This is a genomic window from Kocuria sp. LUK, from assembly GCF_021012935.1.
GTDB classification, from domain to species: domain Bacteria; phylum Actinomycetota; class Actinomycetes; order Actinomycetales; family Micrococcaceae; genus Kocuria; species Kocuria flava.
Genome location: NZ_JAJMZI010000006.1, coordinates 115116 through 226259, shown reverse-complemented (window position 1 = coordinate 226259; position 111144 = coordinate 115116). Strand labels below are relative to the sequence as shown.

106 protein-coding genes and 1 tRNA gene (2 of these 107 running past the window's edge) are annotated in these 111144 nt (G+C 76.3%); 54 read left to right on the top strand and 53 right to left on the bottom strand.

Going from position 1 to position 111144, the window contains the following annotated elements:
• A protein-coding gene (locus LQU92_RS12565; protein WP_058857992.1) for a Dps family protein crosses the window boundary here: on the top strand, positions 1-403 show its 3' portion. 158 nt of this gene lie to the left of the window's left edge; only the last 403 of its 561 coding nucleotides appear in the window; its start codon lies off the left edge, out of view; it ends in the stop codon at positions 401-403.
• Between the two features lie 80 nt (positions 404-483).
• On the top strand, positions 484-1299 hold the full coding sequence (locus LQU92_RS12560) for an endonuclease/exonuclease/phosphatase family protein (RefSeq protein WP_230781090.1): 816 nt from the start codon (positions 484-486) through the stop codon (positions 1297-1299).
• A 13-nt stretch (positions 1300-1312) separates the two neighbouring features.
• On the opposite strand, the gene LQU92_RS12555 is transcribed toward LQU92_RS12560, so the two are convergent.
• Genes LQU92_RS12555 through LQU92_RS12530 form a run of 6 tightly spaced genes read right to left on the bottom strand, consistent with a single transcriptional unit; the run spans position 1313 to position 8558 of the window.
• A complete protein-coding gene (locus LQU92_RS12555; RefSeq protein WP_230781089.1) occupies positions 1313-2980 on the bottom strand; it encodes a DASS family sodium-coupled anion symporter in 1668 nt (555 codons plus the stop codon).
• A 47-nt stretch (positions 2981-3027) separates the two neighbouring features.
• Entirely contained in the window at positions 3028-4056 is a 1029-nt protein-coding gene (locus LQU92_RS12550; protein WP_230781088.1) for an ABC transporter ATP-binding protein, read from the bottom strand.
• Positions 4053-5117, bottom strand: coding sequence for an ABC transporter ATP-binding protein (locus tag LQU92_RS12545; RefSeq protein WP_230781087.1), 1065 nt, complete (start codon positions 5115-5117; stop codon positions 4053-4055). Before LQU92_RS12545 ends, LQU92_RS12550 begins: the two co-directional genes overlap by 4 nt.
• Positions 5117-6070 carry an ABC transporter permease gene (locus tag LQU92_RS12540; protein ID WP_230781086.1) on the bottom strand — a complete coding sequence of 318 codons (954 nt, stop codon included), beginning with the start codon at positions 6068-6070 and terminating at the stop codon, positions 5117-5119. The genes LQU92_RS12545 and LQU92_RS12540 overlap by 1 nt, the downstream gene beginning before the upstream one ends.
• Complete coding sequence (locus LQU92_RS12535; RefSeq protein ID WP_101850854.1) at positions 6067-7023, bottom strand: ABC transporter permease; 957 nt, start codon at positions 7021-7023, stop codon at positions 6067-6069. Before LQU92_RS12535 ends, LQU92_RS12540 begins: the two co-directional genes overlap by 4 nt.
• On the bottom strand, positions 7020-8558 hold the full coding sequence (locus tag LQU92_RS12530) for an ABC transporter substrate-binding protein (protein WP_230781084.1): 1539 nt from the start codon (positions 8556-8558) through the stop codon (positions 7020-7022). Before LQU92_RS12530 ends, LQU92_RS12535 begins: the two co-directional genes overlap by 4 nt.
• Positions 8559-8774: 216 nt before the next feature.
• On the opposite strand from LQU92_RS12530, the gene LQU92_RS12525 reads away from it, so the two are divergent.
• Together LQU92_RS12525 and LQU92_RS12520 are read left to right on the top strand one after the other, a co-directional pair.
• Positions 8775-9500: a DUF1028 domain-containing protein gene (locus LQU92_RS12525; protein WP_230781082.1), complete on the top strand. Its 726-nt coding sequence runs from the start codon at positions 8775-8777 to the stop codon at positions 9498-9500.
• Positions 9501-9534: 34 nt separating this feature from the next.
• Positions 9535-10737 carry a CapA family protein gene (locus tag LQU92_RS12520; protein ID WP_230781080.1) on the top strand — a complete coding sequence of 401 codons (1203 nt, stop codon included), beginning with the start codon at positions 9535-9537 and terminating at the stop codon, positions 10735-10737.
• A 58-nt stretch (positions 10738-10795) separates the two neighbouring features.
• On the opposite strand, the gene LQU92_RS12515 is transcribed toward LQU92_RS12520, so the two are convergent.
• From LQU92_RS12515 to serA, 3 genes are read right to left on the bottom strand one after another with little or no spacing between them, the layout of a single operon-like run.
• Positions 10796-11875: an endonuclease/exonuclease/phosphatase family protein gene (locus LQU92_RS12515; protein WP_305067884.1), complete on the bottom strand. Its 1080-nt coding sequence runs from the start codon at positions 11873-11875 to the stop codon at positions 10796-10798.
• Entirely contained in the window at positions 11868-14816 is a 2949-nt protein-coding gene (locus tag LQU92_RS12510) for a glycosyl hydrolase family 65 protein (RefSeq protein WP_230781078.1), read from the bottom strand. The genes LQU92_RS12515 and LQU92_RS12510 overlap by 8 nt, the downstream gene beginning before the upstream one ends.
• A gap of 43 nt (positions 14817-14859) precedes the next feature.
• Entirely contained in the window at positions 14860-16056 is a 1197-nt protein-coding gene (gene serA / locus LQU92_RS12505; RefSeq protein ID WP_101850849.1) for a phosphoglycerate dehydrogenase, read from the bottom strand.
• Between the two features lie 227 nt (positions 16057-16283).
• On the opposite strand from serA, the gene LQU92_RS12500 reads away from it, so the two are divergent.
• Entirely contained in the window at positions 16284-16622 is a 339-nt protein-coding gene (locus LQU92_RS12500) for a hypothetical protein (protein WP_230781076.1), read from the top strand.
• On the opposite strand, the gene LQU92_RS12495 is transcribed toward LQU92_RS12500, so the two are convergent.
• The gene (locus LQU92_RS12495) at positions 16583-17512 is read right to left on the bottom strand and encodes a ribonuclease Z (RefSeq protein ID WP_230781075.1); all 930 of its coding nucleotides are present in this window, start codon (positions 17510-17512) and stop codon (positions 16583-16585) included. The genes LQU92_RS12500 and LQU92_RS12495 overlap by 40 nt on opposite strands.
• Positions 17513-17600: 88 nt before the next feature.
• Positions 17601-17684 (bottom strand) — tRNA-Leu (locus LQU92_RS12490).
• Between the two features lie 156 nt (positions 17685-17840).
• Here LQU92_RS12490 and LQU92_RS12485 point away from each other — a divergent pair.
• Positions 17841-18728 carry a formate/nitrite transporter family protein gene (locus LQU92_RS12485; protein WP_230781074.1) on the top strand — a complete coding sequence of 296 codons (888 nt, stop codon included), beginning with the start codon at positions 17841-17843 and terminating at the stop codon, positions 18726-18728.
• Here LQU92_RS12485 and LQU92_RS12480 read toward each other — a convergent pair.
• Together LQU92_RS12480 and LQU92_RS12475 are read right to left on the bottom strand one after the other, a co-directional pair.
• On the bottom strand, positions 18715-19497 hold the full coding sequence (locus LQU92_RS12480; RefSeq protein ID WP_230781073.1) for a metal-dependent hydrolase: 783 nt from the start codon (positions 19495-19497) through the stop codon (positions 18715-18717). The genes LQU92_RS12485 and LQU92_RS12480 overlap by 14 nt on opposite strands.
• Before the next feature lie 128 nt (positions 19498-19625).
• A complete protein-coding gene (locus tag LQU92_RS12475; RefSeq protein ID WP_058858005.1) occupies positions 19626-19913 on the bottom strand; it encodes a hypothetical protein in 288 nt (95 codons plus the stop codon).
• A gap of 46 nt (positions 19914-19959) precedes the next feature.
• Between LQU92_RS12475 and LQU92_RS12470 the strand changes: the two genes are divergently transcribed.
• Positions 19960-20205 (top strand): hypothetical protein, encoded by a 246-nt coding sequence (locus LQU92_RS12470; protein WP_112254813.1) that lies wholly within the window; start codon positions 19960-19962, stop codon positions 20203-20205.
• 23 nt (positions 20206-20228) lie between these two features.
• On the opposite strand, the gene LQU92_RS12465 is transcribed toward LQU92_RS12470, so the two are convergent.
• Entirely contained in the window at positions 20229-21470 is a 1242-nt protein-coding gene (locus LQU92_RS12465; protein ID WP_230781072.1) for an acyltransferase, read from the bottom strand.
• 173 nt (positions 21471-21643) lie between these two features.
• On the opposite strand from LQU92_RS12465, the gene LQU92_RS12460 reads away from it, so the two are divergent.
• Positions 21644-22117 (top strand): thioesterase family protein, encoded by a 474-nt coding sequence (locus LQU92_RS12460; protein WP_230781071.1) that lies wholly within the window; start codon positions 21644-21646, stop codon positions 22115-22117.
• A gap of 16 nt (positions 22118-22133) precedes the next feature.
• Here LQU92_RS12460 and LQU92_RS12455 read toward each other — a convergent pair whose 3' ends face one another.
• The 8 genes from LQU92_RS12455 to LQU92_RS12420 form a co-directional block, all read right to left on the bottom strand.
• Entirely contained in the window at positions 22134-23726 is a 1593-nt protein-coding gene (locus LQU92_RS12455; protein WP_230781070.1) for a polyamine aminopropyltransferase, read from the bottom strand.
• Positions 23727-23729: 3 nt separating this feature from the next.
• Positions 23730-24152, bottom strand: a complete 423-nt coding sequence (locus LQU92_RS12450) for a DUF350 domain-containing protein (protein WP_230781069.1) — start codon at positions 24150-24152, stop codon at positions 23730-23732.
• A gap of 52 nt (positions 24153-24204) precedes the next feature.
• Entirely contained in the window at positions 24205-24549 is a 345-nt protein-coding gene (locus LQU92_RS12445) for a hypothetical protein (RefSeq protein WP_101850841.1), read from the bottom strand.
• Positions 24546-25106: a DUF2617 family protein gene (locus LQU92_RS12440; RefSeq protein WP_230781067.1), complete on the bottom strand. Its 561-nt coding sequence runs from the start codon at positions 25104-25106 to the stop codon at positions 24546-24548. The genes LQU92_RS12445 and LQU92_RS12440 overlap by 4 nt, the downstream gene beginning before the upstream one ends.
• Entirely contained in the window at positions 25103-25594 is a 492-nt protein-coding gene (locus LQU92_RS12435) for a DUF4178 domain-containing protein (protein WP_101850839.1), read from the bottom strand. The genes LQU92_RS12440 and LQU92_RS12435 overlap by 4 nt, the downstream gene beginning before the upstream one ends.
• A 104-nt stretch (positions 25595-25698) precedes the next feature.
• Entirely contained in the window at positions 25699-26655 is a 957-nt protein-coding gene (locus LQU92_RS12430; RefSeq protein ID WP_230781066.1) for an aldo/keto reductase family oxidoreductase, read from the bottom strand.
• Positions 26652-27398: a tetratricopeptide repeat protein gene (locus LQU92_RS12425; protein ID WP_230781064.1), complete on the bottom strand. Its 747-nt coding sequence runs from the start codon at positions 27396-27398 to the stop codon at positions 26652-26654. The genes LQU92_RS12430 and LQU92_RS12425 overlap by 4 nt, the downstream gene beginning before the upstream one ends.
• A gap of 51 nt (positions 27399-27449) precedes the next feature.
• Complete coding sequence (locus tag LQU92_RS12420) at positions 27450-27698, bottom strand: PLDc N-terminal domain-containing protein (RefSeq protein ID WP_101850836.1); 249 nt, start codon at positions 27696-27698, stop codon at positions 27450-27452.
• 144 nt (positions 27699-27842) lie between these two features.
• On the opposite strand from LQU92_RS12420, the gene LQU92_RS12415 reads away from it, so the two are divergent.
• Together LQU92_RS12415 and LQU92_RS12410 are read left to right on the top strand one after the other, a co-directional pair.
• A complete protein-coding gene (locus LQU92_RS12415) occupies positions 27843-28895 on the top strand; it encodes a YsnF/AvaK domain-containing protein (RefSeq protein ID WP_230781062.1) in 1053 nt (350 codons plus the stop codon).
• 241 nt (positions 28896-29136) lie between these two features.
• The gene (locus tag LQU92_RS12410) at positions 29137-31383 is read left to right on the top strand and encodes a catalase (RefSeq protein WP_230781060.1); all 2247 of its coding nucleotides are present in this window, start codon (positions 29137-29139) and stop codon (positions 31381-31383) included.
• Between the two features lie 97 nt (positions 31384-31480).
• On the opposite strand, the gene LQU92_RS12405 is transcribed toward LQU92_RS12410, so the two are convergent.
• Positions 31481-32860, bottom strand: coding sequence for a TIGR01777 family oxidoreductase (locus tag LQU92_RS12405; RefSeq protein WP_230781138.1), 1380 nt, complete (start codon positions 32858-32860; stop codon positions 31481-31483).
• 156 nt (positions 32861-33016) lie between these two features.
• Between LQU92_RS12405 and LQU92_RS12400 the strand changes: the two genes are divergently transcribed.
• The 5 genes from LQU92_RS12400 (at position 33017) to LQU92_RS12380 (ending at position 40713) form a co-directional block, all read left to right on the top strand.
• On the top strand, positions 33017-33295 hold the full coding sequence (locus tag LQU92_RS12400; RefSeq protein ID WP_230781058.1) for a hypothetical protein: 279 nt from the start codon (positions 33017-33019) through the stop codon (positions 33293-33295).
• A gap of 50 nt (positions 33296-33345) precedes the next feature.
• Entirely contained in the window at positions 33346-33567 is a 222-nt protein-coding gene (locus LQU92_RS12395; protein ID WP_230781056.1) for a hypothetical protein, read from the top strand.
• A 90-nt stretch (positions 33568-33657) separates the two neighbouring features.
• Entirely contained in the window at positions 33658-34245 is a 588-nt protein-coding gene (locus LQU92_RS12390) for a histidine phosphatase family protein (protein ID WP_230781054.1), read from the top strand.
• 161 nt (positions 34246-34406) lie between these two features.
• Positions 34407-39275: an NAD-glutamate dehydrogenase gene (locus tag LQU92_RS12385; protein ID WP_230781137.1), complete on the top strand. Its 4869-nt coding sequence runs from the start codon at positions 34407-34409 to the stop codon at positions 39273-39275.
• A gap of 10 nt (positions 39276-39285) precedes the next feature.
• Entirely contained in the window at positions 39286-40713 is a 1428-nt protein-coding gene (locus LQU92_RS12380) for an NAD(P)/FAD-dependent oxidoreductase (RefSeq protein WP_230781052.1), read from the top strand.
• 15 nt (positions 40714-40728) lie between these two features.
• Here LQU92_RS12380 and LQU92_RS12375 read toward each other — a convergent pair whose 3' ends face one another.
• On the bottom strand, positions 40729-43491 hold the full coding sequence (locus LQU92_RS12375) for a multicopper oxidase domain-containing protein (RefSeq protein WP_230781050.1): 2763 nt from the start codon (positions 43489-43491) through the stop codon (positions 40729-40731).
• An 84-nt stretch (positions 43492-43575) separates the two neighbouring features.
• Between LQU92_RS12375 and LQU92_RS12370 the strand changes: the two genes are divergently transcribed.
• Positions 43576-44076, top strand: a complete 501-nt coding sequence (locus LQU92_RS12370) for a DUF456 domain-containing protein (protein WP_230781048.1) — start codon at positions 43576-43578, stop codon at positions 44074-44076.
• Between the two features lie 61 nt (positions 44077-44137).
• Here the strand turns inward: LQU92_RS12370 and LQU92_RS12365 are convergent, their stop codons facing one another.
• The 6 genes from LQU92_RS12365 to LQU92_RS12340 all read right to left on the bottom strand — a co-directional run bounded on the left by LQU92_RS12365 (position 44138) and on the right by LQU92_RS12340 (position 48332).
• Complete coding sequence (locus tag LQU92_RS12365) at positions 44138-45505, bottom strand: molybdopterin molybdotransferase MoeA (protein ID WP_230781046.1); 1368 nt, start codon at positions 45503-45505, stop codon at positions 44138-44140.
• Entirely contained in the window at positions 45506-45829 is a 324-nt protein-coding gene (locus LQU92_RS12360) for a DUF6457 domain-containing protein (protein WP_230781044.1), read from the bottom strand.
• 46 nt (positions 45830-45875) lie between these two features.
• Complete coding sequence (locus tag LQU92_RS12355; protein ID WP_230781041.1) at positions 45876-46457, bottom strand: molybdenum cofactor guanylyltransferase; 582 nt, start codon at positions 46455-46457, stop codon at positions 45876-45878.
• Between the two features lie 5 nt (positions 46458-46462).
• Complete coding sequence (locus LQU92_RS12350; RefSeq protein WP_230781136.1) at positions 46463-46720, bottom strand: MoaD/ThiS family protein; 258 nt, start codon at positions 46718-46720, stop codon at positions 46463-46465.
• 75 nt (positions 46721-46795) lie between these two features.
• The gene (gene moaA, locus LQU92_RS12345; RefSeq protein WP_230781039.1) at positions 46796-47890 is read right to left on the bottom strand and encodes a GTP 3',8-cyclase MoaA; all 1095 of its coding nucleotides are present in this window, start codon (positions 47888-47890) and stop codon (positions 46796-46798) included.
• 106 nt (positions 47891-47996) lie between these two features.
• Entirely contained in the window at positions 47997-48332 is a 336-nt protein-coding gene (locus LQU92_RS12340; RefSeq protein WP_230781037.1) for a biopolymer transporter Tol, read from the bottom strand.
• 79 nt (positions 48333-48411) lie between these two features.
• On the opposite strand from LQU92_RS12340, the gene glp reads away from it, so the two are divergent.
• Together glp and LQU92_RS12330 are read left to right on the top strand one after the other, a co-directional pair.
• Entirely contained in the window at positions 48412-49656 is a 1245-nt protein-coding gene (gene glp, locus LQU92_RS12335; RefSeq protein ID WP_230781036.1) for a gephyrin-like molybdotransferase Glp, read from the top strand.
• A 69-nt stretch (positions 49657-49725) separates the two neighbouring features.
• On the top strand, positions 49726-50106 hold the full coding sequence (locus tag LQU92_RS12330) for a hypothetical protein (RefSeq protein WP_230781035.1): 381 nt from the start codon (positions 49726-49728) through the stop codon (positions 50104-50106).
• Positions 50107-50244: 138 nt separating this feature from the next.
• On the opposite strand, the gene LQU92_RS12325 is transcribed toward LQU92_RS12330, so the two are convergent.
• Complete coding sequence (locus LQU92_RS12325; RefSeq protein ID WP_230781034.1) at positions 50245-51453, bottom strand: cytochrome P450; 1209 nt, start codon at positions 51451-51453, stop codon at positions 50245-50247.
• A 179-nt stretch (positions 51454-51632) separates the two neighbouring features.
• Between LQU92_RS12325 and LQU92_RS12320 the strand changes: the two genes are divergently transcribed.
• From LQU92_RS12320 to LQU92_RS12300, 5 genes are all read left to right on the top strand, one after another.
• The gene (locus LQU92_RS12320; RefSeq protein ID WP_230781033.1) at positions 51633-55364 is read left to right on the top strand and encodes a nitrate reductase subunit alpha; all 3732 of its coding nucleotides are present in this window, start codon (positions 51633-51635) and stop codon (positions 55362-55364) included.
• Positions 55364-57031: a nitrate reductase subunit beta gene (gene narH / locus LQU92_RS12315; protein ID WP_230781032.1), complete on the top strand. Its 1668-nt coding sequence runs from the start codon at positions 55364-55366 to the stop codon at positions 57029-57031. Before LQU92_RS12320 ends, narH begins: the two co-directional genes overlap by 1 nt.
• The gene (gene narJ, locus LQU92_RS12310) at positions 57028-57723 is read left to right on the top strand and encodes a nitrate reductase molybdenum cofactor assembly chaperone (RefSeq protein ID WP_230781030.1); all 696 of its coding nucleotides are present in this window, start codon (positions 57028-57030) and stop codon (positions 57721-57723) included. The genes narH and narJ overlap by 4 nt, the downstream gene beginning before the upstream one ends.
• Entirely contained in the window at positions 57720-58559 is an 840-nt protein-coding gene (narI, locus tag LQU92_RS12305) for a respiratory nitrate reductase subunit gamma (protein WP_230781028.1), read from the top strand. The genes narJ and narI overlap by 4 nt, the downstream gene beginning before the upstream one ends.
• A gap of 68 nt (positions 58560-58627) precedes the next feature.
• Positions 58628-59863 (top strand): nitrate/nitrite transporter, encoded by a 1236-nt coding sequence (locus LQU92_RS12300; protein ID WP_101850819.1) that lies wholly within the window; start codon positions 58628-58630, stop codon positions 59861-59863.
• Between the two features lie 156 nt (positions 59864-60019).
• On the opposite strand, the gene LQU92_RS12295 is transcribed toward LQU92_RS12300, so the two are convergent.
• On the bottom strand, positions 60020-60502 hold the full coding sequence (locus tag LQU92_RS12295; protein WP_101850818.1) for a pyridoxamine 5'-phosphate oxidase family protein: 483 nt from the start codon (positions 60500-60502) through the stop codon (positions 60020-60022).
• Between the two features lie 46 nt (positions 60503-60548).
• Complete coding sequence (locus LQU92_RS12290; protein ID WP_230781026.1) at positions 60549-61751, bottom strand: globin domain-containing protein; 1203 nt, start codon at positions 61749-61751, stop codon at positions 60549-60551.
• Between the two features lie 204 nt (positions 61752-61955).
• On the opposite strand from LQU92_RS12290, the gene moaC reads away from it, so the two are divergent.
• The 9 genes from moaC (at position 61956) to LQU92_RS12245 (ending at position 69448) form a co-directional block, all read left to right on the top strand.
• Positions 61956-62456, top strand: a complete 501-nt coding sequence (gene moaC, locus LQU92_RS12285; RefSeq protein ID WP_230781024.1) for a cyclic pyranopterin monophosphate synthase MoaC — start codon at positions 61956-61958, stop codon at positions 62454-62456.
• Between the two features lie 2 nt (positions 62457-62458).
• The gene (locus LQU92_RS12280; RefSeq protein ID WP_058859755.1) at positions 62459-63001 is read left to right on the top strand and encodes a MogA/MoaB family molybdenum cofactor biosynthesis protein; all 543 of its coding nucleotides are present in this window, start codon (positions 62459-62461) and stop codon (positions 62999-63001) included.
• Positions 62998-63450, top strand: a complete 453-nt coding sequence (locus LQU92_RS12275; protein ID WP_230781022.1) for a molybdenum cofactor biosynthesis protein MoaE — start codon at positions 62998-63000, stop codon at positions 63448-63450. The genes LQU92_RS12280 and LQU92_RS12275 overlap by 4 nt, the downstream gene beginning before the upstream one ends.
• Positions 63451-63455: 5 nt before the next feature.
• Complete coding sequence (gene moeB / locus LQU92_RS12270; RefSeq protein ID WP_230781021.1) at positions 63456-64628, top strand: molybdopterin-synthase adenylyltransferase MoeB; 1173 nt, start codon at positions 63456-63458, stop codon at positions 64626-64628.
• A 73-nt stretch (positions 64629-64701) separates the two neighbouring features.
• Positions 64702-65847 (top strand): acyl-CoA dehydrogenase family protein, encoded by a 1146-nt coding sequence (locus LQU92_RS12265; RefSeq protein ID WP_230781018.1) that lies wholly within the window; start codon positions 64702-64704, stop codon positions 65845-65847.
• Positions 65844-67205, top strand: coding sequence for a PIG-L family deacetylase (locus LQU92_RS12260; protein ID WP_308071633.1), 1362 nt, complete (start codon positions 65844-65846; stop codon positions 67203-67205). Before LQU92_RS12265 ends, LQU92_RS12260 begins: the two co-directional genes overlap by 4 nt.
• Positions 67202-68164: a glycosyltransferase gene (locus LQU92_RS15340; RefSeq protein WP_230781015.1), complete on the top strand. Its 963-nt coding sequence runs from the start codon at positions 67202-67204 to the stop codon at positions 68162-68164. The genes LQU92_RS12260 and LQU92_RS15340 overlap by 4 nt, the downstream gene beginning before the upstream one ends.
• Complete coding sequence (locus LQU92_RS12250) at positions 68056-68460, top strand: polyketide cyclase (protein WP_230781135.1); 405 nt, start codon at positions 68056-68058, stop codon at positions 68458-68460. The genes LQU92_RS15340 and LQU92_RS12250 overlap by 109 nt, the downstream gene beginning before the upstream one ends.
• Positions 68461-68518: 58 nt before the next feature.
• On the top strand, positions 68519-69448 hold the full coding sequence (locus LQU92_RS12245; protein WP_101850811.1) for an NADP-dependent oxidoreductase: 930 nt from the start codon (positions 68519-68521) through the stop codon (positions 69446-69448).
• A 25-nt stretch (positions 69449-69473) separates the two neighbouring features.
• Here the strand turns inward: LQU92_RS12245 and LQU92_RS12240 are convergent, their stop codons facing one another.
• Positions 69474-70115 (bottom strand): hypothetical protein, encoded by a 642-nt coding sequence (locus LQU92_RS12240; RefSeq protein ID WP_230781142.1) that lies wholly within the window; start codon positions 70113-70115, stop codon positions 69474-69476.
• Between the two features lie 202 nt (positions 70116-70317).
• On the opposite strand from LQU92_RS12240, the gene LQU92_RS12235 reads away from it, so the two are divergent.
• On the top strand, positions 70318-71127 hold the full coding sequence (locus LQU92_RS12235) for an SDR family oxidoreductase (RefSeq protein ID WP_101850810.1): 810 nt from the start codon (positions 70318-70320) through the stop codon (positions 71125-71127).
• A 13-nt stretch (positions 71128-71140) separates the two neighbouring features.
• On the opposite strand, the gene LQU92_RS12230 is transcribed toward LQU92_RS12235, so the two are convergent.
• Positions 71141-71614, bottom strand: coding sequence for an OsmC family protein (locus LQU92_RS12230; protein WP_230781014.1), 474 nt, complete (start codon positions 71612-71614; stop codon positions 71141-71143).
• Between the two features lie 163 nt (positions 71615-71777).
• Between LQU92_RS12230 and LQU92_RS12225 the strand changes: the two genes are divergently transcribed.
• Positions 71778-73070 carry a glycosyltransferase 87 family protein gene (locus LQU92_RS12225; RefSeq protein ID WP_230781013.1) on the top strand — a complete coding sequence of 431 codons (1293 nt, stop codon included), beginning with the start codon at positions 71778-71780 and terminating at the stop codon, positions 73068-73070.
• On the top strand, positions 73063-74289 hold the full coding sequence (locus LQU92_RS12220; protein ID WP_230781012.1) for an MFS transporter: 1227 nt from the start codon (positions 73063-73065) through the stop codon (positions 74287-74289). The genes LQU92_RS12225 and LQU92_RS12220 overlap by 8 nt, the downstream gene beginning before the upstream one ends.
• A 6-nt stretch (positions 74290-74295) precedes the next feature.
• On the opposite strand, the gene LQU92_RS12215 is transcribed toward LQU92_RS12220, so the two are convergent.
• The 5 genes from LQU92_RS12215 to LQU92_RS12195 form a co-directional block, all read right to left on the bottom strand.
• Complete coding sequence (locus LQU92_RS12215) at positions 74296-75048, bottom strand: PIG-L deacetylase family protein (protein WP_101850806.1); 753 nt, start codon at positions 75046-75048, stop codon at positions 74296-74298.
• 7 nt (positions 75049-75055) lie between these two features.
• The gene (locus LQU92_RS12210; protein ID WP_169797986.1) at positions 75056-75610 is read right to left on the bottom strand and encodes a signal peptidase I; all 555 of its coding nucleotides are present in this window, start codon (positions 75608-75610) and stop codon (positions 75056-75058) included.
• Positions 75607-76608, bottom strand: coding sequence for a hypothetical protein (locus LQU92_RS12205; RefSeq protein WP_230781011.1), 1002 nt, complete (start codon positions 76606-76608; stop codon positions 75607-75609). The genes LQU92_RS12210 and LQU92_RS12205 overlap by 4 nt, the downstream gene beginning before the upstream one ends.
• Positions 76609-76626: 18 nt before the next feature.
• Positions 76627-77211 (bottom strand): hypothetical protein, encoded by a 585-nt coding sequence (locus tag LQU92_RS12200; protein WP_230781010.1) that lies wholly within the window; start codon positions 77209-77211, stop codon positions 76627-76629.
• A 97-nt stretch (positions 77212-77308) separates the two neighbouring features.
• Positions 77309-77893, bottom strand: a complete 585-nt coding sequence (locus tag LQU92_RS12195; RefSeq protein ID WP_230781009.1) for an alternate-type signal peptide domain-containing protein — start codon at positions 77891-77893, stop codon at positions 77309-77311.
• Positions 77894-78329: 436 nt separating this feature from the next.
• Here LQU92_RS12195 and fdhD point away from each other — a divergent pair, with 436 nt between their 5' ends.
• Genes fdhD through LQU92_RS12175 form a run of 4 tightly spaced genes read left to right on the top strand, consistent with a single transcriptional unit; the run spans position 78330 to position 82415 of the window.
• Entirely contained in the window at positions 78330-79172 is an 843-nt protein-coding gene (fdhD, locus tag LQU92_RS12190) for a formate dehydrogenase accessory sulfurtransferase FdhD (RefSeq protein WP_101850802.1), read from the top strand.
• Positions 79173-79216: 44 nt separating this feature from the next.
• On the top strand, positions 79217-79951 hold the full coding sequence (locus LQU92_RS12185; RefSeq protein WP_230781008.1) for a glutamine amidotransferase: 735 nt from the start codon (positions 79217-79219) through the stop codon (positions 79949-79951).
• 45 nt (positions 79952-79996) lie between these two features.
• Positions 79997-81091: a CPBP family intramembrane glutamic endopeptidase gene (locus LQU92_RS12180; protein ID WP_230781007.1), complete on the top strand. Its 1095-nt coding sequence runs from the start codon at positions 79997-79999 to the stop codon at positions 81089-81091.
• A gap of 10 nt (positions 81092-81101) precedes the next feature.
• Complete coding sequence (locus LQU92_RS12175) at positions 81102-82415, top strand: M18 family aminopeptidase (protein WP_230781005.1); 1314 nt, start codon at positions 81102-81104, stop codon at positions 82413-82415.
• A gap of 65 nt (positions 82416-82480) precedes the next feature.
• On the opposite strand, the gene LQU92_RS12170 is transcribed toward LQU92_RS12175, so the two are convergent.
• Positions 82481-83932 (bottom strand): glyceraldehyde-3-phosphate dehydrogenase, encoded by a 1452-nt coding sequence (locus LQU92_RS12170; protein ID WP_230781003.1) that lies wholly within the window; start codon positions 83930-83932, stop codon positions 82481-82483.
• A gap of 209 nt (positions 83933-84141) precedes the next feature.
• Between LQU92_RS12170 and LQU92_RS12165 the strand changes: the two genes are divergently transcribed.
• Genes LQU92_RS12165 through LQU92_RS12145 form a run of 5 tightly spaced genes read left to right on the top strand, consistent with a single transcriptional unit; the run spans position 84142 to position 88457 of the window.
• Positions 84142-85071, top strand: coding sequence for a carbohydrate kinase (locus tag LQU92_RS12165; RefSeq protein WP_230781001.1), 930 nt, complete (start codon positions 84142-84144; stop codon positions 85069-85071).
• Positions 85072-85122: 51 nt separating this feature from the next.
• Positions 85123-85641 carry a YbhB/YbcL family Raf kinase inhibitor-like protein gene (locus LQU92_RS12160; RefSeq protein ID WP_101850798.1) on the top strand — a complete coding sequence of 173 codons (519 nt, stop codon included), beginning with the start codon at positions 85123-85125 and terminating at the stop codon, positions 85639-85641.
• A 10-nt stretch (positions 85642-85651) separates the two neighbouring features.
• Complete coding sequence (locus LQU92_RS12155; protein WP_230781000.1) at positions 85652-86530, top strand: HAD family hydrolase; 879 nt, start codon at positions 85652-85654, stop codon at positions 86528-86530.
• 10 nt (positions 86531-86540) lie between these two features.
• Positions 86541-87365 (top strand): glycerophosphodiester phosphodiesterase family protein, encoded by an 825-nt coding sequence (locus LQU92_RS12150; RefSeq protein ID WP_058858057.1) that lies wholly within the window; start codon positions 86541-86543, stop codon positions 87363-87365.
• Positions 87366-87404: 39 nt separating this feature from the next.
• A complete protein-coding gene (locus LQU92_RS12145; RefSeq protein WP_230780999.1) occupies positions 87405-88457 on the top strand; it encodes an enoyl-CoA hydratase/isomerase family protein in 1053 nt (350 codons plus the stop codon).
• Between the two features lie 7 nt (positions 88458-88464).
• On the opposite strand, the gene LQU92_RS12140 is transcribed toward LQU92_RS12145, so the two are convergent.
• Positions 88465-88965, bottom strand: coding sequence for a hypothetical protein (locus LQU92_RS12140; RefSeq protein WP_101850795.1), 501 nt, complete (start codon positions 88963-88965; stop codon positions 88465-88467).
• A 175-nt stretch (positions 88966-89140) separates the two neighbouring features.
• Between LQU92_RS12140 and LQU92_RS12135 the strand changes: the two genes are divergently transcribed.
• Together LQU92_RS12135 and LQU92_RS12130 are read left to right on the top strand one after the other, a co-directional pair.
• Positions 89141-90481: a phosphoribosyltransferase gene (locus LQU92_RS12135; protein WP_230780997.1), complete on the top strand. Its 1341-nt coding sequence runs from the start codon at positions 89141-89143 to the stop codon at positions 90479-90481.
• 32 nt (positions 90482-90513) lie between these two features.
• On the top strand, positions 90514-91800 hold the full coding sequence (locus LQU92_RS12130) for an erythromycin esterase family protein (protein WP_230780994.1): 1287 nt from the start codon (positions 90514-90516) through the stop codon (positions 91798-91800).
• Between the two features lie 33 nt (positions 91801-91833).
• Here the strand turns inward: LQU92_RS12130 and LQU92_RS12125 are convergent, their stop codons facing one another.
• Entirely contained in the window at positions 91834-92358 is a 525-nt protein-coding gene (locus LQU92_RS12125; RefSeq protein WP_101850793.1) for a hypothetical protein, read from the bottom strand.
• Between the two features lie 367 nt (positions 92359-92725).
• On the opposite strand from LQU92_RS12125, the gene LQU92_RS12120 reads away from it, so the two are divergent.
• The 4 genes from LQU92_RS12120 (at position 92726) to LQU92_RS12105 (ending at position 94808) form a co-directional block, all read left to right on the top strand.
• Entirely contained in the window at positions 92726-93349 is a 624-nt protein-coding gene (locus LQU92_RS12120; protein WP_230780992.1) for an Hsp20/alpha crystallin family protein, read from the top strand.
• Positions 93346-93780 (top strand): universal stress protein, encoded by a 435-nt coding sequence (locus LQU92_RS12115; protein ID WP_112254378.1) that lies wholly within the window; start codon positions 93346-93348, stop codon positions 93778-93780. Before LQU92_RS12120 ends, LQU92_RS12115 begins: the two co-directional genes overlap by 4 nt.
• An 85-nt stretch (positions 93781-93865) precedes the next feature.
• Positions 93866-94303: a universal stress protein gene (locus LQU92_RS12110; protein ID WP_230780991.1), complete on the top strand. Its 438-nt coding sequence runs from the start codon at positions 93866-93868 to the stop codon at positions 94301-94303.
• A 79-nt stretch (positions 94304-94382) separates the two neighbouring features.
• Positions 94383-94808 carry a universal stress protein gene (locus LQU92_RS12105; protein WP_058858064.1) on the top strand — a complete coding sequence of 142 codons (426 nt, stop codon included), beginning with the start codon at positions 94383-94385 and terminating at the stop codon, positions 94806-94808.
• A gap of 65 nt (positions 94809-94873) precedes the next feature.
• On the opposite strand, the gene LQU92_RS12100 is transcribed toward LQU92_RS12105, so the two are convergent.
• The 5 genes from LQU92_RS12100 to LQU92_RS12080 all read right to left on the bottom strand — a co-directional run bounded on the left by LQU92_RS12100 (position 94874) and on the right by LQU92_RS12080 (position 101667).
• A complete protein-coding gene (locus tag LQU92_RS12100; RefSeq protein ID WP_230780989.1) occupies positions 94874-96763 on the bottom strand; it encodes a heavy metal translocating P-type ATPase in 1890 nt (629 codons plus the stop codon).
• A complete protein-coding gene (gene ppsA, locus LQU92_RS12095) occupies positions 96760-99177 on the bottom strand; it encodes a phosphoenolpyruvate synthase (RefSeq protein WP_308071632.1) in 2418 nt (805 codons plus the stop codon). Before ppsA ends, LQU92_RS12100 begins: the two co-directional genes overlap by 4 nt.
• 1 nt (position 99178) lies before the next feature.
• The gene (locus LQU92_RS12090) at positions 99179-99604 is read right to left on the bottom strand and encodes a hypothetical protein (RefSeq protein ID WP_058858066.1); all 426 of its coding nucleotides are present in this window, start codon (positions 99602-99604) and stop codon (positions 99179-99181) included.
• A gap of 36 nt (positions 99605-99640) precedes the next feature.
• A complete protein-coding gene (locus LQU92_RS12085) occupies positions 99641-100093 on the bottom strand; it encodes a hypothetical protein (RefSeq protein WP_230780986.1) in 453 nt (150 codons plus the stop codon).
• A 218-nt stretch (positions 100094-100311) separates the two neighbouring features.
• Positions 100312-101667: a uracil-xanthine permease family protein gene (locus LQU92_RS12080; RefSeq protein WP_230780984.1), complete on the bottom strand. Its 1356-nt coding sequence runs from the start codon at positions 101665-101667 to the stop codon at positions 100312-100314.
• Positions 101668-101834: 167 nt separating this feature from the next.
• On the opposite strand from LQU92_RS12080, the gene LQU92_RS12075 reads away from it, so the two are divergent.
• Complete coding sequence (locus LQU92_RS12075; RefSeq protein WP_230780982.1) at positions 101835-102896, top strand: iron-containing redox enzyme family protein; 1062 nt, start codon at positions 101835-101837, stop codon at positions 102894-102896.
• 41 nt (positions 102897-102937) lie between these two features.
• Positions 102938-103120 carry a CDGSH iron-sulfur domain-containing protein gene (locus LQU92_RS12070; RefSeq protein WP_230780981.1) on the top strand — a complete coding sequence of 61 codons (183 nt, stop codon included), beginning with the start codon at positions 102938-102940 and terminating at the stop codon, positions 103118-103120.
• A 90-nt stretch (positions 103121-103210) separates the two neighbouring features.
• Here the strand turns inward: LQU92_RS12070 and pgm are convergent, their stop codons facing one another.
• A complete protein-coding gene (gene pgm / locus LQU92_RS12065; RefSeq protein ID WP_230780980.1) occupies positions 103211-104845 on the bottom strand; it encodes a phosphoglucomutase (alpha-D-glucose-1,6-bisphosphate-dependent) in 1635 nt (544 codons plus the stop codon).
• Positions 104846-105005: 160 nt separating this feature from the next.
• On the opposite strand from pgm, the gene LQU92_RS12060 reads away from it, so the two are divergent.
• Entirely contained in the window at positions 105006-105185 is a 180-nt protein-coding gene (locus tag LQU92_RS12060; protein ID WP_230780979.1) for a hypothetical protein, read from the top strand.
• Between the two features lie 12 nt (positions 105186-105197).
• On the opposite strand, the gene LQU92_RS12055 is transcribed toward LQU92_RS12060, so the two are convergent.
• Complete coding sequence (locus tag LQU92_RS12055) at positions 105198-106733, bottom strand: amidase (protein ID WP_230780977.1); 1536 nt, start codon at positions 106731-106733, stop codon at positions 105198-105200.
• 125 nt (positions 106734-106858) lie between these two features.
• On the opposite strand from LQU92_RS12055, the gene LQU92_RS12050 reads away from it, so the two are divergent.
• A complete protein-coding gene (locus LQU92_RS12050) occupies positions 106859-107257 on the top strand; it encodes a hypothetical protein (protein ID WP_101850784.1) in 399 nt (132 codons plus the stop codon).
• Positions 107258-107297: 40 nt separating this feature from the next.
• Here LQU92_RS12050 and gabT read toward each other — a convergent pair whose 3' ends face one another.
• The 3 genes from gabT to LQU92_RS12035 all read right to left on the bottom strand — a co-directional run.
• A complete protein-coding gene (gene gabT, locus LQU92_RS12045; RefSeq protein ID WP_230780975.1) occupies positions 107298-108653 on the bottom strand; it encodes a 4-aminobutyrate--2-oxoglutarate transaminase in 1356 nt (451 codons plus the stop codon).
• Positions 108654-108727: 74 nt separating this feature from the next.
• The gene (locus tag LQU92_RS12040) at positions 108728-110257 is read right to left on the bottom strand and encodes an NAD-dependent succinate-semialdehyde dehydrogenase (protein ID WP_230780973.1); all 1530 of its coding nucleotides are present in this window, start codon (positions 110255-110257) and stop codon (positions 108728-108730) included.
• Positions 110258-110476: 219 nt separating this feature from the next.
• A protein-coding gene (locus LQU92_RS12035; RefSeq protein ID WP_230780971.1) for a PucR family transcriptional regulator crosses the window boundary here: on the bottom strand, positions 110477-111144 show its end. 940 nt of this gene lie beyond the right edge of the window; 668 of the gene's 1608 nt are visible here — the last part of the coding sequence; the start codon falls outside the window, past its right edge; its stop codon occupies positions 110477-110479.

The window sequence follows — 111144 nt, the reverse complement described above, 5'->3', positions numbered from 1 at the left end:
CTTCATCGCCGTCCACGAGATGCTCGACCCGCAGATCGAGCTGGTCCGCGGCTTCGTCGACGAGCTCGCCGAGCGCATGGCCACGATGGGCGTGGCCCCCTCGGGCCTGCCCGGGGACCTGGTCGCCGTGCGCACCTGGGACGACTACTCGGTCGGCCGGGCCACCTCGGTCGAGCACCTCGCGGCCCTCGACGTCGTCTACAACGGGGTCGTGGCGGACCACCGCGAGGCCATCGGGAAGGTCGGCGAGCTCGACCCGGTCACCGAGGACATCCTCATCGGCCAGGTCCGCGAGCTCGAGCTGTTCCAGTGGTTCATGCGCGCCCACCTCGAGAACAGCGGCGGCGCCCTGGAGCACGGCGGCGAGACCACCGAGCAGGGCGCGGCGTCGGCCGCGCGCTGACGCGCCCGTCCGTGCACGGCGCTCCCCGTCCCGGCCCCCCGGACCAGCACGGTCCGGGGGGCCGGGGCGCGTTCACGGCCATGACCTTCAACGTGCGCCGGCCGCTGCCGCGCTACCGCCGCGGCGACCCGGACGCCTGGTTCGACCGGCTCCCCGCCGTCCAGCGGGTGCTCCGGGAGCAGCGTCCCGCCGTGACGGCCCTCCAGGAGGTCCACCCCGAGCAGGTGCACCCGCTGGCCGCGGCCCTGGGCCCCGGTCACGTCCTGCTCGGCGGCGGCCGCGAGGCCGGCGGGGGCGGGGAGGGGTGCCTGCTCGCGGTGGACACCGGGCGCTTCAAGGTCCTGGACTGGCGCCAGCGCTGGCTCTCGCCGACCCCGGAGGTGCCCGGCTCCCGCTGGCCCGGCGCGCCGTACCCGCGCACCGCGGTGCGGGCGGACCTGGCCGACCGCCGCACGGGCGCCGTCTGGCGCGTCGTCGCCACCCACCTGGACCCGTGGCCCGAGCGCGCCCGCCTGCGCGCGGTGGGTGCGCTGCAGACGGAGGCCCTCGACTGGGCGGGGCCCCTGCTGCTGCTGGGCGACATGAACGCCCCCGCCGGCCGGTCCCGCACGTGGGACGCCGTGCGGGCCGGCGGGCTGCGGGACGCGCTGCCGCCGGGGGCGCCCGGGACGTTCCACCGCTACCGGGGCCCCGGTCCCCGGGTCCCTCGCCTGGACTGGATCCTGCACGGCGGTCCCGTCCGGGTCCTCGACGCCCGGGTGCTCGCCGACCGGCCGCGGGGCCGGTGGCCCTCCGACCACTTCCCGGTGCTGGCGCGGGTCGAGACCGTGCCCGGCCCGCCGCACGACGGCGGCCCCGCCCCCGGGGAGGGGGCGGGGCCGCGGCGGCCCGGGTGAGCCGGGCGCGGGCTCAGTAGACGATGCCGAACACCCACACGGCCAGGCTCATCGTCACGGCGGTGATGAGCACGATGCCGATCAGGTTCAGCCACAGCCCGCCCCGGATCATCTGCCCGATGGTCACGTAGCCCGAGCCGAAGGCGATGGCGTTGGGCGGGGTGGCCACCGGCAGCATGAACGCGCACGTGGCGGCCAGCGCGACCGGGATCGCCAGGAGCATGGGGTCCAGGCCCAGCCCCAGGGCCACGCCGCCGGCCACCGGCAGGAACGTGGCCGCGGTGGCCGTGTTGCTCGTGAGCTCGGTGAGGAAGATGATCCCGGCCGTGAAGATCACGACGACGAGCAGCACCGGCACGGTCCCCAGGGCACCGGCCTGCTCGCCGATCCAGTCGGTGAGCCCGGAGGAGGAGAACTGGGCGGACAGCGCGAGCCCGCCGCCGAAGAGCAGCAGCACCCCCCAGGGGAGCTTGACCGCCGACTCCCAGTCGAGCAGGCGCACGCCCCGCTTCGCGCCGGCCGGCAGCAGGAACAGCAGCAGCCCCACGGCCATCGCGATCCCGGCGTCGCTGATCGGCGGGGAGTCGAAGACCACGGGGACGAACACCCAGCTCAGGGCCGCGAGGGCGAAGACCGCCAGCACGAGTTTCTCGCCGGTGGACATCGGCCCGAGCCGGTGCAGCTCCTCCTCGATCAGCCGCCGGCCGCCGGGGATCTCCCCGATCTCGGGCTTGAACAGCACCTTGGTGAGCAGGAACCAGGTGATCACGAGCATCACCAGCGACAGCGGCACGCCCACCAGCATCCACTGGCCGAAGCCGATGCTGATGTCGTGGCTCTCCTGCAGGTAGCCCACGAGCAGCGTGTTCGGCGGGGTCCCGATGATGGTCGACAGCGACCCGATCGAGGCGGCGTAGGCGATGCCGAGCATCAGGGCGGTGCCGAAGTTCGACTCGATGACCGCCTCCTTGACCTCGGCGCTCTGCGGGTCGGCCGAGGCCCCGGTCCGCGCGGGTGCGCGCGGGTCCGCGGCATCCCCGGCGTCCCCGGCGTCCCCGTCCGCCGGTGCGCCCGCGCCGCCCATCAGCCCCGGCAGCAGGAGCAGCACGGACACGCCGATGGGCAGCATCATGACCGCGGTCGCGGTGTTGGAGACCCACATGCTCAGGAAGGCGGTGGCCACCATGAAGCCGGCGACCATCTGCGCCGGCCGGGTGCCCATCACCCGGACCGTGCGCAGCGCGATCCGCCGGTGCAGGTTCCACCGCTGCATGGCCAGGGCGAGCAGGAACCCGCCCATGAACAGGAAGATGATGTTGCTGCCGTAGGAGGCGCCGACGTCGTCGACGGCCACGTCCTCCCCCAGGACGGGGAAGACGATCAGCGGCAGCAGCGCGGTGGCGGGGATGGGCACGGCCTCGGTCATCCACCACACGCCCATCAGCACCGCGGTGGCGGCCGTGAGCTTCGCGGGGTGGGCGAGGTCGCCCGGCAGCAGGACGTAGACGAGCAGGGCCAGGGCCAGGCCCGCCAGCAGGCCCGCCCACTTGATGCGGTGGGCGCGCGGCTCCTCGGCCGGGGCGCGCTCGCCGGGGGACAGGGAGTCGATCTCCGCCCCGTCGTCCGGGCGGGCGTCGAGGTCGTCGACGCGCGGACGGGGCTCGGACGGTGGTCGTTCCATGGCTTCTCCTCGGTGGTGGGTGGACGGGACGGCGGTGTCCCGCGGGATCAGGGTCCTCCGCGGTCCGGCGGGTCCGCGGCGTGCACGGCCGGCAGCCGCAGGCACGCGGCGCGGTGGCCGGGGGAGTGCGCCCCCGGCGGCGGGACCGGGGGCGGGACCGTCCCGGCGCACTCCGGCGCGGCCCACGGGCAGCGGGTGCGGAAGACGCACCCGGAGGGCGGGTCGAGGGGGGAGGGCACCTCGCCCTCGAGCGGGGCGGTCCGGCGGCGGCGCTCCGCGACGGGGTCGGCCGACGGGGCGGAGGCCGTCAGCGCCCGGGTGTACGGGTGGGCGGGGGCGCCGAAGAGGTCCCGGACGTCCCCGCTCTCCATGAGCCGGCCGAGGTACATCACGAGGACGTGGTCGCTCATGTGCTCCACGACGGCGAGGTCGTGGGCGATGAACAGGTAGGTGAGCCCCAGCTCGCCCTGCAGCCGGTTGAGCAGGTTCATGATCTGCGCCTGGACGGAGACGTCCAGCGAGGCCGTCGCCTCGTCGAGGACCACGAGGTCCGGCTCGCCCGCGAGGGCCCGGGCGATGCACACGCGCTGGCGCTGCCCGCCCGAGAGCTCGTGCGGGTACCGGTCCAGGAAGCGGGCGGAGAGGCCCACGAGCTCGAACAGCTCCGCGACCCGGCGGCGGCGCCCCTGCGCGTCCCCGCCGAGCCCGTGCACCTGGAGGGGCTCCTCGACGGCCCGCCGGACGTGCTGGCGGGGGTCCAGGGAGGCGAAGGGGTCCTGGAAGACCATGGCGATCCGCCGGCGCAGGGCCTTGAGCTCCCGCCCGCGCACCCGGGTGACGTCCCGGCCGTCGAGCAGCACGGTGCCCGCGGTGGGCTCCACCAGGTGCAGCAGCGCGTTGGCCACGGTGGACTTGCCGGAGCCGGACTCGCCGACCAGGGACACCGTCTGCCCCCGGTGGATGTCGAAGTCGATCCCGGCCACCGCCCGGACCACGCCCCGGCCGCGGCCGGTGGGAACGGGGAAGCCGACCTGCAGGTCCCGCACGCTGAGCAGCGGCCGGTGCGCACCGGTCATCGGGGGCCTCCTCGCCGGTCGGAGCCGTCGGCGGGTCCGGTGCCGCCGGTGCTGCCGGTGCGGTCGCCGTAGAAGCTGCGGACCACGTGCCCGGGGCCCACCGGGGTCTGCGGCGGGCGCTCGGTCTCGCAGCGGGGGTCCCCGCGCACGGGGCAGCGGTCCCAGAAGACGCAGCCGGGGGGCAGGCGCCGGGGGTCCGGCGGGCTGCCGGGGACCACGGCCAGCTCTCCCTTGTGGCCGGCCGTCTGCGGACGGGCCGCGAGCAGGCCCCGGGTGTAGGGGTGGCGGGGATCGGTGAAGAGCTCTTCGAGGGGCGCGGACTCCACGACCTGCCCGCCGTAGAGCACGGCCACCCGGTCCGCGATGCCCGAGACCACGCCCAGGTCGTGGCTGATCCAGATCACGCTCATCCCCCGGGACTCCTGCAGCTCCTTGACCCGCTCGAGGATCTGGGCCTGCGTCGTGACGTCGAGGGCGGTCGTGGGCTCGTCCGCCACGAGCAGGTCGGGACCGCAGGCCAGGGCCACGGCGATCATCACGCGCTGCTTCATCCCGCCCGAGAGCTGGTGCGGGTAGGCGCAGAGGCGGGACGGCGGGTCGGGGATGCCGACCGCCTCGAGCAGCTCGAGCGCCCGGAGCCGGGCCTCGCGGCGGGTGAGGCCGAGGTGGAAGCGCGGGGCCTCCGTGAGCTGCTGCTCCACGGTCAGCACCGGGTTCAGGGACGTGGAGGGGTCCTGGAAGACGAAGCCGATGCGCCGGCCGTGGACGCCGCGCAGCCGGCGGGGGTCCATCCGCACGATGTCCTGCCCGTCCAGCAGGGACCGCCCGCTCACCCGGGCGGGCGGGGAGCCGATCAGACCCGTGGCCGCGAGCACCGTCATGGACTTGCCGGACCCGGACTCGCCCACGATGCCCAGGGTCCCGCCCCGGGGGACGGAGAAGGACACGCCGTTGACGATCTCCGCGGGGCCGATCCGGACGGCGAGGTCCTGGACGTCGAGCAGCACGTCCCGGTCGGCGGCTGCCGGGGCGGTGGTGCCGCGGGGCCCGTCCGTGCGCATCAGGCGCTCCTGCGGATCTCGTCGGCGGTGCGCTGGCGCGGGTCGAGGACGTCGCGCATGCCGTCGCCCACCAGGTTGAAGGCCAGCACGGTGAGGAAGATGGCCAGGCCGGGGAACACGCTCATCCACCAGGCGTCGTAGACGAAGGCCTGGGCGTCGTAGAGCATCCGCCCCCACGAGGGCTCGGGCGGCTGGACGCCCAGGCCCAGGAAGGACAGCGCGGCCTCGGAGAGGATCGCGAAGGCCAGGGACAGGGAGGTCTGGACCGTGACGGGGCCCATGATGTTGGGCAGCACGTGCCGGCGCAGGATCAGCCCGTCGGAGGCCCCGACGGCCCGGGAGGCCTTGACGTAGAGCTCCTCGCGCACGGCGAGCGTGGAGGCCCGCGTGATGCGGGCGAAGACGGGGGTGTAGACGACCCCGATCGCGATCATGGCCGTGCCCAGCCCGGGCCCCAGGACGGCCACGATCGCCATGGCCAGCAGCAGGATGGGGAACGCGAAGAGCACGTCGGCGCCGCGCATCACGACCGTGTCGAGCCAGCCGCCGTAGAAGCCGGCCACGAGCCCCAGGCCCACGCCGACCACCAGGGCGAGGCCCACGGCCACGAGCCCCACGGTCAGGGAGATCCGGGCGGAGAGCACCACGCGGGAGAACACGTCCCGGCCGAGCTCGTCGGTGCCGAACAGGTGCGCGCCCGAGGGCGGCTGCAGGGCGTTGACCACGTCGATGTCGTTGGCCCCGTAGGGGGCGATCCAGCGGCCGAGCACGGCGAGCAGGACCACGACGACGAGGACGGCCAGCCCCGCGGCCGTGACCTTGTTCGACAGGAGCATCCGCAGGGTGCCGGTGCGGGCGGTCTGCCCCGGGGTCTCCGCCGGTCCGGCGGGCCGCGGGGCGGGGCCGGCGGCGTCCGGGGCGCGGTCGGGCGGGGGCTTCGCGGGGCTGCTCATGACGCACGGATCCTCGGGTCGACGACGGCGTACAGGATGTCCACCAGCAGGTTGATCAGCAGGAAGACGAGGGCGATCAGCAGCACGGCGCCCTGGACCACCGGGTAGTCGCGGGCCGCGACGGCGTCGAAGACCAGCCGGCCCAGCCCCGGCCACGCGAAGACCACCTCGATGACGATCAGCCCGCCGAGCATCGTGGCGGCCTGGACGCCGGCCACCGTGAGGATCGGGACGAGCGCGTTGCGCAGCACGTGCCGGCCGACCACCGTGCGCCGGGGCAGTCCCTTGGACCGGGCGGTGCGCACGTAGTCGGAGCCGACGACGTCGAGCACCGCCGAGCGCACGTAGCGGGTCAGGATCGACCCGGAGACCACGCCCACGGCCAGGCCCGGCAGGACCACCCGCTGGAGCCAGCCCCAGGGGTCCTCGGTGAAGGGCACGTACCCGGACGGGGGCAGCAGCCCCAGCACCGTGGAGAAGACGATGATCAGCAGCAGCCCGAGCCAGAAGTCGGGGACCGAGACGCCGAACTGGCTCACGGCGCGGATCCCGCCGTCGGCCGCGGAGCCGCGGCGCAGGGCGGCCCAGGTGCCGAGCGGGAACGCGATGAGCAGCGCGACCGTGATGCCGGTGAGGCCGAGGGAGACGGTGGCCGGCAGCCGGTCCAGCAGGATCAGGGTGACCGGCTCGCCGCTGCGGAAGCTCACCCCGAGGTCGCCGGTCAGGGCGTTGCCGAGATAGGCGAGGAACTGCACGGGCAGCGGCCGGTCCAGCCCGGAGGCCTCCCGCAGGGCGTCGTAGGACTCCTGGGTGTAGCGGGTGCCGAGAGCCACCCGCACGGGGTCCCCGGGGACGAGCTGGAGGAGGGCGAAGACCACGACCAGCACCCCGAGGAGCACCACCGCGGTGTGCAGCAGCCGTCGGGCGAGGAACCTCAGCAGCGGGCTGCTCATCCCGTGCCCTCCTCGAGCCGGACGTCCTTGAACCGCACGGCGCGGTCCGGGCGGGGCTCGTAGCCCTCCAGCTCGGGCGCCCACGCCTGGACCACGTCGGGGTTGTAGAGGTAGACGTAGCTGGCGTCGTCCACGATCCGCTCCGCCGCCCGGTCGTAGAGCTCCTTGCGGGCCTCCGGATCGGTCTCGGTGCGCCCCGCGTCCAGGAGCCGGTCGACCTCCGGGCTGCTGTAGCCCTGGGCGTTGTTCGAGCCCTCGGAGTGGTGCTGGTTGTAGTAGTAGTCGTTGACGTCGACGTTGCCGAGCCAGCCCAGGAGCAGCATGTCGAAGTTCCCGCGGGCCTGCTCGTCGAGCCAGGTGGCGAAGTCGAGGGTGCGGATCTCCGTGGCGACCCCGATCTCGGCGAGGTTCGCGGCGACCACCTGGGCGGCCGTGACCGTCTCGGGGTACTCGTTGGTGACCATGAGACCGACGGTCCGCCCGGCCAGGCCCGAGCTCTCGGCGAGCTCGCGGGCCCGGTCGAGGTCCTGCTCGAAGGGCGCGTACTCGTGGTACCACACGGAGGTCTCGGGGACCGCGGTCTGGTTGACGGTGGCGCTGCCGTACCAGGTGACCTGGGCGAGGGCCTCCCGGTCGAGGGCCTGCGCCACGGCCCGGCGCGCGTCGCGGGAGTCGAAGGGCGGGCGGGCCTGGTTCATGGTGAGGTACCAGTAGTCGGTCGAGGGCACGGAGGCGACCTCGACGTCGGGGTTGCGCCGCAGGGACTCCACCCGCTGCGGCGGGATGGAGTCGGTCCAGTGCACCTCCCCGGCGGTGAGGTCCGCGAGCGCCGTGGTGCCCTCCGAGATGAACCGGTAGACGACCCCCGGCACGTGGGGCCCCTCGCCCCAGTAGTCCTCGTTGGCGCGCAGGGTCACGGCCGTGCTCGCGGCGTTGCCCACGACCTCGAACGGGCCCGTGCCCACCGGGTCGAGCTGCACGTCCCCGCTCTCCACATTCCCCCGCTCGACGATGGCCATGCCCTTGTACCCGCCGATCGCGGCCAGCAGCGCGGGGGTCGGCTGGGACACGTCGATGCGCACGGTGTGCTCGTCCACCGCGACGACGTCCTCGACCGCGGCGAGGCGGTAGGCGTTGGCCAGCTGCTCGTCGATGATCCGGTCGTAGGAGTAGACGACGTCCTCGGCGGTGAACGCTGAGCCGTCGTGGAAGGTCACGCCCTCGCGCAGGTGGAAGGTCCAGGACAGCTGGTCCTCGCTGACCTCCCAGGACTCGGCCAGGGCCGGCTGCATCTCGAGCTCCGCGTCCGGCTCGACGAGCGTGTCGTAGACGTTCTCGAGGATCTGGAAGGAGAAGTAGGCGCTGGTGCTGTGGGGGTCCAGCTGGTCGGGCTCCCCGGCGATGGCGACCTCGAGGTAGCCCTCGGTGTCGACCTCGCCCGCCCCGGCGAGGTCCACGCCCTCACCGGCCGAGCAGCCGGCCAGCACCAGCCCGAGGGCGGAGGCCAGGGCGGCGGTCCGTGCTCCGCGTGCCATCCGCGCCTCCCGGTGGTAGGAATGTCCCGTCGTCCCGGACGCGGCACGGGGTCCCCCGAGCGTGCGTCCCGGAACACCGGTCCCTCCCACCCTACGCACGGGCCGGTGGGCCGGGCCACACCCCGGCCCGCCCGCGCGTGCCGCGCCGACCGCGGCGCCGGACCCGGACCGCGACGTCCAAGGGGTGCCGCGACCGCGGCGCCCGGAAGGAGCCCGTTGACCTACACCGTCATCGCCCGCACCGCGGACTCCCGCCTGCTGGGGGCCGCCACCGCGAGCTGCTCGCTGGCCGTGGGCAACGCCGTGCCCGCCCTCGTGCCCACCGCCGGTGTCGTGGCCTCGCAGGCGTGGACCAACCGCCGGCTGCGCTTCGAGATGCTGCGCGGTCTGCACCGGGGGCGCACGGCGGAGGAGGCGATCGCGGGCCTGGCCGACGTCGACGCCGACCTCGCGCTGCGCCAGGTCGCGGCCCTGCCGGTGCAGGGCCCCGGCGCCCACCAGACCGGCGGGCTGTGCACGCCGTGGGCCGGGGGCACGGCCGGGCAGGACTTCGTGGTGATCGGCAACTACCTGGCCGGCCCGGAGGTCGTGGACGCCATGGGCGAGGCCGCGGCCCGGGCGCTGGCCGTCCCCGCGCTGACGAGCCTCGAGCTGGGCCGCGCGCTCGTGGCGTGCCTGCGGGCGGGCCAGGACGCCGGCGGGGACAGCCGCGGCCAGCAGAGCGCGGCCGTGGTCGTGGCCGACACCCTCGCGGGCTTCCAGTACCCGGTGCTGCTCGACGTCGACCTGCGGGCCGACGACTCGACCGCGCCCCTCGACGACCTCGACCGGATGCTCGAGCTCAAGGCGCGCGCCCACCCGGCCCCGGCCGAGGTCGTGCCCCGCACCCAGGTGCCGCCGCGGCCGGAGGACGAGCAGCTGTGGTCGACGGTGCTCTCCTGAACCGGCCGGGACGGCGGTGGCCTACCCTCGTCCCATGACCTCCCCCGCCCGCGGCCCCCGGCCCCTGCGCGTGCTCGCGCCGCTGCTCGTCCTGCTCGCCCTGCCCGGCGTGGGCGGCTGCGCCGGCGGGGACCCCGCACCGTCGTCGTCCCCGGGCACGACGACGGCGCCCGCCCCCGCCGGCGCGACCGCCGGCGAGGAGGCGGACGGGAACGCGCCCCCGGACGAGGTGGAGGTCGTCGTCACCGGGGACGTGCTCCTGCACCCCGGGCTGTGGGAGCAGGCCGGGGCGGACGGCGCCGGCGAGCTCGACTTCGGCCCGCTCGTGGAGGGGCTGCGGCCGTTCACCGAGGACGCGGACCTCGCGATCTGCGACATGGAGACCCCGCTCGCCCCGCCGGAGGGGCCGTTCACCGGCTACCCCGCCTTCGAGGTGCCCCCGCAGATCGTGCCGGCGCTCGCCGGGATCGGCTACGACGCGTGCACGACCGCGACCAACCACGCCCTCGACGCCGGCACGGCCGGGCTCGAGCGCACCCTCGCGACCCTCGAGGACGGCGGGCTCGCGGCCACGGGCACCGCCCGCTCCGCCGCCGAGGCGGCGCAGCCGCTGCTGCTCGACGCGGACGGGGTGACGGTCGGGCTCGTCACGGGCACCTACGGGCTCAACGGCAACGTCCCGGACGAGCCGTGGCGGGTGGACCTGCTGGAGGTGCCGGCGATGGTCGAGAAGGCCCGGCGGGCGCGCGAGCAGGGCGCCGAGATCGTCCTGGCCGCCGTCCACGCCGGGGAGGAGTACTCCTCCCGGCCCAGTCCTCAGCAGCTGCAGGTGAACCGGGCGCTGGCCGACAGCGGGCAGTTCGACCTCGTCTACGGCCACCACACCCACTCCGTGCTGCCCGTCGAGAAGCACGGGGACACCTGGATCGTGCACGGGCTGGGCAACAGCCTCTCCGAGCACGCGACGCGCGTGCCGGTGAACAACGAGGGCCTGACGGTCCGCGCGACCTTCGTCCGCGCGGACGGGCGGTGGACGGCCCGGCCCCCGGTGTGGGTCCCGCACGTGCTCACCGTGGACCCGATCCGGTGGTGCGCCCTGCCGGCCGAGGAGGGCTGCCGCTCGCCGGAGGAGGACGCCGCGTCCCTGGCGCGCACGGCCGCGACCGTGGACGCGATGGGCGCCGCGGAGGCCGGCGCCCGCCCGTGGCGGCCCCTGCCCGGCCCCGCGGCGCCGTAGCCGGCGCAGGCCCCGGCCGCGCCCCCGGGCGCTGCCGGGTGCCGCCGTGGCCCCGGGCTCAGGCGGGGTCCAGGCGCACCAGCGCCTGGACGGGGGCGTGGTCGCTGGGCCAGCGCCCGCCGAAGCGGGCGGGGTTGACCGCCCCCGCCAGCACCTGCACCCCCGGGCCGGCGAGCACCCAGTCGATCCGCGGGCCGTCCTCGACGGGATCGAGGTAGCCCGGGAACGTGCCCCAGGCCGGGGTGAGCCGCTGCCGGGCCGCCGCCCAGGTGTCCACGAGCAGCCCGGAGTCCACGAGCTGCGCCCACGGGCCGGAGGCGCCGGCCACGGCGTTGAAGTCCCCGGTCACGAGCACGGGGGTGCCCGGGGGGAAGCCGGTCACGAGCTCGGCCACCGCGGCGGCGGCGGCGTCCCGCGCGGGCTCCGAGTGGTGGTCGAGGTGGGTGTTGACCAGCACGAGCTCCGCGCCGGTGGCCCGGTCGAGGAAGCGGCCCCAGACCACGATGCGCGGGACGTCGTTGCCCCAGGTCGCCGAGCCGATGAGCTCCGGGGTGTCGGAGAGCCAGAACTGGTCCCACTCGGCGAGCTCGAGGCGGCGGGCGTCGTAGAGGACCGGGGAGTACTCGCCCTTGCTGCCGCCGGCGCGGCCGTAGCCGATCATGTCGTAGCCCTCCGGCAGGGCCCGGCGCAGCACGGGCAGCTGGTGGAACAGGGCCTCCTGCACCCCGAGCAGGGTCGGCTGCTCCTGCCGCAGCAGCCGCGCGAGCAGCGGGGCGCGGGCGGGCCAGTGGTCGGGGTCCCCCGGTGCGGTGGCGCGGTGGTGGAAGCGGATGTTGTAGCTCATCACGTGCAGCGCCGGTGCCGCGGCGGGCCCGAGGAGGGGGCCGGCGGTCCCCTCGGGGGCGGCGGGCGCCGGGGCGGGGGCACCCGGGGCGGGGCGGTCGAGCAGGACGGTCTCCGGCGGCATGGCGGCTCCCGGGGTCGGTCGGGCGGTCGGCTGCCCCCATGGTGGGCCCGCGGTGCCGAACACCGTCTTGCGCGGGGCGAACGGCGGGGGAGCGGCAGGTGAACTCCCGGCGCCGGGGTCGGGGTCCTCCGCGGGGACGGGCTGCGCGGCGGGGGTGCGGTGCTCAGGCATGGGGGGTCGGCTCCGGGTCGGGGGCGGTCGCGGCCGGGGCCGCGCGGGCGTCGGTCCGCGGGGTCGCGGGGGAGCGGATCGGGAACTCGTGCAGCCGGCCCGGGGCCAGCTCGTGCACGCGGTCGTCGAGGCGCAGCCGCAGGGGCCCGGCCGGACCCGGGCCGAGGTAGAGCCGCAGGGCGTCGCCGGTGAGCTCGAGCTGGACGGGCCGGCCCCGGTACAGGAGCGAGAACGAGACCTCGGGCAGCTCGGGGGGGATCACCGGGTGCAGCCACAGCATGTCCTCGCGCAGCTCCAGGCCGGTGTAGCAGCGGGTGAGGATGTCCACGGACCCCGCCATGGCCCCCAGGTGCACGCCCTCCCGGGTGGTGCCGCCCTGCACGTCCGCGAGGTCGCTGTCCAGGGCGTGGGTGAGGTAGGCCCAGGAGCTGCGGCGGTCCCGGCGGGCCTCGACCCACGAGTGGACCACGCCGGACAGTGTCGAGCCGTGGGCGGAGCGGGCGGTGTAGTGCTCGACGGTCGCCCGCACGGCCTCGGCGGGGAAGGCGTAGCCCATCCGGGCCAGCAGCTCGCGCAGCTCCTCGGCGGAGAAGAGGTAGAGCAGCATGAGGACGTCGGCCTGCTTGGTGAGGCGGTGGTCGTTGGGGGAGCGGCCCTCGGCCTCGAGGATGAGGTCGAGCCGGCCGATGTTGCCGTAGCGGGCGCGGTAGGCCTCCCAGTCGAACTCCGCCAGCTGCTCGTAGCCCTCGAACTGGGCGATCACGCCGTCGGCGAGGAAGGGCACGCGCAGACGGGTGCGGATCCGGTCCCAGCGGGCCACCTCGTCCTCGCCGAGGTCCAGCCGCTGCCACAGCGGCCCGCAGTAGTGCTCCTCGAGGCGGGCGACCATCTCCACGGCCCGGGTGAGCAGCCAGGCGGTCATCACGTTGGTGTAGGCGTTGTTGCGCAGCCCGCTGCCGGGCGCCCCGGGGCGCCCGTCGTGGTACTCGTCCGGGCCCATGACGCCGTCGATGTCCCAGCGGTCGGCCTCTGGGTCGTAGGTCGTGAGACTGGTGAAGAACCGGGCGATCTCCACCACCAGCTCGGCGCCCTGCTCGATCAGGAAGCGGGTGTCGCCGGTGGCCTGGTAGTACTGCCACACGCTGTGGGCGATCGCGAGGCCCACGTGGCGCTGCAGCCGGGAGTTGTCCGGCATCCAGTGCCCGCTGCGCGGGTTGAACAGGGCCGAGGGGGTCTCCTCCCGGCCGTCGCTGCCGCTGCGCCACGGGAACATCGCCCCCTCGTGGCCGGCGGCGCGGGCCGCCGCCCGGGCCGCCGGCAGCCGCCGGTAGCGGTAGGCCAGCAGCGCCCGCGTCCACTCGGGCCGGCGCAGGGTCAGCATGGGGTAGACGAACATCTCGTCCCAGAAGACGTGCCCCCGGTAGCCCTCCCCGTGCAGGCCGCGGGCGGGCACCCCCGCGTCGAGGTCGGGGTCGGCGGCGGCCACCGTCTGCAGGACGTGGAAGGTGTTGAGGTTGAGGGCGAGGGACTGCCGGCCGCGGGCCCCGGTGGAGACGGCGAACGCGGCCCACAGCGACTGCCAGGCGGTGCGGTGCTCGGCCAGCAGCTCGTCGACGCCGCCCGCGCGCTCCAGCTCGGCGAGCGCGGCGAGCGCCGGGGTGGAGATGGCCCGGTCGTGCGAGGTGGTCACGGCCACGACCGTCCCGACGCGCGCGGGGCGGCCCGGGGCGAGCCGCAGCCGCAACTCGTGGCCGGCCGCGCGCGGCCCGGGCCGCACGGGGTCCGGCTGCGGGTCCGCGCGAGCCGCGGGCACGGTGGTCGTGCGGGCGGCGACCGCGATGCCCACGCCGGACTGGCCGGTGCGGACCTCGGCGAGCAGCACGCCCGGGGCGGGGCGGGTGAAGTGCGGGTCCCCGAGGTGGTGGTGGGCCAGCGCGGCGTCGTCGCGGACGTTGCGGTTGGCGACCCCGGCGTCGACCAGGGTCCGCACCGTCAGGGCGCCGGACCAGTCCTCCGCCTCGAACTCGGCGTCCTGGGCGGCCACGTGCCGCCGCTCCATGGACACGAACCGCCGGGTCGTCACCCGGGTGGTGCGCCCGGCGCCGTCGCGGAAGCGCAGCCGGCGGGTCAGCACCCCGGTGCGCAGGTCCAGGTCCTGCTCCCAGGACAGGACGTTCCCCGGTGCGGGGGCGAACCAGGGGCCGTCCCCGGTCCGGTACTGCAGGCGCGTCCAGTCGGGGGCGTTGACCAGGTGCTCGTGCTCGAGGGTGCGGCCGTCCACGGTGGTGCGCAGCCGGTTGTAGACGCCCGCGAGGTAGGTCCCGGGACAGTGCGTGCCGTCGGCGGGGAACTCGCACGCCGAGCCGCGGGTGGCCAGGTAGCCGTTGCCGAGGGTGCACAGCGCCTCGCGCGTGCCCTCCCGGGCGGGGTCCAGGCCGTCGTGGCGCAGGTTCCAGGCGCTGTGCCCGCCGTGGCCCCCGCCCCACGGCGGGCCGCCGGGGGCGGACGGCAGGGGCACCTCGAGGGCGTCGAGGCGGTCGATGACCAGGTGCGCCCCGGCGGCGCGCAGCCGGCCCCCGGAGACGCCGTCGAGCCCGGCGACCAGGCCGAAGCCGCAGGCCACCGCGGCGCGCACCAGGCGGGGGCTGTCGGTGACGACCGCGATGTGCTCGGGCTCCACGCACAGCAGCCGGGCAGCGGTCAGCAGGTCGGCGCCGTCCGCGGCCCCGGCGGGCACCACGACGTCGGCGGGCCCCGGGAACCCCGTCCCCGGGCCGACCAGCCCGGTCAGCACCCCGTCGGCGCGCAGCCGGGCGAACAGGGCCGCGGCCTCGCGGGCGTGCCGCCGTGCGGAGGTCCCGCCGGGCGCGGCCGGGGCCAGCACGACCGCGCCGTAGGCGCCGGCGCCGTGGGTGGGCGGGTGCTCGGGGACGCCGCTCATGCCGTCATTGTGCCACCGGCCTCCGACGGAGGCCGGGGACCGCTCAGTCGATCGTGGACAGCCGGATCGTGGCGGGCAGGGCGAGGATCTCCTCGATGACCTCGGCGGTCACGCCGTTGGCGGCGTCGGTGACGAGGTAGCCGGTGTCCCCGCGGGTGGACAGCTGCTGGCCGTCGATGTTGATCCCGTGGTCGCCCAGGACGCTGTTGACGGTCGCGAGCACGCCCGGGACGTTGCGGTGCAGGTGCAGCAGGCGGGTGCCGCGCACGGCCGAGGCGAGCTGGACCTGCGGCATGTTCACGGACAGGGTGGTCGACCCGGCGGCCACGAACGAGGCGAGCTTGCCGGCGACGAACCGGCCGATGTCGACCTGCGCCTCCTGGGTCGAGCCGCCGATGTGCGGGGTGAGGATGACGTTGGGCAGCCCCTGCAGGACGGACTCGAAGGGGTCCCCGGCGGCCTTGGGCTCGTTGGGGAAGACGTCGACGGAGGCCCCGGCGATGTGCCCGGAGACCAGGGCGTCGCGCAGCGCGTTGTAGTCCACGACCATCCCGCGGCACAGGTTCAGGAACAGCGAGCGCGGGCGCATCCGCTCGAACTGCTCCCGCCCGAAGAGGTTGTTGTTGCTCGTGCGCCCGTCCACGTGCAGGGAGACGGTCTCGACCTTCTCGAGCAGCTCCTCGAGGGAGTCGCAGCGCTGGGCGTTGCCCAGGGGCAGGCGGTCGACGACGTCGTAGTAGTAGACGTGCATGCCCAGCTGCTCGGCGAGCACGGACAGCTGGGAGCCGATGTTGCCGTAGCCCACGATGCCGAGGGTGCGGCCGCGGACCTCGTGGGCGCCCTTGGCGGACTTGTCCCACACGCCCTCGTGCATCGCCGCGTTCTTGTCCGTGAGGTGGCGGGCCATCGAGATGATCTCGGCGATCGCCAGCTCCACCACCGAGCGGGTGTTGGAGTACGGGGCGTTGAAGCAGGTCACCGCGTGCTCCGTGGCGGCGGCGAGGTCGATCTGGTTGGTGCCGATGCAGAACGCCCCGACCGCCAGCAGCTGCGGGTGGGCGGCGAGCACCTCCCGGGTCACGTGCGTCTTCGACCGGATGCCCAGCAGCTCGACGCCCTCGAGGGCGTCGATCAGCTCCGCGGTGTCCAGTGCGCCCTTGCGGGTCTCGACCTCGATCCCCTTCTCGCGCAGGATCCGTTCGGCTTCGGGGTGGATGTTCTCCAGCAGCAGTGCTCTCACAGTCGACCAGTCTAGGACGGCCGGGGGCGCGACGACGACGGGCCGTGCCCCGGACGGCCGGCCCGCCCGCGCCCGCCCCTGGACGGTCGGGCCCCGCGAGATCGCCTACCGAGCAGTACTCCCAGGATCCACCCCGCCCCGCTGACGCGCGTTCGCGATCATGACCAGCATCACGTCCGTCGCGCGCCCCCGGCCGGCGCCCCTGTCGTCCCCCAGGAGGACCGCACGTGATCCCCGTGTACGACCCGGACGGCGCCGAGACCGGCATCAGGGGCGGGGCCGTCTCGGCGATGATGCTCGGCCTCGACCACGACGGGTTCGACCCGGAGGGCCGCTCCCACCCGGTGGTGTTCTTCGAGACCTCGGGCAGCACCGCGGAGGGCGGCCTCGGCCGGAAGGCCCGCGGCAGGAGCGTGCGGCAGAACGTGCTCGCGGTGAAGGAGCTGCTCCTGGGCCTGGCCACCGGGGAGGTCCAGCAGGAGGACCCGGAGCGCTGGGACGAGATCCCGCACGCCCCGGTCACCGGCTACCGGACCGACTGCGCCGGGGTGGTCCCGGTCGGCTGAGCCCGGGGCGCGCGCCGCCGGGGCAGGGCGAACCGGTCCAGGTCCTCGGCGGCGTGCACCGCGGCGCCCCCGGCCGCCGCCCGCGCCTGCGCGGCCAGCGGGGCGAGGTCCTCGTAGCGGGCCGAGAAGTGGGTGAGCACGAGCGTGCGGGCCCCGCCGGCGGCGGCCAGCGCTCCGGCCTGGCCCGCCGTGAGGTGACGGTGGCGCGCGGCGAGGCCGGCGTCGTCGTCGGCGTAGGTGCACTCGGCCACCAGCAGGTCCGCGTCCTCGGCGAGCTCCTCCGCACCCGCGCACGGGGCGGTGTCCATGACGAGGGCGAAGCGCCGGCCGGGCCGGGGGACGCTGACGTCGGCCAGGGCCGTGCCGCGCAGGCTCCCCTCCCGCTGCAGCCGCCCGACGTCCGGGCCCGCGATCCCCGCCGCGGCCAGCCGGTCGGGCAGCAGCGTGCGGCCGGCCGGCTCGGCCAGGCGGTAGCCGTAGGTCTCGACCCGGTGGTCCAGCGGGCGCACCTCGAGGTCCTCGGCGACCGGGCCGGGCCCGCCGTGGGGGTGCAGGCGCAGGTCGAGGCCGGGCGTGGCGACCGAGACGAGCGCGCGCACCACGTCCTCGCCGGTCGCGGGGTAGTGCAGGTGCACGGGGTGCTCGACGCCGTCGAGCACCATCCGGGAGAGCACCCCGGGCAGCCCGTAGCAGTGGTCGCCGTGCACGTGGGTGAGGCAGATGCGCTCGATCCGCGAGGCCGCGACGCCGGCGTGGACGAGCTGGCGCTGCGTGCCCTCGCCGGGGTCGAACAGCAGGCCGCGCCCGTCCCACCGCAGCAGGAGGCCGTTGTGGTTGCGGGTCCGGGTGGGGGCCTGGGACGCGGTGCCCAGCACGACGAGCTCTCGCACGGGACCAGTCTGCCACCGGCGCCCCGTCGCCGGATGCGCGGAAGGCCGGCCCCGGATTCCTCCGGGACCGGCCTTCCGTCCTTCGCGGTGCGCGAGGGGGGAGTTGAACCCCCACGCCCTCTCGGGCACACGGACCTGAACCGTGCGCGTCTGCCTATTCCGCCACTCGCGCTCGTCGTCCCCGGCGGGCTCGCCGCGGGCAACGACGACAATCCTAACCGCATCCGGCCCGGATTGGCCAATCGCCTGCCGGCGGGGGTTCCGCGCGGCGGTCAGTAGGCTTGCCGCACCCCCGCAGCGGGGGCACGCCACGAGCAGGGGAGCGGGCATGGAACCGGACCACCGGCAGACCGAGGACAAGCGCAAGGAGCTGGGCCGCTCCGACGAGCCGGTCGAGGACGAGCTCGTCGAGGAGTTCGAGAACACCGTCACGGAGGGCGCCGACCGGCTCAACCGCACGTGGCGGGCCCTGGTCATCACCGGCCTGTTCGGCGGCATCGACGTGGGGCTCGGCATCATGGCGATGCTGGCCGTCAAGGAGGCCACCGGCTCCGAGCTGCTGGCCGGGATGGCGTTCGGCATCGGCCTGTTCGCCCTGCGCCTGGCCCACTCCGAGCTGTTCACCGAGGACTTCCTCATCCCCATCAACGCCGTGGTCGCCCGCCACGGCACGTGGCTGCAGCTGGTCCGGCTGTGGGCCGTGACGCTCGTGACCAACCTCGCCGGCGGCTGGCTGTTCATGTGGGTGGTCGCCGCGGCCTTCCCCCAGTTCGAGCAGCTGCTCCTCGAGGTCTCCCTCGGCTACCTCGAGGACGGGCTGACCCTCGAGACCGCCGCGCTCGCGGTCCTGGCCGGCAGCACGATCACGCTGAGCACCCGGATGAGCCAGGGCACCGGCAACGACGTCGTGACCGCCCTGATCTCGCTGATCAGCGGCCTGCTCGTGGTGGGCCTCGGGATGCTCCACGGCGCCCTGAACTCGATCGTGGTCTTCGGCGCCATGCACCAGGGGGCGGCGATCTCCTACACGGACTGGTTCGTGTGGTTCCTGTGGGTGATCCCGCTGAACATGCTGGGCGGGCTGGTCATCATCACCCTGCCGCGGCTGGTCCGGACCCTCGAGCTGATCCGCAAGGAGCGCGCGGAGCAGGGGGAGAAGATCCGCCGGCAGGAGCAGGAGCAGGAGCGCGCGGGAGGAGCCCTCAGGCGACCGTGAAGCCGGTCGCGAGGGCGAGCGCGGCGACGAGCCCGCCGAGGGCGAACAGCGTCACCGGCGCCAGCAGCAGCAGCTCGGGCAGGGAGCCCGCGTTGCCGAGCAGGGGCACGGCCACGAACTCCCGGTTGCGGTAGAGGATCCGGGGCAGCGGCAGGGGCGCGCGCAGCGGGTAGAGCAGGTGGATCCCGCGCGTGGTCAGCAGGTCGCCGAGCAGGTGCACGACCACGCCCGTGCCCACAGCCAGCGGGAACCACCACTCGTGCGCCGGCGGCCAGAGCCCGACGGCGACGCCGAGCCCGATGCCCACCGCCCAGTTCAGCTTCGCGACCCGGTCCGGGACGAAGGCGAGGACCTTCACGGCGAACGCGATGAGCAGCACGGACATGACCGCCGCGAGCGGCCAGACCCAGCCCAGTCCCTCCACGGGGATCCCGACCTTCTGGGCCGCGGCCGCCAGGCCGGTGAACGCGGCGACGCCCAGCAGCGAGTGGGTCCCGCGCCGGTGGCCGCCGGAGATCCGGCACACGAGGCGGGCCAGGCCGGTCGTGACCGGCGGGAGGGAGCGGGACACGGTCCCGCCCGGGTGGTCGAGGTCGGGCAGCAGCGCCGCCCCGGCGGTGACCAGGGCGCCGGTGAGCACCCCGGCGTGGCCGACGTCGACGAGCCCCCAGCCGATGGGCAGCACGAGCCCGTGCAGGCCCACCTGGTAGTCGGCGGTCAGCGCCACCCACGCGGCCGCCCCGCAGGCCGCGTGGCTCGGTCCCATCATCTCGGCGCCTTCTCCTTCGCACGTCCGGGCACGGCGGGGCCCGGACGGGCGCCACCTGCGGGAACACTAGGCGGCGGCTCGGACAGCACAAGCGGCACCGGCCGCGGGGGGCCGGTGCGGGCCACCGGTCAGGGGGCGGGGACCCGGCGCCACCCGGAGGAGTCGACCTCGACGACGACGGGCGCCGCGCCGGCCATCCCGCGCCGCCGCAGCGCCGCCGCGATCTCGGCGGCGGGGGCCGCGACCACGAACGTCTCGCCGCGGAAGAGGTCGGCGCCGTCCTCGACGAGGGCGCTCACCTGCCCGGCCTCCCGGGCCGTGAAGCGCTCCGCGACGCGCAGCCGCTCCAGCCAGGGCGGGGCGGGCCCGTCGTCGTCGAGGAGGACGGCCACGGCGGGGCACTGGAGGTCGGGCACGTCCTCAGTCTTCCCGAGGGGGGTGCCGCCGGGGAAGACTGGGACCATGACCGATCCCGTGGACCCGCTGACCCAGGCCGCCGCCCGCGCCCGGCTGGCGGCGGACGCCCACCGCGGCGTGGAGCCCGAGCCGTGGATCGCCGAGCTCGCCCAGCCGCACCGGCCGCGCCGGCCCGGGGAGCCCCGGCCCTCCGCCGCCGACGTGCTCTCGGGCCGCGACGACGCCCACACCGCGCCCGCCGGGCGGGCGGCCCTCGAGTGGGCCCGCGACCTCGCCGACCGCGGGGGCTGAGCGCCCCGCGCGGGCGGGACGCCTCAGGGCGCGAGCGGCGACCAGCCCGCGGCGGCGCCCAGGGCCAGGCACGCAGCCACGGGCGCGGCGGTGAGCGCCGCGGCGACGGCCGCCGCCCGGGCGGGCCGGGTCCGCGGCGCGCGCCACCGGGTGCCGGGCAGCTCCACCCACCGGCGGGTCGCGGCGGCGAGCAGCAGCACCCCGAGCACGAGCAGCGCCCGCTCCGCGTGGCCCGGCTCACGGCCCAGCGCGTGGGGCAGGACCAGCACGAGCGGCCAGTGCCACAGGTAGACCGAGTAGGAGGCGTTGCCGATGCCCTGGACGACCCGCCGGTCGGTGAGGAGCTCGAGGCCGGTCCGGTCCGCGGCCTGCCCGCCGGCGAGGATCGCCGCGGCCGCGAGCACCGGCACGAGCGCCCCCACGCCGGGGAACTCCACCCCGCGGTAGAGCACCGCGCAGGCGGCCACGCCCGCCCAGCCCGCCGCCACGGCGGCACGGGCCGTGCGCGGCCCCCGGGGCACCCCGGCGCCCAGGGCCACGAGGGCTCCCACCCCGAACTCCCACACCCGCGTCCACGTGGCGAAGTACGCCGTCTGGCTCGAGAGCTCCGTGTGCACCACGCCCACGGCGAAGCTCACGGCGCTGACCGCGGTCACGGCCACGAGCAGGCGCCGGCGCGGGTCGCCGCGGCCGGTGCGCACCGCGCCGGCGGCCACGGCCAGCAGCAGGCCCGGCCACAGCAGGTAGAACTGCTCCTCGACCGACAGCGACCAGTAGTGCTGGAACGGGGTGGGCCCCGCCGCGGCGGCGGCCTCGGAGAGGGTGCTCAGCGCCATGAGCCAGTTCTGGACGTAGAGGGCGCTGCCCGCCCCCTCGACCGCGGTGCGCGTCCAGGCCCCCTGCGGCAGCCACAGGGCCACGAGGACCGCGGAGACGACCGTGACCAGCGCCGCCGCGGGCAGCAGGCGCAGGGCGCGGCGGGCGTAGAAGCGGCCCAGCGCGACCCGGCCCGTGCCGGTCAGCTCCCGGACGAGGTGGCCCGTGATCAGGTAGCCGGAGACGACGAAGAACAGGTCGACCCCCACGTAGCCGCCGGCCAGCAGGCCCGAGGGCCAGAAGTGGTCGACCACCACGAGCAGCACCGCGAGCGCCCGCAGGGCCTGGATGTCGCGGCGCAGCACGGGGGAGCTGCCCGGGCCCCCGGTGCGGTCCGGGAGGGCCGCGGGGGCCGTGGCGGTCGGGGTGCGCGGGGCGGTCGGTTCCACGGGCGACGAGGGTAGCAGGCGCCCCCGCAGGGCGCCGGGGGCGCCTGGCCGGCCCCGGAGCGCCCCCGCGCGCGGGAGCCAGCCCGCCCGCGGCGCGGGACGGCACTAGGCTGGGCGCGACCGGGCCGCCCGACGGGGGCGTCCCGGGTGCGGACGGGTGGGAGGAGCGTGCCATGACCAGGACCGCCGGAGCGGGCGTGCTGTGCCGGGTGCCGATGCGCTGGGGGGACATGGACCCGTACGGCCACGTCAACAACGTGGAGGTCGTGCGGCTGCTCGAGGAGGCCCGGATCGCGGCCCTCGGCGTGCCCGTGGGCACCGGCGACCAGGTCGAGCCGCCGCTGATCCCGTTCTTCTCGGAGCTTCCCGAGGGCACCCAGGCGCTGATCAGCGAGCACCGGATCAAGTACCTGCGGGCCCTGGAGTACCGCAACACCCCCGTCGAGGTGCGGGTGTGGGTCGTCGCGGCCCGCGGCGGGGCGCTCGTGCTGGGCTTCGAGATCACCGACGTCGTGACCCGCCGGGTGTGCGTGCGCGCCGAGACCTCCCTGGCGTTCTTCGTCCCCGCCACCGGCACGGTCCTGCGGATCTCCCCCGAGCAGCAGGCGGTGCTGGCCCCCTACGCCGGGGACCCGGTCTTCCGCTGAGCCGCACCCGCGCGGCTCAGTAGCTCTTCCACCCCTGCCGCTGGTAGTCCATGACCACGGGCTCCAGCAGCGTCGAGACCTCCGTGGGCCGCGGGCCGCGGTCCGGCGGGAACACCGCGGCGGCCGCGAGCACCTCGTCCGTGAGGAAGCGCAGCGGCGGGGCCTCCCCGGCCAGGCGGGGGCGGGGCGCCTGCCCGTCCGCCACGGCCAGGAAGAAGCCCCAGTCGCCGAAGCTGGGCACGTCCACGTGGTACGGCGTCGCGGCCAGGCCCGCGGCCCCGACCGTCGCCCCCACGCACCAGAAGGCGTCCGGGGCGAAGTACGGGGACCCGGCCTGGACCACGAGCCGCCCGCCCGGGGCCAGCGCCCGCTCGGCGAGCCCGTACATCTCCTGCGAGTACAGCTTCGCCGTGGCCTCCGAGTCGGGGTCGGGCAGGTCCGCGACGACGACGTCGTAGGCCCCCGCCGCCGCCCGGTCCCGCAGCCACGCGAACGCGTCGGCGTGCACGAGCTCCACCCGCGGGTCCTCCAGGGAGCCGCCGTTGAGCCGGGTCAGCCGCGGCTCCGTGCGGGCCAGCTCCGTGACGGCCGGGTCGAGGTCCACGAGGGTGACGGAGCCGACGTCGTCGTAGCGCAGGATCTCCCGCACGGCCAGCCCGTCCCCGCCGCCGAGCACGAGCACCCGCTCGCGGGGCCCGGCCATCGCCGGGTGGACGAGGGCCTCGTGGTAGCGGTGCTCGTCGGCGGAGGAGAACTGCAGGTTGCCGTCCAGGTAGAGCCGCTCGTCGTCGTAGGAGACCGCGCTGGTGAGCACGATCTCCTGGTAGTCGCTGCGCTGCTGGAGCACGATCGGCTCCGCGTAGAGCTGCTGGCGGGCCGTGACCTCGAACCGGTCCGCCAGCCAGAACGCGCCCCCGAGCACCGCGAGCAGGACGGCCAGCACCCCGGCCAGGACCGCCCGGGCCCGCCGGGGGAGCGAGGCCCGGAACAGCCACACGGTCACGGCCACGCCCACGAGGGCGTTGATGGCCCCCACCGCCACGGTCCCGCGCAGCAGCCCCAGCGTCGGCAGGAGCAGGAACGGGAACGCGAGCCCGCCCAGCAGCGCCCCGACGTAGTCCGCGGCGAACATGTCCGCGACCGCGTCCGGGGCGGCCTGGCGCCGGATCTGCTGCAGCAGGCTCATCAGCAGCGGGATCTCCGCGCCGATCAGCAGCCCGATCACGAAGGCCGTGCCGGCGCTCGCGGCGAGCCCGGCCCGCAGCCACGCGAACGCCGCGTAGAGCACCAGCACCGACAGCCCGCCCAGGAGGGACAGGGCCGCCTCGACGGCGGCGAAGGACAGCGCCGGCCACCGGTTCAGCGGCTTGGAGGCCAGCGCCCCGAGGCCCATGGCGAAGACCATCACGGAGAGCACCACCGAGGCCTGGACCACGGTGCTGCCCATGAGGTAGCTGCCCAGTGCCACGAGGGCGAGCTCGTAGACCATGCCGCACGCCGCGCACACGAACACGCCCAGGAGCACGAGGAACCGGGCCGGTCCGGGGCGCACCGGCAGGGACAGGGCCGGGCCTGCGGCCCCGGCGGTCGTGCCGAGGGGGACGGCCACCGGTCAGGAGATCGCGGCGGCGACCACGAAGCCCACCGACAGGTGCACGGCCGCGGTCACCCACACCGCCGGGTGCAGCCGCTCGTCGGTCACCAGCTCGCCCAGCCTCCCGGGGGTCAGGGCGTCGAGGACCAGGAAGGACAGCGCCATGAGCGCCAGGCCCACGAGCCCGTAGAGCCCGGTCGAGACGAGCCCCGCCGCGAGCCCGTCCTCGCTGGCCAGGATGGCCTGGCGCACCACGACCGCGACCGCGAGCACGGAGGAGGACAGCACCACCACCGACCCCCGGTTGCGGTCGGTCCAGATCAGGGAGTGCAGCCTCCCCGGCGTCAGCAGGTCCACCACCAGGTAGCCCAGCGCCATCAGGGCCAGGCCCACCAGCCCGTAGGCGGCGGCCGCGCCGACCTCGTAGATCACCGTGTCCATGCTCGTCTCCGTCGTGTGCGTCGTCGGTCGGGGGGAGGGGGAGGGGCCGCGGTCACTTGCCGGCGCCGAAGGACCCGCCGCGGTAGTCGCTGCCGCTGCTGCGGGAGCCACCGCCCAGGAAGAACCAGCCGCCCCCGGCGCCGGAGCGCCCGCACGCGGAGTCCACCTGTGCCCGGGTCGGCTCCGCGGCGTGCTTGGCGCGGTAGTCCTCCCGGTAGTCCTCGCGGCAGTCGGCGCGGCTGCCGCCGGCGCACGCGGCCAGCAGCGCGAGCACCATCACGACCCCGGCGACGGCCAGCAGGATCCGCCGGCCCCACCGCTTGCGGGGCGAGGAGCCCGGGTCGGGGACGTGGCCGTAGCCGGAGGGGTCCGGGCGGAAGCCGGGCGGGGAGCTCATGCGGGGTCCTCCGGGAGCAGGCGCAGCGCGGAGCGGGTGCGCACCACGCGCCCGCACTGCGGGTAGACGTGCCAGGTCCGCCAGCGCAGGGTCCCGCCGTCGTCGTCGGCGCACACCCCCGTGAGGGCCAGGGGGTCCCCGGCGAAGCGGACCACGAGTCCGTGGGGCGCCGCGGCGCAGTCCGCGAGCAGGTCCTCGACCGCCGCGGCGAGCCCGCCGCGGTCGTGGGCCGTGACCGTGCAGGCGGCCTCGTAGTCGCGGGCGAACGGGGCGGGGGCCGGCTCGCGGTGCCGGCCGGGCAGGTGCGGGCGGCGGCCCGGCCGGCAGGCCAGCGTCTCGATCCAGGGGGTGCCCGCGCGCTCGAGCACGAGCTGGTGGGAGGCCCCGAGCACGCGCAGCTCCAGCGCCGTGCCCGGCTGCCCCGCGGGCCGGGACCGGTGCACCGCGAGGGCGGGCAGCCGGGGCGCGTCGGTGCCGAAGACCAGGTCGTCGGGGGAGGTGTCGAGGAACGGGGCCCCGGAGAGCAGGACGGGCTCCGCGGGCGCGGCGGTGCTCACCACCGGCGCTCCCCGCGCTCGACGCGCACCTCGGAGGGGTGCAGCCGCTCGCCCGTGGAGGCCTCCCAGCCGCCGCCGGGGAACCGCTCGAAGGAGAGCAGGGCGCCGTCCGCGGCCGCGTAGTCGACGTACTCGCAGATCCCGTGCGCGGGCAGCCCGGGGATCCCGGTCGCGCGGAAGCCGGCGCTGCCCTGCTCCCGGCGGCGGTAGCGCCGCCCGCCGAGCTCGAGGTCCCGGGCGCCGGGGACGACGCCCGGCAGGTCGGCGGTTGTCCACAGGGTCAGCTCGGGCTCGGGGTCCCAGACCACGCCGAGGTAGCGCTCCGGGGTGCCGGCCAGGTGCAGCTCCTGCCACGAGTCCCCGCCCTCCCGCAGCAGGATCTCGCCCTCGTGCACGCGGGTCTCGCCGCGCACGGTCACGAGGTCGCCGGGGGCGATCGTCGCCAGGGACGGCCCGCGTCCGGGGACGGCGTGGTCGTGTCCGGGCATCGCTGGCCTCCGAGGTCCTCCGGGCGGGCCCGGGGCGGGCCGCGCGTCCGGGACCGAAGCTACGGTGCCGCCGTGCCCGGCGCAACGGACACGCCCGGGGCGGCTCAGGGCACGGGCTCCCCGCGGGCGGCGGTGAGCAGCGCGTACCACTGCTCGTGGTCCATCCGGGCCGCGAGCTCCTCCGCCGCCGCGCACGCCGCGATCCGGCCCGGGTCGGTCGTGCCGACCACGGGGCGGATCCCGCCGGGGTGGCGCATCAGCCAGGCCAGCACGACCGCCTCGCCGGAGACCCCGAGCTCCGCCGCCATCGCGTGCACCAGCTCCGCGGTGGCCGCGGCGCGGTGGTCCTCGGCCGGGACGGGCGCGCCCGTGTAGAGCCCCCGGGCCAGCGCGCCCCAAGCCTGGACCTCGATGCCGTTGCCCGTGCAGTACTCGAGGGTGCCCTCCGGGAACGGGTGCTCGGAGGCCTCGTCCTGGTTGACGAGGATCTGCTGCTCCACGAAGCCCCGGTGGCGCAGGCTCAGCTCCAGCTGCAGGGCGGTGACGGGGGTCGAGAGCAGCTGCTGGTAGAGGCAGACCTGGCGCAGCGACATGTTGGACAGGCCCACCGAGCGGATCAGCCCCTCCCGCCGCAGCTCGTCGAGGGCCGCGGCGACCTCCTGCGGGTCGGCCAGCGGGTCCGGGCGGTGCAGCACGAACCGCTCCACCGAGTCCGTGCGCAGCCGGCGCAGGGAGCCCTCGAGGCTGCGGCGGAGCGTGTCCCGGTCCAGCCGGTAGTGCACCGGCGCCCCGGGGGCCGCGGTGTTGCCCGGCAGGCGCACCCCGCACTTGGTCTGCACCACCGCCGTGCGGCGCAGCTCGGGGTCCTCCTCCAGGAGCAGGCCGAAGACCTCCTCGGACTTGCCGTGGGCGTAGATGTCGGCGTGGTCGAAGTCGGTGATCCCGGCCTCGAGGGCGGCCCGCACGGCCCGGTGGGCACGCTCGACCGTCGCGGCGTCCAGCGGGTCCGCGTCCCAGGACCCGCCGATGGTCATGCAGCCGTAGACCAGGCGCGAGCTCACGGGCGGTCCTCCCCCTCGACGAGACCTGTGCCCCGGGCGGCGTCCGCCCCGCCGGGCGGCTCCCGGTCCGCCGGGCGCTCCTCGTCCTGCGCGAGCTCCTCCGCGGGGTCCTCGTCCAGGGGCGGGCGGCCCGCCGCCCGGCGCATGCGCGCCGCGGCGGCGTAGGCGGAGCCGGACTCCAGCATCCGGCCAGCCGCCTCGTGCAGGCGGCCCAGGGCCGTGAAGCACTCGGCCTGCTCGGCGGCGGTGTCCTCGGCCTCCTGGTAGAAGTCCAGCGCGCGGTTGTACGCGGTCACCGCCTGCGAGGTCCGCGCGCCCTGCTCGTAGACGCGGCCGAGGTTGACGTGGCACTGGGCCTGGTCCACGGGCTCGTGCGGTGCGTCCAGGTACTGGCCCAGGGCGTCGAGCAGGTGCTCCTCGGCCTCGCGGTGGCGCTCCATCTCGAGCAGCAGGCTGCCGAGGATCAGGTGCGTGCGGGCCTGGTGGCGGCCGCTGCCGGAGGAGCGGCGGAACAGCTGCAGCGCCCGCTCGTAGGCGGTCACCGCGCGCCCGGGGCGGTTCATCCCCAGGTACAGGTGCCCGAGGTTGTAGTGGCAGGCCGCCTGCTCCTGCTCGGCGTCCCCCTCCTCCTCGAAGAGCACGATGGCCTGCTGGTAGGCGGTCTCCGCCTCGTCCAGCCGGCCGCGGTCCTCGGCGTCCAGGGCCCGGGTGAAGAAACCGTGCCCGTCCTGCGGGTAGCTCATGCGGGTCTCCTTGTCTCGACCGGGGCCTCCGCCGGGTGCGGCGGTGCCGTGCTAGGCGGGGCGGGGCGCGCGCCGGCCGAGCGCGAACCACAGGGCCGCGCCGACCACCGGGAACGCCAGGACGACCAGCAGCCACAGCAGGCGCAGGACCGGGTCCTGGCCCGGGGTGCGCAGCAGCGAGACGGCCGCCGCGACCATGAGCACGACGACCACGGCGCCGGCGGCGGTGACCCCGTGCTCCCACGCCTCGGCGGTGGCCCGGGCCGTGCCGGCCGCCGCGCTGATCGTCCACGTTCCCATGCATCGATACTGGCACCGCCGGTGGGGTCCGACAAGGGCGCGCGCCGGGGGCCGCGCCCGCCCGTCCCCCGGAGAGCGGCTGTCGGAGCGCTCAGCAGGCTGATAGCGTTCGCGGCACCACCGTCGACCCGAGGGGAGCCCACGATGTCCACCTCCGAGGACCGCCCGTACGACCAGGAGTCCGCCGGCCGGGAGACCGCCGGCGGGGAGCCCGCGGACCGGGCGTCCGGTCCCCGCGCCGACGCCGACGACACCGGGGTGGAGCGCCACGCGCCCAGCTCGGCCACCGAGCTGTGGGACCACAACGCCTACGGCCGCGAGGACGGCGACGTCGGCGGCGACCCCACCACCGGGGCCACCGACACCCGCGACCCCCGCGGCGGGGCCCCGGCCTACAACATCGACGCGGGCGACGACGACGCCGCCCGCCACGGCGACGCCGCCGGCGGGACCTCGGACGTCCGCGCACCGGGGGAGTCCCTCTCCGGTCCCGACGCCACGGCCGGGGACCGGCACGAGAGCGTCGGCGGGCGCGGCGACCGGGCCGTGCCGGGGCGCGGGGCCGACGAGGCCTTCGACCAGGAGGCCTTCGACCGGGAGGCCGCCGACCGGGAGACCGCCGGCGGGACCGGCCGGGACGCCGCCGTCACCGGGCACGCCCCGGCCGGGCACGAGCAGGAGGCGCGCGGGCAGGACCTGACGGGTCACGGCGCGGACGGGCAGGACGCGGGCGGGCCCGCGCCCGCGGAGCGCGGGCCCGCCGCGACGGGGGAGGACACCGCGGCCGTGGTCCGCCACGAGGAGCGCCTGGACGTGGGCACCGAGCGGGTGGAGACCGGCAGGGCCCGGCTGCGCAAGTACGTGGCCGAGGAGCCCGTGCGCGCCGAGCAGTCGCTGGCCGTGGAGGACGTCGAGGAGGTGCGCACCCCGATCACCGAGGAGGAGCGCCAGGCGTTCCTGGACGGCCAGGAGCTGCCCGTGGGCGAGGACGAGGTGATCCTCTACCGGGAGGTGCCGGTGGTCCGCACCGTGCGCGTGCCCTACGAGCGGGTCCGTCTCGTGGTGCGCAGCACCGAGCGCACCGAGGTCGTCGAGGAGACCGTGCGCAAGGAGCGGGTCGAGGTGGACGGGCCGATCGACGGCGTCGACGGCACCGAGCGCACCGGCACCGGCGCGGAGGACCCCCGCCGCGGCTGAGCGCTGCCGCGGCGACGTCCTGCACGGGCCCCGCCGGCCGCGGTCCCGCCCCGGCGGGCCGCGGCCGGCGCCGTCGTCCGCCGGTGCCGCCCTCCGGCGCTGTTCGCCGGTGGCGCAGTCCCGCGCGGCGGCTTGTGCAGGCCGTCACGCCGGTGCGGTAATGGTCAGGGTGCTGGCGTTCCCCGGCCGGACGGTCCGGGAGCCCGGCTCGCACGAGTTCCGAACGACCGGGAGGACGACCATGCGCAAGAGGATCCTGAGGAAGACCAGGGGAGCGGACCGCGGCGAGCAGGCGCCCCTGCCGCCCGGCGTGCCGGGCAGCGAACCGGCGTCCGTCGCCGAGCCGACCGACCCCCGCCCGCCGCTGCCGCCCAAGCCGGACCAGGGCACGCCCGAGCCCGTGAGCCCCACCGGCCAGGACACCGGCGCCGACCCCCTGCGCGACGCCCAGGGCGGCGAGCACCTCACCACCGCCCACGGCGCCCGGCGCTCCGACACCGACCACTCCCTCAAGGCCGGCCGGCGCGGGCCCGTGCTGCTGCAGGACCACCACTTCCGCGAGAAGGTCAGCCACTTCGACCACGAGCGCATCCCCGAGCGCGTCGTGCACGCCCGCGGCGCCGGCGCCCACGGCGTGTTCCGCGGCTACGGCACGGCCGAGCGGATCAGCGCCGCGCACGTGTTCAAGAAGGACGTGGAGACCCCGGTCTTCGTGCGCTTCTCGACCGTGCTGGGCTCGCGCGGCTCGGCGGACCTGGCCCGCGACACCCGCGGGTTCGCCACGAAGTTCTACACGGCCGAGGGCACCTGGGACCTCGTGGGCAACAACATCCCCGTGTTCTTCATCCAGGACGCCATCAAGTTCCCCGACGTCATCCACGCGGGCAAGCCCCACCCCGACCGGGAGATCCCGCAGGCCCAGTCCGCCCACGACACGTTCTGGGACTTCGTCTCCCTGCACACCGAGGCCCAGCACCACACCATCTGGAACATGTCGGACCGCGGCATCCCGCGCTCCTACCGCACGATGGAGGGCTTCGGGGTCCACACCTTCCGGCTGGTCGACGACGACGGGCGCAGCGTGCTCGTGAAGTTCCACTGGAAGCCGAAGCTCGGGGTGCACTCGGTGCTGTGGGAGGAGGCGCTGCTGGCCAACGGCGCCGACCCCGACGTGCACCGGCGCGACCTCGCCGACGCCATCGAGGCCGGGGCCTTCCCCGAGTGGGAGCTCGGGGTGCAGGTCTTCGAGGACAACGAGGAGCAGACGTTCCGGGGGATCGACCTGCTGGACCCGACCAAGATCGTCCCCGAGGAGCTCGCCCCGGTGGAGCCGATCGGGCTGATGACCCTCAACCGCAACCCGTCCAACTACTTCGCCGAGACGGAGCAGGTGGCCTTCAACCCCAACAACCTCGTCCGGGGCATCGACGTCACCAACGACCCGCTGCTGCAGGGCCGGCTGTTCTCCTACCTCGACACCCAGCTCTCCCGCCTGGGCGGGCCCAACTGGACGCAGCTGCCGATCAACCGCCCCCACGCCCCGGTCAACGACATGCTCCGGGACGGGATGCACCAGACCGCGGTGCACACCGGGGTGGCGCCGTACCACCCGAACTCCCTCGACGGGAACAATCCCTTCCCCGCGGACGAGCCGGCCCGGCCGTTCATCGACGTCCCGGCCCCGGTGGCCGAGTCGGTCAAGGAGCGCGGCGCGCCGGTCTCCTTCGAGGACCACTTCAGCCAGGCCCGGCTGTTCTGGCTGTCGATGAGCGACGTCGAGAAGGAGCACATCGCCCGCGCCTACGCCTTCGAGCTCGGCAAGTGCTGGGAGCAGGCCGTCAAGGAGCGGCAGCTGCAGGCCCTCGCCAACATCGACGAGAAGCTGTGCGCCGCCGTCGCCCAGAGCCTCGGGCTGCCCGCCCCGAAGCCGACCGTCAAGCACGGGAGGATCGCGTCCAGCCCGGCACTGTCCCAGGTCGGCGGGCAGTGGCCGCTGGACGGCCGTCTCGTGGGCATCGTGGTCGGCCCCGACCCGGACGAGCAGGACCTGCTGGCGGTGACCGGGGCGATCGACGCCGCCGGGATGGTGCCCCTCGTGGTCGCCCCCCACGGCGGTCCGGTCGGCCGCGGCGGGCTCGTGGCCCAGCGGACCTACCTCACGGCCCGCTCCGTGGAGTTCGACGCCGTGCTCGTGGCGGGGGCGGTGCCGCCGGCCCCGGACGCGCAGCCGTCCTTCGACGCGAAGGCCGGCGCCCGCTCCGGTCCCGGCATCGACCCGCGGGTGCAGCTGCTGCTCGACGAGACGTTCCGCCAGGCCAAGGCGATCGGCGCCTGGGGCCGCTCCGGGGCGCTCGCGGCCGCGGGCCTGCCCGAGGGCGCCCCGGGCGTGGTCGCGGGACGGGACGCGGCGGCGGTCGTCGAGCAGGTCGTGGACCTGATGAGGAGCCACCGGGCCTGGGAGCGCTTCCCGGTCCCCGGACGCCTCTGACCCGCGAGGTCCCACCGGCGCGCCGAGCCCCCACGCCCCACCCTGCGGTGGCGTGGGGGCTCGGCGCTGCCGTGGGGGCCTCGCGGAGGAGGGGGCGTCAGAAGCGGCCCAGCTCCTCCCGCAGCGCCGAGCCGAGGTCGGGGTGGCGGAAGCGGTAGCCGCGGTCGATCGCCCGGTCGGCGGAGACCCGCTGGTCGGCGAGCGCCATGAGCTGGGCCCCCTCCGCGCCCAGCACGAGCCGCGGCCCCAGGCCCGGGGTGGGCAGCAGCGCCGGGCGGCCCAGGACCTTGCCGAGCACCCGGGCGTACTCCCGGCCCGTCACGGGCAGGGGCGCCACCGCGTTGACCGGGCCGTGCAGCCCGGGGCTGAGCACGGCATGGGCGAGCAGCCCCACGGCGTCGTCGAGCGAGATCCAGCTCAGCCACTGCCGGCCCGAGCCGAGCCGCCCGCCCAGGCCCGCGAGGAACAGCGGCAGCTGGGCCCGCAGCGCCCCGCCGGCCGGGGTCTGCACGACCCCGGTGCGCACCAGCACCACCCGGGTGACGGGGGCGGCCTCCATCGCGGCCTGCTCCCAGGCCCGGCAGACGCGGGCCAGGAAGTCGTCGCCGGGCGGGGACTTCTCCGTGACCTCCTCCCCGTGGGTGTCGGCGCCGTAGTAGCCGATCGCCGAGCCGCTGACCAGGGCCGCGGGCGCGTCCGCGCCCAGCTGCACGAAGGCGCGGGCGAGCAGGCGGGTGCCGAGCACCCGGGAGTCGTGGATCTCCTGCTTGGCGCGCTCGCCGAGCCGGCCGGCGATGCTGCGCCCGGCCAGGTTCACGACGACGTCGACGCCGCGCAGCGACTCCGGGTCCAGCTGCCCGCCCTGCGGGTCCCAGCCGATCTCGTGCGGGCCGCGGGGCGCGCGGCGCACCAGGCGCAGCACGGTGTGCCCGCCGGTGCTCAGCAGCGCGGCCAGCTGCGTGCCGATCGTCCCGGACGCGCCCGTGAGCGCGACCGTCAGCGGCTGTCCGGGGTGGCCGGCGTGGAACTCCAGGTCGGCCAGCAGGCGCCGGGCGCGGGCCTCGAACTGCCGCTCCAGGGAGGGGCCCATCAGCCGGTCGCCGAAGCGCCGGTCCCCGGGCAGCGCCGCGTACTCCACCGTGTCCGTGACCACGGTCCCGCCCTGCCCGTCGTCGTCGAAGCGGTGCCGGTGCTCCCACGCGGCCAGCGGGCCGCGGACCATCCGGTCCCGGAACTCCCGGCCCGGCACGAGACCGTGGTGCTCGGCCGTCCACGGCACCGTGACCAGCCCGCAGCTGCCCGGCACGGCGACCCGCAGCCGCGAACGCGTGCCCTCGCCCAGGGGCGGGGAGGACTCCTCGACCACCGACCCCGCCCAGGCGGGGGTCAGCCGCGTGAGCGCCCCGGGGCGGGCGTGCCACCCGAAGACGTCCTCGACGGGATGGGGCACACGGGTGGTCCTGCTGAACTCGGTCATGGCGTTCACTCAACCCCCATCCGCCCCGCGCGTCCAGGAACCGGCCGCCCCGGGCCCGCCGTGTCCTGCCGGGCGGGACCGGACGGGAGGCCCGCAGCGGTTCCCCCGTGTGGCCCCGGTCACTAGGCTGGGGGCGTCCGACCGAAGGAGGTTCCCATGACCGCTCCGCGCCACGACGACGACCCCCGCCTCGACGACGTCCTCGAACCCGGGGACGACGCCCTGCCGCAGCCCATCGCCCAGGGCCACGCCGGGCAGCCCGAGCACCTCGACGACGACGCCCTCGCGGCCGCGACCGAGCAGGAGCGCGTGGCCGCCGGCCTGGCCGACTTCGCGCCGAGCCAGGTGCCCCCGGCCACGGACCCGCTGCCCGAGGGCTCGGCCGAGGCCGCGGACCGGGCCCAGCGCGGCCTGACCGAGGAGGACGAGGACTGAGACGCAGGCCCGCACGAGACACCCACCGCAGCACACCCGAGGAGGCCGACGTGGTCGAACGAGGCAGCACCAAGCACGGTGCCGAGCTGGACGAGCAGATGAAGCACGAGGTGCAGAGCGAGGTGGACGGCGTCCAGCCGGACCACGTCGAGGAGCACCGGCAGACGGAGGCGTGGGTCGACGAGACCGACGACCCCGAGGTCCGCGCCGCCGTCGAGGAGCGGGAGCGCGCGCCCCGTCCCGACGCGGGGCGGGCACCGGACGAGCAGTAGGCCCGGGCGAGCAGCAGGCGCCGCCGGCGCCGGGGCACTCCCGGCGCCGGCGGGCTTGCCCTCGCGCCCGGCGTCGCCCACAGTGAACGGGTGACGAACCCCGGACGCATCGTGCTCATCCGCCACGGCCAGACCGACTGGAACCTCGCCGAGAGGCTGCAGGGCGCCGTGGACGTGCCCCTCAACGACACCGGCCGGCACCAGGCCCGCGAGGCCGGCCGGCTGCTGCGCGAGCAGGCCCTCCCGTGGGACGTGCTCGTCTCCTCCCCGCTGGGCCGGGCCGTGGAGACCGCCCGGATCATCGGCGAGGCCCTCGGCCTCGAGCCGGCCGGAACCTACCCCGAGCTCACCGAGCGCGGCTTCGGCCGCCACGAGGGGACCAGCTACGCGGGCCTGGGCCCGGCCGAGCGCGAGGCGCTCATGGGCGCGGGCGAGCCAGCCGGGGCGGTGGCCCGCCGGGGGCTGGCCGCCCTGCACCGGATCCGCCGGGAGCACCCCGGGCGCCACGTGCTGGTCGTGGCCCACGGCTCCCTCATCCGCCTGACCCTCTCGCACCTGCACGGGCGGGCCCACCCGCGGATCGGCAACTGCGAGGTGGTGCCCGTGGGCGTCGAGGCCCTCGCCGCCGCCCACGAGGCCTCCGCCGACACCCCTGACACGGCGCTCCCCGTTCAATAAGCTGGGGGCACCAGGGACGGCCCCACGAGGGACCGTCCACCTCCCGAGGCGGCGACGACGGCGCACAGGACGTGCTGCTCGCGCCGCCCAGGCACCGAAGGCGTGATGCGGCTGTGGCCCCTGACCAGTACACGATCCCCGACGAGGACCGCACCGAGGCGATGCCCGTGCTCGCGCAGCCCCCGCGGTGGAGCGGCGAGCTCGAGTGGGTCAACGAGTACTACCGGCACGTGCCGCCCGGGGACCTGCTGGCGCACACCGAGGAGGAGCTGCGGCTGCGCGCCGAGCACCACCGGGAGGTCGGGCGCGTGCGGGCACCGGGGGACAGCGCCGTGGGCGTGCGCCGGGAGGACTCGGCCTCCGTGGTCCTCGTGGTCACCGAGGACGTCCCCTACCTCGTGAGCACGGTCACCGCCGAGATCGCGGCCCGGTGGGGCGGGGCGCGGCTGGTGATCCACCCGGTCCTGGTCGCCGACCGGGACCGGGAGGGCCACGAGCTGCGGGACCTGCAGCCGCTGGCCGACGTGGCCACGAGCTCCAGCGGCGACACGACCGCCCTGCCGGTCCTGCCCGGGGCGGGGGACGGGGTGCGGCGCAGCGTCGAGTCGTGGATCTCCGTGGAGCTGCTGGACCCGCTGTCCGAGGAGACGGCCGAGCAGCTCGTCGAGCGGCTCACCGGCCTGCTGGCGGACGTGCACCGGATCGGGCGCGACCAGTCGAAGCTGCGGCACCGGGTGAAGGTCCTGGCCCTGGACCTCGAGGAGCTCGAGGACCTGGAGCTGCCCGGCGGCGGGCGCCCGCCGCGGGTGCGGGAGTCGCAGGAGTTCCTGCGCTGGCTGCTCGAGGGCAACTTCATCCTCATGGGCTTCAAGGAGTACGACCTCGAGGACTCCGACGAGGGACTGTCCCTGGTCTCCCGCCCCGGCACGGGGCTGGGCCTGCTGCAGGAGCGCGACGAGCGCCCGCACCGCCAGCTGCTGACGGGCCTGGGCCGCGAGCACGCCCGCGAGGCCGGCACGCTGTTCATCACCAAGGCCAACCGCCGCTCCTCGATCCACCGCCGCGAGTACCTCGACTACATCGGCGTCGCCAAGTACGACGACGACGGGCGGATCGTCGGCGAGTACCTCGTGCTCGGGCTGTTCTCCCGGCGCGCCTACAACACCCCGGTGCGCGAGACCCCGCTGATCAAGGAGAAGATGGCCGAGGTCGCCGCGCGCTTCGGCTTCCTCGAGGACTCCCACTCCGCCCGCGACCTCATGGGCAACATCGAGGACTACCCGCGTGACGAGCTCTTCCACATGACCGCCGACGAGCTCTACGACATCATGCGCGGTGTCATGGGCCTGGACGAGCGCCGCCAGACCCGGCTGTTCCTGCGCCAGGACCACTTCGGGCGGTTCATGTCCGCGGTCGTGTTCCTGCCGCGCGACCGCTACAACACCTCCGTGCGCGGGCGGATCGAGGCGGAGCTGGCCAAGACCTTCGACGCCGAGGAGATCGACTTCGACGCGCGGCTGACCTCCTCGACCCTCGCCCGGCTGTTCTTCCGGATCCGCCTGCCCTACACCGGCGAGGTGCAGTCCTTCGACCGGGAGGCCCTCGAGGCCCGGCTGCGCGCCGCCGTGCGGTCCTGGCCCGAGGCGCTGGCGCGGACCATCCACCGCACCTTCCCCGAGGAGCTGGCCCGCCGGCACGCCCGCAACTGGGCCGGGGCGTTCCCGGAGGCCTACCGCGCCGACTACGAGATCGAGGAGGCCGTCGAGGACCTGCAGCGCTGCGAGGAGCTGTGGGGCCGCGACCCGGACCTGCCCGCGGAGGTGCGGGTCGTCGACGGGCCGGAGGGGGTGCGGCTGAACATCTACCTCACCCGCTCCCTGTCGCTGACCGAGCTGCTGCCGATGCTGCAGAACCTCGGGCTGACCGTCCTGGACCAGAAGCCCTACGAGGTCGCCCCCGCGGACGGGCGCCACTTCCAGCTCTACGACTTCGGGGTGCGCCTGCCCGAGGGCGTGGACGCGACCGGCCCGGAGGACGCCAAGACCGAGGACCTCATCGAGGACACCCTGTGCGCGGTGCTCTCCGGACGCTCGGAGTCCGACGCCCTGAACCGGCTCGTGCTCGCCGAGCGGATGACGTGGCGGCCGGTCGCGGTGCTGCGCTCCTACGTGCGCTACCTGCTGCAGCTGGGCCACCCCAACTCGTTCGAGTACATCGCCGACACCCTGCTGGCCTTCCCCGCCGTCACCCGCGGGCTCAGCGAGTTCTTCGACGCGAGCTTCAACCCCGCCCACGACGACGACGTGCGCGAGTCCCTGCGCGAGGGCGCCGACCGGCGGCTGCGGGAGGCGCTCGAGGAGGTCCCGACCCTCGACGCCGACAAGCTGCTGCGGGCCCTGGCCGAGATCATGGCCGCGACCCTGCGCACCAACGTCTACCGGCACCGCCCGACCATGGCCTTCAAGCTCAGCCCGCGCCGGATCCCCGCCGCCCCGCTGCCGCACCCGATGTTCGAGATCTGGGTGTGGTCCCCGCGGGTCGAGGGCACGCACCTGCGCTTCGGGCCCGTGGCCCGCGGCGGGCTGCGCTGGTCGGACCGCCGCGAGGACTTCCGCACCGAGGTCCTCGGGCTCGTGAAGGCCCAGATGGTCAAGAACGCGGTGATCGTCCCCAACGGCGCCAAGGGCGGGTTCTTCCCCAAGCAGCTGCCGGACCCGGCCGCGGACCGGGACGCGTGGCTGGCCGAGGGCCGGGAGGCCTACAAGCTGTTCATCTCCTCCCTGCTCGAGGTCACCGACAACCTGGTCCGGGACGAGGACGGCAACGACGTCGTCGTCCACCCCGAGAACGTGGTGCGCCGCGACGGCCAGGACTCCTACCTCGTGGTGGCCGCGGACAAGGGCACCGCGTCCTTCTCGGACACCGCCAACGCGATCGCCCTCGAGCAGGGCTTCTGGCTCGGGGACGCGTTCGCCTCCGGCGGGTCGGTCGGCTACGACCACAAGGCCATGGGCATCACCGCCCGGGGCGCGTGGGAGTCGGTCCGGCGCCACTTCTTCGAGCTCGGTGTGGACACCCAGAGCGAGGACTTCACGGTCGTGGGCGTGGGCGACATGTCCGGGGACGTGTTCGGCAACGGGATGCTGCTCTCCGAGCACATCAAGCTCGTGGCCGCGTTCGACCACCGGGACGTCTTCCTCGACCCGGACCCCGACCCGGCCGTCTCCTACGCCGAGCGCGAGCGGCTGTTCGCCATGCCCCGGTCCTCCTGGAAGGACTACGACCGGGAGAAGATCTCCGAGGGCGGCGGCGTGCACCCGCGCACGGCCAAGTCCGTGCCGGTCTCCCCGCAGGTGCGCCGGGCCCTGGACCTGCCGGAGGGCACGGAGGAGCTGACGCCGATCGAGCTGATCCAGGCGATCCTCAGGGCCCCCGCCGACCTGCTCTACAACGGCGGGATCGGCACCTACGTGAAGTCCGCCGAGGAGCCGCACACGGCCGTGGGGGACAAGGCCAACGACGCCATCCGCGTCGACGGCCGCGACCTGCGCGTGCGCGTGGTCGGTGAGGGCGGCAACCTGGGCTGCACCCAGCTGGGCCGCGTCGAGGCCGCCCTGAACGGCGTGCTCATCAACACCGACGCGATCGACAACTCCGGCGGCGTGGAGTCCTCCGACCGCGAGGTGAACATCAAGATCCTCGTGGACCGCATGGTCGAGGCCGGGGAGCTGAGCACCGAGGAGCGGGCCGGGTTCATCGAGTCGATGACCGACGAGGTCGCCGAGCTGGTGCTGGACACCAACGAGGCCCAGAACGTGCTGCTGACCACCGAGCGGGCCCGCGTCACCGACCTCAACGAGGCGTACCTGCGCTTCGTGCACTGGCTCGAGGAGCACGCCGACCTGGACCGGTCGATCGAGTTCCTGCCCACGGACGAGCAGCTGCGCGAACGGGTGCGGGCGGGCCAGGGCCTGACCTCCCCGGAGCTGTCGGTGCTCGCCGCCTACGCCAAGATCCAGCTCTCCGAGGCACTGGTGGACTCCGACCTCGCCGAGGACCCGTGGCTGGGCACGGTGCTGGAGCGCTACTTCCCCGCGCAGATCACCGAGCGCTTCGGGGAGCTCGTCGGCACCCACCCGCTGCGCAAGGAGATCATCGGCACGATGGTCGCCAACCAGATGATCAACTACGGCGGGATCCCCTACGTCTACCGTGTCGTGGAGGAGACCGGGTGCGCCCCGGTCGACGTCGCGCGCGCGTTCGTGGCCGCCGTGCAGATCTACGAGATCGACCGCTACGCCCACGCCCACCGGGAGCTGCCGGCGGACGTGCCCACCGAGCTGTGGGACCGGATGTTCCTGGACATGCGCCGGCTGCTCGACCGGGTGGTCCGCTGGCTGATCCACCGCCAGGAGATCCGGCGCCCGATCGGCGAGGTGATCGAGCGCTACAAGCCGACCGTGGACATCCGCTTCATCGAGGAGCGGCTGCTCGGGGAGGACTCCCGAGAGCGGGTGGACGCCCTGGCCGAGGCGGCCCAGCGGCAGGGGGTGCCCGCGGAGCTGGCCACGGAGTGGTCGCAGCTGCTGGACGCCTTCGCGCTGCTCGACGTCGCCCGCCTCGCCCACGCCACGGGCGAGGCCGTGGCCGAGGACGGGGCGCCGGACGAGGAGCGGATCAAGACCATCGCCAAGGTCTACTTCCGGCTCTACGACCGGTACCGGATCGAGAGCCTGCTCAACCGGATCACCGCCCTGCCGCAGGGCACCCGGTGGGAGAACCTGGCGCGGATGTCGATGCGCGAGGACGTCTACTCGACCCTCGTCCAGCTCGCCGACCAGGCGCTGCGCGCCCCCGGCGAGGACGACCGGGCGAAGGTCGAGGCGTGGGAGCGGGCCAACGAGTCCCGCCTCGTCCGGCTGCGGGAGGTGCTCGCGCAGATCGAGGAGGAGTCCACGGGCGAGCCCGCGACCGAGCTCGCGTCCCTGTCCGTGGCCCTGCGCACGATGCGCGCGGCGCTGGCGGAGTAGGCGCACGCCGGTGCGGGCCACCGCGGCGGTCGTCGGCTCCGGCCCCAACGGGCTGGGCGCCGCCGTGGTGCTCGCCCGCGCCGGGCTCGAGGTCGTCGTCCACGAGGCGGCCCCGACCCCGGGCGGGGCCGCCCGGTCGGCGCCGCTGCTGGGGCCCGGCACCGTGGTCGACCTCGGCGCCGCCGTGCACCCCTTCGGCGCCGCGAGCCCGCTGCTGCGCGCGCTGGACCTGGGCCGCCACGGCCTGCAGTGGCTGCACCCGCCGGTCGTCGCCGCGCACCCGCTCGACGACGGCCCGGCGGGGCTGCTGCACCGCTCCCTGGCGCGCACCGCGGAGGAGCTGGGCCCCGACGGCCGGGCCTGGACCGCCCTGCACCGGGGCGTGGCCGAGCGGTGGGAGGACGTGGCCGAGACCGCCCTGGGCCCGCTCCTGCGCCGGCCCCGGCACCCGGCGGCGCTGGCCTCTTTCGGGCTGCGGGCCCCGTGGCCGGCCGCGGCCACGGCCCGGGCGCTGTTCCGCACCGAGCGCGCCCGGGGCCTGTTCGCCGGCTCGGCCGCCCACGCGGTGCTGCCGCCGGGGCACGTGCTCACCTCGGCGTTCGGGACGCTCTTCGGCGCGGCCGCCCACACCACGGGCTGGCCGGTGGCCCGCGGCGGCTCGCAGGCGGTCGCCGACGCCCTCGTGGCGGAGCTCGCCGCCCACGGCGGGCGGGTGGTCACGGACTCGCCCGTGACGGACCTGCGGCAGGTGCGCCCGGCCGACGTCGTGCTCCTGGACCTGACCCCGCGGCAGGTGCTGGCCCTGAATGGGCTCGACCTGCCGCCGCGCTACCGGCGGGCGCTGGCGCGGTGGCGCCACGGGCCGGGCGCCCACAAGGTCGACCTCCTGCTCGACGGACCCGTGCCGTGGCGCGACCCGCGGGTGGGGCGGGCCGGGACGGTGCACCTGGGCGGGACCCTCGCCGAGATCGGCGCCGCCGCCGCACAGGTGCGCGCCGGTCGGCTGCCCGAGCGGCCCTTCGTCCTCGTGGCCCAGCAGGGGGCCGCCGACCCCTCCCGGGCGCCGGCGGGCCGGCACGTGCTGTGGGCCTACGCGCACGTCCCGCACGGGTGCGCGGACCCGGCGGCGGGGGAGCGGGTGCTCGGCCAGCTCGAGCGCTTCGCCCCCGGGGTGCGCGACCGGGTCCTCGCCCGGGTGGACACCCCGCCGGCGCGGCTGGAGGCGTGGAACCCGAACCTCGTGGGCGGGGACGTCGGCGGCGGGGCGCTCGACGGGCTCCAGCAGGTCTTCCGCCCGGCCGTGCAGGCCGACCCCTACGCCACGGGCGTGCCGGGGGTGTGGCTGTGCTCGTCCTCGACGCCCCCGGGCGGCGGGGTGCACGCGATGGCCGGGGCGCACGCGGCGGCGCGGGCCCTGCGGGAGCTCGCCCGCCGCTGACGGCGCCCGCCCGGCTCAGCCCTCGACGCGGATCAGGCCGCGGGCCCCGCGCTCGGCCGCCGCGAGGTCGTGGTCGAGGAACGGGTAGGTGCCCGGCTCGGCGAACGTGAGCTCGACGAACCCGCCCTGCGCCGGGGCGAGGTCCAGCGCCTGCGCCCCGCCCTGCTCGGGCCCGCCGGGGCGCAGGAGGTAGGCGCCCTCCTTGTGGACGGTGTCGAACTGCCCGCCCACCACGTGGAAGCTCAGGCCCCCGGAGGGCCCGGCCGCGAGCAGCCGGATCCGCACCCGCTCGCCCACCCGTGCGCGCAGCGGCTCGTGCAGGTACTGGGTGGCGTGGCCGTTGAAGACCGTCAGGGACGGGGTGCCGGTGCGCACCCGCTCCGGGGAGACGACCGCGGTGCCGGGCTCGTCCCCCGCGGCCAGGTAGGCCTCGCTGTGCACCAGCAGGTACTCGCGGTCGACGGGCGGCAGGCCCGGCGGGTCGACCACCACGGCGCCGAACATGCCGGCGGCCACGTGGCTGCTCATCGGGGCGGTCGCGCAGTGGTAGAGCCAGGTCCCCGACCGGACCGCCTCGAAGCGGTAGGTCAGCGACTCCCCGGGCGGTACGGTGCGCATCGGTCCGTCGGGGGCCACGACCCCGGCGTGGAAGTCCACGGAGTGGCCCGTCGTCCCGCCGTTGTGCAGCTCGACCTCGAAGACGTCGCCGACCTCCCCGTGCAGGGTCGGGCCCATGTACCGCCCGCCGTAGGTCCACGAGCGCACCCGCACGCCGGGGGCGAGCTCCTGGTCGAGCTCCTCGACCTCGAGCCGCACCCGGTGGACGCGCCGCCCGTCCTCGACGGGGCCCGTGACCGGTTCCAGCACCGGGGAGCGGGTCGTGTGCTCCGGACCCGGGGCCGCGGCCAGGTCCGCGGCGGCGGCCGGGTCCGCGGCGCCCGCGGGCCCGCCGGCGCCGGTGCCGGCCGTGCCGCCGGCCACCGGCCGCCCGTCCGCGCCGAGGGCGACGACCTCGAGGGTCATGCCCGCGGACCGGTGCCCGACGACGGAGCACCACCCCGCCAGGGATGCCCCGACCACGCCCGCCTCGACGGTCGCGGACCGTCCCGGGGCCAGGCGCCCGCTGCCGGCCCCGGAGTCCAGGACCAGGTCGTGGACGCCGGTCGGGTCCTCGTTGACCAGCTCGATCACCAGCTCGTCCCCGGCGGGGACCTCCACGACCGCGGGATCGAAGCGCATCCCCTCCCGGGCGGCCACGCGCACGACCGTGGTCTCCCCGGTGGGGGCCGTGCCGGCACCGTCCGCGGCGGGCGCGCCCAGCCCCGCCGCCGCAGGGTCCGCGGCGATCCCCGCGGCCACGGCCAGGACCACGGCGAGCACCCCCGCCAGTGCCCCGCGGGCCGGACGGTCGGGTCCGGCTGCACCCGGCGGCCCTCCCGGCGGTGCGGCCACGGCGGCGCCCGCACCACCCGCTGCCGGGCGGGCCCCTGCCGCCGCGGCGCTGGTGCCGCCCGGCCCGTCCGCCGCGGCGGCCGCGCCACCGGCCGCGGCCCGGGCCGCCCGCCGTCCGGCGACCGAGATCCGCGCCGCGGAGACCGTCAGCGGCACGGACGCGAACAGCACGGCCGCGCCGAGGACGGAGACGCTCACCCGCACCCACGAGGGCAGCGTGCCCGGGGGCAGGGCGAAGAGCAGCACGCACAGGTTGACGACGACCACGCGGAAGGCCGCCCCGCGCCCGAGGGCCCGGTGGGCGGCGCGCACGACGGCCGGGCCGCCGCCCATCGTCACGGGCAGCAGGTAGCTCATGGCCCCCAGCAGCACCTGCACGAGGAACCCGGCCACGAGCGGGACCGTCAGCCGCCCCAGCGCGGCGGCGTCGAAGCCCCCGCGCACGAGCAGCACCGCCAGGGCCACGACCGTTGCGGCCCACCAGGCGGTGCCGGCGGCCAGGCAGAGACCGGCGTGGTCGACCGGCGGCCGGGCCCGGGCCGTGCGCACCATGACGACCAGCACGGCGCCCAGGCCCAGCCCGTAGCAGGCGAGCCCGGCCAGGGCGAGGGCCTCGCTGCCCAGCAGCGCGCCGGTTCCGGTGAGCACCACCCCGCCGGCCAGCGCGCCCAGCGCGCGGGTGGCGACCCGCACGGCCTCCTGGCGCATCCGGGTGCGCAGGACCGTGGGCCACAGCGTCAGCAGCGTCCCCGCGACGGTCAGGCCCACGAAGCCCAGGACGTTGACGGCCTCGTGGGCGAGCAGCACCCGGGCGTGCACCCGGTCCGGCAGGCCCGCGGCGAGGACCGCGCCCAGCACGGCGCCGACGGGCAGCAGCAGCGCCGCGGCCGCGTAGTAGCGCACCGCCACGGCGAAGCGGGAGGGCAGGGCGGCGCGCAGCTGGGCCAGCAGCGACGCGCCGTGCCAGGCGACCGCCGCGCCCACGGCGGTCGCCCCCGCGAGGCTCGCCCACCACCACCTGGTCGGCGCACCGGCCACCAGCAGCACGATCCCGGCGTTGAGCACCCCGAGGCGGGCCAGCTGCCGCGACCGGGCGGTCCCGGGCAGCCGGTGGTGCAGCAGGGACTCCGTGAAGTGCTGGGACCACACGAGCACCGAGTTGGTGACCAGCCCGAGGGTGGTCAGGTGGACCAGCAGCCAGCGGGCCTCCGGGACCCAGCGGTGGAGCAGGACCACGGCGAGCAGGGCGGCCGTCCACACGCGCACCGGGCGGCCCGCCCGCCGGTGCCAGGAGCTGCGGCGCGCCGGCCGCTGCGGGTCGTGCACGTCGACCTCCCCGTCCCGATAATCAGCATCTCAGTCGCAAGTATACCGGTCCCGCGGTGCCGGCCCGGACCGTACGATGAGCGGATGACCGCCGAGATCACCGCGACCGTCGTCGCCGCCGTCCTGCTCTGCGTGGGCTGCCTGGGCATCATCGTGCCCGTGCTGCCCGGCTCGATCCTGGTGGTCGTGGCCCTGGCGGTGTGGGCGTTCACCGTCCAGACGGCCGTGGGGTGGGTCGTCCTGGGGGTGGGCGGGGTCCTCGCGCTCGCGGGGATGTCCGCGAGCGCCGTGCTCACCGGCACCCGCCTCAAGCGGCGGCAGATCCCCAACCGGTCGCTGCTCTACGCGGCTGTCGGCGCCGTGGTGGGGCTGTTCGTCATCCCGGTCGTGGGGCTGTTCGTGGGCTTCGTGGTGGGCCTGCTGCTGAGCGAGACGGCGCGCCGGCGGGACCTGCGCGCCGCGCTGGCCGCCAGCTGGGCCGCGCTCAAGGCCCTGGGGCTGGGGATCGTCGTGGAGTTCGGGTGCGCGCTGGGGGCCTCGACCGTCTTCGTGCTCGGGGCGGTCGTGCTGTTCGCGAGCGCCTGAGCCGGGCACCGCACGGCCGGGGCCCGGGCGCACGCCTGGGCCCCGGCCGTGCGGGCCGTCCTCAGCGCCAGGGCAGCGGCAGCACCTCGACGTCCGCCCCGGCGGCCACGCCGGCGGGCGGGACGACGGCCACGACGTCGGCGTGGGCGAGGCCGCGCAGCATCGCGGAGCCGACCTTGTCGCGCGGGTGCACGGCACCGTCGGCCAGGTGGGCGGGCACCAGGGCGGTGACCTTCTGCCCGGGCAGCTCCTCGCCGGCGGGCAGGGTGCGGGGGGCCGGTGCGGGGGTGCCGTGCAGCTTCGCGAGCAGCGGCTCCGCGATCGTGAGCATGCTCGACATCGCGGCCAGCGGGTTGCCGGGCAGGCCCACCACGAACGGCCCGCCCTCGGGCAGCCGCGCCAGGAACGTGGGGTGGCCGGGGCGCTGGGCGAGGCCGTCGATCAGGAACACCGCGCCGAGCTCCTCGAGCGCGGACCGGACGTGGTCGGCGCGGGAGTGCCCGGTCCCGCCGGTGGTGATGACGACCTCGCAGCGGGCGTCGAGCACCGAGGCCATCCCGGAGGGCGCCTCGGTGAGCGCGGCCAGCATGGCCCGGGCGGTGTCCTCGACGCGCCGGACCTGGTCGACCGACCCGCCCAGCAGCTCCACGAACGTGGGCAGCTGCGGGCCGAAGGCGTCCCGGACCTGCCCCGGCTCGGGGATCCCGTCCTCCACGACCTCGCTGCCCGTCAGCAGCACGGTCACGCGGGGCCGGCGGCGCACCGGGAGCATGTCGTGGCCGCAGACCGCGGCGAAGGCGATGTGGGCGGGGTTGAGCACGCAGGGGGCGCGCAGGATGACGTCCCCGGCGGCGACCTCCTCGCCGGTGCGGCGGATGTTCTGCCCGTAGGGGATGTCCTCCGCCGAGGGCGCGTGCGCGGCGATCCGCAGCGTCGCCCCGTCCTCGTCCGTCTCGGCGTACTCGTCGCGCAGCACCGCGCGGGTCCCCGCGGGGACGAGCCCGCCGGTGACGATGCGCGTGGCCTCGCCCGGCTCGAGGTTGAGCACCGGCCGGTAGAGCTCCCCGGGCGGGATGGTGAGCATCTTGCGGGGGTCGGTCTCGACGGGCTCCGGGTGGCGCACCGTCCACGGCGGCGGGCCGGCCACGGCGAAGCCGTCCATCGCGGAGGACGCGTAGTGCGGCACGGGGATCGGAGCGGTGACGTCCTCGGCGAGGACCTCGCCCAGCGCCTCGCGCAGGGGCAGCCAGTGGTGGGGCAGCGCCTCGGCGGCGTCGTGGGCGAACGCGCGGGCGCGGTGCCACTCGACGTCGTGCAGCGTCTCGACCGGGGCCGGCTCGGGGGCCGGCGCGTCGTCCTCGTCGACGACCACGGGCAGGGCGTGGGTGTACGGGCTGTTGGAGTCCGGGGGCGGGGGCAGGCCGGGCATTCAGTGCTCCTGGGTGTCGGGGACGGTCGAGGGTCGGTGGTCCGGGCCGGCTCCGCCGGGCAGTGCGGCCGCGACGGCGGCGAGGGCCTCGCGCAGCGCGGTCTCCTGGTCCGCGCCGGCGGCGACGGCCCGGCCCACGGCGAAGCCCATGAGGTAGGCGGTCGGCGGCACGGCCGGGCGCACGGCCTCGCGCGCGACCCGGCCGGTGAGCCCGAGCAGCTCCCCCACGGGCAGCCGGGCGTCGGGGACGCCGAGGGCCTCGCGCACCGCGGCGGCCCAGTGCTCGAGGGCCTCCCGCTCGGCGGGGCTCAGCTCCTTGGGCATGGTGTGCTCCTCCCGGGCGGCCGGGGCCGCCCGCTCGTGACGTCGGTCAGCTCAGGCGGTGCCTGCGCACATCGTCCCACGTGTCGACGTCCGCGGTGGCGCCCTCCGGGACCGCGACCTCCTGGAGCACCAGGCCCCGGAGCATCGAGAACACCGAGCGGCCGCTCGGCCGGGCACCGGCGTAGGCGGCGCGCAGGGCCGGGGTGCGGCAGAGGGCGGCCAGGGGCTGGCGGTGCCCCGCGGCGTCGACGGCGACGAGCCCGTCGGCCGCGGGCCCGGCCGCGGCGGCGGCGCGCAGCCCCGCCACGGCGGCGGCGACCCCGGGCATGTCGCAGGCCAGGGTCATGGTCCAGGGGACGGACGGCAGGGGCGCCAGGGCGGCCAGGCCCGCCGCGATGCCGGCGGCGGGGCCCGCGAAGGGCGGGTCCTCCCGGGTGCGCAGCACCCCGCCGGGCAGGTCCAGGTCCGCGGGGCCGACGACGACGACGGCCTCCGCCGCGCCCACGGCGTCCACGGTGATCCGCACGAGGCTGCGCCCGTCCCGGGACAGCCGGGCCTTCGGGGTCCCCCCCAGCCGGGCGGAGCGCCCGCCGGCGAGGACGACCGCGTGGAACCCGGTCCCCGGCACGCCCCTCAGCCGCCCGAGAACGGCGGCAGGACGTCGAGCACGGCCCCGGCCGGCACCGGGGCCCGCGGGTCGGGGCAGGCCACGCCGTCGAGCAGGAAGCTCGAGCGGGCCAGGACCTCGGCCAGCGGCGGCTGCCCGTCCGGGTGGCGCTCCGCCAGCAGCCGCTCCACCTCGGCGCGCGGGGCGGGGGCGGCGGGCAGGGCCAGGACCTCCTCGTCGGTGCCGGCGGCGGCGCGGGCGGCGGCGAAGAAGCGCACGCGCACCGTGCCGGTCGTCGTGGCGGGCACGGCCGCCGCGGGGCGGGTCTCGGTCACGGTCTCCTCCTGGGACAGGGCTGATCAGCCTCCGATCGCGCTCATCGTCCGGTCGGGCTGGACGTAGTCGGGGGAGTCCAGCCCGGGGCGGTCCATGCCGTGGGCGGCCGGCTTGCCCCACGTCGCGGCCCGCCAGCGCTCGGCCAGCTGCTCGTCGTCGGCCCCGGCGCGCAGCAGGCCCAGCAGGTCGGACTCCTCGTGGGAGAACAGGCAGGAGCGGATCCGGCCCTCGGCCGTGATGCGGGTGCGCTTGCAGTCGGCGCAGAACGGCTCGGTGACCGAGGCGATGATCCCCACGGTCCCCACCGGCCCGGGCGCGGCACCGCGCAGCGGGCGGACGTCCCACAGCTCGGCCGGGGCCCCGGCCCGCGGCGCGGGGTGGGGGTCGAGCCGGAACCGCGCCGCGAGCCGGTGACGGATCTCGGCGGCCGTCACCAGGTTCCGGCGGGTCCAGCCGTGGTCGGCGTCCAGCGGCATCTGCTCGATGAAGCGCAGGGCGAAGCCGCGCTCCAGCGCCCAGGCCAGCAGCTCGGGGGCCTCGTGGTCGTTGACACCGGCCATCAGCACCGCGTTGATCTTCACCGGGGCCAGCCCCGCCGCGGCCGCGGCCTCGGCCCCGGCGAGCACGTCGGCGAGCCGGTCGCGGCGGGCCAGCCGGGCGAAGGTCTGCGCGTCGAGGCTGTCCAGGGAGACGTTGATGCGGCTCAGCCCGGCCGCGGCCAGCCCCTCCGCGCGCGCGGCGAGCCCGATCGCGTTGGTCGTCATCGACACCGGCAGGCCGGGGTGGGCGGCGCGCACGGCGGCCACGATCTCCTCCAGGTCCCGGCGCACCAGCGGCTCCCCGCCGGTCAGGCGCAGCTCCGTGACGCCCAGCCGGTCCACGCCCACGCCGACGATCCGGGCGATCTCCGCCGGGGACATCAGCTGGGCGGCCGGCAGCCAGGGCAGCCCGCCGGCGGGCATGCAGTAGGTGCAGCGCAGGTTGCACTTGTCGATCACCGACAGCCGCAGGTCGGTGGCGCGGCGGCCGTGGCGGTCGAGCAGCCCGGACCCGGCAGGGGCCCCGGACGGGGGCGGGCCCGCGGAGCGGACCTGCGGGATGCCCAGAGAAACGCTCATGCCACCACCTCCTCGGCCGGCGCCCGGGCAGGCGCGGGGTCTGCGCCCAGTCTAAGCAGGGGCCCGCGCCCCGGGAACTGCCGCGCCGGGGCGCGCCCCGCCGCTCTCACGAGCCCCGGTCCGCCGGCGGGGCGAGCTCGTCCAGCCGGGCCAGGGCCCGCCGCCACCGCGCCTCCCGCTCGGCCGGGGTCTGCTCCCACCACGGCGTGCCGCGCTCGCCCAGCCCCGTCTTCGCCAGGCCCACCCGGTCCCGGGCCGCCCGCACGCGCTCCTGACGGCCCTCGCGCCGGGCCGTGCGCACCGCGGCGCGGGCCCGGCCCAGGTGCGAGCGCAGCCGGGCGGCGGCCTCGTCGGGCAGGTGCGGGTCCTCGCGGCGCCACCGGCGGCCGTCGACCACGAGCCACCGGCCGTCCTCGGTGGGCTGCACGTCACGGGGCGTCATGCCCGCAGTCTGCCAGGCCCGCCGGCGGACCGGCACGCGCCCCGGCCCGCGGGCGGGCCCGCCCGCCTACGCTGGGAGGATGAGCAGGCACGCCCACCCCCCGGCCCGTCCCGTCGACGAGCACCTGCGGGCGGTGACCGCCGCCCTCCGGGACCTGCACCCGCCGGCCCGCGCCGTTCCGCTGGGGGAGGCGCTGGGCCGCGTCCTGGCGGAGGACCTCGTGGCCCCCCTGGACCTGCAGCCCTTCGACAACGCGCAGATGGACGGGTTCGCGGTCCGGGCCGCCGACACCGCGGGGAGCGGCGGGAGGGGCCGGGCCGCCCTCGCCGTCGTCGCCCCCGTGCCCGCCGGGCACCTGCCGCCGCCCCTGGGGCCCGGGGAGGCCGCCCCGGTGATGACCGGTGCGCCGCTGCCGCCCGGCGCGGACGCGGTCGTGCCCGTCGAGGAGGCCGAGCCCCGCGGGTTCCCCGCCGCCGGCGCGACGGTGCGGCTGCCCGCGGACCAGCCCCCCGGGCGCTTCGTGCGCCGCGCGGGCGAGGACGTGCGCGCCGGGACGACCGTCCTGCCCGCCGGGCGGCGCCTGACCCCGGCCCGGATCGGGCTGGCCGCGGCCCTGGGCCTGGACCGGCTCCCGGTGCGCGGGCGGGCCCGGGCGCTCGTGTACACGACCGGCGACGAGCTCGTGCCCCCCGGCGCGCCCCGCGGACCCGCGCAGGTCTACGACGCCAACGCCGCGATCCTGCGCGCCCAGCTCGAGGAGGCCGGGGTCGAGGTGCTCGCCGCCGGCCTCGTGCCCGACGACCCGGACGCCTTCGCCGCCCGGCTGGCCGCGGACGTCGGGACCGGCCCCGATCTCGTCGTCACCTCCGGCGGGGTGAGCGAGGGCGCCTACGAGGTGGTCCGCCAGGTGCTGGGCGGGGCCGGGGAGTTCCTGCACGTGGCGGTCCAGCCCGGCGGGCCGCAGGGACTGGCCCGCGCCCACGGCGTGCCGGTCGTGTGCCTGCCCGGCAACCCGGTGAGCACCCTCGTGTCCTTCGAGCTGTTCCTGCGCCCGGCCCTCACCGCCGTCCTGGGCGCCCCCGCGCCCCGGCCCCGCCGCACCGCCCCCCTCGCGGAGCCGGTGCGGCCGCTGCCCGGGCGCACCCAGGTCCGCCGCGCGGTCCTCGAGGCCGGCGCCGTGCGCATGGCCGGCGGGCCCGGCTCCCACCTGCTCGCGGCCGCCGCCCGCGCCGACGCGCTCGCCGTGCTGCCCCCGGGGGCGGACGAGCTGCCCGCGGGGACCCCCGTGGAGGTGCTCGTGCTGGACCCGCCCGAGGGCGGCTAGACTGTCCGGGCCCGCCTCCCGGCCGCCCGCCGGAGGGCCCCGACCCCCGCACAGAACAGGACCGTCCGCGTGAAGTCCCTGCCCGCGCCCCTGCTGCTCGCCGCCGCCGCCGTGATCCAGGCGCTCGGCCGCTGGGAGTACCACCAGAACGCGATCACCGTGGTCGGGCAGCTGCTGTTCCCCATCTTCTTCGCCGGGCTCGCCGTGCTCCTGGCCCGCCGCGGGACCCCCGGGGCCTTCGGCGCCGTCCACCTCGCCGTGCTGGCCGCGGCCGCGGTGCTGTTCGTGCTCACCCTCGTGGGCCTCGGCGGGACCGTGCCCGCCCTCTACCCGGCGGTGTGGGTCTACTACGCCGCGTTCGCGCTGCTGGTCCTCGAGGCCGGGCTGCGGATCGCCGGCACGCCCCGCCGCCCGCGCGAGGACGCCGGGCACCCGGACGCGGCGCAGTAGCCCCCGGCGCCCCGTCCCGCCCTACCCGCGGGGTCCCGCGCACGCCACGAGGCCCCGTGCCGCACACCGCTGCGGGGTGGGGCCTCGTGCGCACCGTGGGACCGCGCGGGGACAGGGCGCCGCGCGGGGACGGGAGCCTCAGCGCAGCAGCAGCGGGACGGCCGCGTACCCGCCGCCCGGCGGGACCTCCCGCTCCCGCGGCCGCCGCGGGTCCGGCACGAGCGCCGTCGTCGCCGCGAGCACCGCGCGGGTGAGCTCCCGCAGCTCGAGGGTCGCCAGCGGGCGGCCGGGGCACACGTGCTTGCCGATCCCCCAGACGAGGTTGTACGGGGCGTGCCCCACCGGGTCGAAGTCCCCGGCCTCCCCGAAGACCCGGGGGTCCCGGTTGGCGGCGGTCCAGTTGAGGAAGACCCGCTCGCCGGCGGCGAGCCCGCGGCCGCCGGCCGTGACGGGGCGCGTGGTCACCCGCCGGTTCTGCACGAACGGATCGTCCAGGCGCAGGATCTCGTCGAGCACCTGCCCGAGCTCGCGGTCGGGCACCCCGCGGCGCAGCCGCTCCTGCCGCTGCGGGTGGTCGGCGAGGTGGGCCAGGACCACCCCGGCGCACAGCGCCATCGACCCGAGGTCCCCGCCCGTCCAGTTGCGCAGCACCGAGACGACCTCCTCCTCGGTCAGCGGCCGGCCCTCGACCCGCTCGCGCAGCAGCTCGGTGGTCACGTCGTCGGGCGCGTGCGCGCCCGCGGCCCGGCGGGGTGCGGTCTGGGAGCGGACCAGGGCGTCGAAGCGGCGGGCGGCCGCCGCGGTGCGCTCCGGGCGCCGGGAGCGGGTGGCGGCGCGGTGCTCGGCCGTCCACCGCAGCAGCTCCTCCTCGAGCCCGGGGTCCCAGCCCAGCCACGCGAGCTGGGCCCGCACGGCGAAGCGAACGCCCAGCGCCACGGCGTCCACGGTCCCGGGGACGGGCAGGTCCGCGACCAGCTCCTCCGCCGTCCGCCGGACCACCGGCCCGAGCGCGGCCGTGCGCTGCGGGGTGAAGAACCGCTCGACCACCGCGCGGAAGGCGGTGTGGGCGGGGCCGTCGAGCCCGTTGGGGACCTGCAGGTGCCGGGAGACCGCGTTGGCGAACGTCTCGTGGTCGAGGGCTGCTGCCACGACCTCGGCGTGCGAGAACAGCGTCCACGCCCCGCCCGCGCCGCGGGCCACGGGGCAGCGCTCGCGCAGCTCGTCGTAGGCGGCCACCGGGTCGCGGCGCACCCGCGGACCGCGCGGGTTCCAGTCGGCGGGCACCGGTCCGGGAGCGGGGACGCTCTCCTCCGGGCCGAACTCGTCGCCGGGCTCGTGCTCGCCCACGGGCTGCTCCTTCCCCGGGCGGCCCCGCCGCGGCGGGAGCGGGGGAGGGCCGGCCCAACTTTTCGAGCCTAGACCCGCGGGGGCCTCTGCGGGCGGACCCCGGGGCGACACGCCTCCGCCGCCGCGTAATGTGCGGGGACCCCCCTGACGGGCCCGGGGGACGGGTCTACGTTGGCGCCATGGCGACCGACTCCGTTCCCCCGCGCATCGACGGCCCCGCCTCGGACGCGCTGCTCAGGCTCGGGAAGTTCTTCACCCGCTGGGAGGAGAGCCCCGACCGGCGGGCCGTGTTCCGGGAGGGCGGGCGGGCCGGCGACGCCTTCTACCGCAACCGCTGGAGCCACGACAAGGTGGTGCGCTCCACCCACGGCGTGAACTGCACGGGCTCGTGCTCGTGGAAGGTCTACGTCAAGGACGGGATCATCACCTGGGAGGCCCAGGAGACCGACTACCCCTCCGTGGGCCCGGACCGGCCCGAGTACGAGCCCCGCGGCTGCCCCCGCGGGGCCGCGTTCTCCTGGTACACCTACTCGCCCACGCGGGTGCGCTACCCCTACGTGCGCGGCGTGCTGCTGGAGATGTACCGGGCGGCCAAGCGGGAGACCGGCGGGGACCCCGTGCTCGCCTGGGAGTCGATCGTCTCGGACCCCGCCAAGCGGCGGGCGTTCCAGCAGGCCCGGGGCAAGGGCGGGCTCGTGCGCTCGAGCTGGCAGGAGGCCCTCGAGCTCACCGCCGCCGCCCACGTGCACACGGTCAAGGCCTACGGGCCGGACCGCGTCACCGGCTTCTCCCCGATCCCGGCGATGTCGATGGTCTCCCACGCCGCCGGGGCCCGGTTCATCAACCTCGTCGGCGGGGTGATGAACAGCTTCTACGACTGGTACGCGGACCTGCCCGTGGCCAGCCCCCAGGTCTTCGGCGACCAGACGGACGTCCCCGAGTCCGGCGACTGGTGGGACGCGACCTACCTGATGATGTGGGGCTCCAACATCCCAGTCACCCGCACCCCGGACGCGCACTGGATGGTCGAGGCCCGCTACCGCGGCACCAAGGTCGTCTCGGTCAGCCCCGACTACGCGGACAACACGAAGTTCGCCGACGAGTGGCTGCCCGCCCAGGCCGGCACGGACGCGGCCCTGGCGATGGCGATGGGCCACGTGATCCTCAAGGAGAACTTCCTGGACCGCCGCGTGCCGTTCTTCGAGGACTACGTCGTCCAGTACACCGACCTGCCGTTCCTCGTCACCCTCGACGAGCGCGCCGACGGGACCGTGGTGCCGGGGAAGTTCCTCACCGCCCAGGACCTGGCGTCCGCGGAGGGGACGGAGCCGCCGGCCGACGCCGCGTTCAAGACCGTGCTCCTCGACCGCGACGCCGGCACCCCCGTGGTGCCCAACGGGTCGATGGGCTTCCGCTACAACGCCCGGGACGAGGGGCGGTGGAACCTCGACCTGCGGGGCGTGCGCCCGGCACTGTCCCTCGCCGACGCCTCCTCCTACGCAGGAGAGGCGAGCCCCGTGGACCTGCCCGCCTTCACCGACGCCACGGGCGAGGGCTCGGTGCTGCGCCGCGGCGTGCCGGTGGCCCGGGTCGCGGGCCGGACCGTCACCACGGTCTTCGACCTGATGCTCGCCCAGTACGGCGTGGGCCGCGCGGGCCTGCCGGGGACCTGGGCCACCGGGTACGACGACGTCACCGCCCCCTACACGCCGGCGTGGCAGGAGGAGATCACCTCGGTCCCGGCCGAGGCGGTGGCCCGCATCGCCCGCGAGTTCGCCGCCAACGCGGAGAAGTCGCAGGGCCGGTCGATGATCATCCTCGGCGCCGGCATCTGCCAGTGGTACCACGGGGACGTCACCTACCGGGCGATCCTCGCGATGCTCATGCTCTGCGGGTGCCAGGGCCGCAACGGCGGCGGCTGGGCGCACTACGTGGGCCAGGAGAAGGCCCGCCCCATCACGGGCTGGGCCGCGATGGCCGCGGCCACCGACTGGACCCGGCCCCCGCGGTTCATGATCGGCACCGCGTTCTGGTACATGCACACCGACCAGTTCCGCTCCGACGGCTACTCCTCGGACGCGGTGCAGTCCCCGCTGGCGCAGGGCCACCTCAAGGGCATGCACACCGCCGACGTGATCGCGAAGTCCACCCGCATGGGGTGGATGCCGTTCTACCCGCAGTTCGACCGCAACTCCCTCGACGTCGCGGACGCCGCCGCCGAGGGGGTCGCCCGCGGCGAGGCCCCCGACGAGGCCGCCTGGGTCGCGCAGCAGCTGAAGCAGGAGCGGCTGCGCTTCGCCGTCGAGGACGTCGACGCCCCGCAGAACTGGCCGCGCACGCTGATCCTGTGGCGCTCGAACCTGCTCGGGTCCTCGGCCAAGGGCGAGGAGTACTTCCTCAAGCACCTGCTGGGCACCCACCACAACGTCATGGGGCAGGACCACGGGCAGGCCCGGCCCCGGGACGTCGCCTGGCACGAGCAGGCGCCCGAGGGCAAGCTCGACCTGCTGGTCTCGGCCGACTTCCGGATGACCAGCTCCACGCTGCTCTCCGACGTCGTGCTCCCGGCCGCGACCTGGTACGAGAAGCACGACCTGTCCTCCACCGACATGCACCCCTACGTGCACGCCTTCACCCCGGCGATCCCCCCGCCGTGGGAGGCGAAGACCGACTACGACCTGTTCCGGCTGCTCGCCGAGGAGTTCTCCCGCCAGGCCCGCACCCACCTGGGGGTGCGCAAGGACCTCGTGGCCACGGCCCTCACCCACGACACCCCCGGGGAGATCGCCCAGCCGGGCGGGCACGCCCCCGACTGGAAGGGCACCGACCTGCCGGCCGTGCCCGGGAGGAACCTGCCCAACCTCGCGGTGGTCGAGCGCGACTACACGGCGATCGGGGAGAAGTTCGCCGCGGTGGGGCCACTGGCCGAGCAGCTCGGCTTCACCACCAAGCACATCACCTACGACGTCTCCCACCAGGTGGACCAGCTCGCCCGCCTGCACGGGGTCTTCGACCGCGGGGCCGCCGCCGGCCGCCCCGCGGTGGACACCGACGCCCGCATGGCCGAGGCCATCCTGCTGTTCTCCGGCACGACCAACGGGGAGCTCGCCGTGCAGGGCTTCGAGACCCTCGAGAAGCGCACCGGCGTGGCGCTCGCCGACCTGGCCCGCGGCTCCGAGGAGAAGCGGATCACCTTCGCCGACACCCAGGCCGCCCCGGTGCCGGTGATCACCTCCCCGGAGTGGTCCGGCTCCGAGACCGGCGGGCGCCGCTACGCGCCGTTCACCATCAACATCGAGCGGCTCAAGCCCTTCCACACCCTCACGGGGCGGATGCACTTCTTCCTCGACCACGACTGGATCCAGGACATGGGAGAGGCGCTGCCGGTCTACCGGCCGCCCCTGGACATGCACCGGCTCTTCGGGGAGCCCAAGCTCGGGGAGCGCGGTGACCTCTCGATCGCGGTGCGCTACCTGACCCCGCACAACAAGTGGTCGATCCACTCCGAGTACCAGGACAACCTGTTCATGCTCTCCCTGGCCCGCGGCGGCACGACCGTGTGGATGAGCCCCCAGGACGCGGAGCTGATCGAGGTCTCCGACAACGACTGGGTCGAGTGCGTGAACACCAACGGCGTCTACATCGGCCGGGCGATCGTCTCCCACCGCATGCCGGCCGGCGTCGTCTACGTCCACCACGCCCAGGAGCGGGTGGTCGACGTCCCCAAGTCCGAGGCCACCGGCCGCCGCGGGGGCATCCACAACTCCGTGACCCGCATCCTCGTCAAGCCCACCCACATGGTCGGCGGCTACGCGCAGCTGTCCTGGGCCTTCAACTACCTCGGGCCCACCGGCAACCAGCGCGACATCGTCTCCGTGGTCCGCAAGCGCTCCCAGGAGGTCCAGTACTGATGCGAGTCATGGCCCAGGTCGCCATGGTGATGGCGCTCGACAAGTGCATCGGGTGCCACACCTGTTCGGTGACGTGCAAGCAGGCGTGGACCAACCGCGCCGGTACCGAGTACGTGTGGTTCAACAACGTGGAGACCCGTCCCGGGCAGGGCTATCCCCGCCGGTACGAGGACCAGGAGAAGTGGAGGGGCGGCTGGGAGCTCAACCGGCGGGGGAACCTGCGGCTGAAGTCCGGCGGGCGCCTGCAGAAGCTCCTCGGCATCTTCGCGAGCCCCGTCCAGCCCGAGCTCGACGACTACTACGAGCCGTGGACCTACGACTACGAGAACCTCATCAACGCCCCCGCGGGCGAGGACTTCCCCGTGGCCCGGCCCAAGTCCCTGATCACCGGCGACGACATGAAGATCACCTGGTCGGCCAACTGGGACGACAACCTCGGCGGCGCCCCCGAGAAGGGTCACCTCGACCCGGTGGTCGAGAAGGTCCGGCGGGAGTCCGAGGAGAGGATCCGCTTCGAGTTCGAGCAGACCTTCGCGTTCTACCTCCCGCGCATCTGCGAGCACTGCCTCAACCCGTCCTGCATGGCCTCCTGCCCCTCGGGGGCGATCTACAAGCGGGCCGAGGACGGGATCGTGCTCGTGGACCAGGACCGGTGCCGCGGCTGGCGCCAGTGCGTCACCGGCTGCCCGTACAAGAAGATGTACTACAACCACAAGTCCGGCAAGGCCGAGAAGTGCACCTTCTGCTACCCCCGCATCGAGGTGGGCATCCCCACCGTGTGCGCGGAGACGTGCGTGGGCCGGCTGCGCTACATCGGGATCCTGCTCTACGACGCCGACCGCGTCACCGAGGCCGCCGCGACCCCGGACGAGCGCGACCTCTACGAGGCGCAGCTGGACCTGATGCTCGACCCGCACGACCCGGAGGTGATCGCCGCGGCCCGCGCCGAGGGCATCCCCGAGGACTGGCTCGACGCCGCCCGCCGCTCCCCGGTCCACACCCTGGCCAAGGAGCTGCGCGTCGCCCTGCCCCTGCACCCCGAGTACCGCACGATGCCCATGGTCTGGTACGTCCCGCCGCTGTCCCCGGTCGTGGACCTGCTCAAGGACCAGGGCCACGACGGCGAGGACGCGGGCAACCTCTTCGGCGCCATCGAGTCCCTGCGCATCCCGGTGGAGTACCTCGCCGAGCTGTTCACCGCGGGGGACGCGCAGGTCGTCACGGACGTGCTGCGCAAGCTCGCCGCGATGCGCTCCTACATGCGCGACATCGCCCTCGGCGACGAGCCCGACGAGGCGATCGCCACCGCCGTGGGCATGACCGGGGCCGAGATCCGGAAGATGTACCGGCTGATGGCGATCGCCAAGTACGACGAGCGCTACGTCATCCCCTCCGCCCACCTCGAGGAGGCCCACAACCTCGAGGAGATCGGCTGCTCCCTCGACGTCGACGGCGGGCCCGGGATGGGCCAGACCGGCGTGTTCGGGGAGGCCTCCGGCCGGCCCATGCCCGTGGCCGCCGAGAACTTCGCCGCCCTCCAGGCCCGTCAGCGCGGCGAGGACCCCACGGGCAACGAGGCCCTCGCCGGGCGGGTGAACCTGCTCAACTGGGACGGCCGCGGCCGGCCCACGGGCCTGTTCCCGCCCAAGGACGGGGGACAGGCATGAGCCTGCTCGAGAAGCTGCTGGGCCGGGCCGGGAAGGGAACCCTCGACCCGGGCGCCCACCACGACCCCGACCCCCGCCGCAGCGCCGTGCTGCGCCAGGCCGCCGCCGTCCTGCTCGGCTACCCGGACGGGCAGCTCCTCGAGCGGCTGCCCGTGCTGCGCGCGGCGCTGGCCGAGGTCGGCGCGGCCGACGGAGTCGCCGAGCTGCTCGACTGGCTCACCGCCCGCCCGCTCGAGCAGGTCCAGGCCGACTACGTCCAGGAGTTCGACCTCTCCCGGCGCCACAGCCTGCACCTGACCTACTGGACCGACGGGGACACCCGCCGCCGCGGCGAGGCGCTCGCCGCGTTCAAGCAGGTCTACCGCGCCCACGGCGCCGAGCTCGACGCCGCCGAGCTGCCCGACTACCTGCCCCTGGTGCTCGAGTTCACCGCCACCGTCTCGCCCGAGGACGGCTGGGAGCTGCTGCAGCGCTACCGCCCCTCCCTCGAGCTGCTGCGGCTGTCGCTGCGCGACGACGGCCTGCCCCACCACCGCGCCGTCGCCCTCGTGTGCTCGACCCTGCCCGGGGTCTCGCCCGAGGACCGCGAGGCCGTGATGCGCATGGCCGGCTACGGCCCGCCCACCGAGTCCGTGGGCCTCGACCCGTACGATCCCCGGCTGCTGCCGCTGACCGAGAGGAACCAGGGATGATCCCGCTCGCCCCCGCCCCCGAGGCCGTCGAGACCGGAGTGGGGGACGTCCTGCTGTGGGGCGTGCTGCCCTACGTGGTCCTGGCCGTGGTCGTCGGCGGGTCGATCTGGCGCTACAGGTACGACCAGTTCGGCTGGACCACCCGCTCCTCCCAGCTCTACGAGTCCCGCATCCTGCGCATCGCCTCGCCGCTGTTCCACTTCGGGATCCTCGCCGTGCTCGCCGGGCACATCATGGGCCTGCTCATCCCGGCGTCCTGGACGGCGGCGGTGGGGGTGACCGAGGGCATGTACCACTTCCTGGCCCTGAGCATCGGCACGGTCGCCGGGGTCGGGACCCTGCTGGGGATCGTCCTGCTGATCTGGCGCCGGCGCACGACCGGGCCCGTGTTCATGGCCACCACCAAGAACGACAAGTTCATGTACGTCATGCTCGTGGCCGCCCTGCTCACGGGCCTGGCCACCACCGCGATCTCCGTGTTCGACCACTCCGTGCCGGACTACCGCCAGACGGTCTCCCCGTGGTTCCGCTCCATCTGGATCCTCCAGCCGGACGTCGCGGCCATGGCCGGGGCCGGCCCCTCCTTCAAGCTGCACGTGCTGTGGGCGCTGGGGCTGTTCGCCGTGTGGCCCTTCACCCGGCTCGTCCACGCCTTCACGGCCCCGGTGCACTACCTCTTCCGGCCCTACATCGTCTACCGCAGCCGCGACGCCGGCTCCTCCGCCCACCTCGCCCCGGTGCGCCGCGGCTGGGAGCCGGTGGGCACCCGGGACCGCGCCCGCGGGACCACCCGGACCCCCGAGCGGCGCGGGTCCCGCAGCGCGGGCCGCCGCTGAGCCCACCCCTCCCGAGCCCCGACCGCCCGGGTCCTGCCGCCCGGGCCCCGCCGACCCCGAGGAGCGCCATGTCCTCCGCCCCCGCCGCGACCACCCCGGGCCCGGACCTCGCCTCCGGGCAGCTGCGCAACCTCCTGCTGGCCACGATCGCCTCCGCCGTCGGCTTCTGGGCCTGGACGATCGTCGGCCCGCTGGGCAAGCGCTACGCCGAGCAGATGCAGCTCGACGCCACGCAGACCGCCGTGCTGGTGGCCATGCCGATCTTCGTCGGCTCGATCGCCCGCGTGCCCGTGGGCGCGCTCACCGACCGCTACGGCGGGCGGGTGATGTTCACCGTGGTCCTCGGCGCCACGGCCCCGCTCGTGCTGCTGACCGGTCTGGCCGGGCGGACGGGCAGCTTCCCCCTGCTCGTCGCCGTCGCCTTCTTCCTGGGCATCGCCGGCACGGTCTTCGCCGTGGGCGTGCCCTTCTGCTCCGCGTGGTACGAGGCCCACCGCAAGGGGTTCGCCACGGGCGTGTTCGGGGCGGGGATGGTCGGCACGGCGGTCTCGGCGTTCTTCACCCCGCGCCTGGTCGGGGCCGTGGGCGCCCTCGGCGCCCACGTCGTGATCGCGGCGGTCGTGGCCGTCACGGCGGTGGTCTGCTGGCTGGCGCTGCGGGACTCGCCGGTGCACGCGGCCAAGACCCCGGAACCGGTGCTGCCGAAGATCCGGCACGCGTTCACCCTGAAGGTCACCTGGCAGCTGTGCTTCCTCTACGGGGTGGTCTTCGGCGCGTTCGTGGCCTTCTCCAACTACCTGCCGACCTACCTCAACAACGTCTACGCGTGGGACGCCACCGCCGCCGGCAGCCGCACCGCGGGCTTCGCGCTCGCGGCCGTGGTGGCCCGGCCCGTGGGCGGGATCCTCGCGGACCGGGTGGGGCCGAGGCTGGTGACCCTCTCCTCGCTCGCAGGCACGGCGGTGCTCGCGGTGGTCGTGGCCCTCCAGCCGGGCCAGGAGCGGGTCTACGGCCCGGTCTTCCTGCTGATGGCCCTGTTCCTGGGGCTGGGCACCGGCGGGGTCTTCGGCTGGGTCGGGCGGGCCGCCCCCGCCAAGGACGTCGGGACGATCGGCGGGATCATCGCCGCCGCCGGCGGCCTCGGCGGGTACTTCCCGCCCCTGGTCATGGGGGCGACGTACAACGCCGAGCACAACTCCTACTTCGTGGGCCTGAGCCTGCTGGCCGGTTTCGCGGTCGTCTCGTTCCTGCTGGCCCTCACGGTGCGCAACGGCGGCCGCACGGACGAGCGCACCGTGCCCTGACCGCCCCCCACGAGCTCCCACCGGGAGCGCGAGGTCCCACGCCGCTCACCGCTGCGGCGTGGGACCTCGCGTCGTGCACGGGACCTCGCGACGAGGGCGAGGCGGGGGACGGGAGCAGGGGAGAGGGCGGGCGGGGACGACGACGGCGGGGCGCGGTCACTCCGGGGCGGCGCGGTGCGCGTCGCTGAGCGCCGTGCGCCACACCGACGGGTCGGCCACGGGGAAGCGCCGTCCCGTCACGAGCCCGGGCACGATCCGCACGAACACGCCCTTGGGCCCGGCCTGCCACGGCAGCAGCGGCAGGTCCGCGGTGGCCTCGAGCTCCTCGGCGCGCCCGATGCGGCCCGCCCGGCCCTTGACGACCACGCTCCACGCGAGCCCGGTCCCGGCGTCGTAGCCGTCGGCCTCGAGCGCGACCGGCACGTCGGCCAGGGCCGCCGAGAGCTTGGTGCCCTCCGCCGTCCGGAACACGACCGTGCCGTGGTCCACGGCGTGGTTGACCGGGAAGATGTCCGGGTGGTCCTCGACCCACACCGCCAGCCGGGACACCCCTGCCGAGCGCAGCAGCTCCCAGCACGTGTTCTCCGCCAGCTGCTCCACCGCACCCGCGGTCCCGCCGGTCGCCGTCTCGTCGTTCATCGTCGCTCCTCTCCGGGCGCGCCCGGTGGCCGGGCCGCGCGCTGCGCTACTCGAAGTCGGCCAGCCACAGGTCGGGGCCGAAGACCTCGTACTGGATGTCCCGGGGCGGGACGCCGCGGGCGATCAGGGAGCTGCGCACGGCCTGCATGAAGGGCAGCGGCCCGCACAGGTAGTACTGGGCGTCGGCGGGCAGCTCCACGGCGCCCACGTCCATGAACCCGGCGTGCTCGCCGGGGCCGGGATCGGCCGCGGGCCGCTCGAACCAGGACTCGAGCCGGGCGTCGGGCAGGCGGGCCAGGTCCGCCTCGATCTGGGCGCGCAGCGGGAAGTCCTCGGGCGCGGAGTCGGCGTGCAGGAACCGCACCGTGCGCTGGGCGCCGTCGCGCACCAGGTGGGAGAGCATCCCGGCCATGGGGGTCACCCCGATGCCGGCGCCGGCCAGCACGAGGGGCCGGTCCGAGTACTCCAGCACCACGTCCCCGCTGGGCGCCGAGAGGGTCAGCTCGTCGCCGATCCCGACCTGCTCGTGCAGCAGGGTGGACATCTCCCCGGCCGGGGTGCCGTTGCCGCGGATCCGCTTCACGGCGAAGACCCGGTGGTGGCCGTCGTCGGCGCGGGTGAGGCTGTACTGGCGCGGCTGGTGCACGCCGTCGGGCATGCGCATGCGCAGGGTCACGTACTGGCCCGGCAGGGAGCGCTTGACCTCCCGCTCGTCGGTGCGCTCGACCACGAACGTCACGACGTCGGCGGTCTCGGGGATCTTCTCCACGACCCGCCACGTCCGCCAGATCGTCTCCGGGCTCAGCCGCACGGCGTCGTAGAGCCCGCGCTCCTTGGTGATCAGGGCGTTGGCCATCAGCCAGTACACCTCGTCCCAGGCCGCGGCGACCTCGGGGGTCACCGCTTCGTCCAGGACGTCGCCGATGGCCCACATGAGGTGGTCGTGGACGATCCGGTACTGGTCCGGCCGCAGCCCCAGTGACACGTGCTTGTGGGCGATGCGGGAGAGCAGGTGGTCCGGGACCTGGGTGGGGCTGTTCACCAGGTGGCTCGCGTAGGCGGCCACGGAGCCGGCCAGGGCCTGCTGCTGGCGCCCGTCGGCCTGGTTGCCGCGGTTGAACAGTCCGTCCAGCAGCTCCGGGTGCTCCCCGAACATGTGCCCGTAGAAGCGGCGGGCGATCTCCTGGATGTTCTCCCCCACGACCGGCAGGGTGGCCTTCACGACCGGGTACGAGGTGTCCGACAGCACTGCGCGCCTCCTTCCGGATCCCGTCGACGCCGACGGGAGGGTGTTCCGCCAAGCTAGCACCGCCCGCGGCCGCGGGACAGGGCGCGGGTCGGGACGGCGGCATCCGCCGCGCGGGACGGCGCGGCGCACCGCCGCGGGCCCGCGCGGCGGTGCGGGTGGGTCAGAATGGGGGACGAGCACCCCGCGGAAGGAGAGCGCACGAGCATGACCGAGCACCAGGAGGGCCTCACCCACGTGCGGGCGGACGGTTCCGCCCACATGGTGGACGTCTCCGCCAAGGCCGTCACCACCCGTGAGGCCACGGCCACGGCGGTGCTGCGCACCCGCCCCGACGTCGTCGGGCAGGTCTTCGCCGCCGACCTGCCGAAGGGGGACGCGCTGCCGGTGGCCCGCGTGGCCGGGATCATGGCCGCGAAGCGGACCCCCGACCTGGTGCCGCTGTGCCACCCGCTGCCGATCAGCAAGGTCGTGGTCGACTTCGAGCGGCTGGCCGACGGGGTGCGGATCACCGCGACCGTGCGCACCCGAGGGGTCACCGGGGTCGAGATGGAGGCGCTGACCGCGGCGTCCGTGGCGGCGCTGACGCTCTACGACATGATCAAGGCCGTGGACAGGCACGCCTCGATCGACGGCGTGCGGGTCCTCGCGAAGTCCGGCGGCAAGTCCGGGGACTGGCGCGCCGAGGACGCCGGGGAGGGGCGGTGACGGTGCGCACCGCCGCCGTCGTGGTCGCCTCGACCCGGGCCGCCGCCGGCGTCTACGAGGACCGCAGCGGGCGGATCGCCGCCGACTGGTTCCGCTCCCACGGCTTCGCGGTCGAGGGCCCGTTCGTCGTGGCCGACGGCGCCGACGTGCGCGCCCGGCTGGAGGAGCTGCTGCTCGAGCGGGACCCGGACCGGCGCCCCAGCGTCGTCGTCACGAGCGGGGGCACGGGGCTCGCGCCCGACGACCTGACCCCCGAGGTCACCCGCCCCCTGCTGGACCGCGAGCTGCCCGGCATCATGGCGGCCCTGTGGGCGGAGGGCCGCCGGACCACGCCCCTGGCCGCGCTCAGCCGCGGGCACGCCGGGGTCAGCGGCTCCACCTTCGTGGTCAACCTCCCCGGCTCCACCGGCGGGGTGTGGGACGGGCTGAAGGTGCTCGAACCGCTGCTCGACCACGTCTGCGACCAGCTGGAGGGCCACCGCGACCGCGGCCACCCGGGCCCCGGCGCCCCGCACCCCGACCCGACGCAGGAGACCGACCGATGAGCACCCCCGGACCCGTCCAGGTCGAGACCGCCGTGGTCGCGGCCTTCGTCACCGACGCCCCGCTGGACCACGGCCGGGCCGTCGCCGCCGTGCAGGACGAGCGCACCGGCGCGGTCGTGTCCTTCAGCGGGGTGATCCGCGACCACGACGGCGGGCGCGCCGTGCAGCGCCTCGACTACACGTGCCACCCCAGCGCCGGCGAGGCCATCGCGGCCGTCGCCCGCGCGGTCGCCGCCGACCACCCGGGGGTGCGGATCTGGGCCGCGCACCGGGTGGGGCGGCTGGGCATCGGCGACTCCGCGCTCGAGGCGGCCGTGGCCTCCGCCCACCGCAAGCTCGCGTTCGCCGCGTGCGACGCCCTCGTGGACCGGATCAAGACCGAGGTGCCCATCTGGAAGGAGCAGCTGTTCGCGGACGGCTCCACCGAGTGGGTCGGGCTGGACGGCTGAGGACCGTGGAGCTGCCCCCGCTCGTCGCCCCCGCCGCGGAGCTCACCGAGGAGGAGCTGCGCCGCTACGCCCGCCACCTCACCGTCCCGGAGATCGGGGAGGAGGGCCAGCGGCGGCTGAAGAACGCCCGCGTGCTGTGCGTGGGCGCCGGGGGGCTGGGCTCCCCGGCCCTGCTCTACCTCGCCGCCGCCGGCGTGGGGACCCTGGGGGTCGTCGACGACGACGTCGTGGACGTCTCCAACCTCCAGCGCCAGGTCGTCCACGGCCTGGGCGCCCTCGGCGCGCCCAAGACGGCCTCGGCGGCGGCCCGGGTCGCCGACCTCAACCCGCTGGTGCGCACGGTCGAGCACCGCGAGCGCCTGGACGCGCACAACGCCCCGCGGATCCTCGCCGGCTACGACCTGGTCGTGGACGGCAGCGACAACTTCGCGACCCGCTACCTCGTCTCGGACGCGTGCGAGCTGGCCGGGGTGCCGCACGTGTGGGGCTCGATCCTGCGCTTCGACGGGCAGTACTCGGTGTTCTGGGGCGCGCACGGGCCGACCTACCGCGACCTCTACCCGGTGCCGCCCGCCCCGGGGAGCGTGCCGGACTGCGCCGAGGCGGGGGTGCTCGGCGTGCTGCCGGGGCTGCTCGGCACGGCGATGGCCGTGGAGGCCGTCAAGCTCGTCACCGGCATCGGGGACACGATGCTCGGCCGCGTGGCCACCTACGACGCCCTCTCCGCCCGCTGGTGGGAGATCCCGCTCGCACCCACCCCCGGGCGGGCCCCCGTGACGGAGCTGCGCGACGACGACGGCGCCCCCGCGTGCGCGCTGCCCGGCCCCGGCGCGGAGGAGCCGCTGCCCACGGTGACGGCCCCGCAGCTGGCGGCGCTGCTGGCCGCCCGCGAGCGGGGGGAGGCGGACGTCGACGTGGTCGACGTGCGGGAGCCCTACGAGGCCCGGCTCGCGGCCGTCCCCGGGGCCCGGAGCGTGCCGCTCGCCCGGTTCGAGTCGGGGGAGGCCCTCGCCGAGCTGGACCCCGCCCGCCCCACGGTGCTGCACTGCAAGGCCGGGTCCCGCTCCGCGCGGGCGCTGCGGCTGCTGCGGGCGGCCGGGCACCGGGACGCCGTCCACCTCGAGGGCGGGGTGCTGGCGTGGATCGAGCAGGTCGACCCGTCCCAGCGGCCCTACTGAGCCGGCACCGCCCGCGAGCGGGCCGCCGGCCCCGGCACGGGGCCGTGGCGGGTGCCCAGTAGGCTGATCGCCGATGACCCCGCCGACCGACGCACCCCGCCCCCACGCCCCCCGCCCCGGCGCCCGACCCGCCCCGGACGGCGGGCCCGACCCCGCCGGCGGCCCCGTGGCCGCCGCCGATCCCGCCGCGGCCGCGGCGGCCCTGCGCGCCGCCGACGCCGCCGTCCCCGCGGCCGTCCTCGGGGAGGCCCTCGCCCCGGCCCTCGCCGCCGCCCGGCGGCTGGGCGCCGAGCTGCCCGGCCCCGGGGAGGGCCGCACCGGGGCGCTGTGGCAGCGCCTGGCCGGGCTGGCCCGCCTCGACCCGTCCCTGGCCCGCGTCGTGGAGCCCCACCTGGACGCGCTCGCGATCCTGCGCCAGGCCGGCCTCGGCGAGCTCGCCGGGCTGCCGGCGACCTGGGGCGTGTGGGCGGCCGAGGCGGCGGGCCGCGAGCTCACCGCCCGTCCGTCCGGGTCCGGCTGGGAGCTGACCGGCACCAAGGCGTGGTGCTCGCTGGCCGCCCACCTGGACCGCGCCGTGGTCACCGCCGGCACGGGCGGGGGCCGCCGCCGGGCCTTCGCCGTGGACCTCTCCCACCCCGGGGCGGTCCCGGACGGGACCGCGGGCTGGTGCCCCGCCGGGCTGCGGGACGTGCCGACCGGGGACGTGCGCTTCGACGCGGTGCCCGCCGTGCCCGTCGGCGGCGACGGCTGGTACCTCGAGCGCCCCGGCTTCGCGTGGGGCGGGATCGGCGTGGCCGCGTGCTGGTGGGGCGGGGCCGCGGGGGTGGCCGACCTGCTGTGGGAGGACGCCGTGGGGCGCGCCCGGCCCGGCCGGCGGCCCCTGGACCAGGTCGGGCTGGCCGCGCTCGGCGCCGTCGACGCCCTCCTGCACCCCGCCCGCGAGGTGCTGGCGGGCGCCGCGGAGGCCGTCGACGCCGGCCGCGCGGGCGGGCGGCGGGGTGCGGTCCTGGCCCTGCGCACCCGCCGGGCGGTGGCACGGGCCGCCGAGGCCGTGGTCGCGGAGGTCTCCGCCGCGACCGGACCCGGGCCGCTGACCGGCTCCCCCGAGCACGTCCGCCGGGTCGCCGCGCTGCAGGTCTGGGTCCGGCAGGAGCACGCCCAGCGGGACGCCGCTGCCCTGGGCGCCGCGCTGCTCGGGGCCGGGGAGCGCCCGTGGTGAGCTTCGACCACCGGGAGCCGGGCACCCCCGAACGGGTCTGGGACGCCGCCCCGCGCCTGCGCGCCGCCCGCCCGCTCGAGCTCGGCGGCGTCGACCGGCTCGTGGTCCTCGCCGCCCACCCCGACGACGAGAGCCTCGGCGCCGGCGGGCTGATCGCCCTGGCCGCCCGGGCGGGGGCCGAGGTGCGGGTCGTCGTGGCGACCCTCGGCGAGCGCTCCCACCCGGGGTCCCCGACCCGCACCCCCGCCGACCTCGCCGCCGTGCGCCGGACCGAGGCCGAGCGGGCCACGGCCTGCCTCGCGGACGGGGTGGTCCCCGAGCTGCTCGGGCTGCCCGACGGCGCGCTGGCGCAGGAGGAGGGGCCGCTGCGCGCGGCCGCCGCCGAGGCCGCCGCCTGGGCCGCGGCCGGGCGGCGCGGGGTGCTCGCCGCGCCCTGGGGCGAGGACGGGCACGCCGACCACGAGGCCCTGGGCCGGGCCGTCCGCGCCGCCGCCGCGCCCCACGGGCTCGAGTGCCTCGAGTACCCCGTGTGGCTGTGGCACTGGGGCGGCCCGGAGGACCTTCCGGCCCACGGGGTCCGTGTCCTGGCCCTCGACGCCCCGGCCCGCGCGGCCAAGGAGCGGGCCCTGGCCGCCCACGCCTCGCAGGTCGCCCCGCTCTCGCCGGCCCCCGGGGACGAGGCCCTGCTGGGCCCGCACGTGCTGGCGCGGTTCCGGCGCCCGGCCGAGCACTTCTTCGTGGTCCCGCCCGCGGGTGCCGCCCCGGACGCGGAGGCCGTGTTCGACGACGTCCACCGTGCGGCCGAGGACCCCTGGGACGTCGGGTCCTCCTGGTACGAGCGGCGCAAGCGCGCGGTGACCCTCGCGGCCCTGCCCCGGCCCCGGTACCGCCGGGTCCTCGAGGCCGGCTGCTCGGTCGGCGCCCTCACCGCCGAGCTCGCCGGGCGGGCCGCGGAGGTGCTCGGCGCGGACGCCAGCGGCGTGGCCGTCGACCGGGCCCGGCGACGCCTCGCCGGGCTGCCCGGGGTGCGGGTCGAGCAGCGCCTGCTGCCCGGGCAGTGGCCGGAGGGGCGCTTCGACCTCGTGGTGGTCTCCGAGTCCGGCTACTTCCTCGACGCCGCGCAGCTGGCCGGGCTCCTCGACCGCACCGCGGCCGCCCTCGACCCGGACGGCCACCTGCTGCTGTGCCACTGGCGCCACCCCGTCGAGGGCTGGCCGCTGGACGGGGCCGACGTCCACGCGGCCGTGCACGCCGACCCGCGCTTCACCCCCGTGCTGCGCCACGAGGAGCGGGACTTCCTGCTCGAGGTCCTCGAGCCCGCGGCGCCGGGGCGCGCCGGGCGGCGGGGCACCCCGTGAGCGCCGTGGAGCGGGTGGTCGTGGTCGTGCCCGCCCGCGACGAGGAGCTGCTGCTGGGCCGGTGCCTGGCCCGGGTGCGCCGGGCCGCCGGCCGGCTCGCCACCGAGCGCGCCGCGGCGGGGGAGCCCCCGGTGCGGGTGGAGACCGTCGTGGCCCTCGACGGCTGCACGGACGGCAGCGCCGGGATCGCCGCGGCGGCCGGAGCCGTCGTCGTCGCCGGCGCGTGGGGCACCGCCGGCGGTGCCCGGGCCGCGGCGGCGGCCGTGGCGGCCGCGGGGACGGGCACCTGGATCGCGTCGACCGACGCGGACAGCGCGGTGCCCGCCCACTGGCTCACCGGTCACGTCGCCGCGGCCGAGCACGGCGCGGAGCTGCTGCTGGGCACGGTGGAGCCGGACCCGCGGGACCTGTCCGCCGCCGTGCTGGCCCGCTGGCACGCCCGCCACCGGCTCGAGGAGGGCCACCCCCACGCCCACGCGGCGAACCTCGGCGTGCGCGCCGACGTCTACGCCGCCTGCGGCGGCTTCCCGGCGCTGCCGCACGGCGAGGAGACCGCCCTGGCCGCGGCAGCACGCGCCCGCGGCCACGCCGTGGTCGCCACCGACCGGGTCCGCGTCCTGACCTCGGGACGGGCCACCGGCCGAGCCGTCCACGGCCTCGCCGGGTACCTGCAGGCGCTCGCGGCCGAACCGCTCCCGCTGCCCGGCGGCTACGCCGGCAGCGGACAGCCCTGGCCACGGCCGGCCGGGCTCTGCCTACGGTGGCCCGGTACCGACCCGAACGGAAGGAAACCACCGTGTCCGAGCACAGCATCTCCGCCAGCCGCGTCATCGACGCCCCCGCCGACGCCATCTTCGAGGTCCTCACCCTGCCCTCCCGCCACCAGCAGATCGACGGGTCCGGCACCGTGGTCTCCGGCGACGACCAGCGCATCCAGCAGGTGGGCCAGGTCTTCGTGATGAACATGAACGGCGAGCACATGGGCGGGGACTACGTCATGGAGAACACCGTCTCCGGCTACGACGAGAACAAGCTGCTCGCGTGGCGGCCCAAGCCCCAGGGCGCCGAGCTCGAGGGCTGGGAGTGGATCTGGGAGCTGGAGCCGCAGGGCCCCGGGCAGACCCTCGTGACCGAGACCTACTCGTGGGAGCACGCCACCCCGGAGGCGAAGAAGGCCGTGTCCTTCCCGCTGTTCGAGGACCGGGCCCTCGAGCAGTCCCTCGAGCGCCTGGCCGCCGCGGTCTCCGAGAAGTGACCCGCCCCGGGCGCGGCGGGCCCGGAATGCGGGCCCGCCGCGCCCGGTTGCCCAGGACATGAGGATCATCGGAGTCGAGCAGTTCGGAGGGCCCGAGGCCCTCGCCGTGCACGAGGTCCCGGAGCCCCACCCCGGCCCGGGGGAGGTGCGGATCCGGGTGCGCGCCGCCGCCGTGAGCCCCACCGACACCGTGCTGCGCGCCGGGGGCCAGCCCATGGACGGGCGCACCCCGCCGTTCGTGCCGGGCATGGACGCCGCCGGGGTGGTCGACGAGGTCGGGGAGGGCAGCCGCTGGCGCCCCGGGGAGTCGGTCATGGCGATCGCCCTGCCCCGCGGCGAGCACGGCGGGGCCTACGCGGAGTACCTGATCGCCCCGGACGACTCGGTGGCCCGCGTGCCCGAGGGCGCCGACCTCGCCGCCGCCTCGACCCTGCCCATGAACGGGCTCACGGCGCTGCAGATCCTCGAGGTCCTCGACCTCGAGCCCGAGCAGGTGCTGGCCGTCACCGGCGCCGCCGGCACGCTGGGCAACTACGTCGTGGAGCTCGCCAAGCACGAGGGGCTGACCGTGGTCGCCGACGCCGCCGACAAGGACCTCGAGCTCGTGGAGAGCCTCGGCGCCGACCACGTCGTCGCCCGCGGGGACGACGTCGCCGCCCGCATCCGCGAGTTCTACCCGGACGGCGTCGACGCGCTGGTCGACGCCGCCGTGCTCGACGAGAAGGCCGCCCCGGCGGTGCGCGACGGCGGCGGCTTCGCGACCGTTCGTTACTGGGACGGCGACCCGGGCCGCGGCATCACCGTGCACCGGATCGCCGTCCCGCGGGAGTACCGTTCCGGGGACAAGCTCGACCGGCTGCGCCGCCTCGTCGAGGACGGCGTGCTGAGCCTGCGCGTGGCCGGGACCCTGCCCGCGGAGCAGGCCGCCGAGGCCCACCGTCTGCTCGAGGGCGGCGGCGTGCGCGGCCGGCTCGTCCTGACCTTCTGAGCCGCCGCCCCGCCGGGGCGGCGGCTCAGAAGGCGGCGGGGGACTGCCGCTCGGCCGCGACCCGGTCCACGCGGCGGTGGAAGCGCATCCCGGCCAGCCCGCCGAGGACCGCGCCGGCCAGGCTCACCAGCCCGCCGACCACCAGGGCGAGCACGGCCGCACCCGTGCCGGCGTCCGCGGACGGGCGCGGCAGGCCCACGCCGCCGGGCAGCTCGAGGCGGTCGCCCGTGGCCAGGGCGAGGACCGCGACCACGATCAGCGCCAGCACCGCCCACAGCCACACGGCCACGCCCTGCTTGGCGCCGTCGAAGCGGGCCATGCGCCCGGCGACGTAGCCGCCGCAGACGTAGGCGACGAACAGGACCACGGCCGCGACCACGCCGCCGGCGCCCGTGAGGGTCCCCAGGTCCGCCCCGGCCGCGGCGCCGGCGGCGGCGGTCGCGGCGGAGAGCAGCACCGCCATCCCGGTCGCGGCCAGCCACCCGAAGAACGCGGCACCGAGCTTCATGCCGCCGAACTGCTGCCGCTCGGCCGCCACGAGGTCGTGGCGCCGGGCCCTCGGAGTGGTGGCCCCCGCCCGCGGCTCGGTGCGGGCCGTCCGCTCCGCTCCCCCCTCCGACCAGGGCCCCTCCGGGGCCGTGGGGCCGGGTTCCTGCTGCCGTGCCATGACGTCCTCCTCGCCGGGGGTCCGCACCCGCTGGTGCTCACGATGGTCCTCCGATCGTCCCCGCCGCGCAACGGTGCCCCCCGCGGGACCGTCCGCGCACCGGCCCTGGCCGCCCCGCCCGGACCGACCGTAGGCTGATGGTCCCGGGCCGCCCCGGTGGCCCGGCCGCGCACCGCACCCGAGCGACAGAGAGGGCACCACCATGGACTCCACCTCCGGCTTCACCCCGCGCACCGCCGTCGTCACCGGCTCGGACTCGGGCATCGGCCGCGCGACCGCCGTGGCCCTGGCAGCGGCCGGCCTGGACGTCGGCATCACCTGGCACCAGGACGAGGCCGGCGCCGAGCGCACCGCCGAGGAGGTGCGCTCCTGGGACCGGAAGGCGGTGCTCGCCCGGCTGGACGCCACCGACCTCGAGGGTGCCGGGGCGGTCGTCGACTCCCTCGCCGAGCAGCTCGGCGGGCTCGACGTGTTCGTGAACAACTCGGGGACCGGGGCGAACGTGCCCTTCCTCGAGACCTCCCTGGCCACGTGGCGCAAAGTGGTGGCCACCGACCTCGACGGCGCGTTCGTGTGCCTGCAGGCCGCCGCCCGGCACATGGTCGCCGCCGGGCGGGGCGGGCGGCTGATCGCGGTCACGAGCGTCCACGAGCACCTGCCCCGGGTGGGCTCGAGCGCCTACGACGCCGCCAAGCACGGCCTCGGCGGTCTCGTGAAGACCATCGCCCTGGAGCTGGGCGAGCACGGGATCACGGCCAACGCGGTGGCCCCCGGCGAGATCGCCACGCCCATGACCGGTCAGGAGGACGAGAACCCCCGCCGCACCTCCCGTCCCGGGGTGCCGCTGGGCCGGCCGGGCGACGCCCGGGAGGTCGCCGCGGTGATCGCGTTCCTCGCCTCCCCGGCGGCCTCCTACGTCACCGGGGCGTCCTGGGTGGTCGACGGCGGGATGGAGCAGATGGGACCGCAGGCCGGGTCGCACCTGCCCGACGACCGGTGGCGCCGGGGCTGAGGCCCCCGTCCGCTCACGGCTCCCGGCCCGAGGGGTCCTCCAGGGCGACGGCGACGTCGTGGCCCACGGGCGCGCCGTGCTCGATCGTGCGGGAGACGGTGCAGTGCTTGTCGTGGGCGAGGGCGATCAGCCGCTCGACGAGACCGGCGGCCTTGCGCCCGCCGTCGTCGTCGGGGAAGGCGAGGTCGAAGGACAGGTGCAGCCCGTCCAGGCGCCGCGCGCCCTCCTCCACCACCTCGTGCCCGGTCGCCGCGACGCGGAACCGGGTGGGCTGCGCGCTGCGGGAGGTCGCGGTGTCCACGCCCACGGAGGAGCACCCGGCCAGGGCGGCCAGGAGCAGCTCCACGGGGGAGAGCAGGTCCTCGCCCGTCCCGAAGGCGATCTCGGCGCCCGCCGCGTTGCGGGCGGTGTAGCGGCCGGTGCCCGTGCGGGTCAGCTCGACGGCGCGCCGGGCGGGGTCCTGGGTCTGCTGCGCGGTGGGGTCCATGCACCCATGGTGCCAGCCGTGGCGGGCCGCCCCGGCGCGGGGGCTGGCCTAGAGTGGGACCGGTCCGGCCGGCCCTGCCCGCAGTCCCGCCGTGCGCGCGACCCGTCCGCCCCGCCGACCCGGAGAGAGCCGTGGACCGCACCGACACCCCGCCCGAGACCCCGTGAGCGTCCCGGCCCCCTCCGCCGCCCGGGAGGTCCCCGCCGCGCGCCCGCTCGCCCCGGCGCTGCTGGCCTGGGTCCTGCTGGCGGGGGCGCTCGTGCGCACCGTGTGGCTGGCCCTCGACGGCAGCATCGACCTGGACGTCTACCGGCTGGGCGGGGCGGCGGTCGTGGACCGCCACGGCTTCGCCGACGAGCTCTACGGGCCGGGCCTGGACCCGGCGGGCGACGGCGGGCTGCCGTTCACCTACCCGCCCTTCGCGGCCCTGCTCTTCGTGCCGCTGGCCTACCTGCCCGAGCCGCTCACCGAGCTCGCCCTCGTGCTCGCGAGCACCGGGGTCGCCGTCGTGCTCTCGGCGGCGCTGCTGCGCTACGCCGCCGCCCGCGGCCGGCCCCTGCCGCTGCAGGAGCTGCTCGGCCCGGCCACGGCCGTCGCGGCGGGCACGGCGGTGCTGCTGTGGTCCGGGCCGTGGATGCGCAACGCCGGGCTGGGGCAGATCAACGCGCTGCTGCTGGCGCTGATCGCCTACGACCTGCTGCGCACCCGCGACGACAGCCTCCTGGGCCGGGTCCCGCGCGGGACCTGGATCGGGCTGGCCGCCGGCATCAAGCTGACCCCCCTGGCCTTCGGCCTCGTGTTCCTGGTGCGGGGGCAGCTGCGCCCCCTCGTGGCCATGGGCTCCGCCTTCGCCGCGACGGTGCTGATCGGCTTCCTCGTCCTGCCGCGCGACGCGGTGGTGTTCTGGACGCAGGCCGTGGTCAGCGACGACCGGGTGGGCGGGACCGGCTACGTCGACAACACGGCGCTGCAGGGGGTGCTCCTGCACCTGGGCGTGCCCGGCGGGACCGAGCCGCTGCTGCGCTGGCCCCTGGTCCTGGTCCTGGTCGCCGGGGCGGCCCTGCTGATCCGGGTGCTGGCGGCCCGCGGGATGACGCTGTCGGTGCTGGCCGTGAACGCCCTCGTGATGCTCTACATGTCCCCGGTGACGTGGTCGCACCACCACGTGTGGTGGCCCGTGGTGCTGACCGCCGTGTGGGTCGAGGCGTGGCCGCGGCTGCTGCGCCCCGGGCTGGGGCGGGCCGCCCGCGGGACCGCGCTCGCCCTGGCCGCCGTGGCCGTGCCCGGGCTCTACGTCGGGCCCATCCGCTGGGAGGCCTGGCTGGCCCCGGCCGGGGTGCCGGGGCCAGCGATCGACGTCGTCGCGGCCCTGCCCTACCTCGCCCTGCTCCTGCTCCTGGCCCTGTGGGCGGTCGCGGGCCTGCGGGCGGGTTCCCGGGAGGGCGCCCGTGGCTGAGGCCGTCCCGCCCGGGGCGTGGCCCGGCTACGACCGGGGCAGCCCCGGCTACCGTCGCGTCCTGCTGGCCCTGCTGTGCGCGGGGGTCGCGACCTTCGCCCAGCTCTACTCCGTCCAGGGCGTGCTGCCCCTGCTGGCCGCGGAGCTCGGCGTGGACGCCGCCCAGGCCTCCCTGGGGGTCTCCGCGGCGACGCTCGGGCTGGCGGCGGCCGTGCTGCCGTGGTCCGTCGTCTCGGACCGGTGGGGGCGGCTGCGGACCATGGTCGTGGCGGTGGCCGCCGCGACCGCCCTGGGGCTCGTCATGCCGCTGGCCCCCGGGTTCGAGGCCCTCGTGGTGCTGCGCTTCGCCGAGGGCGCGGCCCTCGGCGGGATCCCGGCGGTGGCCATGGCCTACCTCGCGGAGGAGGTCGCCGGCCGGCACACCGCGGTCGCCGCGGGCACCTACGTGGCGGGCACGACCCTCGGCGGGCTGGCCGGGCGCATCGTCGCCGCCCCCGTGGGCGACGCCCTCGGCTGGCGGGCCGGCACGCTCACGGTGAGCGTGCTCGCCGCGGCGGCCGCGGTCGCGTTCGTGCTCCTGGCCCCGCGCCAGCGCGGCTTCGTGCGCCGCTCCGTGCGCCTGACCGGCGCGGACGGGCTGGCCGGGCGGCTGCGGGCGAACCTGGCCGACCCGGGGCTGGTCGTGCTCTGCGTGCTCGCGTTCCTGCTCATGGGCGGGTTCGTGGCGATCTACAACTACCTGGGCTTCCACCTCGGCGAGGAGCCCTTCGGCGTCTCGCAGACCCTGGTGAGCCTGCTGTTCCTGGCCTACCTCTCCGGCACGTGGTCCTCCGGGGCGGCCGGGCGGGTGGCCGCCGCGCGCGGGCGCCGCACGGTGCTGCTGGGCAGCGGGGCGCTGATGCTCGCGGGCCTGGCGGGCACGCTGGCGCCCTGGCTCCCGGTGGTCGTGGCGGGGCTGCTCGTGTTCACCGCGGGGTTCTTCGCCGCCCACGCGGTCGCCTCCGGGTGGGTGGCCGTGCGGGCGAGCACCGGGCGGGCGCAGGCCTCCTCGCTGTACACGCTCTTCTACTACGCGGGCTCCTCCGTGCTCGGCTGGGCCGTGGGCCTCGCCTACACCGGGGCCGGGTGGGCCGCCGCGGTCGGTGCGGTCGCGGGCCTCGTCGTCGTCGCCGGCGTGCTCGTGGCCCTCGTGCTGCGCGACCCGGCGCCCGGGCGCTGAGCCGGCTCAGTCGTCGCCGCCGCCCCAGCGCAGGGGGAACACCTCGAAGGCCGAGGCGAGCTCCGCCCCGGCGCGCGCGCCGGCCGCCCGGGCCCCCTCGCGCAGGAACGCGTCCGGGTCGAAGTCCGCCCAGCCCAGACCCTCGAGGTAGGCGCGGTGGGCGCGCAGCGACTCCACGCCCGCCTCGAAGGTCGCGGTGACGTCCACCGCGTGCCGGGCCCCGGGCGAGGCGGCGGCCCACACGGCGCGCACGTCGGGCCACGGGGCGAGCCCGGCCTCGACCTGCTCCGGGAAGACCCACCGGTTGCCGGCGTCGCGCGCCGCGTCGAGGCTCGCCCGGCCCACGGCGATGTGGTCGGCCTGGTTGAGGTTCACGGCCCCGTCCCAGGTGTCGCGGAAGTTGTTGGTGATCACCACGTCGGGGCGGTGCCGGCGCACGACCTCCGCGATCCGCCGGCGCAGGGCCACGCCGTACTCGAGCACGCCGTCGGGCAGGTGCAGGAACTCGACCTGCTCCACGCCCACGACCCGGCAGGACTCCCGCTGCTCCGCCTCCCGCAGGGGGCCGGCGCGCTGCGGGTCGATCCCGTCGATCCCGGCCTCCCCGCTGGTCACGAGGCAGTAGACGACCTCCTTGCCCTGGCCGGTCCAGCGGGCCACGGCCGCGGCGGCGCCGAACTCCATGTCGTCGGGGTGGGCGACGACGACCAGGGCGCGGTGCCAGTCCTCGGGCAGGGGCGTGAGCGGGGTCTCGGTCATGGGCTCATCATGGCCGCCCGGCCCGGGCCCGGGCAACGGTGCGCTCGCGCACGGCGGCGCCGAGCTGCCACAGGGCGTAGCCGCCCAGGGCGGCCGCGACGGCGACGGTGCCCGCGCGCTTCTGCCCGGGGTCCAGGGCCGTGGCCAGGTGGCCCGCCCACGGGACGTGGTAGCGCACGAGCCCGCGCAGCTGCACGTGGGTGATCTCGCCCTCGTCGGCGGCGTCGTTGGCGTCGCCGCGGGTCGTGAAGCTGCGCCGGCCCTCGCCGTCCTGGGCGATCGCGACGACCCGGTGGGTGACGAGCGTGGCGTCGTCGGGCCGGGGCATGAACGTCACGACGTCGCCGACCGCCAGCCGCTCGGCGTCCCCGGGACCCTCGAGGGGCTCGACGACGACCTGGCTGCCGGTCGGCACGGCCGGTTCCATGGACCCGGAGACCACCGTCAGGGGCACCCAGCCGAGCGCGCGGGGCACCGCGACGGTCGCGAGCAGCAGGGCGGCGACCACGGCGAGCAGGCCCAGCAGCACCGTGCGGGCCGCTCCGTGCAGGACGCGGCTCACGCCGGGTCCCCCGGGCACGCGATCCTGTGGCTGTTGCCGGGGGAGTGCATCGTCCACAGGGCGGGCGGGTCCGCCGCCGGGCCGGCCGCGGTCCGCGGCCGCACCGCGAACTCCCAGGCCGACTGCCTGCCCGGGCCGCGCTCGGCCGCCGGGATGTCGTCCACGGTCAGGAGTGCCTGCCGCACGCTCCCGTCGCCGAGGGTCCGCAGCGTCTCCCAGGCGCCGCCGGCCTGCGGGCGCCGCAGCAGCTCCCACCCCAGGACCTCGTCCGGGCCCTGCCAGGTCCAGGCGACGAGGGCGTCCTTGCCGGCCGCGGTGCACCCGGCCGGGGCCGCGGGCTCCTCGGCCGGCGGCCCGGCGGGCTCCTGCCCGCCCGGCTCCTGCCCGCCGGGGTCCTCCCCGGGTGGTTCCTCCCCGGCCGGGGGCTCCACGGCGGGCAGGTCGACGAGGACCGCGGTCTCCCACGTGCGCTCGGCGCGCTGGGAGACCCCGTCGAGGGAGAGGGCCTCCAGGCGGGTGACGACGCGCAGGGACCGCCCGTCCCAGGGCCGCAGCGTCTCCGCCGGGACCTCCGCGAGGGAGACCTCCAGGCACAGGCGGGCCGTCGCGTCCCGCGGCAGCGGGGCCGGCTCCCCGGCCACGGCCGTGACCGGCGCGCCGGCGCCGCGCGCGGTCCACGCCGCCGGCCCGGCGCAGCCGTCCTGCCAGGCGAAGGAGGCCCCGGCGAGCGCGAGGACCGTGCCGTCCGGGGCGAGCACGGAGACGTCCGCGGGGCGGGCGCGGACCCCGAAGCCCGAGGTGTTCGTCAGCACGGCGGCGCGGTCGCCGTCGGCGGCGACCGCGAGGCCGGCGCGGCCCGTGGTCGAGGCGGGCACGGTCACCTGCTCGGCGGTGCGCCACGCGGCCCCGGTCGCGGTGCCGGGGGTGGTGAGGACGACGCCGGCGAGCAGGGCGAGGACGCCGAGGAGGTAGAGGACGGTGTGGCGCGGCTGGGTCACGGGGGTCTCCGGTAGGGGTCAGCGCTGGGCGAGGGAGAGCGTCAGCGGGCCGGGGGCGGCGGTGGCGCCCGCGGCGCCGGGGAGGTCGTAGCGGACGGTGACGTCGTAGGCGGCGCCGTCCCGGGCCGGGGCCATGGCGCGGCCCTGCGCGCCGGTCGCCGCGGGGAGCGGGGAGCCGGGGTCCGCGGAGGCGATCTCGACGCGCGGGGCGCTCGCGCCGGCGGGGGCGCCGGCGTCGACCACGAGGTCGGCGGCCAGCCGGGTCCCCTCGAGGACGGGGACGGCGCGGGTCCGGACGACGACGGTGCTGCCCGGGGCCGTCGGTCCCGGCACGGCGTCCAGGCCGGTGAGGTCCGTGGCCACGGCGACGGCCGCGCCGGTGGCGTCGAGGTCCTCGTGGTGCAGGGTCACGGTGGTGTCCTCGAGGACGAGCTCGAGGCCGCCGGTGGTGATCGTGGCGACCTCCAGCGGCGCGGTCGAGGACCAGCGGGCGGCGGTGCCGTGGTCGGTGCTCAGCAGGGCGGCGAGCAGCCCGGCGAGCAGGGCCGCGGCCGCGGCGGTGCGCAGGGGCCGGGCGGGGCGGGTCGTGCGGGGGAGCGTCACGGGGGCCTCCGGGGGAGGGGCGGGAGGACGGGGGAGGGGCGTCCCGGTGCGGCGGTGCCGCACCGGGACGCTGCGGGGGCGGGCGGCCCCCGGCGGATCACTTCTGCTCGAGCTGCAGGGAGATGCCGTCGAAGGTGATCTTCTGGTTCTGGTACTGCGTGCCGGTCACGGAGTCGCCGATCCAGGTGAACGTGCCGGTCACCGTGACCGTCTTGCCGTCGTCGGCGGAGGTGACGTCGTAGGCGCTGTCGTCGTCGGTGTCCGCCAGACCGGTCACCTCGACGTCGTAGTCGAGGAGGCCCTTCCCGACCGCGTAGTCCAGGTACTGCTTCGTGGCGCCCTCGTAGGCCACCGACAGGTCGGCGTCGAGGTTCTTGCCGCGGGCGTCGACCACGGCGGTGGTCGTGAACTGCAGCGTGTCGCCGGGCACGATGCGGTCCGTGGCCGGGTCGTAGGCCTCGCCGCCCGCGAACGTCCAGGCGGGGCCGGAGACGTTCTCGAGGGAGAGGGAGCCGGTCGAGATGCCCGTGGAGCCCACGGCGGCGGCCTCGTCGGACCACTTGGCGAAGGTCCCGCCGCCGGCGGCGAGCAGGCCCGCGGCGACGACGCCGGCGAGCACGGCCCTGCCGGTGCGGCGGTTGCGGCCGGTGGTGGGGGCGGTGTGCTGGGGTGCGGAGGACATGGGTGTTCCTTTGCGAGAGAGGGTGGGAGGAGAGCGCGCTGGATCGGCGCGCGCCGGGCGGGCATCCGGTGCCGTGGCCCGCGGGAGCGGCGGGGTCCGCCGGCCCGGGGATCGACCGGGCCGGCGGACCGCCCGCTGCGGCGCTCGCGGGGTCCGCGGGCGCCGTGGGGAGGCGGTGGATCGCCCGGGACGCCACCGGCAGCCCACCGGCGCCGTCCCCGACGAGTTCGAGACTAGACAAAAGTCCATGAATTCGAACAGAGCAGATCCGTCCCCAGTTCTCCCGACGTTACTGATCGGTAATGTCCCCCGACCGGCGGCGGTCCCCCGATGCCGCGGCGCAGGACGCGCCCCGCCGTCGTCCGTCGCCGCGCGGGGGACGGGCGGCCTAGGATCACGGGAGGGCCCCGCCCCGGGGCACGGACGGGAGGAGACCATGACCCGCGCGTCCCGGCGCCACCGCGTGCACCGCTACACCGCCGACGGCGCCGTCTCGGCCCGCGCCGACACCGTGGCCGGCGAGGAGCCCCTCGAGATCCGGCTCGACGGGCGGGCCTTCACCGTCACGATGCGCACCCCGGGCCACGACTTCGACCTCGTCGGGGGCTTCCTCGTCTCCGAGGGCGTGGTCTCGGCCGCGGAGCAGATCGTGCGCATGGACTACCGCGGCGGGGTCGACGCCGACGGGCGGCGCTCCTACAACGTGGTCGACGTCGTGCTCGCCCCCGGGGTCGTGCCGCCGGACACCTCCATGGAGCGCCACGTCTACACGTCGTCGTCGTGCGGGGTGTGCGGCACGGCCTCGATCGAGGCCGTCACGAAGGTCTCCGCGTTCGGCCCCGTCACGGATGCGGTCCGCCTGCCGGTCGCAGGCCTGCTCGCCCTGCCGGAGCGCCTGCGCGCCGCCCAGCGCCTGTTCGACACCACCGGCGGCGTCCACGCCGCCGGGCTCTTCCGCTTCCCCGGGGACGACGACGGGCCCGAGCTGCTGTGCGTGCGCGAGGACGTCGGCCGGCACAACGCCGTGGACAAGGTCGTGGGCTGGGCGCTGCGCGAGGGCCTGCTGCCGCTGCGCGGGACCGTCCTGCAGGTCTCCGGCCGGGCCTCGTTCGAGCTCGTGCAGAAGGCGCACCTTGCCGGGATCCCCGCGCTCGCGGCGGTCTCGGCGCCCTCGGCGCTCGCGGTCGAGCTCGCGGAGCGGACCGGGACCACGCTGCTGGGCTTCAGCCGCGGCGCGTCCTTCAACGCCTACGCGGGCCGGGACCGCATCGCGGGCTGAGGGGCCGGCCCGGGCCCGCCCCGCCGCTGAATAGGATGAACGCCATGAAGCCCTTCCTGCTGCTCGCCACCCGGTCCGAGGACGACGTCGCGGACGAGGAGTACGAGACGATCTGCCGCTTCAGCGGCCTGCGGGAGGAGCAACTGCACCGGGTCCGGCTCGAGGCCGGGCCCATGCCCCCGATCGACCTGCAGCGCTACTCGGGGGTCATCATCGGGGGCTCCCCGTTCAACTCCTCGGACCCCCCGGAGCTGAAGTCGGCGGTCCAGCGCCGGGCCGAGGCGGAGATGCGGGACCTGCTCGACGAGGTCGTCGCCCGCGACTTCCCCTTCCTCGGCGCCTGCTACGGGGTGGGCACGCTGGGCACGCACCAGGGCGGGGTCGTCGACCGCACCCGCGGGGAGGAGATCGGCGTGATCGAGGTGAGCCTCACGGAGGAGGGGCGCCGCGACCCCCTGCTGCGGGAGCTGCCCGAGGTCTTCCACGGCTACGTGGGGCACAAGGAGGGCACCCGCCGGCTCGCCCCCTCGGCCGTCCTGCTGGCCACCGGCACCGACTGCCCCGTCCAGATGTTCCGGGTCGGGCGCAACCTCTACGCGACGCAGTTCCACCCGGAGCTGGACGGCCCCGCGCTGGTCAACCGGATCGAGGCGTACAAGGAGCACGGCTACTTCCCCACCGGCGACGCCGAGCGCGTGAAGGACCGGATCCGCACGGGCCCGGCCGTCACCGAGCCGCGCCGGATCCTGGCCGCCTTCGCCGACCGCTACGCCCGCTGAGGCGCGCCCCGGCCGGGCGTCGGGCGCGGCCGATAGCGTAGGGGCATGACCACCCGCACCGTGCCCTGGGCGCCCGCCGGCGACGACGCCCGCCCGGGCCCGCCCGCCCGCCGACTGCCCTACCACCGGCTGGGCCACGCCGACCCGGCCCACCGCTGGTGGAAGCCCCTCGTGGAGCTGCTGGTCTTCGGCGCCGTCTACGTGCTGCTCAGCGCCGTGCTGGGCATCGTGTGGACCCTGTGGCTGATCGCCACCCGCGGCGAGGGCGCGCTCGACGAGCTGCTGGGGGACCTGGCGAGCCTGGACATCATGGACCCGGCGCTGCTGTTCATGACGCTGCTCTCCGTGGTGCTGATGATCCCGGCGATCGTCGTGGCCCGGCTGGTCGCGGGCCCCCGCCCGCTGGGGCTGCTGCTGTCCGTGACGGGGCGGCTGCGCTGGGGCTTCCTGGTCCGCACGACCCTGCTCGCCCTGGCCGTCTACGCCGTGGGCCACGGCCTGCTCCTGGTCCTCGAGCTGGTCACCACGGGCTCACTGCAGCCGGCCGCGCCGCCGGAGCCGCCCGCGCAGCTGTGGCTGATCGTGCCGATGATCGTGCTGCTCGTGCCCCTGCAGTGCGCGGCCGAGGAGCTCGTCTTCCGCGGCTACCTGCTGCAGACCGTCGGGCGCTGGGTGCGCTCCCCGGCCCTGGCGGTCCTGCTGCCGGTGCCGCTGTTCACCTTCGCCCACCTCTACGACGTCTGGGGGCTGCTCGCGGTCGCTGCCATGGCGGTCGTGGCCGGGTGGCTGAGCTGGCGCACCGGCGGGCTCGAGGCCGCGATCGGGCTGCACGTGGTGAACAACGTGCTCGCGTTCTCCCTCGCGGCGGCCGGCTGGGCCGACCCCATGCCCGAGGAGTCCACGTGGGTCTCCCTGGCCTCCGCGCTGCCGCTCTACCTCGTCTTCGCCTGGCTGGTCGTGCGCGACGCCCGCCGGCGGGGGATCGAGGTCACCCGCACGGTCCCCGCCGTCCCGTCCCCGGCGCCGCTCCCGCCCGCCGGCGGCGGCCCGGGCGGGCCCGGCGGATGGGTGTGCCCCGGCCCGCCGGCGTGCCCCGGGCACTGGGCCGCTCCGGCCCCCGCCCCGGGGCCGCGTCCGTAGACTGGCCGGCATGGCAGCGCACGAGACCTCCCCCGACCCCCGCTCCGTCGTGGCCGACCTCGGCCGCTACGTCACGGACTCCCCGAGCTCCTACCACGCGGCCCGGGCCGCGGCGGCCCGGCTCGAGGCGGCCGGCTTCACCCGCCTGCCGGAGGAGGAGCCGTGGCAGCACGTGCACGGGCGCCGCTACGTGCTGCGCGACGGGGCGCTGATCGCCTGGGTCGCCCCGCACGGGGTGCCCGCCGGCGCCGGCTTCCGGATCCTCGGGGCGCACACCGACTCGCCGGGCTTCAAGCTCAAGCCGCGCCCCGGCACGAGCGCCCACGGGTGGCACCAGGCGGGCGTGGAGGTCTACGGCGGGCCCCTGCTGAACTCCTGGCTCGACCGCGACCTGCGCCTGGCCGGGCGCCTCGTGGTGCGCGGCGAGGACGGGACCCCCGCCGAGGTGCTGACCGCGACCGGGCCCGTGGCCCGCATCCCGCAGCTGGCGATCCACCTGGACCGGGAGGCGAACAAGGGGCTGACCCTCGACCGGCAGCAGCACCTCCAGCCCGTGTGGGGCGCGGGCGCGGAGGGCGCCGACGTCCTCGCGCTGCTGGCCGCGCACGCCGAGGGCGGCCCCGTGGACCCGGAGCGCGTCCTGGGCCACGACGTGGTGCTGGCCGACACCCAGGAGCCCGCGCTCCTGGGCGCCTCCGGCGAGCTGTTCGCCTCCGGCCGGCTCGACAACCTCTCCTCCGTCCACGCCGGGCTCACCGCCCTGGTCCGGGAGGCGGAGGCCCTCGAGGGCGGCCGGCGGATCGCGGTGCTCGCCGCGTTCGACCACGAGGAGATCGGCTCCGGCACCCGCTCCGGGGCCGCGGGCCCGTTCCTCGAGGACGTGCTCGTGCGACTGGCCGAGGCCCTCGACCGGACCCCGGCCGAGCACCGCCGGGCGCTGGCGGACTCGGTGTGCCTGTCCGCGGACGCCGGTCACCTGGTGCACCCCAACTACGCCGGCCACCACGACCCGGTGAACCGTCCCGAGCCGGGGGCGGGGCCGCTGCTGAAGCTCAACGCCGACCAGCGCTACGCCACGGACGCGGTGGGCGCGGGGATCTGGGCGGCCGCGTGCGAGCGCGCGGGCGTGGCCCACCAGCAGTTCGTCTCCAACAACCGGATCCCGTGCGGGTCCACGATCGGCCCGCTCACCGCCACCCGGCTGGGCATCCGCACGATCGACGCCGGGATCGGTCTGCTGTCGATGCACTCCGCCCGCGAGCTGTGCCACGTGGCCGACGCCGCCGCGCTCGACGCCGTCGCCGGGGCGTTCCTCACCGGCTGAGGACCCCGCGCACGCAGCAGGGGCGCCCCCGCACGGGGACGCCCCTGCTGTGCTGCGGGCCCGGGTCAGCGCGCGGCGGTCCCGGCGGCCACCCGCTCGGCGGGGAACTGCGGCATGGCGATGTCGGCCATGCGGGCCAGCACGCGCACCACCTGGCAGGAGTAGCCGAACTCGTTGTCGTACCAGACGTAGAGCACGAGCGAGCTGCCGTTGACGATGGTCGCCAGCCCGTCCACGACGCCCGCGCGACGCGAGCCCACGAAGTCGGTGGAGACGACCTCGGGGGAGTCGGTGTAGTCGATCTGCTTGCGCAGGGACGAGTTCAGCGAGATGTCGCGCAGGTACTGGTTGACGGCGTCCTTGGACTCCGGGGCGTTCTCCAGCTGCAGGTTCAGGATCGCCATGGACACGTCCGGGGTGGGGACGCGGATGGCGTTGCCGGTGAGCTTGCCGGCCATCTCGGGCAGGGCCTTGGCCACGGCCTTCGCCGCACCGGTCTCGGTGAGGACCATGTTCAGGGCGGCGGAGCGGCCGCGGCGGTCGCCCTTGTGCCAGTTGTCGATGAGGTTCTGGTCGTTGGTGTAGGAGTGCACCGTCTCGACGTGGCCCTGGGCGATGCCGTACTTGTCGTTGAGCACCTTCACGACCGGGGTGATCGCGTTGGTGGTGCACGAGGCGGCGGAGAGGATCCTGTCCTCGGGCACGATCACGTCGTCGTTGACGCCGCAGACGATGTTCTTCAGCTCGCCCTTGCCCGGGGCGGTGAGCAGGACCTTGGCCACGCCCTTGGACCCCAGGTGCTTGGACAGCCCGGCCTCGTCGCGCCACACGCCGGTGTTGTCCACGACGATCGCGTTGTCGATGCCGTAGGCGGTGTAGTCGATCTCGGAGGGGTCGTTCGCGTAGATGAACTGGATCGCCACCCCGTTGGCGGTGATGACGTTGTTCTCCTCGTCGACGTGGATCGTGCCGTCGAACTTGCCGTGCACGGAGTCGCGGCGCAGCAGGGAGGCGCGCTTGACGAGGTCGTTGCCCGGCTTCTTGCGCACGACGACGGCGCGCAGGTTCAGCCCGGTGCCGTCGTTGCGGTTGACGAGGATGCGGGCCAGCAGGCGGCCGATCCGGCCGAAGCCGTAGAGGACGACGTCCTGCGGCTCGGGGGTGTTCTGGTCCCTGCGCCCGACGACCGGGGCGAGCTCCTCGCGCAGGAACGCCTCGAGGTCGAGGTCGGACTCCTTGGACATGCGGTTGAGCTTGCCCAGGTCCACGGCACACGTGCCGAGGTCCAGGCGGGAGAGGGTCTCCAGGAGGCGGGTCGTGTCCTCGAGGGGCAGCTCCTCGCCGTCGATGCGGCGGGCGAAGCGGTGCGCCTTGATGATCTGGGTGACGGACTTGTGGACGAGCGAGCGTCCGTAGACCGTCGGGACGACCTTGTTCTCGCGGTGCAGCCGGCCGACCAGGGGAACGACGGCCTCGGCGAGCGCCTCGCGCTCGGCCCAGCTCTCGGGGGTGCTCAAGAATGACCTACTTCCTCGGCCGGGGACCTCGTCGTGTCCGGCCGTGTCGTGCCGCGCGTCGTTGCGCGGTCTCGGGACGCGTGGGCCGCTGCGGGGTCTTCGCGCAGGGCACCGCCGCCCATTCTAGGCGCACCGGGGCCCCCGGGGTGGCCTGCGTTACGCTCCCGCGCCGCCGGGTCCGCGCGGGGGCCGAGTGCTACCGTGTGGGCATGCTGACGGTGATCGGAGAGGCCCTCGTCGACGTGGTCTCGAAGCAGGGCCAGGAGCCCCGGGCGCACGCGGGCGGCAGCCCCATGAACGTGGCCGTCGGGCTGGCCCGGCTCGGCCACGAGGTGCAGTTCCTGGGCCGCTACGGCGACGACGAGCACGGCACCCGCGTCCAGGCGCACCTGCGGGACAACGGGGTGCGCCTGCCCTTCGAGCCCGACACCCGGCCCACCTCCGTGGCCGAGGCCGTGATCGACGACGACGGCGCCGCCACCTACGACTTCCGGCTCGACTGGTCCCTCGAGCTCGACGACGACCGGCTCGAGCGGCTGCTGGCCGGCACCGAGCTGCTGCACGTCGGCTCGATCGGGGCGATGCTCGAGCCCGGCGCCTCGAGGGTCCGCCGGGCCGTGGAGCTCGCCCACGGCCGGGCCGTGGTCTCCTACGACCCGAACTGCCGGCCCTCGATCATCCCCGACTCCTCGGCCGCCCGGGCGCGGGCGGAGGAGCTCGTGGCCCTCGCCGACGTCGTGAAGGCCTCCGACGAGGACCTGCTGTGGCTCTACCCCCACCGCAGCGTCGAGGAGACCGCCGCGGCGTGGCTGCGGGCGGGGGCGCGCCTCGTCGTCGTCACCCGCGGCCCGATGGGGCCCTGGGCCCGGACCCGGGCCACCGGCCCGCGCGGGGTGGAGGTCCCGGCCGCCCGTGCCGAGGTCGTGGACACCGTGGGCGCCGGCGACTCCTTCATGGCCGCGACCCTGGGCTGGCTCGCCGACCACGGCTACACCGGGGCCACCGCCCGCGAGCGGATCGACGACCTCGACGCCGGGCAGGTCGAGGACCTGTTGCGCTTCGCGGCCGCGGCCGCGGCCGTCACCGTCTCGCGCGCGGGCGCGGACCTGCCCCGGCGCGAGGACCTGCCCCGCGGCTGACCCCGCGCCCGACGCACCCGACCGCACGTCCCCGACCGGAAGGAGAGCCCCGTGCTCGACCGCGAACCCTACGCCGACCTGCCCGACCTGCCGAGCTTCACGCTCACCTCGGAGGACCTCACCGAGGGCGGGTCGCTCCACCCCGACCAGTGCTCCGGCATCATGGGCGCCGGCGGGCGGGACGTCTCCCCGCAGCTGAGCTGGTCCGGGGCCCCGGAGGGCACGAAGAGCTACGTGGTGACGATGTTCGACCCCGACGCCCCCACGCCCAGCGGCTTCTGGCACTGGTGCCTGTCCAACATCCCCGCCGAGGTCACCTCCCTCGAGCGGGGCGCGGCCTCGAACCCGCCGGCGGGGGCGGTCAAGCACCGCAACGACGGCGGCACGGACGAGTACATCGGCGCCGCCCCGCCCCCCGGCCACGGCCCGCACCGCTACGTCGTGTGCGTGACCGCCGTCGGGGAGGAGACCATCGAGGTCGACGAGAGCGCCAGCCCGGCCGCCGTGAACTTCCAGCTGTTCAGCCACGGCATCGCCCGCGCCTGCCTGACGGGCGTGCACGAGAGGTGACGCGCCGACCGTGAGCCCGCCCCTGGAGGTCTCCCCGCCGGGGACCCCGATCCGGCTGATCGCCAGCGACCTCGACGGCACCGTCCTGGGCCGGGACTTCCGCTTCCGCCCCCGCACGGTCGAGGCGCTGCGCGCCGCCCAGGACGGGGGGCTGCACGTGGTCTTCGTGACGGGCCGGCCGATGCGCTGGCTGGACCCGCTGCGCGAGCAGCTCGCGCACGAGGGCGTGGTCATCTGCTCCAACGGCGCGGTCGTCTACGACCTCGCGGCCGACCGCGTCGTGGAGTCGAGCCTGTTCCCCGTGCACGAGGCCTTCGCGGTGATGGACGAGATCGCGGCCCGCCACCCCGGGTCGCTGTTCGCCGCCGAGACCCTCGAGGGCGTCTACACCGACCACGGGTGGGCCCGCACCGACCGGATGGAGAGCGGGGCCCCGCGCACGGGCCCGCTGCGCGAGCAGGTCCCGGCGGAGCCGGGTCTCGTGAAGTTCCTGGCCAAGCGGGACGGGGCGGAGCCCCACGCCTACGTGCGGGCGCTGACCGAGCTGGTGGGCGGGCGGCTGTCCGTGACCTCCTCCGTGGCCGGGAGCCCGCTCGTGGAGATGGGCCAGCGGGGGCTGACCAAGGCCCGCACGCTCACCCAGTACGCGGCCGAGCGCGGGATCGGCCCGCACGAGGTGCTCGCCTTCGGGGACATGCCCAACGACCTCGAGATGCTCACCTGGGCCGGGCACGGCTACGCCATGGCGGACGGCCACCCCGCGGTGGTCCGGGCGGTCGGGCGCACCGCCCCGCCCTTCGCCGAGGACGGCGTGGCCCGGGTGATCGAGGCGCTGCTGCGCGAGCAGGCGGGGGAGCGGCCTGCGGGACAGGTCTCTACGGCTGGGTAACAATGGGGTCGTGGACACCCCAGCACCCCGCCCCGCCGCGCCGGCGGCCCTCGCCCACCGCGGCTTCTCCCCGGAGGGCGCCGAGAACACCCTCGACGCCGTCCGCGCCGCCCGCGACCTGGGCTACGCGTGGATCGAGACCGACGTGAACACGACCGCCGACGGCGTCGTGCTCAGCTTCCACGACGAGACCCTCGACCGCGTCACCGGCACGCCCGGGGCCGTCTCGGCGCTGACCTGGGAGCAGGTCCGCCGCGCACGCGTCGCCGGCGGCCCGGCCATCCCCACCCTCGCGGAGCTGCTGCGCGCCTTCCCCGAGCTGCGGTTCAACATCGACGTCAAGGACGAGGCCTCGGTCGCGGCCCTGCCGCCGCTGCTGCACGAGCTCGGCGCCGCCGGGCGGGTGCGCGTGACCTCGTTCTCCGAGAGCCGCCGGCGGCGCACCCTGCGGGCCCTGCGCGCGCTCACCGGCGGCCCGGTGCCCACCTCCTCCGGCAAGGAGGGGATGCGGCTGCTGCTCGTGAGCTCGTGGCTGGGCGGGCCCGCGTGGCGGATCGCCCGCCGGCTGGCCGCCCGGTGGATCGAGCCCTTCGACACCGTCCAGATCCCCCGCCGCCACCGCGTGCGCGGGGGCCGGGAGATCGAGCTCGTCACCCCCCGCTTCCTCGCCTTCGCCCACCGCCACGGCATCGCGGTGCACGTGTGGACCGTCAACGACCCCGAGGAGATGGCCGAGCTGCTCGAGCTCGGCGTGGACGGGATCGTCACCGACCGCGCCGACCTGCTCGCGGACCTGCTCGCCCGCCGCGGGCAGTGGCCGCCCTCCGGCGTGTGAGCCGTGGCACCCGGGTCCGGGCCGTGGCAGGGTGGGCCCATGACCGACATCACCGCCCTGCCCGCGGACCCGGAGCCGTACGTGCTCGCCGAGGTCCGCGACGGGACCGGCCACCTCGTGCTGAACCGGCCCCGCCAGCTCAACGCGCTCACCGCGCAGATGTACCTCGACCTGCGCGCGGCCCTCGACGCGTGGCGCGACGACGACGCCGTGGACCACGTGCTGGTCACCTCCGCCTCCCCGAAGGCGTGGTGCGCCGGCGGGGACATCCGCCAGGTCCGCGAGGCCGTCACGAACGGGCGGATCGGGGCGGCCACGCGGGTCTTCGCCGTCGAGTACGCCCTCGACTGCCTCATCGCCGACTACCCCAAGCCCTACGTGGCGCTGATGAACGGCATCTGCATGGGCGGGGGCATGGGCATCTCCGTGCACGGCTCCCACCGGGTGGTCGGCCCCTCGACCGTGCTGGCCATGCCCGAGACGCGGATCGGCTTCTTCACGGACATCGGCGCCTCCTGGTTCCTGCCCCGCGTCTCGCGCCCGGGACGCCGGGACGAGCCCGGCCTCGCCGTCGGCCGCTGGCTGGCCCTGGGCGGGCAGCGGATCACCGGGGCGGACGCCGTGGCCCTCGGCCTCGCCGACGTCCTGGTCGCCGACGAGGACTTCCCCGCGCTCGCGGACGCCGTGGTCGCCGAGGGGCCGGAGGCGGCCCTGGCGCGCTTCGCCCGCGACCCGGGACCCTCCGCGGTCGTGGAGCGGTGGGACGAGATCGAGCAGCGCTACGGCGCCGGCACCCTCGAGGAGATCGTCGCCGCGGCCCCCGAGGACCTCGAGGGCATGAGCCCGTCCTCCCTCGTGCGCACCTTCGAGCTGCTCGAGCGCGGCGCCGCCGAGCACGACGTCCGCTCGTGCCTGGAGCGGGAGCTGCGGCTGGCCGCGGACACGATCGCCCGCCCCGACTTCGCCGAGGGGGTGCGCGCGGTGCTCGTGGACAAGGACAACGCCCCGTCCTGGGAGCACGCCTCGGTCGCCGACGTCGACGTCGCCGCCGTGCGCGCCCTGCTCGACGAGAAGCTGCCGCTGCCCCTCTGAGCCCCGCTCACCCGTCCCGGGCGACCGGGGCGGGGCGCACGACGTGGCGGCGCCAGCCCAGCAGGAGCACGACGGCCAGGGCCGCGGTGACGACCACGAACCCGGCGAGGGTGTCCCGGGCGGCGAGGCTGCGGAGGATGCCGTAGACGAGGGTGAACAGCGCCCCCAGCTCGACGCCCTCCGCGAGGACCCGGTGGCGCCGCTCCACGGCCAGACCCGCCGCGAGCAGCGCCACGGCCGCGACGGTCGCGGCGATGCCGACGTCCCGGTGGTGGGCCGCGGCCCGGTCCTCCCACGCCCGCCGCTGCTCCTCGTAGGCCTGCCACGCCGGCAGCTCCTCGGCCGTCAGGGCCCGGCGCTCCTGCACGAGGGCCAGACCCCCCGGCGGCTCCGGCTCGGGCGGACCGGGGTGGACCGTGCTGATGCCCGTGCCGACGAACAGCGCCAGCATCAGCCCCAGGAAGAACGTGTAGACCGCGCGCACCACCCGGGTCTCCGTCGTCGTCATGGACCCGTTCCCTCCGTCGTCCGCCGCTGCCGCCCCCATCATCGCCCGGGCACCGGCCGGCGTCCACGGCCGTCACCTCCCGGGCGGGTCTTCCGCGCCCCCGCACCCCTGCCTACCCTGGGAGCACCTCGGACGGGCCCGGCAGGGAACGGGCCCGGGAAGGCGGGTGGGGACCATGACGATCTACGAGGACCGGGTCGACGCCGGACGTCAGCTGGCCCGGCGGCTGCTGCCGCTGCGGGGCCAGGACGTGGTCGTGCTGGGGCTGCCGCGCGGGGGCGTGCCCGTGGCCTTCCAGGTGGCCATGGCCCTGGACGCGCCCCTGGACGTGATCGTGGTGCGCAAGCTCGGCGTCCCGTCCCAGCCCGAGCTGGCGATGGGGGCCATCGGCGAGGAGGGCGCCCGGGTGCTCGACGAGCGCACCGTGCGCTACTTCGGACTGGGGGAGGAGCAGGTCGCCGCCGTGGAGGAGCGCGAGCGGGCGGTGCTGGAGGAGCGCACCACCCGCTTCCGCGAGGGCCGCGAGCGCGTGGACCTCACCGGGCGCACGGCCCTGGTCGTCGACGACGGCATCGCCACCGGTGCCACGGCACGGGTGGCCTGCCGGATCGCCCGCCAGCTCGGGGCCGCCCGCGTGGTGCTGGCCGTGCCGGTCGCCCCGGAGGAGGCGGTGGCGCGGGTGGTCGAGGCGGACGAGGTCGTCTGCCTGGCGACCCCGCACTTCTTCACGGCCGTCGGCTACCACTACCGGGACTTCTCGCCGACGTCCGACGACGAGGTCGTGGCCCTGCTCGACGCCGCCGCGCGCCGGCACCTGCCGCAGCTGCCGGGGCCCCCGGGGGCCGGTGCGGGCGGCGGCGCCGGACCCGTGGACCAGGACGTGCGCATCCCCGCCGGCGGGGCCGAGCTGGAGGGGCACCTCGTGCTGCCCCGCCCCGGGGCCGGGGTCGTGGTCTTCGCCCACGGCTCCGGCAGCAGCCGGCACAGCCCCCGCAACCGCTACGTCGCCGAGGTGCTGCAGGAGGCAGGACTGGGCACCCTGCTCCTGGACCTGCTCACCCCGCGGGAGGAGGCCGACCGCGCCAACGTCTTCGACATCGGGCTGCTGGCCCAGCGCCTGGGCGCGGCCACCGCCTGGCTGCAGCAGCTGCCCGCCGCGGCCTCCTCGCCGGTGGGCTGGTTCGGGGCCAGCACGGGCGCGGGGGCGGCCCTGTGGGCGGCGGCCGAGCCGGGGGCCCGCGTGCGGGCGGTGGTCTCGCGCGGCGGGCGCCCGGACCTCGCGGGCCCGCGCCTGGGCGAGGTCCGCGCGCCGACGCTGCTCGTCGTCGGCGGGCAGGACCCGGAGGTGCTCGCCCTCAACCGGCGGGCCGCGCAGATGCTGCACTGCCCGCACCGGCTGGTCGTGGTGCCCGGGGCCACCCACCTGTTCGAGGAGCCCGGCACCCTCGCCCGGGCCGCCGAGCTGGCCCGCGACTGGTTCACCGACCACCTCGGCGAGGGCGGGGGCCCGCGGTGAGCCCGCGGCGCAGCCCGTCCCCGGGGACGGACGTGCTCGCGCAGATCCGCTCCCTGGCCGGTCCGCTGGTCGCCCCGGAGGACCTCGACCGGCTCGTGGAGCGCTGCGCCGGGGCGCGCTGGGTGTGCGTGGGGGAGGCCTCCCACGGCACGCACGAGTACTACCGGTGGCGGTCGCTGCTGAGCCGCCGGCTGATCGAGGAGCACGGCGTCGCCTGGATCGGCGTGGAGGGCGACTGGCCGGACTGCTGGCGGCTCGACCGGTGGGTGCGCGGGCTCGGCGACCAGGACCTGGACGCCCGCGGCGTGCTCGCCGGCTTCGAGCGGTGGCCCACCTGGATGTGGGCCAACGAGGAGGTCGCCGAGTTCCTGGACTGGCTGCGGGAGTTCAACGAGCGCCGGCCCGCGCCGCGGCAGGTGGGCTTCTACGGCCTCGACGTGTACTCGCTGTGGGACTCCCTGCGCGAGATCATCGCCTGGCTCGAGCAGCACGCCCCCGAGGCGCTGCCGGCGGCCCTGCAGGCCTGGCAGTGCTTCGTGCCCTTCCACGAGGACCCGCACGAGTACGCGTGGAGCACCCGGATCGTGCCGGAGAGCTGCGAGCCGGACGTCGTGGCGCTGCTGGCCGAGGTGCGCCGGCGGACCCTGGGCCGGACCGCGGAGGACCCCGGGGCCTTCACGGCGGCGCTCAACGCGATGGTCGCCGCCGACGCCGAGCGCTACTACCGCACGATGGTCCTCGGCGACCGCCGGTCCTGGAACGTGCGCGACCAGCACATGGCGGACGTCGCGGACCTGCTGGCCCGCCACCACGGCCCCGGGTCGACGGGGCTGGTGTGGGCGCACAACTCGCACGTGGGCGACGCCCGGGCCACCGACATGTTCGACGCGGGGCTGGTCAACGTGGGCCAGCTGCTGCGGGAGCGCCACGCCCCTGCCGAGGTGGTCCTCGTGGGCATGGCCGCGTGGACCGGCACCGTGGTCGCGGCCGAGGCGTGGGGCGAGCCCGAGGAGGTCGTGGCCGTGCCGGAGGCCCGTGCCGGCAGCCACGAGGACCTGCTCCACCGGGCCCTCGGGGAGCCGGCCGCGATGGTCTTCGGCCGGGACCGGTCGGGACCGTGGCTGTCGGGGCGGTGGGGCCACCGGGCGGTCGGCGTCGTCTACCACCCGTGGCGCGAGGCCGGCAACTACGTCCCCACGCGCATGGGGGAGCGCTACGACGCGCTGCTGTGGTTCGAGGACACCCGGGCCCTGCGCCCGCTGCACCACGAGCTCCCGCCCGAGGAGCCGGAGCTGGGGACCGAGCCGACCGGCCTGTGACCCCGGGCCCGCGGACGCCGGGGCCCGGCGGCGTCAGCCCGCCGGCGGCGCCGCCGCGGCCGTCTCCGCGGGCGGGCGCGGGCCCTCGTGGCGGTCCTGGAAGAAGCGGCGCCAGCCCAGGAACAGCACCACGGCCAGCCCCACGGACACGGCGGCGAAGGTCAGCCCCGTCTCGTCCGAGGCGAAGCTGCGCCCGACCGCGTAGACCAGGGTGAACAGCCCGCCGAGCATCACACCGTTGGTCAGCACCTGGTTGCGCCGTTCGAGGACCAGGCTCAGGGCCAGCAGCAGGACCGAGGCGGCCAGGGACACCACGGCGACGTCGCGGTTGTAGTCGTTGCGCTCCTCCTGCCACGAGCGCATCTGCTGCTCGTACTCCCGCTCCCGGGCGAGCTGCTCCTCGGTGGGTTCCTCGCCGGGGGTGAACTGCATCTCGACCGGGTACTCGGGCATCTCCGGTCCCGGGTGGAAGGTCTGGATCCCCAGCCCCACGAACAGGGCGATCAGCGCCCCCAGGAAGAAGGTGTAGACGATCTTCATCACTCGGTTGTCGTCCACGGCGCGCTCCGATCCTCGTGCCCCGGGGCCCGCCGCCGGCCGGCCGCGGCGCTCCGGGTGCCTCCATTGTGGGCCGCCTCCGCCCGCGCGGCCAGCACCGCCGCGGCCGGGACGCCCCGGGACCACGACCCGGTGCGCCGCGGCGGGCCGCGGCCCCGTCCGGCCCCGGGTGCGGGCCCGGGTGCGGGCCCGGACGGGGAGGGGCTCGTCATGTGCGCGCGAGCAGGCCCGGACCCTTGGGCCCGGGCCCGCGACGGGCCTACCCTGGCGGTGCCGGGGCAGGGCTCCTGCCGCCGGCCGGCTCCCCGGGGAGCGGACGTGGCTCCCCGCCGGCCGCGACCGGCGCTCGGAGGAAGGAGGTCCGACCATGGCCGGACTGATGCGCAGGGACCCGTTCGAGGTGCTGGAGCCGTTCCGCCGGCTCCTGGAGGGCGGGGACCTGCAGGCGGCGACGCCGCGGGTCGAGGAGTTCCGGGAGGGCAGCACCGTGGTGATCCGCGCGGAGCTGCCCGGCATCGACCCCGAGGCGGACGTCGAACTGACCGTCGTGGACGACACGCTGCGGCTGCGCGCCGAGCGGCGCGAGCGCAGCGAGCACAGGACCAAGGACGGCTACCGCTCGGAGTTCCACTACGGCTCGTTCTCCCGCACGCTCCCGCTTCCCGCGGGGTGCAAGGAGGAGGACATCACCGCGACCTACACCGACGGCGTCCTCGAGGTCCGGGCCCCCGTGCGGGAGCAGGACGAGCGGCCGGCGACCCGGCGGATCCCCGTCCGGCGCACCGGCGGGGCCCTGGGCGCGGGCGGCACGGGCTCCGGCGGTGCGGAGACGGGCGGCACGGGTGCCGCAGGCACCGCGGCCGGCGGCACGGCGACCGGCACGGGCACGACCGGCGCGACGCCCGGCACGACGACGGCGGGCGGCGCGGGTCCCGCCACCCCGGCCGGCGGGAGCACGGGCGGGCCGGCGCCCGAGGGGAGCATCCCGTGACCGAGCCGGAGCGGCCGGGCGAGCGGGTCGTCGTCGGCCTCGACGGCTCGGAGTCCTCGAAGGAGGCGCTGCGCGAGGGCCTGCGCCTGGCCCAGGCCCTCGACCTGCCGGTGGAGGCGGTCATGTGCTGGGAGGACCCCCTCCTGTTCGAGAGCTACCGCGTGGTCGACCCCGAGGAGTTCCGGGTCGCGAGCGAGCAGCTGCTCGAGCGGACGCTGGCGGAGGTCCTCGGGCCCGAGCGCCCCGCCCGGCTGACGTCCCGGCTCCTGCGGGGCCGGCCCGCCGAGCAGCTGATCGAGTGCAGCGAGGGCGCGCGCATGCTCGTCGTGGGCAGCCGCGGGCGCGGCGGGGTCGCCGGGATGCTCCTGGGCTCCGTCGGCTCCGCGCTCGTGTCCCACGCCCGGTGCCCGGTGCTGGTCGTCCGGCACTGATCCGCCCCGCTCCCGTCCCTGCCGGGACGGGAGCGGGGTCCACGACCCACGGCGCCGTCGGCGGCGCGGACGGAGGAGGACCGCCATGACAGCACCCGGACCCGACGAGCAGGCCCCCGTGCTGGTGGGCATCGACGGCTCCGCCGGCTCCCGGGAGGCGCTGCGCGCCGCCGCGCGCATCGCGCAGGCCCTGGACGCCCCGCTCGAGGTGCTCATGCTCTGGGAGGGGCCGCCGCTCTACGAGGGCTGGGACGTCGTGGACCCCGACCGGCCCCCGGAGGGCAGCGTGCGGCTGCTGCGGGAGTCGCTGGCGGAGGTCTTCGGCGAGCGGCTGCCCGCCACGGTGCGGGCCCGGCTGGTGCACGGGCGCCCCGCCGAGCGGCTCGTCGCCGAGAGCGGGCGCGCCCAGCTGCTCGTCGTGGGCCGCCGCGGCCACAGCGGGCTGCGCAGCGCCGCCCCCGGCTCGGTGTCCACCGCCTGCGTGGGGCACGCCCGCTGCCCCGTGATGGTCGTCAAGCACTGACGTCCCGCGCGGCCGGGGACTACCCTGGGAGCACAGGGCGTGCCGGCCCGCGGGACGCCGCGACGAGGGGGTTTCAGCCATGACGGAACCGTCGGAGGACCGCGTCCTGGTCGGGATCGACGGCTCGGAGGCCTCGCAGGAGGCCCTGCGCCTCGCGGCCCGCCTCGCCCGGGCGCTGGGCGCGCCGCTCGAGGCCATCGCCTGCGCCGGGGACCCCACCGTCCTCGACGCCGACCTGCTCGTGGACGAGGAGGCGCTGCGCGCCAACCACGAGCGGATCCTCGCCCGGACGGTGGCGGCCGTGTTCGGCGACGACGTCCCACCGGGCCTGCGCACGACCGTGCTGGGCGGCCGCCCCGCCGGGCGGCTCATCGCCGAGAGCGAGCACGCCCAGCTGCTCGTGCTCGGACGCCACGGCCGCTCCGGGCTCGGGGCGCGCCTGGGCTCGGTCTCCAACGCGTGCGTGGCCTACGCGCACTGCCCCGTGGTGGTCGTCCGGCACTGACGTCCCGCCCGCGCCACCCGCGCGTTCCGGCGCGCGCCGGGGGGCCGGGACGCGGCGGGCGGCGCTCACGGCTCCCGGCGGGGCCCCCGCAGCGCGCGCAGGGCGTTGAGGATCGCCAGCAGGTCCACGACCTCCTGGCTCAGCGCCCCCAGGATCGCCGGCAGCACGCCCGTGGCCGCGACCAGCATCAGCGCCACCGACAGCGCGATGCCCAGCCAGATGCTCTGGAGGGCGACCTGCACGGTGCGCCGCCCGATGCGCACGGCCGTGGCGGTGCGCGAGAGGTCCTCGGTGAGGACCACCACGTCCGCGGACTCGCTCGCGGCGGTGGCCCCGCGCGCGCCCATCGCCACGCCGACGTCCGCCACGGCGAGCACGGGGGCGTCGTTGACGCCGTCGCCGACCATCAGCACGGGCCGGTCGGGGGCCTCCCGCACGGTGCGGACCTTGTCCTCGGGCAGGCACTCCGGCAGCACCTCGCGCAGCCCCAGGTCCGCGGCGACGTGCTCGACCGTGGCCCGGGCGTCGCCGCTGAGCACGAGCAGCCGCCGCACCCCCAGGGCGGTGAGCTCGGCCATCGTCGCGGCCGCGTCCGCGCGCACCCGGTCGCTCATCACCAGCGTGCCCGCGAACCGGCCGTCCACCGCGGCGTAGACGGCGAGCTCGCCCGGGCCCAGCGGCTGCTCCGGGGTGCCGGGGGCGCTGCGGGCCACGTGCGCGCGCTTGCCGACGACCACCTCGTGCCCGTCCACCCGCGCCGTCACGCCGTGGGTGGCCTCCTCGTGGGCGGTGCGCGCCGCGGGCAGCACGAGCCCCCGGGCGAGGGCGGCCTCCCGCACCGAGGTGGCCAGCACGTGCGAGGAGTACTGCTCGGCGGCGGCCACCAGCCGCAGCAGCCCGTCCTCGTCCCACGGCGGGGCCGGGTGCACGGCCCGCAGCTCGGGGCGGCCGTAGGTGATGGTGCCGGTCTTGTCGAAGGCGGCCGTGCGCACGCGCGCCAGCCGCTCCAGGGTCCCGGCGTCCTTCACGATCAGCCCGTTGCGGGCGGCCCGGCTCATCCCGCCCAGGAACGCCACGGGCGCCGCCAGCAGCAGGGGGCAGGGGGTCGCCACCACGAGCACCTCGGCCACGACCACGGGGTCCCCGTGCCACCACCACGCCAGCCCGGCCACCAGGAACGCGAAGGCCGTGAACGGCACCGCGTAGCGGTCGGCCAGGCGCACCACCGGGGCCCGGGAGGCGGCGGCCTCGCGGACCATCTCCACGATCGTCGCGTACTGGCTCTCCGCGGCGGTGGCGCTCGCGCGCAGCACCACGGCCCGCTGCTCGTTGAGCACCCCGGAGAGCACCTCGTCCCCGGCCCGGCGGGTCACCGGGAGGGACTCCCCGGTGATCGAGGACTCGTCGAAGTCGGCCTCCGCACTCACGAGCCGCCCGTCCACGGGCACGACCTCGGCCGGGCGCACCAGCAGCTCGTCGCCGGGACGGACCTCCTCGACCGCGACGTCCTCGACGGCGCCCCCGGGCCCGAGCCGGTGGGCGAGCACGGGGGCGCGCTCGAGCAGGGCGTTGAGCTCCTTGCGGGCCCGCTCGGCCGCGTAGTCCTCGAGGGCCTGCCCGCCCGTGAGCATGAGCACGACGACGAGGGCGGCCAGGTACTCGCCCACGACCACGGTGGCCGTGATCGCGGTGACGGCCAGCAGGTCCACGCCCCACCGGCCGGCCAGCAGGTCCCGCACCATGCCCCAGGACACGTGCAGCGCGACCCCCACGGCCCAGGCCGAGCCCGCCCACCGGGCGGCGGCCGGCTCGCCGGCGGCGAGCAGCCCGAGCACCGCGAGCCCCACCAGCAGCGTCGCGGCGACCAGCGGGTAGCGCCGCGGGACGCGCAGGAGGCGGCCGACGGGGCCCGGGGGCGCGGCGGTCTCGGGGAGGGTGCCGACGGGGACGCTCATGCGTCCATTGTGCTCCCGGGACCCGCGGCCAGACGCCGTTCGGTCTCGGCGATCCGCCGGGCCGTGCGCAGGAAGCTGTCGGGGTTCAGGGAGATCGAGTCGATCCCCTCGCGGACCAGGAACTCGGCGAAGTCCGGGTGGTCGCTGGGACCCTGCCCGCAGATCCCGATCGGGATGCCCGCGGCGTGGGCCTTGCGGATCGCCTCGGCGATCATGCGGGTCACCGCCTCGTCCCGCTCGTCGAACAGGGCCCGCAGGGCCTCGGCGTCGCGGTCCACGCCCAGGACGAGCTGGGTGAGGTCGTTGGAGCCGATCGAGAAGCCGTCGAAGCGGGCGGCGAACTGCTCGGCGAGGACCACGTTGGAGGGGATCTCGCACATCATGTAGACCTTCAGCCCCTCCCGGCCGCGCTCGAGGCCGTGGGCGGCCATCTCCGCGAGCACCCGGTCCGCCTCGGCGGGGGTGCGGCAGAACGGGACCATGACCACCACGTTGCGGAAGCCGATGTGCTCCCGGACGCGCCGCAGCGCCCGGCACTCGAGGGCGAAGCCCTCCCGGTACCGGGGGTCGTAGTAGCGGGAGGCCCCGCGGAAGCCCAGCATCGGGTTCTCCTCGGCCTGCTCGAAGGCCGCCCCGCCCACCAGGTGCGCGTACTCGTTGGACTTGAAGTCGCTCAGCCGCACGACCACCGGCCGGGGGTGGTGCGGGGCGGCGAGCTTCGCCAGGCCCAGCGCCAGGGTCTGCACGAAGTACTCGCCCGGGTCCTCGAAGCCCTCCGTCAGCTCGGCGATCCGCCGGCGGTCGGCCTCGTCGGCGACCCGCTCGGGGTGGACCAGGGCCATGGGGTGGACCTGGACGATGCTGTTGACCACGAACTCCATCCGCGCCAGGCCCACGCCGTCGGCCGGCAGCCGCCACCAGCGCAGGGCGGCGTCGGGGCTGGCGACGTTGACCATGATCGCGGTGCGCGTGCGCGGCAGCGACCCGAGGTCGACCTCCTCGGCGCGGAAGGGCAGCGTCCCGGCGTAGACCCGCCCGCGCTCGCCCTCCGCGCACGAGACGGTCAGCTCCTGCCCGTCGGCCACGACGGCCGTGGCGTCCCCGGTGCCCACGACCGCCGGCAGCCCCAGCTCGCGGCTGACGATCGCCGCGTGGCTGGTGGGCCCGCCGTGGTCGGTGACCACGGCCGCGGCCCGGCGCATCACGGGCACCCAGTCGGGGTCGGTCGTGCCGGTGACGAGCACCGCCCCGGCCGGGAAGTCCTCGACGTCGGCGGGGGAGCGCACCACCCGCGCCGGCCCGGCCGCGATCGCGTCGCCGATGGCCGCGCCCGAGGCGAGCACCGGCCCCGAGCCCTCCAGGTGGTGGACGGTGAAGCGGGTCCCGCCGCGGCGGGCCTGGACGGTCTCCGGGCGGGCCTGCAGCAGGAACAGCTCGCCGGTGGACCCGTCCTTGGCCCACTCCAGGTCCATGGGCCGGCCGTAGTGCTCCTCGACCTGCACCGCCCAGCGGGCCAGGCGCAGCACGTCGGCGTCGTCGAGCACGAACGCCCGGCGCTCCCGGTCGGTCGTGGCCACGAGCCGGGTCCGGGGCGCGGCGGCGGGGGCGTCGTCGTCGCGGACCATCTTCTGCAGCTTCGCGCCCCGGGTGCGCTCGACCACCGGCGCGGGGGCGGCCCCCAGCAGGGGCTTGAACACGACGTACTTGTCGGGGTCCACGGAGCCCTGCACCACGGTCTCCCCGAGGCCCCACGCGGCGCTGACCACGACCACGTCGGGGAAGCCCGTCTCGGTGTCGAGGGTGAACATCACCCCGGAGGCGCCGAGGTCCGCCCGGACCATCTCCTGGACCCCCACGGACAGGGCCACCGCCAGGTGGTCGAAGCCCTTGAGCTCGCGGTAGGTGATCGCCCGGTCGGTGAACAGGGACGCGTAGCAGCGCCGGCACGCCTCGAGCAGGGCCTCCTCGCCGACCACGTCCAGGAACGTCTCCTGCTGCCCGGCGAAGCTGGCGTCGGGGAGGTCCTCGGCCGTGGCGCTGCTGCGCACCGCCACGGCCGGGTCGGCCCGCCCGGTGCGGGCGCCCAGCGCCCGGTAGGCGGCGCGGATCCGCTCGGCCGTGTCCTCGGGGAAGGCCCCGCCCAGGAACAGCTCCCGCACGGCGGCCCCGGTCTCGCGCAGGCCGGCCCGCCCGGACCGGTGCGCCGCGAGCAGCTCTCCGAGCCGCGGGCCGATCCCGTTGGCGGCCACGTAGGCGCGGTAGGCGTCCGCGGAGGTCGCGAAGCCGCCGGGCACGCGCACCCCGCGCCCGCCGAGGGCCCGCAGCAGCTCGCCCAGGGAGGCGTTCTTCCCGCCCACCCGGGGGACGTCGGCCATGCCGAGCTCCTCGAGCGGGAGGACGTCGGGGCCGGACACCTCAGCCCCTCCGCGCGAGCAGCGCCGCGCAGGCCCGCTCGCACCGCCGGGCCGCCTCGGCGGCGACCGCGCAGTGCTCATAGGTCTCGGCGTGGCGGCCGGAGGCCTCCGCGCAGGCCGCGCCCGCGCCCCGGCACGCCTCGAGCAGCGGCAGCAGCACGGCGTGCCCGTCCCCGGGCTGCGGGAAGCCGCGCCGGGCGAGCACCGCGGCCGTCGCGGCGGCCACGGCGGCGCAGTCCTGCTGGGTGCGCGCGCACTCCCGCAGCTGCGCCACGTCCGGCTCGTCGAGGCACGCGTCCGCGGCGACCAGGCCGACCTGCGCGGCCTCCAGGCACGCCTCCATGCACTCCGCCTCGGCCGAGCGCTCCCCGGTCGGCACCTCGGGCGCCGCCGGGTGCGCCGTGAGGGCGCGGTGGATGCTGTTCATGCCGGTGCTCCTCGGCTCGTGCGGGCCCCGCCCGCCTCAGCCCGCGAGCCGGGCCGCCGGTCCGGCGTCCCGGTCCTCGGGGGCGAGGGGCAGGTCGGGTCGGTAGGGGACCGTGCCGCGGGCCCGGCGGGCACCGGACGGGCCGGCCGGCCGTCCCGGCGCGGGGGTGCCCGCCCGCCGGGCGGCGAGACGGGTCACGGTGCCGTGCACCGGCAGCTCCTCCGGCAGCACGAACGCGACGGGCGGGGTCCCGCGCACTGCCTCCTCGTGCTCGGAGGTCCACCGGAGCAGGTCCACGGCGGCCGCCTCCACGTGGTGGGCCGCCGCGAGGTCGACGCTCACGCGGATCCCGGGGACGAGGCCGCGGGCCCGGCGCAGCAGCGGGGCCAGGGCCCGGTGGTTGAGCTCCGTCAGGCAGCCCGTGACGACCAGCCGGACGGTCCGGCCGTCGAGGTCCACCTGGACGAGGACGGAGAGCTTGTGGTTCATGGATCCCCCAAGGACGTGCGTCGCGCGCGGCGGACAGCCCGGCCCGCCTCCGGCCTCCCACGGTAGGGAAGGAGACGTGCGTCACCAAGGCGCGGGCGCTCCCGGCGCCCACATTTCGTCAACCGACGGGTAACCCCGCCCGCCCCCGGACCCGTCCACGCGCCCGTACCCGGAGCCCGGACGGGCTCCGCCGGGGCCCTGCGCCGCCGCGCAGCGGCTCAGCCGAGGGGCGAGGGCAGCCGGGTGGTGTCGGGAGCCAGCGGGTCGGTGCCCACGGTGCCGCGGCGGCGGGCCAGGCCCGCCATCACGTGGTAGACCACGAGGGTCGCGGCCGTGCCCAGGGCGATGCCGGCGAACTGCAGCCCGAAGGCCTCCCACGTGTAGTCGGCAATGCCGATGATCATCGCCACGGCGGCGGTGGTGAGGTTGACGGGGTTGGAGAAGTCCACGCGGTTCTGCACCCAGATCCGCACCCCGAGCATGCCGATCATGCCGTAGAGCACCGTGGCCGCCCCGCCCAGCACCCCGGCGGGCACGGTGGCCACCGCGGCCCCGACCACGGGGAAGACGCTGAGCAGGATCGCCACGAGGGCCGCCACCCAGTACGCGGCCGTGGAGTAGACGCGGGTCGCGGCCATCACCCCGATGTTCTCGGCGTAGGTGGTGGTGCCCGAGCCGCCGCCGGAGCCGGCGACGACCGTGGCGAGGCCGTCGGACATGATGGCCCGCCCGATCCAGGGGTCGAGGTCGTCGCCGGTCATCAGCGCCACGGACTTCACGTGCCCGATGTTCTCGGCGACCAGCACGAGCACCACCGGCACGAACAGCCCCAGCAGGGGCAGGTGGAACTCGGGGGCCTGGAACGGGGGCAGCCCGACCAGGCCCTGCTCCTGCCACACGGCCCCGAGCCCGGAGAAGTCGACCTCGCCGCGCAGCACCGCGGTGACGTAGCCGATGAGCACGCCGAGCAGGATGGACAGCCGCCCGGGCAGCCCGCGCAGGAGCACCGAGATCAGGACGATGGACCCGAGCGTGACGAGCGCGGTGACCGGCGCGGCCATGAAGTTGTCCTTGGCCGAGGGCGCGAGGTTGAAGCCGATCAGCGCCACGATGGTGCCGGTGACCAGCGGCGGCATGAGCCGCTGCAGCCAGCCGGTGCCGGCGGCCTGCACGAGCAGCCCGAGCAGGAACAGGGCCGCGCCGGCCATCACCACGCCCCCGAGCGCCCCGCCGGGGCCGAACTGCGCGGTCGAGGCGGTGATGGGGGCGATGAACGCGAAGGAGGACCCGAGGTAGGACGGCACCCGCCCGGCGGTGACCAGCAGGAACAGCATCGTCCCGAGACCGGAGAAGAACAGGGTCGTGGACGGCGGGAAGCCGGTGATCAGCGGGACGAGGAACGTGGCCCCGAACATGGCGACCACGTGCTGGGCGCCGATCGTCGCGGTCCGCGGCCAGGTGAGGCGCTCGCGGGGGCCGACGACCCGGCCGGGGGCGACCGTGCGGCCGTCACCGTGCAGGCGCCAGCGCAGGCCCAGGCGGGTAGCGGGGGGTCCGGGCTCGGGGGAGGTCATGCGGGTCTCCTCGACGGCGGTGGGGAGGCCCGGAGCCGGGCCTCCCCAACTGTACTCGGTCGTGCGCGGAGCCCCGTGTCGGGCGGTGCCCCTACACTCGGGGGAGCGATCGGTCAGCAAGGTTGCTGACGGAAGGGCGCGGGACGCGCCAGGACCAGGAGGACGCGATGCGCCGACCACAGCCGCGGGGACCGCTCGGTGAGCAGCTGCTCACGCTGCTCGCGGACCCACCGGAGGACGCCGGGGCCCGGGGGCGGGCGGAGGAGCTCGCGGCGGCGGCCGCGGCCGCGCTCGCCCGCGCCGGGGACCTCCTGGCGGACGACGACGTCCAGCTGTCCCTGTTCGTGCTGCACGCGCTGCACTACCTCGGGGTCGAGGGCGTCGACGAGCGCTGGGAGCTCGAGCCCGGGATCGTGCGGGCGCGGGAGGTCCTCGGCACCGCGCTCGAAGAGCACCTGCGGGCGCAGGTCCCCGGCCACGACGTGCCGGCCACCCCGCAGGCCGTCGCCGACGCCCTGTTCGCCCTGGCGGCCGACGACGACGGGCCGGGCCTCGCCCGTTTCCTCTCCGGGCGCGCCGGTCCCGACCAGGCCCGGGAGTTCCTGCAGCTGAAGTCCCTCTACCAGCTGATGGAGGCGGACCCGCACACCTGGGCGATCCCGCGGCTGCGCGGCCGGGCCAAGGCCGCGCTCGTGGAGATCCAGGCCGACGAGTACGGCGGCGGGGACCCCCGGCGGATGCACTCGGGGATGTTCGCGGCGGGGATGCGCGAGGCCGGCCTCGACGACGCCTACGGGGCCGCGGCGGACCGGGTGCCGGCCGTGTGGCTGGCGGGGGTCAACGCGGTCTCCGTGTTCGGGCTGCACCGGCGGCTGCGCGGGGCGATCGTGGGGCACCTGGCCATGTACGAGATCACGTCCTCCGACCCCTCCCGCTTCCTGGCCCGCGGCTTCCGCCGGCTGGGCCTGCCGGCCGCGGCCGCGTACTACGACGAGCACGTCGTCGCGGACGCCGCCCACGAGCAGATCGCGGCCCGGGACATGGCCGGCGGGCTCGTGGTGGCGGACCCGGCCGCGGCCGCGGACGTGTTCTTCGGCGCCCGCAGCGTGCTGCACCTCGACGCCCTCGCGGCCCGCCAGGCTCTCGGGTGCTGGGAGGCGGGGCGCTCGGCACTGCGCCCGGCGCCCGGCGCGCCGGCCGGGGACCGCGTCGCGGAGCTCGTGCGGTGAGCGGGGCGCCTCCGGAGGATCCCGGCCGGGAGCCCGAGCCGGTGACGATCACGGTGTGCCCCGACGGCCCGCTGCTCGTGCGCGGGGCCTACGAGCTGCTCGACGGCGAGGACCGCCCGCTCGACCCCGGCCGGGCCACGGTGGCGCTGTGCCGGTGCGGGGCCTCGGCGATCAAGCCGTTCTGCGACGGCTCGCACAAGCGCGCCCGGTTCCGCGCCCGCTGAGGGCCCGGACCGTCGGGGCCCGCGCGCCCCGACGGTCCGGCCGGCGGGAGCGGCTCCCGGAGGAGCCGTCCCCGTCCGCGACCGGGGCGCCTAGGAGATGACCGCGTCGACCAGCGCCTTGGCCTCCTGCTGCACCTGCCGCAGGTGCTCCTCGCCCAGGAAGGACTCTGCGTAGATCTTGTAGACGTCCTCGGTGCCGGAGGGCCGGGCCGCGAACCACGCGTTCTTCGTGGTGACCTTCAGCCCGCCGATCGCCGCGCCGTTGCCCGGGGCGTTGGTCAGCTTCGCGGTGATCCGCTCCCCGGCCAGCTCGTCCGTCTCGACCTGGGCGGGGGAGAGCTCCTTGAGCGCGGCCTTCTGCTCGCGCGTGGCGGGGGCGTCGATGCGCCGGTAGACCGGGTCGCCGAACTCGCGGGTGAGCTCCGCGTAGCGCTGGGACGGGGTCGAGCCGGTGCGGGCGGTGATCTCCGAGGCGAGCAGCGCCAGGATGATCCCGTCCTTGTCGGTGGACCACGCCGAGCCGTCGCGGCGCAGGAACGAGGCGCCGGCGGACTCCTCGCCGCCGAAGCCGATCGAGCCGTCGAGCAGCCCGGGCACGAACCACTTGAAGCCCACGGGCACCTCGACGAGGGGCCGGCCCAGGGAGGCGGCGACCCGGTCGATGATCGAGGAGGAGACGAGCGTCTTGCCGACCCCCGCCTCCGGGGACCACTCCGTGCGGTGGCGGAACAGGTAGTCGACGGCCACGGCCAGGTAGTGGTTGGGGTTCATCAGTCCGGCGTCGGGGGTGACGATCCCGTGCCGGTCGGTGTCGGCGTCGTTGCCCGTGGCGATGTCGTAGGCGTCCCGGCTGCCGATCAGCGAGGCCATCGCCGAGGGGGAGGAGCAGTCCATGCGGATCTTCTCGTCCCAGTCGAGGGTCATGAAGGCCCACTGCGGGTCGACCTCGGGGTTGACGACCGTCATGTTCAGCCCGAAGCGCTCGGCGATCGCCTGCCAGTAGGCCACCGAGGCGGAGCCCATGGGATCCGCGCCGATGTGCAGCCCGGAGTCCCGGACCACGTCGAGGTCCACGACCTCGGGCAGGGTGCGCACGTACTCCTCCAGGAAGTCGTAGCTGCCCGTGCCGGCGGCGCGGCGGGCCTGCTCGAGGGGGACCCGGCGGACCCCGCGCATCCCGTTCTCGAGGAACTCGTTGGCCCGCTGCGCGATCCACTCGGTGGCGTCCGTGTCCGCCGGCCCGCCGTGGGGCGGGTTGTACTTGAAGCCGCCGTCGGAGGGCGGGTTGTGCGACGGCGTGATCACGATGCCGTCGGCCAGGCCCTCGGCGCGGGAGGCGTTGTGCGTGAGGATCGCGTGGGACAGCGCCGGGGTCGGCACGTAGCCGCCCCGGGCGTCCAGCAGCACGGTGACCTCGTTGGCCGCCAGCACCTCGAGGGCCGTGTCCTGCGCCGGGCCGGAGAGCGCGTGGGTGTCCCGGCCCATGAACAGCGGGCCCGCGATGCCCTGGCCGGCGCGGTACTCGACGATCGCCTGGGTGATCGCGGCGATGTGCCGGTCGTTGAAGGACGCCTTCAGGGACGAGCCGCGGTGGCCGGAGGTCCCGAACGCCACCCGCTGGGCCGGGTCCGCGGGGTCCGGGACGACGTCCGCGTAGGCGTCGAGCAGGCGGCCGAGGTCGACGAGGTCACTGGGTTGGGCGAGGGTGCCCGCACGGTTGCTCATGGGCCCGACCCTACCGCCGGGTCCGGTGGCGCACCGAGGCTGCCACGCGATCGGGTCGCCAGGTTTCGCGCCCCGGGATCCCGGCGGAGGGGCTGGAGGAACGGCCGCCGGTGGGCCAGGATGAACCCACCACAGCGGCACCGGCACGAGGAGGCACGGGATGAGCGAGTCGACAGGGGAGAGCGCGGGCGGGGACGGCAAGGGCCCCGAGGGGACCCTGCCCGAGGAGGGCCGGGGGATCGGGCTGACGTCCGACGACGAGCCCTCGGGCTTCGAGCCCGAGGAGGACCCGGGCGCCGTGGAGGGCCCGGCCGACGACGCCGGTCCGGGACGCGGCTAGCCTGCGGCGCGGTCAGCCGCCCGGTGCCCGGCGCCGCGGCGGTCCCGCCGCCGGGGCGCCGGGCACCGGGCCGAGGTCCTCGAGCTGGGCGGCGACGCCGAGCAGGTCCGCCTCGGCGCTGGGCCGCCCGACGAGCTGCACGCCCATCGGCACGACCGCGCCGGTGCCCGGAGCGGGGGTCCACAGCGTCGGGACCGTCACCGCGGGCAGCCCCACCACGTTGATCAGGGACGTCCAGGGCGTGTACCGGCACTGCCGGCGGTAGTCCTGGTCGGCGCCCGAGGGGTCCGCGAGGTCGTGGCCCTCCCAGTACCAGCCCAGCGGGCGCGGGGTCAGGGCCAGGGCCGGGGTGAGCACCATGTCCCACGCCCCGTAGGCCTGCACCACCTCCTGCTCGATCCGCCGCAGGACCGCCACCGCCCGGGCCAGCGCCACGGCCGAGCGGCCCAGGGCGCGCTCGCGGAAGGCCGTGGCCAGCCCGGTGAGCCGGCCGGCGGCCTCCTCGTCCAGGGGCGCGGTGCCCATCGCCGTCGTCCACACGTCGAAGAACGCGGCGCCGTAGCCGGGGTCGTAGGCCAGCTCGGCCTCCTCGACCTCGTGGCCGGCCGCCCGCAGCCGTGCGATGCCCGCCGCGAGGGCCGCGCGGGCCTCGGGCGCCACGGTGATCTCGTCCACGGCGTCGAAGGGCGAGGCCGTGGACACCCCGATCCGCAGCGGGCGCGTCCCCCAGGGCGGGTCGCCGCGGCGGGTGCGGCGCACGGCGGCGAGGAAGGAGCCCTCGGGAGCGGCGGTCACGGCCCGGCGCACCCGGTTGCCGTGGGCGGGCCCGGGGGCCGGGGCGCACAGCACGTCGAGCAGCAGGGCGGCGTCCTCGGCGGTGCGGGCGATCGGGCCGTTGACCACGAGCTGGGCGGCGTCCGACTGCGCGTCCGCGGTGGGCACCCGCCCCCGGTTGGGCTTGAGGCCCACGAGCCCGCACGCCGCCGCCGGGATCCGGATCGAGCCGCCGCCGTCGGAGCCCGGTGCCACGGGCAGCATGCCGGCGGCGACGGCCGCCGCCTGCCCGCCGGAGGAGCCGCCGGCCCCGGTCGAGAGGTCCCAGGGATTGCGCGCGGGCGGGGCCACGAGGTTCTCCGAGTAGCAGTTGAGGCCGAACTCCGGCACCTGCGTCTTGCCGAGCAGCACGGCGCCGGACCCGCGCAGCACCCGTACGAGGTCGTCGTCCTCCGCCGCGACCGGCGCCCCGCCGTCCGGCCCGGTCAGGGCCGCGGAGCCGTGGGTCGTGGGCATGCCCGCGACGTCGTGCAGGTCCTTCACCGCGAGCGGGAGTCCGTGCAGGGCCCCGTGCGGGGCGCCGGCCGGCAGCGCGTCCAGCGCCCGGGCCCGGTCGAGGGCGGCGTCCGCGGCGACGTGCACGAACGCCCCGAGCGCCCCGTCGTCCTCCCGCACGCGGGCCAGGAAGTGCTCGGCCGCCTCCACGGCGCTCACCTCCCGCCGTGCCAGGGCGTCGCGCAGCCCGACGGCGGTGAGGTCCTCGATCCCGGTCACGGCGGCTCCTGCTCCCTCGGCGCGGGCCCGGCGCGGTGGCCGTTGCGGCGCCGGCGGGCCCGGCGGCGCCGGACCCAGGCTATAGGCTGGGCCGCGTCCCGCCCGTGCTCCCCAGGAGGTCCGCCGTGCCCGTGCCCCGTCCCGCCCTGCGCCGAGGCGCTGCCGGCCTCGTGCTGGCCGCCCTCCTCACCGGCTGCGGAGGTCCCGGCGAGCAGGAGGGAACGGCCCCGACGTCGGCCGCCGCGCCGTCGTCGGCGTCCCCGTCGGGCCGTCAGGGGGAGCTGACCGAGCAGGAGGCCTGCGCGCGGGTGGCCGACACGGTCCGCGGCGCCCCGCAGGCCCTGCGCGAGGACCCGCTGGGGCTCTTCCAGGAGCTCGCGGCCCTGGCGGAGTCGGCCCCGGCCGAGCTGTCGGGGCAGATCACGGCGGTCCGGGACTCGGTCGACGCCTTCCGCAACGGCGAGGGCTCCCTGACCGGCGTGCTCGGCGAGCTGCGCGGGCTGCAGCAGCGCTGCTCGTCCTGACCCGTCCGGGCGCGGTGGCGCCCGGACGGGCCGGCCGCGGCTACTGCGCGGCGCGCCGGACGGCGTCCGCGAGCACCCGCAGGCCGTCGCGCAGGAGCTCCTCGCCGATCACCAGCGGCGGCAGCAGCCGCACGATGTTGCCGTAGGTGCCGCAGGTCAGGGTGATGACACCCTGCTCCAGGCACGCGGCGGCGACCGCCCGTGCGGCCTCCGGGTGCGGTTCGGTGCCGCCGGGGAGCACGAGCTCGAGGGCCATCATGGCCCCGCGGCCGCGCAGCTCGCCGACGATCCCGGTCTGCGCGGCGAGGGGCTCGAGCTCCTCGCGCACGATCTGCTCGATCCGGCGGGCCCGCCCGCGCAGGTCCCACTCCTCGATGGTCTCGAGCGCGCCGAGGGCCGCGGCGCAGGCGACGGGGTTGCCGCCGTAGGTGCCGCCGAGGCCGCCGGGGTGCACGGAGTCCATGATCTCGGCGCGGCCGACGACCCCGGACAGGGGCATGCCGCCGGCGACGCCCTTGGCCACGGTGATCAGGTCGGGCACGACGCCCTCGTGGTCCACGGCGAACCACTCGCCCGTGCGGGCCACGCCGGCCTGGACCTCGTCGGCGACGAAGACCGCGCCGTGCTCCGTGCACCACGCCGAGAGCGCGGGCAGGAAGCCCTCGGCGGGGACGATGAAGCCGCCCTCGCCCTGGATCGGCTCGATCACCACGGCGGCCACGTTCTCGGCGCCGACCTGCTTCTCGACCTGCAGCAGGGCCCGGCGGGCGGCCTCGGCGCCGGTCATGCCCTCGGGGTCGCGGAAGGGGTAGGAGACGGGCACGCGGTAGACCTCGCCCGCGAAGGGCCCGAAGCCCTGCTTGTACGGCTGGACCTTGGCGGTCATCGCGAGGGTCATGTTCGTGCGGCCGTGGTAGGCGTGGTCGAAGACGACGACGGCCTGGCGGCGGGTGTGCAGCCGGGCGATCTTCACGGCGTTCTCCACCGCCTCGGAGCCGGAGTTGAACAGGGCCGTCCGCTTCGGGAAGTCGCCGGGGGTCAGCTCGGCGAGCTTCTCGGCCACGGCCACGTAGCCCTCGTAGGGGGTGACCATGAAGCAGGTGTGGGTGAAGTGCGCCACGGCCTCCTGGACCCGGGCGACCACGGCGGGGGCGGAGGCGCCCACCGAGGTCACGGCGATGCCGGAGCCGAGGTCGACCAGCTGGTTGCCGTCGACGTCGGCGACGATCCCGCCGTCGGCGTCGGCCGCCCAGGCCGGCACGGAGGAGGCGACGCCGGCGGCCACGGCCCGCTGCCGGCGGGCGGCGAGCTCCTGGGAGCGGGGGCCGGGCAGCGGCCCGGCGACACGGCGGACCTGCTCGAGCCGGTACTGGATCTCGGGGAGGGTCTCGGACATGGCACGACCTTTCGGGACGGGGCGCGGCCGCCGCGTTCTCGCGACGGCCGCGCCGGGAAGTGGATCAGTCGGGGCTAGGCGGGGCGCCCGGCGCCGGAGGGCGGCAGCGCGCCCCAGGGGTTCTCCACGCCGATGTACTGGGTGGTGGTGTACTCGGCGATGCCCTCGGCCCCGCCCTCCCGGCCCAGCCCGGACTGCTTGACGCCGCCGAAGGGGGCGGCCGCGTTCGAGATGACCCCGACGTTGAGGCCCATCAGGCCGAACTCGATGCGGTCGCCGATGCGCAGGCCGCGGGAGATGTCCTCGGTGAACACGTAGGAGGCCAGCCCGTACTCGGTGGAGTTGGCCAGCTCGACGGCCTCGTCCTCGTCGGCGAAGGTGATCACCGGGGCGACGGGGCCGAAGATCTCCTCGGTCACCGCCCGGGCGTCGCGCGGGACGTCGCGCAGCAGGGTGGGCTGGTAGAAGTAGCCCGGGCCCTCGGCGCGCGCCCCGCCCACGACGACCTTCGCCCCGCGCTCGACGGCGTCGGCGACGAAGGCCTCCACGGAGTCGCGGGCCTTGGCCTCGACCAGCGGGCCGACGGTCACGCCCTCGTCGAGACCGTTGCCCACGGTGAGCGCGGCCATCTTCTCGGCCAGCTTCGCGACGAACTCGTCGACCACGGACTCGTGGACGAGCAGGCGGTTGGCCGCGGTGCAGGCCTCGCCCATGTTGCGCATCTTCGCGGCCATCGCCCCGGCCACGGCCTTGTCGAGGTCGGCGTCCTCGAAGACGATCAGCGGGCCGTTGCCGCCGAGCTCCATGGAGGTGCGCAGCACGTTGTCGGTGGCGGCCTTCATCAGCTGCTTGCCCACCGGGGTGGAGCCGGTGAAGGAGACCTTCCGCAGCCGCGGGTCGGCCATGATCGGCTCCGACACCGACGAGGCCGACTTGGAGGACACCACGTTGAGGACCCCGTCCGGGATCCCGGCCTCGATCATGAGCTGGGCGAAGTACTGGGAGGTCAGCGGGGTCAGCCGGGCCGGCTTCAGGACCATGGTGCAGCCGGCGGCCACGGCCGGGGCGACCTTGCGGGTGGCCATCGCCAGCGGGAAGTTCCACGGGGTGATCAGCAGGCACGGGCCCACCGGCTTGTGGGTGACCAGCATCCGCAGGTTGCCCTCGGGGGTGTCCATGTAGCGGCCGTAGTCGCGCACGGCCTCCTCGGCGAACCAGCGCAGGAACTCACCCCCGTACTTCACCTCGCCCAGTGCCTCGGCGAAGGGCTTGCCCATCTCCAGGGTCATCAGCAGCGCCAGGTCCTCGGCGCGCTCCTGGACGAGGTCGAAGGCCCGGCGCAGGATCTCCGCCCGCTCCCGTGCCGGGGTGCGTGCCCAGGCCTCCTGGGCGTTCGCGGCGGCGTCCATGGCCGCGGCGGCGTCCTCGCGGGTGGCCGAGGCCATCTCGGCCAGCACCTCGCCCGTGGCGGGGTTCTCGACCTCGAAGGTGGACCCGTCGGAGGCCTCGCGCCACTGACCGTTGATCAGCAGGCCCTTCGGGGTGGCGGCGAGAACCGTCTCGACCCGGTCCCGCAGGGCGGTGGTCGTGTCCGTCGTGCTCATGTGTGTCAGCCTCTCTTCTCGACGCCGGGCGCCGGTGCCCGGGCGCGTCACAGGGGTGGTCTCGTGCGGGGACGGGCGCCGGCACGGTGCCCGTGCCCCCATCGTAGGTCCAGGGAGCGGGGTGCCGGTGCGGTCCTTTCCGCCGGGTCGACGAGCCCGGGGCGCGGCCGGACGGTCCGCGCGGACCGTCCGGTGACCTCAGGCTAGCCCCCGGCCCGCTCAGCGTTCTGCTGAATCATTGCGGGTTTCTTCAGCACGGTGCACAGGGCCGGTCGCTCCGTGGCCGGATGCGGCCGCCGGCCGGCCGGGGCGCTCCGCCAGGTCGAGGGCGAGCCACAGCTCGGCCCGCAGCTGGGGGTCCTCGAGGGAGCGGCCCAGGGCCGTCTCCGCCTCGTGCAGGCGCTGCTGCAGGGTGTTGCGGTGGATGCCGAGCTCGTCCGCGGTCCGGGCCCGGTGGCCGTTGTGCGCCAGGTACGCGCGCAGCAGCGGGCGCAGCCGCTCCTCCCGCAGCGGGCGCAGCAGGGCCAGGGCCCACGCGCGGGCGGTGTCCGGGTCCAGGAGCGCGGTCACGCCGGCGGTCACGACGTCGTCCCAGGCCGCGACCGGCTGCTGCCCGGTGGTGCGGGCCAGCGCCTCCCGGGCCTCCCGCTCGCCCGCCGCGGCCTCCGCCACGGCCACCGGCCCGCCGATCCCGGCCCGCAGCCCGGTCGCGGCGGCCACGGCCCGCAGCTCGGCCAGGCGCGCCGGGGCGTCCTCGACGAGCACGGCGGCGGTGAGCTCCCCGGCGGAGCGCTCGGCGGGGGAGCCCACCAGCACGGGGCGCCCGCTCCGGACCGGTCCCGTCCCGAGCCGGTGCGCGGCGTCCTCCAGCGGCCCGGCCCCGCCGC

Bases quoted from the DNA above. Each gene is read 5' to 3' on its own strand.
- LQU92_RS12360 (WP_230781044.1), bottom strand. From the start codon at position 45,829: ATGCCCAAGGAGCTGAGCCCCGCCGAGCGGGAGGCCCTCGAGCACTGG.
- LQU92_RS12245 (WP_101850811.1), top strand. From the start codon at position 68,519: ATGAGGATCATCGGAGTCGAGCAGTTCGGAGGGCCCGAGGCCCTCGCC.
- LQU92_RS12100 (WP_230780989.1), bottom strand. From the start codon at position 96,763: ATGAGCGTCCCCGTCGGCACCCTCCCCGAGACCGCCGCGCCCCCGGGC.
- LQU92_RS12550 (WP_230781088.1), bottom strand. From the start codon at position 4,056: ATGACCGGTGCGCACCGGCCGCTGCTCAGCGTGCGGGACCTGCAGGTC.
- LQU92_RS12420 (WP_101850836.1), bottom strand. From the start codon at position 27,698: ATGGGAACGTGGACGATCAGCGCGGCGGCCGGCACGGCCCGGGCCACC.
- LQU92_RS12060 (WP_230780979.1), top strand. From the start codon at position 105,006: ATGAGCGAGTCGACAGGGGAGAGCGCGGGCGGGGACGGCAAGGGCCCC.
- LQU92_RS12180 (WP_230781007.1), top strand. From the start codon at position 79,997: ATGACCACCCGCACCGTGCCCTGGGCGCCCGCCGGCGACGACGCCCGC.
- LQU92_RS12340 (WP_230781037.1), bottom strand. From the start codon at position 48,332: ATGACGCCCCGTGACGTGCAGCCCACCGAGGACGGCCGGTGGCTCGTG.
- moaC (WP_230781024.1), top strand. From the start codon at position 61,956: ATGACCGAGCACCAGGAGGGCCTCACCCACGTGCGGGCGGACGGTTCC.
- LQU92_RS12075 (WP_230780982.1), top strand. From the start codon at position 101,835: ATGCGCCGACCACAGCCGCGGGGACCGCTCGGTGAGCAGCTGCTCACG.
- LQU92_RS12080 (WP_230780984.1), bottom strand. From the start codon at position 101,667: ATGACCTCCCCCGAGCCCGGACCCCCCGCTACCCGCCTGGGCCTGCGC.
- narI (WP_230781028.1), top strand. From the start codon at position 57,720: ATGATCCCGCTCGCCCCCGCCCCCGAGGCCGTCGAGACCGGAGTGGGG.
- LQU92_RS12240 (WP_230781142.1), bottom strand. From the start codon at position 70,115: ATGGCACGGCAGCAGGAACCCGGCCCCACGGCCCCGGAGGGGCCCTGG.
- LQU92_RS12460 (WP_230781071.1), top strand. From the start codon at position 21,644: ATGACCAGGACCGCCGGAGCGGGCGTGCTGTGCCGGGTGCCGATGCGC.
- LQU92_RS12520 (WP_230781080.1), top strand. From the start codon at position 9,535: ATGACCTCCCCCGCCCGCGGCCCCCGGCCCCTGCGCGTGCTCGCGCCG.
- glp (WP_230781036.1), top strand. From the start codon at position 48,412: ATGAGCAGGCACGCCCACCCCCCGGCCCGTCCCGTCGACGAGCACCTG.
- LQU92_RS12485 (WP_230781074.1), top strand. From the start codon at position 17,841: ATGGAACCGGACCACCGGCAGACCGAGGACAAGCGCAAGGAGCTGGGC.
- LQU92_RS12370 (WP_230781048.1), top strand. From the start codon at position 43,576: ATGACCGCCGAGATCACCGCGACCGTCGTCGCCGCCGTCCTGCTCTGC.
- LQU92_RS12265 (WP_230781018.1), top strand. From the start codon at position 64,702: ATGACCCCGCCGACCGACGCACCCCGCCCCCACGCCCCCCGCCCCGGC.
- LQU92_RS12040 (WP_230780973.1), bottom strand. From the start codon at position 110,257: ATGAGCACGACGGACACGACCACCGCCCTGCGGGACCGGGTCGAGACG.
- LQU92_RS12300 (WP_101850819.1), top strand. From the start codon at position 58,628: ATGTCCTCCGCCCCCGCCGCGACCACCCCGGGCCCGGACCTCGCCTCC.
- LQU92_RS12090 (WP_058858066.1), bottom strand. From the start codon at position 99,604: ATGAACAGCATCCACCGCGCCCTCACGGCGCACCCGGCGGCGCCCGAG.
- LQU92_RS12120 (WP_230780992.1), top strand. From the start codon at position 92,726: ATGGCCGGACTGATGCGCAGGGACCCGTTCGAGGTGCTGGAGCCGTTC.
- LQU92_RS12435 (WP_101850839.1), bottom strand. From the start codon at position 25,594: ATGCCCGGACACGACCACGCCGTCCCCGGACGCGGGCCGTCCCTGGCG.
- LQU92_RS12415 (WP_230781062.1), top strand. From the start codon at position 27,843: ATGTCCACCTCCGAGGACCGCCCGTACGACCAGGAGTCCGCCGGCCGG.
- LQU92_RS12445 (WP_101850841.1), bottom strand. From the start codon at position 24,549: ATGAGCTCCCCGCCCGGCTTCCGCCCGGACCCCTCCGGCTACGGCCAC.
- LQU92_RS12195 (WP_230781009.1), bottom strand. From the start codon at position 77,893: ATGTCCTCCGCACCCCAGCACACCGCCCCCACCACCGGCCGCAACCGC.
- gabT (WP_230780975.1), bottom strand. From the start codon at position 108,653: ATGTCCGAGACCCTCCCCGAGATCCAGTACCGGCTCGAGCAGGTCCGC.
- LQU92_RS12105 (WP_058858064.1), top strand. From the start codon at position 94,383: ATGACGGAACCGTCGGAGGACCGCGTCCTGGTCGGGATCGACGGCTCG.
- LQU92_RS12405 (WP_230781138.1), bottom strand. From the start codon at position 32,860: ATGACCGAGTTCAGCAGGACCACCCGTGTGCCCCATCCCGTCGAGGAC.
- narJ (WP_230781030.1), top strand. From the start codon at position 57,028: ATGAGCCTGCTCGAGAAGCTGCTGGGCCGGGCCGGGAAGGGAACCCTC.
- LQU92_RS12365 (WP_230781046.1), bottom strand. From the start codon at position 45,505: ATGCCCGGCCTGCCCCCGCCCCCGGACTCCAACAGCCCGTACACCCAC.
- moaA (WP_230781039.1), bottom strand. From the start codon at position 47,890: ATGAGCGTTTCTCTGGGCATCCCGCAGGTCCGCTCCGCGGGCCCGCCC.
- LQU92_RS12145 (WP_230780999.1), top strand. From the start codon at position 87,405: ATGACCGACATCACCGCCCTGCCCGCGGACCCGGAGCCGTACGTGCTC.
- LQU92_RS12560 (WP_230781090.1), top strand. From the start codon at position 484: ATGACCTTCAACGTGCGCCGGCCGCTGCCGCGCTACCGCCGCGGCGAC.
- LQU92_RS12480 (WP_230781073.1), bottom strand. From the start codon at position 19,497: ATGATGGGACCGAGCCACGCGGCCTGCGGGGCGGCCGCGTGGGTGGCG.
- narH (WP_230781032.1), top strand. From the start codon at position 55,364: ATGCGAGTCATGGCCCAGGTCGCCATGGTGATGGCGCTCGACAAGTGC.
- LQU92_RS12185 (WP_230781008.1), top strand. From the start codon at position 79,217: ATGAAGCCCTTCCTGCTGCTCGCCACCCGGTCCGAGGACGACGTCGCG.
- LQU92_RS12450 (WP_230781069.1), bottom strand. From the start codon at position 24,152: ATGGACACGGTGATCTACGAGGTCGGCGCGGCCGCCGCCTACGGGCTG.
- LQU92_RS12540 (WP_230781086.1), bottom strand. From the start codon at position 6,070: ATGAGCAGCCCCGCGAAGCCCCCGCCCGACCGCGCCCCGGACGCCGCC.
- LQU92_RS12295 (WP_101850818.1), bottom strand. From the start codon at position 60,502: ATGAACGACGAGACGGCGACCGGCGGGACCGCGGGTGCGGTGGAGCAG.
- LQU92_RS12110 (WP_230780991.1), top strand. From the start codon at position 93,866: ATGACAGCACCCGGACCCGACGAGCAGGCCCCCGTGCTGGTGGGCATC.
- LQU92_RS12530 (WP_230781084.1), bottom strand. From the start codon at position 8,558: ATGGCACGCGGAGCACGGACCGCCGCCCTGGCCTCCGCCCTCGGGCTG.
- LQU92_RS12400 (WP_230781058.1), top strand. From the start codon at position 33,017: ATGACCGCTCCGCGCCACGACGACGACCCCCGCCTCGACGACGTCCTC.
- LQU92_RS12515 (WP_305067884.1), bottom strand. From the start codon at position 11,875: ATGCCTGAGCACCGCACCCCCGCCGCGCAGCCCGTCCCCGCGGAGGAC.
- LQU92_RS12135 (WP_230780997.1), top strand. From the start codon at position 89,141: ATGACGATCTACGAGGACCGGGTCGACGCCGGACGTCAGCTGGCCCGG.
- LQU92_RS12165 (WP_230781001.1), top strand. From the start codon at position 84,142: ATGCTGACGGTGATCGGAGAGGCCCTCGTCGACGTGGTCTCGAAGCAG.
- LQU92_RS12140 (WP_101850795.1), bottom strand. From the start codon at position 88,965: ATGACGACGACGGAGACCCGGGTGGTGCGCGCGGTCTACACGTTCTTC.
- LQU92_RS12535 (WP_101850854.1), bottom strand. From the start codon at position 7,023: ATGAGCAGCCCGCTGCTGAGGTTCCTCGCCCGACGGCTGCTGCACACC.
- LQU92_RS12175 (WP_230781005.1), top strand. From the start codon at position 81,102: ATGGCAGCGCACGAGACCTCCCCCGACCCCCGCTCCGTCGTGGCCGAC.
- LQU92_RS12275 (WP_230781022.1), top strand. From the start codon at position 62,998: ATGAGCACCCCCGGACCCGTCCAGGTCGAGACCGCCGTGGTCGCGGCC.
- LQU92_RS12085 (WP_230780986.1), bottom strand. From the start codon at position 100,093: ATGAACCACAAGCTCTCCGTCCTCGTCCAGGTGGACCTCGACGGCCGG.
- pgm (WP_230780980.1), bottom strand. From the start codon at position 104,845: ATGAGCAACCGTGCGGGCACCCTCGCCCAACCCAGTGACCTCGTCGAC.
- LQU92_RS12320 (WP_230781033.1), top strand. From the start codon at position 51,633: ATGGCGACCGACTCCGTTCCCCCGCGCATCGACGGCCCCGCCTCGGAC.
- LQU92_RS12510 (WP_230781078.1), bottom strand. From the start codon at position 14,816: ATGAGCGGCGTCCCCGAGCACCCGCCCACCCACGGCGCCGGCGCCTAC.
- LQU92_RS12425 (WP_230781064.1), bottom strand. From the start codon at position 27,398: ATGAGCTACCCGCAGGACGGGCACGGTTTCTTCACCCGGGCCCTGGAC.
- LQU92_RS12215 (WP_101850806.1), bottom strand. From the start codon at position 75,048: ATGACCGAGACCCCGCTCACGCCCCTGCCCGAGGACTGGCACCGCGCC.
- LQU92_RS12230 (WP_230781014.1), bottom strand. From the start codon at position 71,614: ATGGACCCCACCGCGCAGCAGACCCAGGACCCCGCCCGGCGCGCCGTC.
- LQU92_RS12385 (WP_230781137.1), top strand. From the start codon at position 34,407: ATGCCCGTGCTCGCGCAGCCCCCGCGGTGGAGCGGCGAGCTCGAGTGG.
- LQU92_RS12235 (WP_101850810.1), top strand. From the start codon at position 70,318: ATGGACTCCACCTCCGGCTTCACCCCGCGCACCGCCGTCGTCACCGGC.
- LQU92_RS12410 (WP_230781060.1), top strand. From the start codon at position 29,137: ATGCGCAAGAGGATCCTGAGGAAGACCAGGGGAGCGGACCGCGGCGAG.
- LQU92_RS12470 (WP_112254813.1), top strand. From the start codon at position 19,960: ATGACCGATCCCGTGGACCCGCTGACCCAGGCCGCCGCCCGCGCCCGG.
- LQU92_RS12545 (WP_230781087.1), bottom strand. From the start codon at position 5,117: ATGCGCACGGACGGGCCCCGCGGCACCACCGCCCCGGCAGCCGCCGAC.
- fdhD (WP_101850802.1), top strand. From the start codon at position 78,330: ATGACCCGCGCGTCCCGGCGCCACCGCGTGCACCGCTACACCGCCGAC.
- LQU92_RS12555 (WP_230781089.1), bottom strand. From the start codon at position 2,980: ATGGAACGACCACCGTCCGAGCCCCGTCCGCGCGTCGACGACCTCGAC.